Source organism: Streptomyces sp. NPDC096176, from assembly GCF_044763255.1.
Taxonomy (GTDB): domain Bacteria; phylum Actinomycetota; class Actinomycetes; order Streptomycetales; family Streptomycetaceae; genus Streptomyces.
The window spans coordinates 1-92,500 of the sequence record NZ_JBIWFV010000014.1 but is presented as its reverse complement, the minus strand read 5'-3'; the positions used below and the strand labels follow the sequence as shown (position 1 = coordinate 92,500).

At 72.4% G+C, this 92,500-nt stretch carries 66 protein-coding genes and 3 pseudogenes (1 of these 69 cut by a window edge); 48 read left to right on the top strand and 21 right to left on the bottom strand.

What is annotated here, in order from left to right:
* Window positions 1-379 carry the 5' portion of an alpha/beta fold hydrolase gene (locus ACIQ7Q_RS30175; protein WP_403868961.1) on the bottom strand. 335 nt of this gene lie to the left of the window's left edge, so the window shows 379 of its 714 coding nt (coding positions 1-379); its start codon is at window positions 377-379; its stop codon lies off the left edge, out of view.
* 240 nt (window positions 380-619) lie between these two features.
* On the opposite strand from ACIQ7Q_RS30175, the gene ACIQ7Q_RS30170 reads away from it, so the two are divergent.
* From ACIQ7Q_RS30170 to ACIQ7Q_RS30150, 5 genes are read left to right on the top strand one after another with little or no spacing between them, the layout of a single operon-like run.
* The gene (locus tag ACIQ7Q_RS30170; protein ID WP_403868958.1) at window positions 620-2,143 is read left to right on the top strand and encodes an AMP-binding protein; all 1,524 of its coding nucleotides are present in this window, start codon (window positions 620-622) and stop codon (window positions 2,141-2,143) included.
* 1 nt (window position 2,144) lies between these two features.
* Entirely contained in the window at window positions 2,145-2,420 is a 276-nt protein-coding gene (locus ACIQ7Q_RS30165; RefSeq protein ID WP_403868955.1) for an acyl carrier protein, read from the top strand.
* A 2-nt stretch (window positions 2,421-2,422) separates the two neighbouring features.
* Entirely contained in the window at window positions 2,423-3,463 is a 1,041-nt protein-coding gene (locus tag ACIQ7Q_RS30160; RefSeq protein ID WP_403868953.1) for an anthranilate phosphoribosyltransferase, read from the top strand.
* Window positions 3,456-4,295, top strand: a complete 840-nt coding sequence (trpA, locus tag ACIQ7Q_RS30155; protein ID WP_403868950.1) for a tryptophan synthase subunit alpha — start codon at window positions 3,456-3,458, stop codon at window positions 4,293-4,295. Before ACIQ7Q_RS30160 ends, trpA begins: the two co-directional genes overlap by 8 nt.
* A 50-nt stretch (window positions 4,296-4,345) precedes the next feature.
* Window positions 4,346-4,723: an ectoine synthase gene (locus tag ACIQ7Q_RS30150; RefSeq protein WP_403868947.1), complete on the top strand. Its 378-nt coding sequence runs from the start codon at window positions 4,346-4,348 to the stop codon at window positions 4,721-4,723.
* 28 nt (window positions 4,724-4,751) lie between these two features.
* On the opposite strand, the pseudogene ACIQ7Q_RS30145 reads toward ACIQ7Q_RS30150, so the two are convergent.
* Window positions 4,752-5,948, bottom strand: a pseudogene (locus ACIQ7Q_RS30145) (RNA-guided endonuclease InsQ/TnpB family protein).
* Between the two features lie 153 nt (window positions 5,949-6,101).
* On the opposite strand from ACIQ7Q_RS30145, the gene ACIQ7Q_RS30140 reads away from it, so the two are divergent.
* Genes ACIQ7Q_RS30140 through ACIQ7Q_RS30125 form a run of 4 tightly spaced genes read left to right on the top strand, consistent with a single transcriptional unit; the run spans window position 6,102 to window position 9,145 of the window.
* Window positions 6,102-7,241: an acyl-CoA dehydrogenase family protein gene (locus ACIQ7Q_RS30140; protein WP_403868944.1), complete on the top strand. Its 1,140-nt coding sequence runs from the start codon at window positions 6,102-6,104 to the stop codon at window positions 7,239-7,241.
* 25 nt (window positions 7,242-7,266) lie between these two features.
* Window positions 7,267-7,959 carry a transglutaminase family protein gene (locus tag ACIQ7Q_RS30135; RefSeq protein WP_403868941.1) on the top strand — a complete coding sequence of 231 codons (693 nt, stop codon included), beginning with the start codon at window positions 7,267-7,269 and terminating at the stop codon, window positions 7,957-7,959.
* The gene (locus ACIQ7Q_RS30130) at window positions 7,959-8,660 is read left to right on the top strand and encodes an N-(5'-phosphoribosyl)anthranilate isomerase (protein ID WP_403868938.1); all 702 of its coding nucleotides are present in this window, start codon (window positions 7,959-7,961) and stop codon (window positions 8,658-8,660) included. Before ACIQ7Q_RS30135 ends, ACIQ7Q_RS30130 begins: the two co-directional genes overlap by 1 nt.
* Entirely contained in the window at window positions 8,657-9,145 is a 489-nt protein-coding gene (locus ACIQ7Q_RS30125) for an IS5 family transposase (protein ID WP_403868935.1), read from the top strand. Before ACIQ7Q_RS30130 ends, ACIQ7Q_RS30125 begins: the two co-directional genes overlap by 4 nt.
* A gap of 272 nt (window positions 9,146-9,417) precedes the next feature.
* Here ACIQ7Q_RS30125 and ACIQ7Q_RS30120 read toward each other — a convergent pair whose 3' ends face one another.
* Genes ACIQ7Q_RS30120 through ACIQ7Q_RS30105 form a run of 4 tightly spaced genes read right to left on the bottom strand, consistent with a single transcriptional unit; the run spans window position 9,418 to window position 10,575 of the window.
* Complete coding sequence (locus ACIQ7Q_RS30120) at window positions 9,418-9,627, bottom strand: hypothetical protein (RefSeq protein WP_403869117.1); 210 nt, start codon at window positions 9,625-9,627, stop codon at window positions 9,418-9,420.
* Window positions 9,624-10,109 carry a hypothetical protein gene (locus ACIQ7Q_RS30115; protein ID WP_403868932.1) on the bottom strand — a complete coding sequence of 162 codons (486 nt, stop codon included), beginning with the start codon at window positions 10,107-10,109 and terminating at the stop codon, window positions 9,624-9,626. The genes ACIQ7Q_RS30120 and ACIQ7Q_RS30115 overlap by 4 nt, the downstream gene beginning before the upstream one ends.
* Entirely contained in the window at window positions 10,106-10,378 is a 273-nt protein-coding gene (locus ACIQ7Q_RS30110; protein ID WP_403868929.1) for an ATP-binding protein, read from the bottom strand. The genes ACIQ7Q_RS30115 and ACIQ7Q_RS30110 overlap by 4 nt, the downstream gene beginning before the upstream one ends.
* Before the next feature lie 44 nt (window positions 10,379-10,422).
* Window positions 10,423-10,575 (bottom strand): hypothetical protein, encoded by a 153-nt coding sequence (locus ACIQ7Q_RS30105; RefSeq protein ID WP_403868926.1) that lies wholly within the window; start codon window positions 10,573-10,575, stop codon window positions 10,423-10,425.
* A 238-nt stretch (window positions 10,576-10,813) separates the two neighbouring features.
* On the opposite strand from ACIQ7Q_RS30105, the gene ACIQ7Q_RS30100 reads away from it, so the two are divergent.
* Window positions 10,814-12,163 carry a hypothetical protein gene (locus ACIQ7Q_RS30100; protein WP_403868923.1) on the top strand — a complete coding sequence of 450 codons (1,350 nt, stop codon included), beginning with the start codon at window positions 10,814-10,816 and terminating at the stop codon, window positions 12,161-12,163.
* Window positions 12,164-12,556: 393 nt separating this feature from the next.
* Here ACIQ7Q_RS30100 and ACIQ7Q_RS30095 read toward each other — a convergent pair whose 3' ends face one another.
* A complete protein-coding gene (locus ACIQ7Q_RS30095) occupies window positions 12,557-13,135 on the bottom strand; it encodes a DUF2269 family protein (protein ID WP_403868920.1) in 579 nt (192 codons plus the stop codon).
* A 300-nt stretch (window positions 13,136-13,435) separates the two neighbouring features.
* Between ACIQ7Q_RS30095 and ACIQ7Q_RS30090 the strand changes: the two genes are divergently transcribed.
* From ACIQ7Q_RS30090 to ACIQ7Q_RS30080, 3 genes are read left to right on the top strand one after another with little or no spacing between them, the layout of a single operon-like run.
* A complete protein-coding gene (locus ACIQ7Q_RS30090) occupies window positions 13,436-14,296 on the top strand; it encodes an NAD(P)H-binding protein (RefSeq protein WP_403868917.1) in 861 nt (286 codons plus the stop codon).
* Entirely contained in the window at window positions 14,293-15,408 is a 1,116-nt protein-coding gene (locus ACIQ7Q_RS30085) for a zinc-binding dehydrogenase (RefSeq protein ID WP_403868914.1), read from the top strand. The genes ACIQ7Q_RS30090 and ACIQ7Q_RS30085 overlap by 4 nt, the downstream gene beginning before the upstream one ends.
* Window positions 15,409-15,431: 23 nt before the next feature.
* A complete protein-coding gene (locus ACIQ7Q_RS30080; RefSeq protein WP_403868911.1) occupies window positions 15,432-15,890 on the top strand; it encodes an ester cyclase in 459 nt (152 codons plus the stop codon).
* A gap of 238 nt (window positions 15,891-16,128) precedes the next feature.
* On the opposite strand, the gene ACIQ7Q_RS30075 is transcribed toward ACIQ7Q_RS30080, so the two are convergent.
* Both ACIQ7Q_RS30075 and ACIQ7Q_RS30070 read right to left on the bottom strand, forming a co-directional pair.
* The gene (locus ACIQ7Q_RS30075; protein ID WP_403868908.1) at window positions 16,129-16,785 is read right to left on the bottom strand and encodes an MEDS domain-containing protein; all 657 of its coding nucleotides are present in this window, start codon (window positions 16,783-16,785) and stop codon (window positions 16,129-16,131) included.
* A gap of 11 nt (window positions 16,786-16,796) precedes the next feature.
* Window positions 16,797-18,503 (bottom strand): PucR family transcriptional regulator, encoded by a 1,707-nt coding sequence (locus ACIQ7Q_RS30070; protein ID WP_403868905.1) that lies wholly within the window; start codon window positions 18,501-18,503, stop codon window positions 16,797-16,799.
* 229 nt (window positions 18,504-18,732) lie between these two features.
* On the opposite strand from ACIQ7Q_RS30070, the gene ACIQ7Q_RS30065 reads away from it, so the two are divergent.
* From ACIQ7Q_RS30065 to trxA, 7 genes are read left to right on the top strand one after another with little or no spacing between them, the layout of a single operon-like run.
* Window positions 18,733-19,215: a general stress protein gene (locus ACIQ7Q_RS30065; protein WP_403868902.1), complete on the top strand. Its 483-nt coding sequence runs from the start codon at window positions 18,733-18,735 to the stop codon at window positions 19,213-19,215.
* Window positions 19,216-19,272: 57 nt separating this feature from the next.
* Window positions 19,273-21,186 carry a molecular chaperone DnaK gene (gene dnaK, locus ACIQ7Q_RS30060; protein ID WP_403868899.1) on the top strand — a complete coding sequence of 638 codons (1,914 nt, stop codon included), beginning with the start codon at window positions 19,273-19,275 and terminating at the stop codon, window positions 21,184-21,186.
* Window positions 21,187-21,195: 9 nt separating this feature from the next.
* Complete coding sequence (locus ACIQ7Q_RS30055; protein WP_403868896.1) at window positions 21,196-21,771, top strand: nucleotide exchange factor GrpE; 576 nt, start codon at window positions 21,196-21,198, stop codon at window positions 21,769-21,771.
* A gap of 6 nt (window positions 21,772-21,777) precedes the next feature.
* The gene (locus ACIQ7Q_RS30050; protein WP_403868893.1) at window positions 21,778-22,752 is read left to right on the top strand and encodes a DnaJ C-terminal domain-containing protein; all 975 of its coding nucleotides are present in this window, start codon (window positions 21,778-21,780) and stop codon (window positions 22,750-22,752) included.
* Window positions 22,749-23,138, top strand: a complete 390-nt coding sequence (locus tag ACIQ7Q_RS30045) for a chaperone modulator CbpM (protein ID WP_403868890.1) — start codon at window positions 22,749-22,751, stop codon at window positions 23,136-23,138. Before ACIQ7Q_RS30050 ends, ACIQ7Q_RS30045 begins: the two co-directional genes overlap by 4 nt.
* Complete coding sequence (gene clpB / locus ACIQ7Q_RS30040; protein ID WP_403868887.1) at window positions 23,129-25,771, top strand: ATP-dependent chaperone ClpB; 2,643 nt, start codon at window positions 23,129-23,131, stop codon at window positions 25,769-25,771. Before ACIQ7Q_RS30045 ends, clpB begins: the two co-directional genes overlap by 10 nt.
* On the top strand, window positions 25,768-26,232 hold the full coding sequence (trxA, locus tag ACIQ7Q_RS30035; RefSeq protein ID WP_403868884.1) for a thioredoxin: 465 nt from the start codon (window positions 25,768-25,770) through the stop codon (window positions 26,230-26,232). The genes clpB and trxA overlap by 4 nt, the downstream gene beginning before the upstream one ends.
* Before the next feature lie 320 nt (window positions 26,233-26,552).
* On the opposite strand, the pseudogene ACIQ7Q_RS30030 reads toward trxA, so the two are convergent.
* A pseudogene (locus ACIQ7Q_RS30030) lies at window positions 26,553-27,756 on the bottom strand (RNA-guided endonuclease InsQ/TnpB family protein).
* A gap of 185 nt (window positions 27,757-27,941) precedes the next feature.
* Between ACIQ7Q_RS30030 and ACIQ7Q_RS30025 the strand changes: the two are divergent.
* Window positions 27,942-29,792 carry an FAD-dependent oxidoreductase gene (locus tag ACIQ7Q_RS30025; protein ID WP_403868881.1) on the top strand — a complete coding sequence of 617 codons (1,851 nt, stop codon included), beginning with the start codon at window positions 27,942-27,944 and terminating at the stop codon, window positions 29,790-29,792.
* On the opposite strand, the gene ACIQ7Q_RS30020 is transcribed toward ACIQ7Q_RS30025, so the two are convergent.
* The 5 genes and pseudogenes from ACIQ7Q_RS30020 to ACIQ7Q_RS30000 all read right to left on the bottom strand — a co-directional run bounded on the left by ACIQ7Q_RS30020 (window position 29,755) and on the right by ACIQ7Q_RS30000 (window position 34,111).
* Entirely contained in the window at window positions 29,755-30,210 is a 456-nt protein-coding gene (locus ACIQ7Q_RS30020) for a phosphate-starvation-inducible PsiE family protein (RefSeq protein WP_403868878.1), read from the bottom strand. The genes ACIQ7Q_RS30025 and ACIQ7Q_RS30020 overlap by 38 nt on opposite strands.
* Window positions 30,211-30,516: 306 nt before the next feature.
* Window positions 30,517-31,275 (bottom strand): annotated as a pseudogene (locus ACIQ7Q_RS30015) (RNA-guided endonuclease InsQ/TnpB family protein); the annotation flags it as partial.
* A 670-nt stretch (window positions 31,276-31,945) separates the two neighbouring features.
* Entirely contained in the window at window positions 31,946-32,821 is an 876-nt protein-coding gene (locus ACIQ7Q_RS30010) for an NmrA/HSCARG family protein (protein WP_403868876.1), read from the bottom strand.
* Window positions 32,818-33,675 carry an SDR family oxidoreductase gene (locus tag ACIQ7Q_RS30005; protein WP_403868873.1) on the bottom strand — a complete coding sequence of 286 codons (858 nt, stop codon included), beginning with the start codon at window positions 33,673-33,675 and terminating at the stop codon, window positions 32,818-32,820. The genes ACIQ7Q_RS30010 and ACIQ7Q_RS30005 overlap by 4 nt, the downstream gene beginning before the upstream one ends.
* A gap of 1 nt (window position 33,676) precedes the next feature.
* The gene (locus tag ACIQ7Q_RS30000; RefSeq protein WP_005321817.1) at window positions 33,677-34,111 is read right to left on the bottom strand and encodes an ester cyclase; all 435 of its coding nucleotides are present in this window, start codon (window positions 34,109-34,111) and stop codon (window positions 33,677-33,679) included.
* A 194-nt stretch (window positions 34,112-34,305) separates the two neighbouring features.
* Between ACIQ7Q_RS30000 and ACIQ7Q_RS29995 the strand changes: the two genes are divergently transcribed.
* The gene (locus tag ACIQ7Q_RS29995; protein ID WP_403868870.1) at window positions 34,306-35,169 is read left to right on the top strand and encodes a class I SAM-dependent methyltransferase; all 864 of its coding nucleotides are present in this window, start codon (window positions 34,306-34,308) and stop codon (window positions 35,167-35,169) included.
* Window positions 35,170-35,242: 73 nt separating this feature from the next.
* Here the strand turns inward: ACIQ7Q_RS29995 and ACIQ7Q_RS29990 are convergent, their stop codons facing one another.
* The gene (locus ACIQ7Q_RS29990) at window positions 35,243-36,013 is read right to left on the bottom strand and encodes an SDR family NAD(P)-dependent oxidoreductase (RefSeq protein WP_403868867.1); all 771 of its coding nucleotides are present in this window, start codon (window positions 36,011-36,013) and stop codon (window positions 35,243-35,245) included.
* 7 nt (window positions 36,014-36,020) lie between these two features.
* Window positions 36,021-37,097, bottom strand: a complete 1,077-nt coding sequence (locus ACIQ7Q_RS29985; RefSeq protein ID WP_403868864.1) for a serine hydrolase domain-containing protein — start codon at window positions 37,095-37,097, stop codon at window positions 36,021-36,023.
* 301 nt (window positions 37,098-37,398) lie between these two features.
* Between ACIQ7Q_RS29985 and ACIQ7Q_RS29980 the strand changes: the two genes are divergently transcribed.
* The 5 genes from ACIQ7Q_RS29980 (at window position 37,399) to ACIQ7Q_RS29960 (ending at window position 43,019) form a co-directional block, all read left to right on the top strand.
* A complete protein-coding gene (locus ACIQ7Q_RS29980; protein ID WP_403868861.1) occupies window positions 37,399-39,012 on the top strand; it encodes a class I adenylate-forming enzyme family protein in 1,614 nt (537 codons plus the stop codon).
* A gap of 68 nt (window positions 39,013-39,080) precedes the next feature.
* The gene (locus ACIQ7Q_RS29975; protein WP_403868858.1) at window positions 39,081-39,392 is read left to right on the top strand and encodes an antibiotic biosynthesis monooxygenase family protein; all 312 of its coding nucleotides are present in this window, start codon (window positions 39,081-39,083) and stop codon (window positions 39,390-39,392) included.
* The gene (locus ACIQ7Q_RS29970) at window positions 39,382-41,163 is read left to right on the top strand and encodes an FAD-dependent oxidoreductase (RefSeq protein WP_403868855.1); all 1,782 of its coding nucleotides are present in this window, start codon (window positions 39,382-39,384) and stop codon (window positions 41,161-41,163) included. The genes ACIQ7Q_RS29975 and ACIQ7Q_RS29970 overlap by 11 nt, the downstream gene beginning before the upstream one ends.
* Entirely contained in the window at window positions 41,160-41,981 is an 822-nt protein-coding gene (gene fabG, locus ACIQ7Q_RS29965; protein ID WP_403868852.1) for a 3-oxoacyl-ACP reductase FabG, read from the top strand. The genes ACIQ7Q_RS29970 and fabG overlap by 4 nt, the downstream gene beginning before the upstream one ends.
* 81 nt (window positions 41,982-42,062) lie before the next feature.
* Window positions 42,063-43,019 (top strand): aromatase/cyclase, encoded by a 957-nt coding sequence (locus tag ACIQ7Q_RS29960; RefSeq protein ID WP_403868849.1) that lies wholly within the window; start codon window positions 42,063-42,065, stop codon window positions 43,017-43,019.
* Window positions 43,020-43,031: 12 nt separating this feature from the next.
* Here ACIQ7Q_RS29960 and ACIQ7Q_RS29955 read toward each other — a convergent pair whose 3' ends face one another.
* On the bottom strand, window positions 43,032-44,255 hold the full coding sequence (locus ACIQ7Q_RS29955; RefSeq protein ID WP_403868846.1) for an RNA-guided endonuclease InsQ/TnpB family protein: 1,224 nt from the start codon (window positions 44,253-44,255) through the stop codon (window positions 43,032-43,034).
* Window positions 44,256-44,283: 28 nt separating this feature from the next.
* On the opposite strand from ACIQ7Q_RS29955, the gene ACIQ7Q_RS29950 reads away from it, so the two are divergent.
* From ACIQ7Q_RS29950 to ACIQ7Q_RS29940, 3 genes are all read left to right on the top strand, one after another.
* Complete coding sequence (locus ACIQ7Q_RS29950; protein ID WP_403868843.1) at window positions 44,284-44,442, top strand: Arc family DNA-binding protein; 159 nt, start codon at window positions 44,284-44,286, stop codon at window positions 44,440-44,442.
* Between the two features lie 75 nt (window positions 44,443-44,517).
* Window positions 44,518-46,404: an acyl-CoA dehydrogenase gene (locus ACIQ7Q_RS29945; protein WP_403868840.1), complete on the top strand. Its 1,887-nt coding sequence runs from the start codon at window positions 44,518-44,520 to the stop codon at window positions 46,402-46,404.
* Between the two features lie 65 nt (window positions 46,405-46,469).
* Window positions 46,470-47,285 carry a 4'-phosphopantetheinyl transferase family protein gene (locus ACIQ7Q_RS29940; RefSeq protein ID WP_403868837.1) on the top strand — a complete coding sequence of 272 codons (816 nt, stop codon included), beginning with the start codon at window positions 46,470-46,472 and terminating at the stop codon, window positions 47,283-47,285.
* A gap of 23 nt (window positions 47,286-47,308) precedes the next feature.
* Here ACIQ7Q_RS29940 and ACIQ7Q_RS29935 read toward each other — a convergent pair whose 3' ends face one another.
* The 3 genes from ACIQ7Q_RS29935 to ACIQ7Q_RS29925 form a co-directional block, all read right to left on the bottom strand.
* Window positions 47,309-47,461: a hypothetical protein gene (locus ACIQ7Q_RS29935; RefSeq protein WP_403868833.1), complete on the bottom strand. Its 153-nt coding sequence runs from the start codon at window positions 47,459-47,461 to the stop codon at window positions 47,309-47,311.
* A 216-nt stretch (window positions 47,462-47,677) separates the two neighbouring features.
* Window positions 47,678-48,025, bottom strand: coding sequence for a hypothetical protein (locus ACIQ7Q_RS29930; RefSeq protein WP_403868830.1), 348 nt, complete (start codon window positions 48,023-48,025; stop codon window positions 47,678-47,680).
* A gap of 19 nt (window positions 48,026-48,044) precedes the next feature.
* Window positions 48,045-48,377 carry a hypothetical protein gene (locus ACIQ7Q_RS29925; protein ID WP_403868827.1) on the bottom strand — a complete coding sequence of 111 codons (333 nt, stop codon included), beginning with the start codon at window positions 48,375-48,377 and terminating at the stop codon, window positions 48,045-48,047.
* Window positions 48,378-48,743: 366 nt separating this feature from the next.
* On the opposite strand from ACIQ7Q_RS29925, the gene ACIQ7Q_RS29920 reads away from it, so the two are divergent.
* The 18 genes from ACIQ7Q_RS29920 to ACIQ7Q_RS29835 form a co-directional block, all read left to right on the top strand.
* Entirely contained in the window at window positions 48,744-49,040 is a 297-nt protein-coding gene (locus ACIQ7Q_RS29920; protein ID WP_403868824.1) for a fic family toxin-antitoxin system, toxin component, read from the top strand.
* Window positions 49,041-49,177: 137 nt separating this feature from the next.
* Window positions 49,178-49,543 carry a hypothetical protein gene (locus ACIQ7Q_RS29915; protein ID WP_403868821.1) on the top strand — a complete coding sequence of 122 codons (366 nt, stop codon included), beginning with the start codon at window positions 49,178-49,180 and terminating at the stop codon, window positions 49,541-49,543.
* Window positions 49,540-50,211, top strand: a complete 672-nt coding sequence (locus tag ACIQ7Q_RS29910; protein WP_403868818.1) for a nucleotidyl transferase AbiEii/AbiGii toxin family protein — start codon at window positions 49,540-49,542, stop codon at window positions 50,209-50,211. Before ACIQ7Q_RS29915 ends, ACIQ7Q_RS29910 begins: the two co-directional genes overlap by 4 nt.
* Window positions 50,212-50,745: 534 nt before the next feature.
* A complete protein-coding gene (locus tag ACIQ7Q_RS29905) occupies window positions 50,746-51,465 on the top strand; it encodes a response regulator transcription factor (protein WP_403868815.1) in 720 nt (239 codons plus the stop codon).
* A gap of 123 nt (window positions 51,466-51,588) precedes the next feature.
* Window positions 51,589-59,382 (top strand): amino acid adenylation domain-containing protein, encoded by a 7,794-nt coding sequence (locus ACIQ7Q_RS29900; protein WP_403868812.1) that lies wholly within the window; start codon window positions 51,589-51,591, stop codon window positions 59,380-59,382.
* Window positions 59,379-73,922: an amino acid adenylation domain-containing protein gene (locus ACIQ7Q_RS29895; protein WP_403868809.1), complete on the top strand. Its 14,544-nt coding sequence runs from the start codon at window positions 59,379-59,381 to the stop codon at window positions 73,920-73,922. Before ACIQ7Q_RS29900 ends, ACIQ7Q_RS29895 begins: the two co-directional genes overlap by 4 nt.
* Before the next feature lie 17 nt (window positions 73,923-73,939).
* Entirely contained in the window at window positions 73,940-75,358 is a 1,419-nt protein-coding gene (locus tag ACIQ7Q_RS29890) for an enoyl-CoA hydratase/isomerase family protein (protein ID WP_403868806.1), read from the top strand.
* Complete coding sequence (pdhA, locus tag ACIQ7Q_RS29885; RefSeq protein WP_403868802.1) at window positions 75,355-76,407, top strand: pyruvate dehydrogenase (acetyl-transferring) E1 component subunit alpha; 1,053 nt, start codon at window positions 75,355-75,357, stop codon at window positions 76,405-76,407. The genes ACIQ7Q_RS29890 and pdhA overlap by 4 nt, the downstream gene beginning before the upstream one ends.
* A complete protein-coding gene (locus tag ACIQ7Q_RS29880) occupies window positions 76,407-77,417 on the top strand; it encodes an alpha-ketoacid dehydrogenase subunit beta (RefSeq protein ID WP_403868799.1) in 1,011 nt (336 codons plus the stop codon). The genes pdhA and ACIQ7Q_RS29880 overlap by 1 nt, the downstream gene beginning before the upstream one ends.
* Window positions 77,414-78,241 (top strand): thioesterase II family protein, encoded by an 828-nt coding sequence (locus tag ACIQ7Q_RS29875; protein ID WP_403868797.1) that lies wholly within the window; start codon window positions 77,414-77,416, stop codon window positions 78,239-78,241. Before ACIQ7Q_RS29880 ends, ACIQ7Q_RS29875 begins: the two co-directional genes overlap by 4 nt.
* On the top strand, window positions 78,238-78,456 hold the full coding sequence (locus ACIQ7Q_RS29870) for an MbtH family protein (protein ID WP_356636333.1): 219 nt from the start codon (window positions 78,238-78,240) through the stop codon (window positions 78,454-78,456). Before ACIQ7Q_RS29875 ends, ACIQ7Q_RS29870 begins: the two co-directional genes overlap by 4 nt.
* On the top strand, window positions 78,453-79,766 hold the full coding sequence (locus ACIQ7Q_RS29865) for a PLP-dependent aminotransferase family protein (protein ID WP_403868794.1): 1,314 nt from the start codon (window positions 78,453-78,455) through the stop codon (window positions 79,764-79,766). Before ACIQ7Q_RS29870 ends, ACIQ7Q_RS29865 begins: the two co-directional genes overlap by 4 nt.
* Before the next feature lie 205 nt (window positions 79,767-79,971).
* The gene (locus ACIQ7Q_RS29860) at window positions 79,972-87,528 is read left to right on the top strand and encodes an amino acid adenylation domain-containing protein (protein WP_403868792.1); all 7,557 of its coding nucleotides are present in this window, start codon (window positions 79,972-79,974) and stop codon (window positions 87,526-87,528) included.
* A gap of 18 nt (window positions 87,529-87,546) precedes the next feature.
* Window positions 87,547-88,815, top strand: a complete 1,269-nt coding sequence (locus ACIQ7Q_RS29855; RefSeq protein WP_403868789.1) for an LLM class flavin-dependent oxidoreductase — start codon at window positions 87,547-87,549, stop codon at window positions 88,813-88,815.
* A complete protein-coding gene (locus ACIQ7Q_RS29850; RefSeq protein ID WP_403868786.1) occupies window positions 88,812-89,660 on the top strand; it encodes an LLM class flavin-dependent oxidoreductase in 849 nt (282 codons plus the stop codon). Before ACIQ7Q_RS29855 ends, ACIQ7Q_RS29850 begins: the two co-directional genes overlap by 4 nt.
* A gap of 31 nt (window positions 89,661-89,691) precedes the next feature.
* Complete coding sequence (gene metK, locus ACIQ7Q_RS29845) at window positions 89,692-90,900, top strand: methionine adenosyltransferase (protein ID WP_403868783.1); 1,209 nt, start codon at window positions 89,692-89,694, stop codon at window positions 90,898-90,900.
* Window positions 90,901-90,930: 30 nt separating this feature from the next.
* Window positions 90,931-91,917 (top strand): carbohydrate kinase family protein, encoded by a 987-nt coding sequence (locus ACIQ7Q_RS29840; RefSeq protein WP_403868780.1) that lies wholly within the window; start codon window positions 90,931-90,933, stop codon window positions 91,915-91,917.
* Window positions 91,914-92,500, top strand: a 587-nt coding sequence (locus ACIQ7Q_RS29835) for a homocysteine S-methyltransferase family protein (protein ID WP_403868777.1), incomplete at its 3' end; no start/stop codon positions are given. The genes ACIQ7Q_RS29840 and ACIQ7Q_RS29835, both read left to right, overlap by 4 nt.

The following is a 92,500-nucleotide window of genomic DNA, read 5'->3' as shown; positions in this document are numbered from 1 at the left end:
AACGGGTCAGGCGGTCCGCCGGTATGCGGGGGACCAGCTGGGCCGCCCACCGGTACGGCGTCGCCCACCGGCCACGGGTGGAGGCGCTGGCACCGGCGAGGATCAGCCCGCGCACGTGGTGGGGACACCGCCGTGCGAACTCCAGCGAGGCGTATCCGCCGAGCGAGTGCCCGACCACCAGAGCGGGCCCGTGGTCGAGCGCGGCCACCGCGGAAGCGATGACCCGCGTCGCGCTGCTCAGGCTCCAGGGGTCGGCCGTGCGCTCCCCGTGACCGGGCAGGTCGACGGCGGCCACCTCGAACTCGTCGCGAAGCGCGGCGAGTTGCGGACTCCACTGTCCGGCGCTGAAGCGCGTTCCGTGTACGAAAACGATCGGCAAGCAATCCGCTGTCGTCAACTGTCCCACCAGTGACCACGTGGTGTGAACAGCGACTGCACGGACACCGGGCAGTCGCTGCAAGACGCCCTCGACGCACTCCCGAGTCTCCCTCATGCTTCAGGCTTCCCACTCACACCTGACATCTCATGCCCCACGGCTCCGGCGATCCTCCAGCGCGCGAAACCACCATCGAGGCCGACAGGTTTTCGCCAGTGCAAGGAGCGGGAGGGGGCGCGGCCCATGAGTGGCGGCACGCTCGTCGAGAGGGTTCGGGCGCAGGCCCACCGCACGCCGCAGGCGGCGGCGCTCGTGTGGCAGGGCGACGAGATCAGTTACGGCGCCCTGTGGCGACGCGCCGAACGGGAGAGGGCCCGCGTCGCGGACACGCCCGGACGGCGGCCCGTCGGCGTCCCGGCCGTCAAGTCGCCCGACACGATCGCGGTGGTCCTCGCCTGCCTGTTGGAGCGCCGCCCGGTGCTGCTGGCGTCGGCGACGCTCGGCAAGGACGTGACGGAGGAGCTGTACGAGCAGGCCGGCGCCGTCCCCCTGCCCGACAAGCCGGACGACCGGCCGGATGCCACGGCGTACGACAAGCCGTACGCCACGGCCGACGACACGCCGGGCGTCCCGCCCACCGACCGGCGCGACACGCCGACCCTCGACCCCGCCGCGCCCGCGCTGCTGTTGACGACTTCCGGGTCGACCGGGCTGCCCAAGATCGTGCCCATCTCCGCCGGCGCGATCGACCGGTTCAGCGCCTGGGCCGCCGGCGCGTTCGGGATCGGGCCCGGCACGAACGTCCTCAACTACGCGCCGCTCAACTTCGACCTGTGCCTGCTCGACGTGTGGACCACCCTCGCCCACGGCGGACGTGTCGTCCTCGTCGACCCCGACCAGGCCATGAGCGGCCGGCATCTGCTCGCGACGCTGGAGCGCCACGACGTCCACGTCGTCCAGGCCGTGCCCATGTTCCACCGGCTGGTCACCGACGCCGCCCGCGAACACGGCGTCACCGCCCTGCCCGCCGTGCGCCACGCGATGACGACCGGCGACGCCCTGCCCGGGCCGGTCCTGGCCGAACTGCCGGGCCTGTTCCCGAACGCGCGGCTGCACAACATCTACGGCTGCACCGAAACCAACGACAGCTTCGCGCACGAGATCACTGACGCGCAGGCCGAATCCGGCGCGCCGCTGCCGCTGGGCCGTCCGCTGCCCGGCGCCGACGCGCTCGTCGTCACCGACCGGGGCGAGGTCCTGGAAGGCCCGGGCAGCGGCGAGTTGTGGGTCACCACACCGTTCCAGACCGACGGATACCTCGGCGCGGCCGCCGCCCGGACCGTGTTCGTGCCCCACCCGGCCGGGGCCGACGACCGGCGCTGGTACCGCACCGGCGACCTGGTGCGCCGCAGCGCCGACGGCGTCCTGACCCTCGCCGGCCGCACCGACTTCCAGGTCAAGGTCCGCGGTGTGCGCATCAACGTCCAGGAGGTCGAGCACGTCCTGCTCGCCCACCCCGACATCAGTGAGGCCGCCGTCCTGGCCCTGCCCGACCCGGTGGCCGGCCGGCTGCTGCACGCCGTGGCGCGCCGCACCCCGGGCAGCGCCCTCAACAGCCTGACGCTGCGCGGCTATCTGGCACGCGGCCTGCCGAGGGCCGCGATCCCCTCGGCGCTGCGCTTCACCGACGAGCCGCTGCCCAGGACCTCCACCGGCAAGGTCGACCGCGACCGTGTCGTGAAGGACCACTTCACCAAGGAGAACTGACATGCCCCACGCCCAGGCTCAGGCCCAGGCCATCAAGGAGTTCCTCGTCGAGGAGTTCCTGCCCGACACGCCCGCAGGGGAACTGGACGACCACCACGACCTGCTGGAGGGCGGCGTCATCGACAGCCTCGGCCTGCTCAAGGTGATCGCCTGGCTGGAGGACCGCTACGGCATCAACACCGACGACGTGGACCTGGACCCGGAGTCCTTCCACTCCGTCGCGGCCATCGAGGCGTTCGTCGCCGAGGCCACCCGCGCCCGGGCGGAGGCCGCGTAGTCATGCACGACGCCGTCGCCGCCCTGATCGCCCAGGACCGGCCCGTCGAAGCGCCCCAGTGGCACTCGTTCTGGGACCGGCTGGGCGACGGCGCGCTGCGCCGGGGCGAGAGCGTGGCACTGCTCGCGTCCCTGTCCACGCAGATGCCCGGCCGCGCCACACTGACCGCGCTGCTCGACTCGCTCGCCGAACGCCGCCCCGAACAGCGCACGGGGCGCCCCGAGTTCGACGGCGCCGTCAACATCGTCGGCACCGGCGGCGGCCCGAGCACCCTCAACATCTCCACCGCCGCCGCCCTGACCGCCGCCGCGATGGGCACCCGCGTCGTCAAGACCGGCTCCCGCGCCTACACCTCCCGCCTCGGCTCCCTCGACCTCCTTGAACGCCTGGGCATCGAGACGACGTCCACCTACGAGCAGACCCACGACATGCTCGAGCGGTGCGGCATCGCGTTCGCCGGCCCGTTCGTCTACCCGGCCGAACTGGGCCTGCTCGCCCGCAGCGTGCTGCCACTCGACATCCGCCGGCTGGGCCGCTTCGTCAACGCGGTGGGCCCGTTCCTCGCCGACATGCCGGTGGCCGCCCAGCTCACCGGCATCTCCGATCCCCGGCTCGTCGCCGGCCTGCGGCACGCCGCCGAGCACACCGCCCGCCGCACCGGCCGGTCCGTGTGGCTCGCCACCAACGACACCGGCGCCGACGAACTGATCGGCTTCACCACCAACCTGGTGCGCACCTACGAAGGCGGCGGCGAGGACGAGTTCACCCTCGCGGGCGCCGCGCTCGGCCTGCGCCCCGGCACCGTCTCGGATCTGCGGCCGGGCGACGACCCCGTGAAGGACGTCCTGGACCTGCTCGCCGGCCGCGGCCGGCCGGCGGCCGAGGACGCCGTCTGCCTCAACGCGGCGGCTCTCGCCGTCGCCGGCCGTCTCACCGGCGACTGGCACCAGGCCCTGCGCGGCGCCCGCGCGGTGCTGACCGACGGCTCGGCCCTCGCCCTGGTCGACCGGCTGCGACGCGCCACGGAGGTGGCCCATGCCTGACCCCCGCCCCACCCCCGCCCCCGGCGGCACGCGCCCGGACACGGGTGGCTTCTTCACCCGCGTACGGCCCGGCCGCCCCGGTCTGGCCCTGTTCCTCAACGCCGGTGACCCGCCCCTGGAGCGGCTGCCCGACCTGGCCGCCCTGCTCGACGAGAGCGACGTCGACTGCCTGGAGTTGGCCGTCCCGTTCCCCGGCTCCGTCACCGACGGGCCCGTCATCCGCGCCTCCGCCGACCGGGCGCTGGCCGCCGGCACCGACCTGCCCGCCGTCCTCGCCGCCGTCGCCCGCATCCGCCCCGGCCTGAAAAACCTGCGCATCGCGCTCCTCGCCGACTTCAGCCACACCGTCAAGGGCACCGCCCCCGGACACTTCGCCGCCGCCGTCCGCGACGCGGGCTGCGACGGGCTGCTGCTGCACGGCGTGCCACCCCGGCTGCGAGGCGCCCACTACGAGGCCGCACACACCGCCGGGCTGCCGCTGGTCACCACCTGCTACGCCGTCTCCAAACCCGACGCCGTCGCAGAGGCCGCCGCCCACGCCTCCGCCTACCTGTACCTGGTCGCCCACTACGGCCGTAGCGGCACCGCCGCCGCCCTCGACCGCGACCGGCTCGCCCGCTCCATCGCCGACCTGCACGCCGCCGCCTCCGTGCCCGTCGCCGTCGGCTTCGGCGTCAAGACCCGCGCCGACATCGCGCTGTTGGAGCAGCTCGGCGCCGATGCCGCCGTCGTCGGCAGCGCCGGCGTGGCCCGGATCGCCGACGCCCTGGCGAAGGGCCGCGACCCCGTCGAGGAGTTCGGCTCCTTCGTCGGGGAGCTGCGCGGCCGGTGAACGACCCGAGCGAACACCACACCACCGTTCCGTATGAGGGGAGAACCCGCATGATCGTCCGCAAGCTCGACGAAGTCACCTGTGTCGACTGGGGCAACGGCCTCAGCCGCAGATTCCTCACCCAGGCCGACGGCGTCGGCTACACCGTCACCGACACCATCGTCCGGGCAGGCACCAAGTCCCGCCTGGAGTACCGCAACCACCTCGAGAGCTGCTACTGCATCGAGGGCAGCGGAGAGGTGATCGACAGCGACGGCGTCTCCCACCCCATCACCCCCGGCACCCTGTACGCCCTCGACCGGCACGACGCCCACTGGCTGGTGGCGAGCCCGCACGAGGACCTGCGGCTGGTGTGCATGTTCACGCCCGCGCTGCGCGGCGACGAGAGGCACAACCTCGAATCGCCCGAGTTCTCCCACTACTGTTGACTTCTCCCCTTCCTTCAGAAGGGGATTCTCACGGCTTGCGCTGTGAGGGTTTCTGCTTCGCAGCCGACTGCCTGCCCGGAGTTCTCCGTTGAGGTCTTACACCAGCTCCACAGACTGTCACCGCCAGCCCGGCGGCCAGAAGGTTCTTCGCCGCGTTCACGTCCCGGTCGTGGGTCGCCCCGCAGTCGCACGTCCAGGTACGGACGTTCAGTGGCATCTTCTCTGGGAGGGTGCCGCAGGTGGAGCACAGCCGGGAGGAGGGGAACCAGCGGTCCACGACCACGAGGTTCCTGCCGTACCAGGCTGCCTTGTATTCCAGCATGCTCCGCAGTTCTCGCCAGGCGGCATCACTGATGGCGCGGGCAAGGCGGTGGTTCTTGACCATGTTGCGCACGGTCAGATTTTCGATCACGAGCGTTTGGTTTTCGCGCACGAGTCGGGTGGTCAGCTTGTGGAGACCGTCACGGCGGCGGTCGGTGATCCGGGCGTGGATCTTGGCGACTTTACGCCGAGCCTTGGCCCGGTTCGCTCCGTCGCCCTTGGCCTTGCGGGCGAGCTGCCGCTGAGCTGTGGCGAGACGGGTGCGGTCGCGGCGTTCATGCCGGGGGTTGGCGATCTTCTCCCCAGTGGAGAGCGTCACCAGACGGTTCAGGTCGACGTCGATTCCGACCGCCGCATCGGTGGCGGGGAGCGGCTTCACGCCGGGGTCGTCGCACAGCATGGACACGAATCAGCGTCCGGCCGCGTCCTGCGAGACCGTCACCGTCGAAGGGCTCGCGCCTTCGGGCAGAGGCCTCGACCACACGATCGCCAAGGGTTCGGACATCTTGGCGAGCCGCAGCTCACCACCGGTGAATCGGAACGCCGAAGTGGTGTACTCCGCGCTCTTGCGAGACCTCTTCCGGCTCTTGAAACGCGGGTACTTGGCGCGTTTACCGAAGAAGTTGGTGAACGCCACCTGCAAATGCCGCAGGGCTTGCTGCAGGGGCACCGAGGACACCTCGTTGAGGAAAGCCGGCTCCTCGGTCTTCTTCCACGCCGTCAGCATCGCCGAGGTGGCGTTGTAGTTGACCCGCTCCTGACGCGTCCACGCCTCGGTGCGGGCAGCGAGCGCCATGTTGTAGACCTTGCGCACGCATCCGAACGTGCGCGACAGCTCTGCCGCCTGCGCATCGGTCGGATGGAAGCGGTACCGAAACGCCCGCTTCACCTGAATTGAGGCCATGGTTCACACATTAACACCCCAACTAGTGACCCCTGGTGGTGCTGGCGGCGGTGAGCGGCAATTGCCCGGGCGGCGAATTCCCCTCTTTGCCCTGCGCCGTAGGAGTCCGATTCTTCTCCGCCCTGAAGGGCGGAGTACTCATGGAGGTATCAGATGATCGACGTCGCGAAGGACCAGCAGGCCCTGCGCGACGGCCTCGCGCCCCTGCTCGCCGAGCTCGACCACGGGCACATCGAACGGGACGCGGCCGCCGAGTTCCCACGCGACGCGTGGCGGCGGCTGGCCGCAGCCGGCCTGTTCGGGCTGCCCTTCGACGAACAGTACGGCGGCCTCGGCCAGAGCCTGACGACCACCATGTACGTCCTGGAGGGCCTGGGGGAGGGCTGCCGCGACGCCGGACTGAACTTCTCCGCCTGCACCCACCTGGTCTCCGTCGGCGTACCACTGCACCACTTCGGCTCCGCCGCGCTCAAGGAACGCTTCCTGCCCGGCGTCTGCACCGGCGAACTGATCGGCGCACACGCCATCAGCGAACCCGACAGCGGCTCCGACGCGCTGGCGATGCGCACCCGCGCGGTACGCGACGGCGACGCCTACGTCCTGAACGGAAGCAAGGCATTCGTCAGCAACGGGCCCGTCGCCGACGTGTTCACCGTCTACGCCCGCACGAGCGACCGCCCAGGACCGCTGAGCGTCACCGCCTTCCTCGTCGACGGTGACACCCCGGGCCTGACCCGCGGCCGGCCGCTGGCCAAGATGGGGCTGCGCACCTCCCCGCTGTGCGAACTGTTCCTCGACGACTGCCGCGTCCCGGCCGACCGGGTGATCGGCCGGCCCGGCGGCGGGTTCCTCGTCCTGGACCACGTGATGCGCTGGGAGATCCTGTGCTCCTTCGTCATCAACGCGGGCGAGATGAAAAGCCGCCTGGACGCCTGCGTCCAATACGCCACCACCCGCACCCAGTTCGGCCAGGCCATCGGCTCCTACCAGGCCGTCTCCCACAAAATCGTCGACATGGCCACCGACGTGGAGACCTCCCGCCGCTGGCTGTACGAGACCGCCCGGCGGATGACCGCCGGGGAGAACGTCACCCGCGACATCGCCATGGCCAAACTCGTCACCAGCGAGGCCAACGTCGCCTCCGCCCTCGCCGCCGTGCAGATCTTCGGCGGCAACGGCTACATGGCCGAGTACGGCATCGAGAGCCAGCTGCGCAACGCCGTCGCCGGAACGATCTACTCGGGCACCTCGGAGACCCAGCGCAACCGCATCGCCGCACTACTCGGCCTGTGATCCCGCCCGACCATTGGAAGCTGCCTTGACGACGACCTCCCTGAGCACCGGCGCCCTCGCGGCCACCGAATTCCTCGACCACACCAGCGACCAGGTGCGCGCCTTCGTCGCCGACGCGCTGCCGCCCGGGGCCACCACCCCCACCGAACAGGCCGTCGCCCTCTACTACGCGGTCCGCGACACGATCCGCTACGAGGTCTACGGCGCCGACCTGTCCCGCGAAGGCCTGCGCGCCGGCACCGTGGCGGCCACCGGCTCGGGCATGTGCCTGCACAAGTCGGTCCTCTACGCCGCCGGCCTGCGCTCCCTGGGCATCCCCGCCCGGCTCGTACTCACCGACGTACGCAACCACCTCGCCTCCGACAAACTCGTCAGCCTGCTGGGCGGCGACGTGTTCCACCAGCACTGCCTGACCTCGGTACGCCTCGAAGGCCAATGGGTGCGGGCCACACCGGTGTTCAACAAGACCCTGTGCCGGCTCTACGGGATGGCGCCGCTCGACTTCGACGGTACCGCCGACAGCGTGCACCACCCCTTCGACCTGAAGGGCCGCCGCCAGATGGAGTTCCTGCGCTTCCACGGCGAGTTCGACGACCTCCCCTACGAAGCCGTCCTTGCCGACCTGCGGGCCGCGCACCCCGGCCTGTTCCAAGGCGGCGACGACCGCTTCGCAGCCGGCTCCCTGGTACGCGACGCCGACCGGACGGCGGCCGCCTGATGCTCGTCAAGTTCTGCGGCGCCACCACCACCGCGGAGGTCGACGCCATGGCCGCCTCCGGCGCCGACCTCATCGGCCTGTGGCACCACATCCCGGGCGGCCACGCCGACCTGACACTCGACCGGCTCACCGCCCTGTCGGCCCGGGCCCGCACCGCGGGCCCGGCGCCGGTGCTGGTTACCTTCTCCGCCGACACCGACACACTCGCGGCGGCCGTGCACGCCGCCCGGATCCCCTGGATCCAACTGCACGGCTTCCAGCCCCCCGGCGTGCTGCGCGCGCTGCGCGCCAAATGCCCCGACGGCCTGAAGATCGCCAAGGTGCTGCACGTACGCGACGACACCTGCCTGGAGGGCCGGCTCACCGCCGCCTACGAGCGGGCCGGGGCCGACTGCTTCCTGTTCGACGCCGTCACAGGCGACGGCCGCGTCGGCTCCACCGCCCAGCGCCTCGACGACACCACCGTCACGAAGCTCGCCGACGCCACCGGCCTGCCGTTCCTCCTCGCCGGCGGCCTCGGCCCCGACAACCACGGCGACTTCCCCGCCGCCACGGCCCATCCCCGCTTCTACGGCATCGACGTCGACTCCGCCGCCCGCGGCGACGACGGCCTGCTGAACGAGCCCCGCGCAACGGCCGTCACCGCCGCCTGGCGCCCCGGCCGCGGCGCCGACCGGGACACCCGGCCCGCCACCGGTTGAACCTGCGCGGAAAAGGGGGCGCAGACACCGGTCCGTCGCCGGTGGACCGGCGGAAGACGGGCAGCAAACACCACCTGATCTGCGACGGACGCGGCACCCCGCTCAAGGTCATCACGACCGCGGCCAACGTCAACGACGTTACCCAGACCCTCGCCCTGGTCGACGGCATCCCACCCGTCCCAGGCCGCCCCGGCCGACCCCGCCGAAGGCCCGAAGCGCTGCTCGGGGACAAGGGCTACGACTCCAACCCCAACCGAGATGAACTTCGCAGGCGCCGGATCCTGCCCGTCATCTCCCGCAAGGGCTCACCGAACATCAAGGGCCTGGGCAAGCTCCGCTACGTCGTCGAGCAGACCTTCGCCCTGCTCCACCACTTCAAACGCCTCGCCGTCCGCTGGGAACGTCGCACCGAACTCCACGACGCCTTCGTCTCCCTCGCCTGCAGCCTCTTCTGCTGGAGACGCCTCAACAGGGCCCGCACATGATCGTGTTACGAGCTCATAGGGCTCGCCCTCCGTAGGCGATCCCGTGGTACGTCTTTGCTGTACGTATCGAGTACGACGTAGGCCGCCCGCTCATCTCCTTGACCGCCCTTGCTGGGCGACGCTCCGCGTCACGGACGTTGCCCGGCCCCACAGGTTCAAGGCCCGGAATGACGCGGCATCGGTTACAGGTGTCGTTCCGACGGGTGCGCACTGGGGCGGTCCAGGGGTTGGGGATCGTGTTGCTTCTGTATCGGTAGCGGTGACGCCACCGCCTAGATGTATTGACCTGAAGCGTTGTTGACGCGGCTGACGGGTGGCTGGCCGCCGAGTGCGGTGTGGCAGCGGTGGACGTCCTTCCACTTCCAGCGGTGCAGTGCCATCCACCAACTGATCACCCTGTGCCATCTGAAACCGGCCAGGGAGCTCAAGGCGGCTTTGCAGACGCCGGTCCGGCGCCGCTTGGTTTTGTCGATGCTGCTCATGGTGCGTTCGTCGCCGCGATGGCCGGAGCGCCGAGGAGAACGGACAGCGCTTCGTACGGATCGCGAGCGGGCCGGACCCGCTCGAGTGCGTCCGCCAGATGCCGGGGGCCGACGCGGCGGTCGGTGCGGTAGGGGCGCAGCCAGTAGGGGCCCTCCGGCCGCTCGTGGGACGTCGGCGGGAACGGGATGCGCCAGGGAGCCGACAGGCATACGCCGTATGCGTTGCTCCAGCGTTCAAGGGTGCCGGGTGGTACGAGCCAGTACATCCACGGGCGGTTCTCCTCGGCGATCACCGGGCCGCAGCCGCCGGGGTGCGCGTCCATGAGGCGCAGAAGCTCCTTGCCTGCGTTCCCGGCCTCAGTGACTACTACGTCGAAGTACTTGCCCAGGGGCACCACGGTGGGCAGATGCGCGACCTCCTGGAGGCGTCGGACCAGGGCGGCCAGATCGGGCCGGTCGTCGCCGGAGCACACGGTCGTCACGTGCCCTCGCCGTCGACCGGCAGCGTGCACCAGGTGCACGTACCGTCCGGGCTGACGCCCCAAGCACCTTGCCGGGCTCGCACGACGGCGTCCACCAGCTCGAGCCCCCGACCGCTCTCGGCGTCCTCGCCGGGCCGCACACCGGCCCGCGCTGACCGGCGTACGCCGTCGGCCACCTGAATCTGCAGCAGATCACCCTCGATATGGACAACCAGCCTGATGCTGGTGCCTCCGCTGTGCACAAGGGAGTTGGTGAGCAGCTCGCTCACGATCAGCTCCACGTCCTCGACGAGAGCGTGCAGCCCCCAAAAGGTCAGATGTCCCTGGGGACCAGGCGCCGCATGTCCGACACACGACGGGCGTCCCGCTCTCGCGCAGAGAGGTCCGCGCCGGGCTGGATCGCGAAGGACACGACGACCGCGTGCCGCGTTCGGTGCGTGGCGAGGGACGCGCTGGTGAAGGTCACGTCAGCGCTCCCGGTGTCACAGGTGCTGCCAAAGAGCGCTCCGTGGTTCACGGCGGCGGCGATGGATTCCGTACTGCCACCTCTGGTCGTGCATGAGCTGCCCACCCTGTCTCCCCAGGCCGAGATCGTTCGGTGTCTGCCATGAGGTAACCGCTCGATCACGCTCTGCGGGTACCGTTGAGGGCAGGTGCGACCGTGAACACCGTGAACACCGTGCGAGTCGTCGGGAGTTGAGATCATGGCCGCGAGGAAGCGCACACCCAATCCCGCCCTGGCCGGGTTGCTCGAGCAGGCGAAATGGACGCGTACCCAGCTGGCGCAGCAGGTCAACCGACTGGCTCCGCAGGCCGGGTTGGCACTGACGTACGACCGCACGGCCGTGGCGCACTGGATCGCAGGTGTGCAGCCGAGAATCGAGGTCAGGCCGCTGATCGTGGAGGCGCTGTCAGCCCGTCTGGGCAGGCCCGTGACGCATGCCGAAGCCGGCCTGGAACCCGCACACGCTTCGGCCGGCTCCCGCACGCCCGACACTGTCGAGGAGTTGCTGGACCTCGGAAGGGCGGACATGGACCCCTCACGTCGCGGCGTACTGGCCGCCACACTGTTCTCGGCGGCTCTCGCCGCCCCCGCTTTCGCCGCGGACGCGCAGGCGGCGGACGAGCCCGTCACGCCGGGGAAGGCCACGACGCGTATCGGAGCCTCCCAGGTGGCTTCCGTCCGGTCGATGACCGACAGGATCGCCGACATCCTCGACGAGTTCGGCGCCGGGCACGCCCGCCCCATGGCTGCGGCGTTCCTCGTCAACACCGTCGGCCCCTGGCTGCGTGCCCAGGCAACCGAGCGCGTGCACGCCGACATGCTGGCCGCCGCCTCCGACCTGACGTACCTCACCGGCTGGATGGCGATGTACGAGAAGGCTCACGGCCTCGGCCAGACCTACTACGTCAAGGCCCTGCAACTGGCCCGCGAGGCTGAGGACCACGTGACGTACTGCCGCACCCTGCGCGGCATGTCCCTCCAGGCGTCCAACCTCGGCCACGGGCGCAAGAGCCTGGAACTCGCCGATTCGGCTGCCGAGGCCGCCCCGTCCGCAGGCCCGCGGCTCGTGGCGTTCCTCCGCGGCCAGCAGGCGCACGCGACCGCCATGGTGGGCGACCACCGGCAGGCCCATGTCCGGCTGCGGGAAGCGGAGACGGCTTTGTCGAAGGCCGACAGCCGCCGGGACGCCATCGGCGGGTACGACCAAACTGCGTACCTCTTCCATGTGGCGCACGTGCTGTACGAGGAGCGCGACCTGCCCGGCAGCATCCGCACCCTCAAGCAGTCCATCAGGGTCCAGCCGGCCAACGAGCGACAGGGCCGCGTCCATGCCTACGCCGTCCTGGCCCAGCGGCAGTTCGAACACGGCCATCTCGACGCGGCCTGCGATTCGTGGACCCGCTTCCTGGGCGAGTACGAACACGTCTCCTCGGCCCGCGGCGACGATCACTTCGCCACCATGCGCAAGCGACTCGCGCCCCACGCAAAGGCTCGGGTCGTGCGGGAGATGGCACCTCGGGTGCGGGAGATCGCCGCCCTCAAGGCATAGACAGGTCTCGCATGGTGTGCATCCGTCTGGCGGCGGTCACGGCCGGTACCGCGGTGATCCTGGCGTTCTCCTCAGCGGCCTACGCCACGCCTGCCCCACTCAAGTCGCCTGTGCCACAGCGCTGTCAGCCGCCGAGCAGGCGGAGAACGACTACGACGCGGTGAAGAAGGACCTCGAGGACCGCATCGCGCAAGGCGGGCATCCGGACGCTTCCGAGAGGCAAGCGCTCGCGGATGCCGAATCGCAGCGCAACGCAACGGGTTCCCAGGCTTAGCGGATCTGCGGCCCCTGAGCCGGCTTCGTCGGCAGGTCTGACACCCCACACGCGAGCGCCCCGTGCCGGGTCACGTCCGGCTCCGGGGCGCTGCAGCAACGCGTAGGCATCCGCTGCCGTCAGGCCCGCCCGCCGCGCGGCGTGGAGCGGCGGCCCCGCGCGGTGCGGCCCCACGGCTTGTAGACGGAGACCACCGCGGCGACCGTCAGCAGCGCGAACAGCACCGGTACGCTCCACAGCAGGAAGTCCGCGGGCCAGCCCGGCTTCGGCGGGGTGCCGCCCGCCTTCGCGGTGTTCTCGGTGGCCTGCATGACGATCGGGTGGATCACGAACCACGCGAAGATCGTCATGAACAGGGTGATCACCCACTTGACGACGATCCACCAGTGCAGCAGCAGGCCCCACTTGGTGCCGCACGACAGCAGAATGCCGGTCAGCGCGGCGGTGATGCTGAACACCGTGACGCAGGTGTCGTCGAAGACGTACATCGCGTAGTAGACGCCCTTGGCGACCGCGGCGTCCTCGGTGGTGTAGCCCATCACGGCCAGCACCGCCATCGCCAGGGACAGGCCGACCCAGCCCACGGAAGTGACGACGTGGATGGCGAGCGTCAACTTGCGTGCCCTGCGGGAGAGTTCGAACTTCTTCTTGGTCCTGCCCCGCTGGGTGGGGGACTGGCCTACTGCGGTGGCGGACAAGGCGGCGACCTTTCGTGGGGGACGAAGGGGAGAAGGGGGCAGCGAGGGCGGGCAGGCCCGCGCGAACGGCCCCGCAGCCGCCGGGGCAAGCCCGGCGCGCACAGGCGCATGCAGGCGAGGCCCTCCGCCTGGCAGCATCCCCGCCGCCGCTCGAGAACGACTCGAGCAGCCCTCCCTCCCGTCCCGGCTCCGGACGCGTTCCAGCCAGTCTCCGGGGGCCCTCCAGCCGGACTGTTCAGCCTTGCACCACCAAGGTCCGAGGAGTCTCGGGGAAGCCGAGACCGACAGGGTGGAGCAGGCGTGACAGTTCTGGTGACAGGAGCGACAGGATCCGTCGGCCGGCATGTGGTCGACCACCTCGTTGCGGCGGGGCAGCAGGTGCGGGCCCTGACCCGCAACCCGGCGACCGCGGGACTTCCCGACGGCGTCGAGGTGTTCGCGGGCGACCTCGAGCAGCCGCAGACGCTGCGCGCGGCCCTCGACGGCGTGGAGCGCCTCTACCTCTTCCCCGTCCCCGAGACCGCACAGGAGGTCGTCGCCCTCGCCAAGGAGGCCGGTGTGCGGCGCATCGTCGTGCTCTCCTCGTCCTCCGTGCTCGACACCTCCGGCGACAACCACAGCGGTGAGCACCACCGCGCCGTGGAGCGCGCCGTCGAGGAGTCCGGCATCGAGTGGACCTTCGTACGGCCCGACGAGTTCGCCACCAACCTGCTGTGGAAGTGGGGCCACTCCATCCGCACCGAGGGCGTCGTGCGCACCCCCTACGGCGGCGCGCCGCGCGTCCTGATCCACGAGGCCGACGTCGCCGCCGTGGCCGCCGCCGCGCTCGTCGAGGACGGCCACGCCGGCCAGGCGTACGTCCTGACCGGCCCGCAGGCCATCACCCAGGCCGACCAGGTGAAGGCGATCGCCGCCGCCACCGGTGCCCCGATCACCTTCGAGGAGATCACCCCCGATCAGGCACGCGAGCAGATGGGCCACTTCATGCCGCCGCCGGTCGTCGAGATGATCCTCGGCTACCTCGCCGACGCGCTGGACAACCCGCCCGTCCCCGTCGACGCCGTCGAGCGCGTCACCGGCCGACCGGCCCGCACCTTCGCCCAGTGGGCCGCCGACCACGCCGGCGACTTCGCCCCCCAGCGCGAGACGGTGGCGGCGTGAGCACCACCACCGGCCCCGCGACCGCGGCGGACGCGAAGCCCGCCGCCACCGACGCCAAGCCCACCCCCGGCCCTGCCGCCACCGGCCCCGACGCCTCCCACGGCAACGCGCACGTGCAGCTCACCGGCAGCGGCCGGCCCGAGGACCACGTCGTCGCCGGCCACGGCACCCGCCCGGCCGCCGGCCGCGGCAAGGTCGTCGTCCGTGTCGAGGCCGCCGGTGTGTCGTTCGCCGAGGTGCAGATGCTCCAGCACCTGCACCCCTTCCCGCCCAAGTTCCCCTTCGTGCCCGGCTACGACCTGGTCGGCCGCATCGTCGAGACCGGCGAGGGCGTCACCGGCCGGCAGGCCGGCGACCGGGTGGCCGCCATGCCCCGGCACGGCGCCTGGCAGGAGTACGTCGAGGTGCCCGCCAAGGCCCTCGCCGCGGTTCCCGAGCACCTTGACGCGGCGGTCGCCGTCTCCCTGATCACCAACGGGGTCACGGCCTATCAGATGCTGCACCGGCTGACCGCCCTGGCCCCCGGCTCGACCGTGCTGGTGCACGGCGCCAGCGGCGGCGTGGGCACCCTGCTCACCCAGCTCGCCGTCCACGCCGGGCTGCGTGTCATCGGCACCGCCTCGCCCGCCAAGCACGACGCCGTCCGCGCGCTGGGCGCCGAGCCGCTCGACTACCGCACCCCCGATCTGCCCGCCGCGGTACGGGAGTTGGCGCCGGGCGGCGTCGACGCAGTCTTCGACCACATCGGCGGCCGCGGCCTCGACGCCGGCTGGGCGATGCTCGCCGACGGCGGCACTCTGGTCTCCTTCGACTCGTCGGTGGCCGGCTACCGGCCCGGCCAGTGGTTCAGGCCGCACGTGCCCGCGCTGCGCCGCACCGCCGCCCGCTGGATCGCGGCCAGGCTCCGCCTCACCCGCGGCCGCCGCCAGAGCATGTACTACGTCAAGCCCGGCGACGACTTCCGGGCCGACCTCGCAGCCCTGTACCGGCTGGTCGACGAGGGCGTCCTGCGGCCCGATATCGCCGGCCGCCACCCGCTTACGGCGGCCCCGGCCGCCGTACGCGCCCTGCTGGACGGCACCACCGTCGGCAAGCACGTCCTGATCCCCTGACACCCGGTAAGGAACCCGCCACCATGACCGCAACGCTCGCCGAGCAGCCCACCCAGAGCGTCCAGGAGCGCAACAAGCAGATCGCGCTCGACTGCGCCGCCGCCTGGAACCGCTGGGACCTGGACGGCATCTTCACGCACTGGTCGCCGGACATCAGGCACTTCTCCGAGGACCGCCCGGTCGACTCCGAGCTCATGAAGGCCGCGATGCGCGGCGGCCTCGCCGCCTTCCCCGACCTGCACCTGGACGTCAAGAGCGCCGTCTCGCAGGGCGACCGCGTCATCCTGCGCATCACCGTCACCGCCACCCACCTGGGCGACTTCTTCGGCAAGGCCGCGACCGGCAAGAAGGTCACCTGGTTCATGCTCGAGGAACTGCGCTTCGACGACGCCGGAAAGATCATCGAGCACTACGACGTGTTCAACTACCTGCCGATGCTCAAGGAGCTGGGCTTCGTCGACCAGGGCGTCCTCGGCGGCTGAACACCGCCGGGGTGACGACAAGGGGCCGGACCCGCAGCACGGGGGGCAGCCTTCGGTTCGGGTGTGGGCGCCGGCTCGGGCTCGAGCCAGGAGATCCAGGAGATAAGGACTCCGCGGACGGACGCCCCGCCCGTGTGCATTCCACGGCGGGGGCGGGGCGCAGCGGTCAGGAAGTCCCGCAGGTTCCCGGCGGACTCGGGACCGGGCGGGGCTCGTCGTTGCCTCCTTCTCCGCCCGCTCAATTCACGTGGGCGGTGCCGTGGCCGAGTACCCCGGCCACCTCGTCCGGCCCCAGGCAGTACGGGTTCTCGAACACCATGCCGTTGAGCCAGACCCGGGGGTGTGCCTTGATCAGCGGGATGATCAGGTCGCCGCCGAACGTGTCCAGGTCGTACAAGCAGACGCCGACCTGTGGATAGGACCGCAGCCAGCGCGTCGCCCTTGTCTCGTACCGGATCAGCTCGGCCGTGAACGCCGGCCGGACCAGGGGGCGCGCCCAGCTCATGTCGGCGGCCAGGCAGGCGAAGCCGGCGTCGCCCTCGGAGAACGTGCGGTAGGACCAGCTGTACAGCAGGTCCAGCATGCGGTCACCGTCGAAGGTGCCGTTCCGCAGGTAGGTCTCCTCCGGGGGCTTGATCTGGAGATTCCCGCACACCCGGCGGACTTCGGGCACGGTCGTGGCGAGCAGGTCGCGAAACGCCCGTCCCTCTCCTTCGGGCGCCAGGAAGACGCAGGTCTGGCCCTCGCGCAGGCCGTCCGCGAAGAACGGCGTGATGAGCCGGTCGCGCTCCTCCCGTCCCCGGTGCAGGGCGCAGATGTGATCGCCCGGGGCGAGCGGTATGCCCCCCACCGCGGTGACGGCGGGTCCGCGGGAGTCCGCGCTCCGCTCGTACATGTCCCTCCCGTTCATCGGAGTGAGCCGCCCAGGATCTTCCAGGCCCGGGTGGCGATGTGCAGGTTCAGCCGGCTGTCGACGTTCTTGAGGTCGTTGCCGCTGACCTCGCGGATGCGCTGCAGGCGGTAGCGCAGTGTGCTGCGGTGGATGGCGAGTGCGGCGGCCGTGCCGTCGTAGTTGCCGCCGCACTCCAGGTACTGGGACAGGGTCTGGGCCAGATCCGAATGGTGGGCGGCGTCGTAGTCCATGAGCGGGCCGAGCCATTCGCGGACGAATGTCTCCATCTCCTGGTAGTCGCCCCCCGCCCCGAGCATGCGGAAGAGCCCGAGCTCCTCGTAGCTGGTGGCGCCGTGGGGATCCTGGGAGAGCCGCCGAACCTCCAGGGACCGGAGCGCCTCCTCGTACGACCTCGGGATCTCGGTGGGGGCGTCGCAGCGGCCGCCGAGCCCGATGGACCCGGTTCCCGAGCCGAGCTCGCGGGCCACCGCCCGGTGCAGCGCGTGGCAACGCGGCTGGCCCCGCAGGACGAGGACGGCCCTGCCCGACCGTCTCGCCGGCAGCGACCGCATCCGCAGGCTCGCGGCGGCTCGGCCCACGGCCTGGACGAAGGTGTCGTCCGCGGTTCTGCCCTCCCAATGGACGACGGCCATGCAGTGCGGGCCGTGCAGGTCGTGGCCGACGGCAGCGGCGCGGGCGTAGGCGCTCTCGTCGTCGGTGCCGGTGATCAGGTCGTCCACCAGCTCACGGCGGAGCCGCAGCTCGACTTCCGCGAGGTTTCGCAGATGGGCCAGCTCCAGGGCGAGGGCGCTGCATGCGTGGTCGAGGACGAATCCCTCCTCCTCGCCGGTGCGCCCCTCACCGACGGTCAGGGACATGGCCCCGAGGGCTTCGCCGCGGTGCTGGGCCAGCGCGACGAGGCGGTCACCCACCCGCGCAGGACGCAGCCGCCGGGCCATGTCCTGCAACAGCTCCTCGTGCTGCTCCGCGTCCGGCTTCGGATACGGGTCGGGCCGCCCCGGGCCCGTCCAGGCGAGCAGGTTGCCGAATCGGTCCTCGACGGCGACGGAGTGGCCCGTGAGCTCGTGGACGGCCCTGGCGATGCCCGCAACGCCGCCGTCGCTGGCCACGGCCTCGCTGAGCACCTCGTGGACGGTCCGCTGGTGCTCGAGCTCGGCGACGGACGCTGCCAGCCGTGCGTTCACGGCCTCCCGGTCCTCATTGAGCCGCTGCAGCTCCCGGGCGTGCTCCCGGGCCCTGCGGCGGGCCGCTGCGTTGGCCAGGGCCATGGAGGTCTGCTGGGCGAGGACCTGGACCAGGAAGTGTTCGTCCCCGGCGGGTGCTGACGGCGCGCCCACGACGAGGTAGCCGACTCCGTTGCTGGTGTTGAGAGGGAAGGCCCAGCCCCACTCCCGGCCGGGCACCGGGACGGGTCCCTCGGCGCCGTGCAGGTACCGGAGCCGGTCGCCGAGCCCGGACGTGTCCGGTGCGGTCGGCGCCGGCGTGCGGACCAGGCGGTCGCCCGAGGGCAGATAGCTCGCCTCGGGACGGCACGGCCCGAGCGGCGCCACGGAGGTCATCGCCAGACGCAGGATGTCGGCCTCGTCCCGCCCGTCGTTCATGATCGTGGAGAGAACGAACAAGCTGAAAAGGTTCGCCACGTGCTCCCTGCTCCCGGCCTTGGGGCACGCCGGATAGGTCCAGTCAACTGTCGCGGGCATGGTGGGACACAGGCCCCTTCCCGGTGAAGACCCCCGATGCGCGTTGCCTCAGACGGATGTCCATGCAGTCACCCCCTGATTACCCCAATTTGAGTGTTTTGCACTGCCAGGGCGAGAGCCGATCTGGATTTGGACACCGCAGGGGCAGGCTGCTGCCCCTTCCGCGCCGCGACTGTGGAGTCGTCATCGTGAAACGGACGGCGCTCGCGCTGTCCCGGAGAGGGCGACCATGGATGAGCACCGTCGAAGCATTGCCTCGTACCGCACGTACGCCGAAGCGGAACGCGCCGTCGACCACCTGTCCGACCAGGGCTTCCCCGTCGAACGGGTGGCAATCATCGGGCAGGACCTGCAACTCGTCGAGCAAGTGGTCGGCCGCCTCACCTACGGCAAGGCCGCGCTGAGCGGAGCCGCGTCGGGGGCGCTCCCGGGCGCTCTGATCGGTTGGCTCTTCGGACTCCTGAACTGGCTCGACCCGGTGCTGTCGGCCCTGCTCCTGGCCCTCTACGGCCTCCTGTTCGGCGCCGTGGTCGGCGCGGTCATCGGACTGATCGTGTACGCCATGCAGCGCGGGCGCCGCGACTTCAGCTCCGTCCAGTCCGTGCTGCCCACCCGGTACGAGGTCATGGTCGACGCCGACGTGGCCGACCGGGCTGCCGGGCTGCTGGCAGGGCTGGGAAGGCCGGCGACCGGCACCGCTGCCGAGGGGTGACGGCCCCGGGCAAGCGACGCGCACCCCTCTTCACGCTTTCACAAGGAGTGGCACCTCATGGCTAAGGCAGTCGGCATTGACCTCGGGACCACCAACTCGGTGATCGCCGCGTGGGAGGGCGGGGAGGCATCGGTCATACCCAACTCCGAGGGAAGCCGCACGACCCCTTCGGTCGTCGCCTTCACCGACACCGGCGAACGGCTCGTCGGCCAGCTCGCCCGCCGTCAGGCGATCCTCAACCCGAAGGGAACCATCTACTCGGCCAAGCGCTTCATAGGCCGCCGCTACGACGAAATCTCCGACGAGGCGAAGGCCGTCGGATTCGACGTGGTCCCCGACGAGCACGGCAACGCCCGTTTCGAGGTCCGCGACAAGTTGTACTCGCCCGAGGAGATCAGCGCCCAGGTACTGCGCAAGCTCGCCGACGACGCCGGCAAGCAGCTGGGGGAACGGGTGACGGAAGCAGTCATCACCGTGCCCGCCTACTTCAACGACGCCCAGCGACAGGCCACGAAGGACGCCGGGAAGATCGCGGGCCTGGAAGTGCTGCGCATCATCAACGAGCCCACCGCGGCCGCCCTCGCCTACGGACTGGACAAGAAGGGGCACGAGACCGTGCTCGTCTTCGACCTCGGCGGTGGCACCTTCGACGTGAGCATCCTCGACGTCGGTGACGGCGTGGTCGAGGTACGTTCCACCGCGGGCGACAGCCACCTGGGCGGCGACGACTTCGACCGGCGCCTGGTGGACCACCTCGCGGACAAGTTCCAGAACGAGAACGGCATCGATCTGCGCCAGGACCCGCAGGCGTTGCAGCGGCTCTTCGAAGCCGCGGAGAAGGCCAAGGTCGAGCTGAGCTCCGTGACCCAGACGCAGGTGAGCCTGCCGTTCATCACCGCCGACGCCTCCGGGCCGAAGCACCTGACCGAGACCGTCATGCGTTCCACGTTCGAGCAGATCACCGGTGACCTGGTCGAGCGGACCATGGAGCCGGTCAAGCAGGCGATGTCCGACGCGAAGATCACCGACAACGACATCGACGAGGTCATCCTCGTCGGCGGCTCCACCCGCATCCCCGCGGTCCAGAACCTTGTCCGCCGGCTGACCGGCGGCAAGGACCCGAACATGAGCGTGAACCCCGACGAGGTCGTGGCCATGGGCGCCGCGATCCAGGCCGGTGTGCTCAAGGGCGAGGTCAAGGACGTCCTGCTGCTCGACGTCATCCCCTTGTCGCTGGGTGTGGAGACCCGCGGCGGCGTGATGACCAAGATCATCGAACGGAACACCACCATCCCGGTGCGCCGCGCGGAGGTCTTCTCCACGGCGGAGGACAACCAGCCCGCCGTCGACGTCGTCGTGCTGCAGGGTGAGCGCGAAAAGGCCTCGGAGAACCGGGTTCTCGGCCGGTTCCAGCTCACCGACATCCGCCCCGCGCCGCGTGGTGAGCCGCAGATCGAGGTCACCTTCGACGTCGACGCCAACGGCATCCTGAACGTCACGGCACGCGACAAGGACACCGGCGCCGAACAGGGCATCACCATCAGTGAGGCCTCCAACCTCGACCAGAGCGAGGTCGAGCGGATGGTCCAGGAGGCGGAGCGCAACCGTGGCGAGGACAAGGCGCTGCGCGAGGCCGTCGATGCCCGCAACGAGCTGGACGCCGTCGCGTACCAGGCCGAGCGGAAGCTCAACGAGCTGGGCGACGCCGCACCGGCGCACGAGAAGGCTCGGGCCGAGATGCTCGTCAACGACGCACGGCAGGCCATCAAGGAGGAGGCGCCGCTGGACCGGATCAGGTCGCTGACCTCCGAACTCCAGCAGATCCACGCCGCCCTGTCCGCCCACCGGCCGGGCGCGGCCGAGGGAGGACCGGCCCCTGGAACCGAGACGGCAGGCGCCACCGCCGGCGCGACGGCCGGCACCGGCGGAGGGGACGACGACGTCATCGACGCCGAATTCGACAAGGGCTGAGGGGTGGTCATGTCCACCGAACAGGACCCGGTGAGTACCCAGGAAGAGCGGGGTGAGGCTCCGCCCCGGGAGCAGGGGCCTTCCGGCCAGGGGCCCCAGGCTCGGGCGCCGCAGGACCAGGAGGCTCCGGAGCGGAGCGCCGCGGAACAGCACGCCGCGGAGCTCGACGAACTCCGCGACCGCTGGCGCCGCGCCCTCGCGGACCTGGACAACCTCCGCAAGCGTCACGCCAAGGAGATGGACCGTGTGCGCAACGACGAACGCGCCCGCACCTCCGCGTCCTGGCTCCCCGTCCTCGACAACCTGGAGCTGGCCCTCGCGCACGCGGCGTCCGATCCGACCGCCGTGCTGGAGGGCGTCAAAGCCGTACGCGACCAGGCCGTGGAAGTGCTGCGCGGCCTCGGGTACTCCCGCCACGAGGAGACCGGTGTGCCGTTCGACCCGGCCAGGCACGAGGTCGTCGGCCTCGTCGAGGACCCCGCGGCCGAGCCCAATACCGTCGCGCAGGTACTGCGCCCAGGCTACGGGGAGGACGAAAAACAGCTCCGGCCCGCATCCGTCGTGGTGAGCAAGCGTCAGGAGTGACACCCCATGGCACGGGACTTCTACGACGTGCTCGGGCTGCGGCGCGGTGCCAGCCAGGAGGAGATCCAGCAGGCGTTCCGCAAGCTGGCCCGCAAGTACCACCCCGACGTCAACAAGGACCCGCAGGCGGAGGAACGCTTCAAGGAGCTCAACGAGGCGTACAGCGTCCTCAGCGACCCCGACACGCGCCGCCGCTACGACCGGTTCGGTGAGGACTTCCGCAGGGTCCCGGAGGACTGGGAGGAGCAGATGGCCGGTGCCGGCGTCGGCGCCCGCGGTGCCGGCCGGTCGGCCTGGAGCACCGGGGACGGGGGCGGCCGGGTCCGCTTCGTGTCGGAGGGCGAGGGCTTCGAGGGCTTCGAGGGCTCCGGCATCGACTTCGAGGACCTCTTCGGCGGCATGTTCGGCCGCGGCGGTGTCCGGGGCGGGCCACGAGGCCCGATCCCCGGCGCCGACCACGAGGCCGAGCTGCCCCTCACCGTCGAGGAGGCCTACCGGGGCGGCAAACGCAGCGTGACCCTCGCCGGACCCGAGGGCGAACGCGTCTACCAGGTCAACGTCCCTCCCGGCGTGACCGACGGACAGCGCATCCGGCTGGCCGGCGAAGGCGGCCAGGGAGGCGGCGGAGGCACACGCGGCGATCTCTACCTGCGTGTGCGGATCAAGCCGGACTCGCGCTTCCGCCTCGAGGGCCGGGACATCCACGTCGTCCTGCCCGTCACGCCCTGGGAAGCGGCGCTCGGCGCGACCGTGCCGGTCCCCACGCCCGGCGGCACCGCCAAGGTCACCGTCCCGGGCGGCTCCTCCAGCGGCCGCCGGCTGCGGCTGCGGGGCGAGGGCATGCCCAACCCGCGCGGCCCCGACGGCGACCTCTACGCCGAGGTCCGCATCCTGGTGCCGCCGAAACCCACCGAACGTGAAAGCGCGCTGTTCGAGCAGCTGGCCGCCGTCTCCACCTTCGACCCGAGGAAGCCAGGATGACCCAGGATCCGCGGTTCGCCGCCGGCACCGACCGGGTAACGGCGCGGCAGCCCGCCGTCGGCGTCGTCGTCCGCCGCTACGCCATGGTGCCGGTGCGCCGGCTCGGCCTCGACGACGTCTCCCGGCGCAGCGGCCTCCATCCCGAACTGGTGCGGCGCTTCGTCGCGCTCGGGCTCGTCGACGCCGAGCGGGGTGCCGACGGCCGGCTGTGGTTCGACCGGAACGCCCCCACCACCCTCGCCCGCATCCAACGTCTACGGGCCGGGCTCCCCCTCAACTACGCCTCCATCGGTCTGGTGCTCGACCTGCTCGACCGGATCAGCGAACTGGAGGCGGCTCTGAGGCGCAGCAACGCCGGCTCCAGGAGTGATGAATCGTGGATATGAACCGGCTCACCCAGAAGTCGCAGGAAGCGCTTCAGGAAGCGCAGACCGTCGCCGGCCGGCTCAACCAGACCGAGGTCGACGGCGAGCACCTGCTGCTCGCCCTCGTCGACCAGTCGGACGGACTCGTACCCCGGCTCTTCGAGCAGGCCGGTGCGGACACCGACGCCCTCCGCGCGGCGCTGACGGCGGAGTTGCAGCGCAGGCCGAAGGTGACCGGCCCCGGCGCCACACCCGGCCAGGTGTACGTCACCCAGCGGCTCGCCCAACTGCTGGACACGGCCGAACAGGAGGCCAAGCGCCTCAAGGACGAGTATGTCTCCGTCGAGCACCTCGTCCTGGCCCTGGTGGACGAGGGCTCCAGGACCGCGGCGGGACGACTGCTGAAGGAACACGGCGTCACCAAGGACGGGTTCCTCGGAGCGCTCACCCGGATCCGCGGCAGCCAGCGAGTCACCTCCGCCACCCCCGAAGCCGCCTACGAGGCGCTGGAGAAGTACGGCCGTGACCTCGTCCTCGAGGCCCGCAGCGGCCGTATGGACCCGGTCATCGGCCGGGACGCGGAGATCCGGCGGGTCATTCAGATCCTCAGCCGCAAGACCAAGAACAACCCCGTACTGATCGGCGACCCCGGCGTCGGCAAGACGGCCATCGTCGAAGGGCTCGCCCAACGGATCGTCCGCGGCGACGTGCCCGACGGGCTGCGCGACAGGACCATCTTCAGCCTCGACATGAGCCTGCTCGTGGCGGGGGCCAAGTACCGCGGCGAGTTCGAGGAGCGGCTTCAGGCCGTGCTGAGCGAGGTCAAGGCGGCAGGGGGGCGCATCCTGCTCTTCGTCGACGAGATGCACACGGTCGTCGGCGCCGGAGGCGGCGCCGAGGGCGCCATGGATGCCGGCAACATGCTCAAGCCGATGCTGGCCCGCGGCGAACTGCACATGATCGGCGCCACCACGCTCCAGGAGTACCGCAAGCACGTGGAGTCCGACGCCGCGCTCGAACGACGGTTCCAGCAAGTCATGGTGGACGAGCCCAGTGTCGAGGACACCGTCTCCATCCTGCGCGGACTGCGCGAGCGCCTGGAGGTCTTCCACGGCGTGAAGATCCAGGACACCGCGCTGGTGGCCGCCGCCACCCTCAGCCACCGCTACATCTCCGACCGGTTCCTGCCGGACAAGGCGATCGACCTCGTCGACGAGGCCTGCGCCCGGCTGCGCACCGAGATCGACTCCATGCCGGCCGAACTCGACGAGATCAGCCGGCGGGTGACCCGGATGGAAATCGAGGCGGCGGCGCTGGAGAAGGAAACCGACCCCGCCAGCGGCAAGCGCCTGGAGGAACTGCGCCGCGAACTGTCCGACCTGCGCGCCAAGGCCGACGCCATGCACGCCCAGTGGGAGGCCGAACGCCAGGCCATCCGGCGGGTGCAGGAGTTGCGCCAGGAACTGGAACAGGTCCGTCAGGAGGCCGAGGAGGCCGAACGGAACTACGACCTGAACCGTGCCGCCGAACTGCGTTACGGCAAGCTCAGGGAGCTCGAACGCCGGCTGGAGGCCGAGGAGGAGGCACTCGCCGCCAAGCAGGGCGAGAACCGGCTCCTGCGGGAGGTCGTCACCGAGGACGAGATCGCCGAGATCGTCTCCGCCTGGACCGGCGTCCCCGTCAGCCGCCTGCAGGAGGGCGAACGGGAGAAGCTGCTGCGACTGGACGAGATCCTCGCCGAGCGGGTGATCGGCCAGGACGAGGCGGTCAAGCTCGTCAGTGACGCCATCATCCGGGCCCGCTCCGGCATCCGCGACCCGCGCCGGCCCATCGGCTCGTTCATCTTCCTCGGCCCGACCGGCGTCGGTAAGACCGAGCTGGCCAAGACGCTCGCCGCCGCGCTGTTCGACACCGAGGAGAACATCGTCCGGCTCGACATGAGCGAGTACCAGGAACGGCACACCGTCAGCCGACTGGTCGGCGCGCCCCCCGGGTACGTCGGCTACGAGGAGGGCGGCCAGCTCACCGAGGCGGTGCGCCGCAAGCCGTACTCCGTCGTGCTGTTCGACGAGATCGAGAAGGCGCACGCCGACGTGTTCAACACCCTGCTGCAGGTGCTGGACGCCGGCCGCATCACCGACTCTCAGGGACGCACGGTCGACTTCCGCAACACGATCATCATCATGACCTCCAACATCGGCTCCGCCCATCTCCTGGACGGTGTGACGGCGGACGGTGAGATCAAGCCCGACTCCCGGGCGCAGGTGATGAGCGAGCTGCAGAGCCACTTCCGGCCCGAGTTCCTCAACCGCGTCGACGACATCGTGCTGTTCAAGCCGCTCGGCATGACCCAGATCCAGCGCATCGTCGAGCTCCAGTTCGACGACCTGCGCCAGCGGCTTGCCGAGCGGCAGATCACCGTCGCACTGACCGACGCCGCCCGCGAACTCATCGCCCAGCAGGGCTTCGATCCCGTCTACGGCGCACGGCCGCTGCGCCGCTACATCTCCCACGAGGTGGAAACGCTCGTCGGGCGGGCCCTCATCAAGGGCGACGTGCAGGACAGCTCCACGATCCGGGTGGACGCCAAGGACGGCGAACTGGTGGTCACCTGGAACGGCTCGTCCGACAACGACAGCCGGAAGGCCGCGTGAGTGCAGTGGCCACCCAAGGGGCCGCGACCAAGGCCGCGACGGTGGCCTGCACCCAGTGCGGCCGCAAGAACCGGGTGCCGGCAGCGGCGGAGGGAATCCCCCGCTGCGGCAACTGCCGCTCGCCGCTCCCGTGGATCACCGACGCCGGCGACGACGACTTCGCCGGAATCGCCGAGCAGGCGACACCCGTGGTCCTCGTCGACCTCTGGGCGACCTGGTGCGGGCCGTGCCGGATGGTGAGCCCCGCACTGGAGCTGGTCGCCCGCGAGATGGCCGGGACCATCAAGCTGGTCAAGGTCGACGTCGACCAGGCGCCCGCCGTCGCCCAGCGGTTCCAGGTGCAGGCGGTGCCGACGCTGCTCCTGCTCGACAAGGGAGAGGTGATCGACCGGCAGGCCGGCGCAGCGCCCGCCGCCGCCCTGCGCCAGTGGGTGGAACGGGCCATCGCCGGTCGCCACTGAGCTCCGGGGCCGCGCCGCCCTCAACGAATCAGACCGCCAACGGAAGAGGACCCGCCACAATGGCCAACGCCCACCTGGCGCCTGCGCGCCCCGTCACTCCGCGCACTCCCCGGCGCCGCGAGGACTGCCTGCCCCTCGGCTCCCCCTGGGCGCACCTCCGACGACGTCTGACCTGTGGGCACGTTCGCATGCTGCGACTCCTTGCCGCTCAAGCACGCCGGAGCCGACAGCCACCCCGTCCTCCAGTCCTTCGAACCGGGCGGAGACCGGCGCTGGTGCTACGTCCATCCAGGAGGCCATGGTCTGTTGACTTCCTCCCCCTACAGGCGGGGGATTCCAGCGGTCGCCCGCTGGGGTTCCTTGCTTCACCGACGACCGCCCCGTCCGGGAGGACTCCCGTTGAGGTCTTACACCGTCTCCACAGGCAGACGCCGCCAGCCCGGCGGCGAGAATGTTGCGTGCCGCGTTCACGTCGCGGTCGTGCACGGTGCCGCAGTCGCACGTCCACTCGCGGACGTTGAGCGGCATCTTCGCCGCGACCGTGCCGCAGTTCCCGCACAGCTTGCTGGACGGGAACCATCGGTCGATCACGACGAGTTCACGCCCGTACCAGGCGCACTTGTACTCCAGCATCATGCGGAGATCCGTCCAGGCCGCATCCGAGATGGCGCGCGCGAGGTTGCCGTTCTTCAGCAGGTTGCGGACGGTGAGGTCCTCGATCACGACCGTTTGGTTCTCACGGACAAGTCGAGTCGACAGCTTGTGCAGGAAGTCGCGGCGCCGGTCGGCGATCCGCGCGTGGACCTCGGCGACGCGACGCCGGGCCTTGGCCCGGTTCGCCGAGCCCTTCGCCTTCCGGGACAGCTTCCGCTGCGCGCGGGCGAGGCGGTCGCGGTCGCGGCGCTCGTGCCGGGGATTGGCGATCTTCTCCCCTGTGGACAAGGTCACGAGAGAGGTGATTCCGGCGTCCAGACCGACCGCCGCAGACGTGGCGGGCGCGATGGTGTCCTCGCACAGCAGAGACACGAATCAGCGGCCCGCCGGGTCACGGGACACGGTCACCGTCGTCGGCTCCGCCCCCTCGGGGAGCGGACGCGACCAGCGGATGTCCAGCGGCTCGGCCATCTTCGCCAGCGTCAGGCGCCCATCGCGCCACGTGAAGGCGCTGCGGGTGTACTCGGCCGACGCCCGGGACTTCTTCCGCGACTTGTAGCGCGAGTACTTGGCCCGCTTGGCGAAGAAGTTCCCGAACGCCGTCTGAAGGTGACGGAGAGCCTGCTGGAGCGGGACCGAGGACACCTCCGCCAGGAAGGCCAGCTCCTCGGTCTTCTTCCACCCGGTCAGCGCGGCGGACGACTGCACGTAGGAGACACGGCGCTGCTCGCCGTACCAGGCCCGTGTGCGCTCCTCCAGCGCCTTGTTGTACACGAGACGGACACAGCCGAACGTGCGCGACAGCTCAGCTGCCTGCTCGTCCGTGGGGCAAAAGCGGTACTTGAACGCCCGCTTGACCTGCCGCGTCACACCTCACACCCTATCAACTCCCCTGTGAGCGGCGGGTGTCGGCCGGTAGCCGCAGGTGACCGCAGACGCCGAATCGCCCTGAAGGCGATTCGCCTTCCCTGCTCCGCAGGAGCTTCGTTTCTCCCCCGCAAGCGGGAGGTACCCCCACCCCGGCCCGAAGGCCGGGTATCCACGAAGGAATCCAGATGAACGACGCCGCAGACGGCCGGGACGGGCCGCTGACCGAGACACCCGACCGCTCCGGGACCCACCCCCGGCTGACGCCCGAGCAGATCGAGGTTCTGGCACCGCACGGCCGTAAACGGCCCACGAGCGAGGGCACGGTGCTGTTCCGGGAAGGCGAGCCCTTCGGCGAGTTCCTCGTCGTGCTCGCCGGACTGGTCGAGGTCCTCCACGACTACGAGGGTCCCGACGAGCGCACCGTCGCCGTGCACGGACCGGGACGTTTCCTCGGCGAACTCGGCCTGCTGGAGGGGCAGGCCGCGTTCTACACCGCCGTCGTCCGTGAGCCGGGCCAGGTGCTCGCCGTTCCCGTGGACCGGCTGCGCGCCATCGTGGCGGGCGATCCGGTCCTCGGTGACCTGGTCCTCCGTACCTACCTCGGCCGCCGCGCGCAGCTCATCGGCCTCGGCGCCGGCTTCCGGATCCTCGGCTCCTGCTACTCGCCGGACACCCGGCGACTGCGCGAGTTCGCCGCCCGGAACCGGCTGCCGCACCGGTGGATCGACCTGGAGCAGGACAAGGAGGCCGAAGAACTGCTGCGCCGCTTCGGCATCCGCCCGGAGGAAGCCCCGGTCGTCATATGGAAGCGCGAGGTGCTGCGCAACCCCGGCAACGCGGAACTCGCCCGGATCATCGGCCTCCCGGCGCCCTCGCCCGAGGTCACCCAGTGCGACGTGCTGGTGATCGGCGCGGGACCGGCCGGACTGGCCACCTCCGTCTACGGCGCCTCCGACGGCCTGGCGACCGTCGCCATAGACGGCGTCGCCGCAGGCGGCCAGGCCGGGACCTCGTCGCGCATCGAGAACTACCTCGGCTTCCCCTCCGGCATCTCCGGCGCCGAACTCATCGAACGCTCGGTCCTCCAGGCACACAAGTTCGGCGCCCGGCTCACGATCCCGGCCGAGGCCACCGGCCTGGAGGCGCGCGACGGCCACTACGCCGTCACCTTCGCCGACGGCACCACGACCGAGACCAGCACGGTGGTGCTGGCGCTGGGTGCGCGCTTCCGCCGGCTGCGCGTCCCGGGCATCGAACGCTTCGAAGGCTCCAGCGTCTACTACGCGGCCACGCTGCACGAGGCCCACATGTGCCGGACCGACCCGATCGCCGTGGTCGGCGGCGGCAACTCCGCCGGACAGGGCGTGCTGTTCCTCTCCCGGTATTCGCCGCACACCCACCTGATCGTCCGCGGCGGCGACCTCAACCAGGACATGTCGCGCTACCTGGTCAACCAGGTGGAGCGCAATCCGAAGATCACCGTCCTGCTGAACACCGAGGTGATCGAGACCCGTGGCGAGGGCGTTCTGGACACACTGGTGGTGCGGAACAACGTGTCCGGCGAGATCCACGAGATCCAAGCGCGCGTGCTGTTCGTCTTCATCGGGGCGGCACCGCCCACCGACTGGGTCAAGGATGTGATCGCCCTCGACGACAAGGGCTTCGTCCTCACCGGCCCGGACGCCCAGGCCCGGGCCGAGGAGGGCGTGTGGGCGCCGCTCGGCCGGGCGCCGCTGATGCTCGAGACGACACTGCCCGGGGTCTTCGCGGTCGGCGACGTCCGCAGCGGCTCGGTGAAGAGGGTGGCCTCGGCGGCCGGCGAAGGGGCGATCGCGGTCAGGCTGGTGCACGAGCACCGGGCCCAGGAGGGCAACCTGGTCCGCACGGCGTCCGGCGTCGAAGACCGGCACGCCCCCCGGCCGCAACCGGGTGGGGGCCGTCCGGGCGGGGAAATCCGCCCGGCAGCGGCCGGCCGGTCCGGGGCCGGCGCGCCTTCCGTCAGCCGGTCGTCGGGGCGCCCGGCGCCGTCAGCATGAAGTCCACCGGCCGTGTCGAGCGCCGCCACACGTACACGGCCAGCGCCATCACCAGGATCAGCCCGGTCAGGATGACCAGCTCGATGCCCTGGTACTCCCAGCGGAACGTCTTCGCCTCGGCCGTCATGATCAGCACCTTGCGGATGCCGGCGATCAGACCGACGACGAGGAAAGGCTCGGCGTCCAGCGTGCGGTTCCTGATGGTGAGGCGCACCGTGTGCAGCAGCTCGGCCACGATGAACAGGACCAGGCTGTTGTCCAGCGCGGACAGCACGACGGTCTCGCCCTGGAACGGGCCTCTGATCGCGTCGACGACGTCGGCGGTCAGATCGGCCGTCAGCAGCCCGGCGAGCAGCAGCAGGATGACCGCCACGATCAGATGGATGCCGTCCTCGGCGGCCTGCAGGAGATTCTGCACGCGGGATGAGTCGGCTCTTCGGCGAGGTTCTGCCACCCGCCGCATGCTAGGCCCGTCGGGGCCGCCTGGCCCGTACCGGACGCGGCCGTGTGGTTCCATGCCGCCGGATGGACGACCGGCCGCCGGACCGGCCGGGCTGCGGGGCACAGAGCCGGAGCCGGCCGTGTGCGGGCCGGACGGCGCGGTCACCCGCCCGGGACGGCGACGCGGTCCGAGCGGCACTCCGGCTCCGCTGCGCCGCCGACGACGACCGAAATCCGCTGGAGGGCGTCTTGACTTCCGCCCCCTCGTGAACGAGGGGTGTTCCTACGGCTCGCGCCGTGGGGTTTTCTGCTTCGTCGCCGACTGCCTGCCCGGAGTGCTCCGTTGAGGTCTTACACCAGCTCCACAGACTGTCACCGCCAGTCCGGCGGCCAGAAGGTTCTTCGCTGCGTTCACGTCCCGGTCGTGGGTCGTGCCGCAGCGGTGGCACGTCCAGGTGCGGACGTTCAGTGGCATCGTGGCCTGCAGGGTGCCGCAGGCGGAGCACAGTTTGGACGAGGGGAACCACCGGTCCACGGCGATCACCTCGCGCCCGTACCAGGTGGCCTTGTACTCCAGCATGCTCCGGAACTGCGACCACGCGGCATCGCTGATGGCGCGGGCGAGCTTGTGGTTCTTGACCATGGTGCGCACGGTCAGGTCCTCGATCACGATCGTTTGGTTTTCACGAACGAGACGAGTGGTGATCTTGTGCAGGGCGTCACGCCGGCGGTCGGAGATCCGGGCATGGATCTTGGCTACCTGCCGGCGGGCCTTGGCCCGGTTCGCACTGTCCTTCTCCTTCTTCGCCAACCGGCGTTGCGCCTTGGCCAGCGCCAAGCGGTCACGGCGCTCATGCCTCGGGTTGGCGATCTTCTCCCCTGTGGAGAGGGTCAGGAGGTAGTCCAGACCGGCATCAATGCCGACCGCGTTCCCGGCTGCGGGAAGCGGCTTGAGGCTGGGGTCGTCGCACAGCATGGAGACGAACCAGCGCCCGGCCGCATCCTGGGACACGGTGATCGTCGAGGGCTGCGCTCCCTCGGGCTGGCCGAGGGGGTCTTCAGCCAGTCCCTGGGCGGCGGTGCCGTCGAGACCGGCGATTACCTCTACCTCGCCTGGTTCATCAGCTCCATCGCCATCGTCGGCGGAGCGTTCGGCACAGGTCTGGAACAGGACGAGGCGGTCCGCCACGCCGCCTACGGCCGTCGCCACCGGGACCGCCAGCAACGCCTGGCGGACGCCCGCGCCGGCTCGGCCGGGGACCGCCGGCCGGACGCCTGAAATCCGCTCGGATTCGATGAAACCCGGCCGCCGCGGCGTGCGTATCCAGCAGCAGGCCGAGCTCCGCGTCGTGACCGCGGTTGCCGCACCCCACGAGGAACGGTGCCGTCTCCCGGACCGCGTCCCGCTCGTGCACCGCGGCAGGCCGCCGTCCGGGGCCGGTAGCGCCGTATCGGCCACGGCGAGGACCACCCTGTCCTGAGCGCCTTGTTCCGGGGCGCGGGAGCATCCCGGCGCGTGCAGGGACCAGGCGGTGCCGGGGCCACGCCCACGGGAAGGCGGCCTCATCCGCAGGGCCCGCGTTCTCGGCCGGGCGGGGACGGAAACCGCGTGTCACCTCTTCCGGCTGGACGGTCTCGGCTTCAAGGACCAGCCCACACAAGAAGGGCCCGGACCGCTCCCACGGTCCGGGCCACATCCGCCGTGCGGCGGCTCAGAGGTCCAGCGACTTCAGATACGCCGCGAACGACAGCAGCCCCGGATGCTCGGCGCGCAGCGCCGCGATGTCCGCCCGGTAGCCGTGTTCCTGGAACCACTCGAACATCAGTGAGATCTCCGGCGCGTTGGGGATGTACGGGTTGTTCGCCACCGCGTCCAGCGGGATTTCCTCGAACCGGGCCGGCAGGCCCGTACGCGCGGCGAACGCCTCGGCGACCTCCCTCGCGCTCAGCTCGTCGCCCGCCAGTTCCACCGACCGGCCCAGGTACTTCTCGGGCTGCTCGAAGGCCTCGGCGGCGAAGAAGCCGATGTCCTCCACGGCAATGAACTGCACCCGGGTGTCCGGCTTCAGAGCCAGCTGCACCACCAGCGTCCCGTCCAGGTTCTGCGGGCCGTGCGCGGCGAAGTTGTCCATGAAGAACGACGGGCGCAGCACCGTCACCGGCACACCCAGTCCCTGAAGGTACCGCTCGATGTGCCGCTTGGACTCGAAGTGCGGTACCCCGCTGTGCCGTTCCGCGCCGCCCACCGAGCTGTACACGACATGTGCCACGCCGGCCGCCTTCGCCGCCCGTGCCACCGCGCGGCCCTGACGGACCTCGCCGCCCAGTCCCTTGGGGGTCATGAACGTCTGCACGGAGAACACGCCGTGCACGCCCTCCATGGCGGAGCGCAGCGACGCCTCGTCGTCCAGGTCGCCGTGTACCAGCGTCACCCCGAGGTCGGCCAGCGCCCGGGCCGGCTGCGCGTCGGGGTCGCGGACCAGTGCCGCGACGGTGCGCCCGCGGCGCACGAGCTCACGCGCGGTGGCCCCGCCCTGCAGGCCCGTCGCACCGGTCACCAGGATCGTGCCGCCGGCTGTCGCGGTCATACCGGCACCTCCTGGGCTGCGAACAGCGCCGCGTTGGCCACAGCCCACTGCCGGTAGGTGCGCGGCTCGCGGCCCGTCAGCTCCCGCACCGCGGTCGTGGGCTTCGCCCACGGCACCTCGGGGCTGTGCAGCGCGGCCACATTGGTCACCGCGGCCGGGCGGTCGCCGGTGATGCCCGCGAAGACGTCCACGACCTCCTCCTGCGGCGCCACCGAGAAGTCCAGCTCCCGGCCGAGCACCTCGCCCAGGATGCGGGCCTGCTCCTTGGAGGTGAGCACCTCGGAGCCGGTGAGCACGTACGCCTTGCCGCGGTGACGCTCGTCGGTGAGCGCGGCGACCGCGGCGGAGGCGATGTCGTACTCGTCGATCGGCGCGCCGGGGTTGTTGCCGATCCAGCAGCGCACCGCGCCGCTCTCGCGCACGGTTTTGATCCACCACGAGGTGTTGGCGTGGAAGGGGCCCGGACGCAGGAACGTCGTGGCGGCGCCGCTGCCCGTGATGGCCTCCTCGGCGGCCCGGTGCTCGTCCGCGATGCCGTGCGGCACCGGGTGCAGCACGCTCGCCGACGACAGGAACACCAGGTGCTCGACGTCCGACGCGGCGGCGGCCGCGGCGATGTTGCGGGCCTCGCCGGCCACATCGCCGGACAGCACCACCAGCGCGGAGGTGACGCCCTGGAAGGCGGTGGCCAGCGACGCGGCGTCGGCCGGGCTGCCCGCCACGACCTCCACAGCGCCGGGCAGACCGGCCTCCTCGGGAGTGCGGCTCAAAGCGCGCACCCGCCGGCCCGCGCCGGCGAGCTGCGTGGCGGCCTCCCGGCCCACCTTGCCGGTCGCTCCGGTGACAAGGATCATGTCAGTCCCTCCAGCCGTTGGGCTCCGGCCACGGCGATCCGAGCTGGCGGTACGTGCCCTGGTAGTCCGGCCAGTCCCGGTGGTCGCGGATCTTGCCGTCGACCAGGCGGATCAGATGGATCTGCTCGCCCGAGAAGCGGCGGCCGGTCGGCGCCATGCCCACCAGGTTGCCCACGTGACGGCCGTACAGGACAAGATTGGCGCGCACCCAGTCGCCGCGCTCCTCGATGAGGACCTCCTCCAGGTACGCCTCCTCGGAGAACGTCATCTTCAGCCACTTCACGGCCATCGCGAACGAGTCGGGACCGCGCAGGTCCATGTGCTCCATCGTCGCCGGATTCAGATAATCCGGGTGGATGAATTCCGCGACATCATCGGTCTTTCCCGTGTTGTACGCCTCCACCATGCGGCGTACCGCCGCTATATGACTGCTCATCGCATTCCCTTTCACGCGGGGGGCCCAGCAAATTCAGGACACTGGCCGACAGTGTGCGGTGGTGAAAGAGGCCGGGCAAGCGGCGAATTGCGGACGTCGACCGGCTCTCGAACGGTCCTCCACCACGGCCCGTGGAACGCGCCGCAGCATGAGCCGAGCATCCCCATCGCCGCCACCACCCTCGGAGCTGACTCGTGGACACCGCGACCACCTACAAGACGAAAGTCACCGCCGCCTTCAACGGGGCCGCGGCGACCTACGACCGGCTCGGGGTCGAGTTCTTCACCCCCATGGGCCGCCGGCTCGTGCAGCGCGCCGACCCCCGGCCCGGGCAGCACGTGCTCGACGTCGGTTGCGGCCTGGGCGCCACCCTGCTGCCCGCCGCCACCCAGATCGGCCCGAGCGGCCACGCCCTCGGCATCGACATCGCGGAGGCGATGATCGACCAGGCCGGCCGCGAGGCCGAGCGCCAGGGCATCGGCAACGTCGAACTGCGCGTGATGGACGGCGAGCACCCCGACCTGCCCGCCCGCTCCTTCGACCTCGTCCTCGGCAGCTACAGCGTGATCTTCCTGCCCGACGCCCGCGCCGCCCTCGCCCGCTACGCCGACCTGCTGCGCGACGGCGGCCGTATCGCCTTCACCAGCCCCGTCTTCAGCCGCGACACCTTCCCCTTCCTGCCGCCGCTGTTCAGCCGCTGGATCCCCATGTCGCTGCTGCAGCACCTGCCGCCCGCCTGGCACCCCGAGCAACTCCACCGGCAGCTGCACTCCTGGCTGGAGGACCCCGCCGACCTCGAAGCCGCCCTCGACCGGGCCGGTTTCACGGCGGTCGACATCGCCGACGAGAGCGTCGAGATGACCGCCGCGAGCGGCGAGGCCTGGGTCGACTGGTCGCACACCCAGGGCATGCGGCTGCTGTGGCAGCATCTGCCGGCCGACGAGGCCGCCGCCCTGCGTGCCCGCCTGATCGCCGAACTCGACGCGCTGCGCGAGCAGGACGGCCCGATCCGCATCGACGTCCCCGTCCGCTACGTCACCGCCACCCTCGCCCGCTGATCCCCCTCCCGCACATACGGCCGCGGCCCCCGGGAACCTCCCGGGGGCCGCGGCCCGGTGCACGCGCACCCTGTCAGGTGACCGACAGCGCGCCGTCCACCGCCACGACCGTGCCGTTGGCGTACGCGGCCTCCGGCCGGGTCAACTGCACGATCCACCAGGCGATGTCGTCGGGCCGGCCGACCCGGCCCGACGGAATGCGCTCCGCCATCTGCGCCAGGAACGCCTCGTACGCCTCCGCCGGCATCCCGGCCCGCACCCCCACACCGGTGTCCACGACACCGGGCGCGATACCGACCGACCGGATCCCGCGCGGCGCGAGCTCGACCGCCCAGGTGCGGGTCAGGAAGTCGAGCGCCACCTTCGCCATCCCGTACACGGAGTTCTCCGGCCAGGCCCGGCGGCCCAGCGAACCCGCCGAGCTGACGTTCACCACCACACCGCCCGTGGCCTCGAGCGCATCCAGTGCCCGCTGGGTCAAGAACAGCGGGGCGAGCAGGTTCGTGCCCAGCTGGGCACGGACCGATTCCCGCCCGAGGCCGTCGAGGGACGCGAACCCGGTGACGGCCGCATTGTTCACCAGCACATCGAGCCGGCCGAATTTCTCGAGCGCCGTTTCGACAATGACATCCGGGGCGTCATGGTCGTGAATGTCGGCGGCCAGAAGATGAATCCGGTCGTGGCCGTCCGCGGTTTCCTTCAGCGTCGATTCACTGCGCCCCACGACGAGGACATGCGCACCGTCGCCGGCGAAAGCGCGGGCGGTCGCCGCGCCGATTCCCGTGCCGCCGCCGGTGACGACGACGGCCTTGTGAACTGCCCCGGCGGGCGTCGGATTCGTCATCTGCGCCTCACGAGCACAGGGCGGTGTTCACACCGCGGATGACGGCCTGCTCGGCCTCCGGGCCGAAGTCCTTGTCGCCGATCGTGAACGACAGCTGCACCCGGGCGGACCGGTCGCGGGTGGTGGCCGCGAACGTGGCGTAGCCGGGGATGCCCGCGCCGTGGCCCCACAGGTCCAGGTCGTCGTCGTTCTCCAGCTTCATGATGCCCAGCCCGTAGCCGATGCCCATCGGCAGGTTCTCGATCATCTCGGGCGGCAGCGGCGTGGTCATCTCGGTGAACTCCGGCTCGTTCAGCAGCTCCCCGCCGAACAGCGCGCAGAAGAAGCGGTCCAGGTCCGCCGTCGTGGAGATGATCTCACCCGCGCAGCCCGCCTCCGACGGGTTCATCAGCGTCACGTCGACCGGCTCGCCGCCGATCTGCATGTAGCCGCGGGCGTGCGGGCCGGGGATGTTCGGGTCGTCACCCGGCAGCGTCGTCTCCGACAGACCCAGCGGCTCGAGCACCCGCTCGGTGATCTCCTCGCGGTACGAGCGGCCGGTGATCTTCTTGATGAGCAGGCCGACGATGAAGTAGTTCGTGTTGCAGTACGCGAACTTCGTGCCCGGCTCGAACTCCAGCGGCTTGGCGGCCGCGATCGCGATCAGGTCCTCGGGCTCGTAGTGCTTGTAGCGGTCGCGCAGGAAACGGTCGCCCGGCTTCTGGAACGAGTCCATGTAGTTGTACAGGCCGCTGGTGTGCTGCATCAGATTCCGGATGGTGATCTTCTCGCCGTACGGCAGCAGACCCGGCAGGTAGCTCTCGACCGTCCGATCCAGCTCGAGCCGCCCCTCGGCGACCAGCTGCAGCACCACCACGGACACGAACGGCTTGGTGATGCACGAGATGCGGAAACGGCCGTCCTCGGGCACCGGCCGGTCCGAGCCCAGCTCCGCGATACCGGAGGTGACGACGAACGAGTTGTCCCCCCGGGCGACCCGGAACTGCACCCCGGCGGCCCCGGCCGCGACCAGCCGGTCCGCTGCGCCCTGCACGGCCTGCTGCAGGGCCGAGACTCCCGGCCGGTCGATCGTCGTCTGCGTCATTGGTGAAACCCCCATCGGGTGACGATTCGGTCCAACGCAGGGCTCGGGACACGACCCAGGTCCGTGCGCAGGCAGTGAGTAACGCCGCCCAACGTGACCGCCTCCGATGGAGGCGCACCCGCATACCGCTGGAGCCGCGCTCGCACCCGGCGGCCCGCCCCGGCGCCCGGGGCCGGAGCTCCGCACAGCGCCGAGGGCCCGTCGAGCGGACTTCGACGGTTTCTCGAGCACGGCCGCACAGCGTGGCACCCGACACCTCGATCGGCCAGCAGCGCAAAGCCACCCGGAGGAGGCCCCCGCCGTGCCGCGATTCACCCATCCGGAACTGCCCCTGGACGCACTGCTGCGCCGGGCCGCCGTCCGGGACCCCGACGGCACCGCACTGACCTGCGGGCAGCAGACGCTCACCTACGCCGAACTCGACGCCCGCGCCGACCGCGTCGCCCACTACCTGCAGCACGCCACGGGCCGCCCGGGCACCACCATCGGCGTCGCCAACACCCTCGACGCCGGCTTCGCCGCCGCCTACTACGGCACCAGCCGCAGCGGCCACACCATCGCCCTGGTCAACCCGCTGGTGGGGGAGGGGGCGCTGCACCACGCGTTCACCGCCGCCGCGATCGAGATCGCGTTCGTACCCTCGGCCACCGCCGAACTGCTCACCAAGATGCGCGAGCGGCTGCCGGACCTGCACACCATCATCGTCACCGACGCCGGCGACGGCGTCGTCCCCGCCGACGCGCTGCCCCTGCACATCGCCCTCGACGGCGTCCCCGACGGCCCGGCCGGCCTCGGCGCAGGCCCCACCGACCTCGACGCGGTCGTGTGCGTGCAGTTCACCACCGGCACCACCGGCCGCCCCAAGGGCGTGCGGCTCACCCATCGCAACCTGGTCGCCAACGCGGCGCAGATCGCCCTCGCGCACCGCCTCACACCGGCATCCGTCACCCTCAACCACCTGCCGCTGTTCCATGTGATGCACCTCAACTCGGCGGTGTACGCGGGAGCTTCACAAGTGCTGTGCCAGGACGGCGACCCCATCGCCTCCCTCGCCCTGGCCGCCCGCACCGGCGCCACCCACTACTACGGGCTGCCCGCCCGCCTGCACCGGCTCGCCGCCGACCCGCGGCTGACCGCACCCCGCGACGGCATCCCCGCAGCCCCGCGGCTGACGGCCGTCATGTCCGGCGGCACCGCCCTCGCGCCCGCCGCCGCCCGCACACTCCACGAGGCCCTCGGCGTCCCCGTCATCCAGGGCTACGGAATGGCCGAACTCTCCCCGCTCTGCCACAACCAGAGCATCGAGGACCACTCCCGCAAAGGAGCCGTCGGCCGCCCCCTGCCCGGCACCGAGAGCCGCATCGTCGGCCTCGACTCGCGCGAGGTGGTCGACGTGTGGGCCACCGGCGAGGTCCAGGTCCGCGGCCCCCAGGTGATGGCCGGCTACCTCGACGACGACGAACCCTCACGCATCGACGCCGACGGCTGGTTCTCCACCGGCGACATCGGCTACGAGGACGCCGACGGTGTCCTGTACCTCGTCGACCGGCTCGGCGACGTCTTCAAGTACGACAACGAACTCGTCTCGCCGACCGCCGTCGAACGCGTCCTCGCCGACGACCCCAGAGTCGCCGAATGCGTCGTCGTCGGCTGGCCCGACGCCGTGCACGGCGCCGTCACATGGGCCGGCATCGTGCTGCGCGAGACACCCGGCCCCCCGCAGCACGCCGCGCACGCCGTCCTGGACGTCCTCGACTCGATCACCGAGAAGGCCAACTCCCGCCTCGCCCACTTCGAACGCATCCGCCGCGTCGAAGCCCTCGACGCCGTCCCGCGCACCCCCACCGGCAAACCCCGCCGCCAAGAGCTGCGCCGCCGGCTGAGCACCCGCGCCGCCGCGGAAGCCGCCGCCTGACCGCCGGCCCGCGGCACCCGCCCGTCCAGCCCGCTCCTTTCCGTATCCCTGTCGCAGGAGGCAGACCGATGGTGACCTTCGTCAACAAGCTGACCGTGCACGGCGACCACGACGCCTTCCTGGCCGTCCGCGCCCGGCTCACCGCCTACATGTCCGCCCAGCCCGGCTACATCAGCCACCAGAACCTGCGCGCCCTCGGATCCGAGAACGTGCACCTGGAGATCGCCGTGTGGAACAGCGCCGCCGACCACCGCGCCGCCGTCAGCAGCGACGGCTTCGCCGCCATCGTCGCCGACCTCAAGCCGCTGGTGACCGCGGAGCCGGCCATGTACGTCGACGAGAACGCAGACACCCCGCTGGAGGCGGCCGGTGTCCGATGACCTGCGGCCCCACGTCCTGGTCGCCGGCGCCGGCCCCGTCGGCCTGACCGCCGCCCACGAACTGGCCCGCCGGGGCCTGGCCGTACGCCTCGTCGACGCCGCCCCGGGCCCCGCCCGCACCAGCAGGGCCGTCGCCGTCCACCCGCGCACCCTGGAAACCCTCGACCAGATGGGCACCGTCGGCCCCGTCATCGAAAACGGCCGCAAGAACCGGGCGTTCACCATGTACGCCAAGGGCCGCCGGCTGGTGCGCCTGGACGCGGACTACAGCAGCATGCCGACCCGCCACCCCTACACCGTGATCATCGAGCAGACCCGGACCGAGGCCGTCCTGCGCGAGGCCGTCGCCCGGCTCGGCGTCGAGATCGAATGGGGCGTACGGCTGACCGGCCTCGAGCAGGACCACAGCACGGTACGAGCAACCCTGCGGCACACCGACGGCACCGAGGAGATCTGCGAGACACCCTGGCTCGTGGGCTGCGACGGCGGCCACAGCGCCGTACGCAAACAGCTCGGCCTGCCGCTGATCGGCGAGAGCCGCGACACCTGGATCCTCGCCGACGCCCCCGTACGCACCGACCTCGAACCCGACAGCATCTACTGGGTCCACACCGGCAAACAGGCCCTGATGATGGTGCCCTACGCCCGCACCGGCCACTGGCGGCTGCTGGACACCGCCCCCGCCACCGCGGACGCGACCGGCGCCGCCGACCGCATCGCCGCCCGCCTCACCGCCGGCCTCGGCCACCCGGTCCACGTCGGCGACCCCGAGTGGACCTCCGTGTTCACCTTCCAGCAGCGCATGGTGCCCCGCATGCACGACGGCCGCGTCTTCGTCGCCGGCGACGCCGCCCACGTGCACAGCCCCGCCTCAGGCCAGGGCATGAACACCGGCATCCAGGAGGCGTACAACCTCGCCTGGAAAATCGCCATGGTCCACCAAGGCCACGCCCCCGCACAGCTCCTGGACACCTACAGCACCGAACGCGTCCCCATCGGCAAGGCGCTCCTCGGCTCCACCCGCACCGCCACCTTCCTCGTGGCGCTCAAGAACGCCCTCGCCTCCCTCGCCCTGCCCGCCGTCTTCACCGTCGTACGCGCCGTGCCGGCGCTGCGCCGCGCCATCCAGCGCAAGGTCCTCGGCGGCATGTCCGGACTGCGCATCGAGTACGCCGCAAGCCCGCTCACCACCGGCGCCGGACCCGAACCCGTCCCGGTCGCCGCCCCCGTCGCCGCACCCGTCTTCGTGCCCCGGCGCCGCCACGTGCCCGCCCCCGGCGAACGCGTCGCCACCGCCACCGCCCACAGGCCCGACTCGCCCGGACCCCGCGCCCTCGCCGCCGAACTGCGCGACGTGCGCTGGACCCTGCTCGTGGCACCCGGCGCACACGACACCACCGGCACCCCCGTCCGCACCGCCACCGACGCGGCCACCCGCCACGGCGCCTGGCTGTCCGTCCGCACCGTCGGCGACACCCGCACCCCCGGCCCCCGCCCGCTGCCCGACCCCGACGGCGCACTGCGCCGCGCCCTGGGCCTCCCGGCCGGCGCCTGGGCCCTGATCCGCCCCGACGGCTACCTCGCCGCCCACGGCGGCCTGCTCACCCCCCGCGCCCTCGACGAGGCACTGCGCCCCCTCTCCCCGACACCCGGACAGCCGCCCCACAGCGCACCTGAGGCCGTCCTCGAGCGGCCCTCTTCCGACCGTCGAGCGGACCGGGACAACCTCGACACCACCGTCGGCGCACCGCAGAAGGAGGCAACCCGATGAGCGCACAACCGGCACCGTCGGCACAGCCCGCACGGCTGCCGGCCTCCTCGCCGGTCGCCCTGGTCACCGGCGCCACCAGCGGCATCGGCCTCGCCGTGGCCCGCGACCTCGGCCGCCGAGGACACCGCGTCTTCATCTGCGCCCGCACCGCACTGGAGGTCAAACAGACCGTCGAGGACCTGCGCGAGGAAGGCCTGGAGGCCGAGGGCACCGCCGCCGACGTGCGCAGCCGCGAGTCCGTCGCCGCCCTGGTCCGCACCGCCGTGGACACCTACGGGCCCATCACCGTCCTCGTCAACAACGTCGGACGCAGCGGCGGCGGCCCGACCGCCGACATCGCCGACGACCTCTGGTACGACGTCATCGACACCAACCTCAACAGCGTCTTCCTGCTCACCCGCGAAGTCCTCAAGAACGGCGGCCTCGCCGACGCCTCCTGGGGCCGCATCATCAACATCGCCTCCACCGCGGGCAAACAGGGCGTCCTGCTCGGCGCCCCCTACACCGCCTCCAAACACGGCGTCGTCGGCTTCACCAAAGCCCTCGGCAAGGAACTCGCCCCCGCCGGCATCACCGTCAACGCGGTCTGTCCCGGCTACGTCGAGACCCCACTGGCCGAACGGGTCCGCCAGGGCTACGCCGCCGCCTGGGACACCACGGAGGAATACGTACAGGAACAGTTCGAGGCGAAGATCCCCCTCGGCCGCTACACCACCCCCGAAGAAGTCGCCGCCCTCGTCGGCTACCTCACCACCGAACACGCCGCCTCCATCACCGCCCAGGCCCTCAACGTCTGCGGCGGCCTGGGCCACTTCTGACCCCGCCGCCCCGGGAACACCCCGCCCGGGCAACCCGCCCCCCGACCCATGAACAGTGACCTTTTCGAAAGAGGTTGAGACATGTCCGCTGAGCGAGTGCACCGCACGACGCACGAGGTGAACGTGGCCGCGCCCGCCGGCGTGGTCTACGGCCTGATCTCCGACGCCGTCCAGTGGCCGCTGTTCTTCCCGCCCAACGTCCACGTCGAACGGCTCGAGTTCGACGGCACCGGCGAGCGCCTGCGCATGTGGGCCACCGCCAACGGACAAGTCAAGTCCTGGACCTCCCGCCGCGTCCTCGACCCCGAGCAGCGCCGCATCGAGTTCCGCCAGGAACTGCCCGCCACCCCCGTCAAGTCCATGGGCGGCACCTGGATCGTCGACTCCCTGGGCGCCAACCGGTCCAAACTGACCCTGCTGCACGACTTCACCGTCGCCGACGACGCCCCCGACGACGTCGCCTGGGTCGAGCGCGCCACCGACACCAACAGCCGCGCCGAACTCGCCAACCTGCAGCAGCTCGCCGAGCGCTGGTCCCACCTCGACGACCTCGTCCTGTCCTTCGAGGACTCCGTCCGCGTCAACGGCCCCGCCGAACTCGTCTACGACTTCCTCTACCGGGTCGCCGACTGGCCCGAACTCGTCCCGCACGTCTCCCGCCTGGACCTCACCGAGGACCAGCCCGGCGTGCAGATCATGGCCATGGACACCGTCACCTCCGACGGCTCCACCCACACCACCGAGTCCGTGCGCATCTGCTTCCCGCACGCCGGCCGCATCGTCTACAAGCAGACCGCCACCCCGCTGCTCATGTCGGCCCACACCGGCGAATGGTCCGTCGTCCCCGACGAGACGGGCGTCACCGTCACCTCGCAGCACAGCGTCGTGCTGCGCCCCGAGAACATCGAGTCCGTCCTCGGCGCGGACGCCGACGTGCAGACCGCCCGCCGCTACGTCCGCGAGGCCCTGGGCCGCAACAGCGGCGCCACCCTCGCCCTCGCCAAGAAGCACGCGGAGAGCGCGGTCCGCGTCCTTTGACTCCTCCCCTCCCTAAAGGGCGGGGATTCCAGGCTCACGTTGCCTGCGGGCCGGCGACCCGTCAGGTCTTGCACGATCAACACCAGCCGGGTTGAGACCAGCCCGGACCAGCATCACGTGTGCGGAGTTCTTGTCTTTGGGGGATACGGCTCCGCACACGGTGCAGGTGTAGGTACGTTCTGAGAGAGGTAGCGCGTGCTTGGTTCTCGCTCCGCACCGCGCACAGTCCATGGTGGTGTGCGCGGGATTCACAAGGTGCACGATGCGTCCGTGCTTGCGTGCTGCGTTGATCAGTTCGCGCTTCGTCGCGGAGATCGCCGCGTCGGCAGCCTTGCGGGCCATGGTGGATCTGGCCAGAAACTTCGACGTGAAATCCTCCACGGCGAGGGCGTCGTGGTCGCGCACGACCGACTTGGCCCACTTGCGGCCGGTGTCCTGTCGCTGGCGGGCAACCCTCTTGTGCAGCTTCGCCGTCAGCTTCTTTGCCGCCCGGTATCCCCGCGAGCCGGATCTGCCCTTTGGGGGCTTCCTGCGGGCCGTCATCCGCTGGTAGTGCGCCAGCTTCGCAGCGGCCTTGCGCCCGTGCTGGGCATGGGGCAGGTCATGGGCGACGCTGGTGGTGGTCGCGGTCTCCTTCACGCCCCAGTCGATTCCGATCACCGCACCCGTCTCGGGGAGCGGCTGGGTTTCTGCGGGGACTACGAAAGAGGCATACCAGTGACCGATGCTGTCCCGGTAAACCCGCACGCTCGACGGGAGGGCCGGCAGGACACGGGACCACACCACGGCCAGGACGATGCCGCCCGCCAGATGCAGCCTGCCGTCCTTGACGCGGAAGCCGCGCCGCGTGTAGTTGAGCGTCGGGTCGGTCGAGCGCTTCTTCTTGTACTTCGGCATCCCCGCACGCTGCCGCAGTGGCAACCGGGTCTTGATGTCTTTGAGCGCCTTGGCACGGGACTTTCCGAAGTCGCGTATCACCTGTTGCTGCGGGACCGAGGAACCGGACCGCAGCCACGTGTTGCGGCTGCGGGCTTCGGTCAGCATCTTGTCCAGCCGTGCCGGACCGCACTTCTCGTCCTCGGCGTGGGCTTTCTTGGACCGGGCGCAGCACTCGTTCCAAATCCACCGGCAACGCGCCCACTCTTCTTCAAGGCCGGTCAGCGCCGTGGATGACACACGCAGCCGGTAGGTGTACCGGGCGTGCCCGGTCTCCCCGGACTCGCGTGGTGTCTTCATGACACCAAGCTACCACTACGATTGAGGTATGGATCATGAAGTACGCATCACGCTCCGGCTTCCCGCCGACCTCCATCGGTGGCTCACTACTCAGGCCAAGTCCGCCCGCCGGTCCCTCAATTCAGAGATCGTGCACCGCTTGGATGCTGAACGCGACACCTCCCTGGCAGACGGAGAATCACTCTGACGGCAATTCGCCCTTTGCTCTGCGGAGTCGGATTCGTCTCCACCCCACCGAGCGAGGCGCCCTCGGGGACATCCGGTGACTGCACCTGCCTCGACGACAGTCGGCCACGACCCCCGCACCTCCCCGGACGCGCCGGGCACGGAACCGCCTGGGCGCGTCCCGTTGGCAGGCCGGCCCGCGCCCGCCCCGGCAGCGGCCGCCCACCGCCGGAGCGCCCCGGGGCCCACAACCGGCCCCCGGGCGCCCGGCGGCGCCCCGCCCGGCGCCGCCGAACGCGCCGCCTGGCTCGAGAAACTCCTCGGCGACCCCGACGACCTGCGCAACCCGCACGGCTACGGCGCCCTGCTGGCCGCCGACGACCGCCGCGAAGTGCCCGCCGCCACCGAGGCGCTGCTCACCGACGCAGGCCTGACCGCCGAATTCGTCCCCCAGGAACTCGGCGGCCGCCTGATCCGCCCCGACATCCTCGCCCGCGTCCTGCGGCCCGTCTTCCGGCGCGACGTCGCCCTCGGCTTCGGCCACGGCATCACCTCACTGTTCGGCGCCTCCGCGGTATGGGCCGCGGGCGACGAACACCAGCGCCGACAGGCCGCCCGCGTGCTCCTGGCCGGCGGCCGCACCCCGATCCTCCACCACGAACTCGCCCACGCCAACGCCATCCTGCGCGACGAGTTCACCGCACGCTCCGCCCCCGGCGGAGGTTTCGTCCTCGACGGATGCAAAGACGTCGTCATCAACGCCGACCGGGCCGACGCCTACGTCATGTACGCCCGCACCGCCACCTCGACCGGCCCACGAAGCCACTCCGTACTGCTGCTCGACCCCGAGCAGCTGCCGCCCGGCGGCCTGCACCGGCTGCCGCGCGCCCTCACCCCGGGTATGCGCGGCAGCCGGTTCTCCGGCCTGTCGTTCACCGACTGCCCCGCCGGCGCCGACACCCTCGTCGGCTCCCTCGGCGACGGCATCCCCCTCGCCCTGCGCACCTACCAGGTCAACCGCTGCCTCATCCCCGCCACCGTCGTCGCCGGCGTCGACAGCGTGCTGCGCTTCGCCGTCCGCGCCGCCACCACCGGACGGCCCGCCGGCGTCCCGCCCCGCCGCTGGCACACCGTGCTGACCGGCGTCTTCGCCGACCTGCTGGCCTGCGACGCCATGGCCGTCACCGGACTGCGCGCCCTGAGCCTGCTGCCCGACAGCTCCCACCTGCTCGCCGCCGCCGTCAAGATGACCATGCCCGACCTGCTCCGCGAGGACCTCGAGGAACTCTCCACCGTCCTCGGCGCGCACGGCTACGACCGCGGCCCCCGCTACGGCGGCTTCCAAAAACTCGTACGCGACCTGCCCGTCGCCGGCCTCGGACACGCAGGCACCGCCGCCTGCCAGGCCGTGATCGTCCCCCAACTGCGCACCCTGGCCCAGCGCTCGTGGTTCCGCACCGACGAACCGGCCGGCCGGCTGTTCCTGCCCTCGGCGCCCCTGCCGGCGTTCGACTACCGCAGACTCACCCTCTCCGGCAGCGAGGACGTCCTGACCGCGTCCCTGATCGGCAGCGCCGAACGCCTGGGCCCGCTGCGCGCCACGGGAGCCGCCTGCGCCGCGCTCGCCGACCTCGCCGACGCGTTCGTCCAGGAGATGCGGGCCCTGCGCGAACAGTGCGCCGCCCTGCCGGACATCGCCCGTGCCGCCCTCGTCGATCCCCGCGCCTGCGCGCTCGCCGACCGCTACGTCCTGGTCCTGGCGGCCGCCGCGTGCCTGGGCGTATGGCAGGGCCAGGACGGCACCGACACCTTCCTGTCCGACCCGGCCTGGGCCGTCCTCGCCCTGACCCGCATCGGCCGCAGGCTCGGCGTCCCGGTCCCCGACCTTCCCGACGGGACCACACCGCCGGTCCTCGAAGAGGTACTCGCGCGCTACCGGGACCACCGCAGTTTCGACCTGTACGACACACAGCTCGCCGGATAGCACCGCCGTCCGGATCCCGCAGCCGGGAAACGGACGGGAAATGGGGAGAGGGGAAGGGGACAGTCATGGACGAGCCGAGGATCAGCACACCGATCCACGTACCGCGGCCCGCCGGGCCGTGGCAGGGCGTGCACGAGAACCTGACCCGACTGGGCAACGCGGTCGTGCACACCACCTGGGGCGAATGGCTGCCCGCGGCCCTCACCGCCCCGGGCCTGCGCCGGCTGCTGGGCCGCGACTGGACCCGCTACCGCCGCATCCCCGACGCGACCGTCCGCTACCGCTTCCTCGCCGCCCGCCTGCTGATGAAGTACACCGCCGCCGCGGCCCTGCGCGTCGAACCGGAGACCCTCGACCTCGCCTACCGGCTCGGCGGCCGCCCCTACCTGCGCGGCTTCGACCAGATCGACCTGAGCCTGACCCACACCGGTGACCTGATGGCCGTCGGACTCAGCCGCCACGGCCGCATCGGCGTCGACGCCGAACCGGCCGACCGCCGCATGCGCTTCGACCTCCTCCAGGCCCAGATGTGCACCCCCACGGAGGCCGCCGAACTCGCCCCCCTGCCCGAAGGCGAACAGACCGCCCAGACCCTGCGCCTGTGGACCCTCAAAGAGGCCTACACCAAGGCCCTCGGCCAGGGCATGCGGCTGGGCTTCACCGAATTCGGCTTCGGCCTGCGAAGCGGCCGGCTGCTGGCCCCCGACGGCTCACCCGCCTCCCGCGGCGAATGGGCCTTCGCCACCCACCCGGCCCTCGGCCGCCGCTACCTGCTCTCCGTCGCCTGCCACGACGCCGGCCTCGACCCGGCCGACGACACCTCGGCCCGCACCATGCTCGACCCCGGCTTCCTCGCGGCGATGGCCCACCACCAGCCCTGAACCACCGGGCCGGACACGTTCGTTCAGCGCGGCTCGGCGCGGCCCGGTTTACGGGCCAGCAGGCAGGCGTACCGCCGCGTCACCCGCCCCTCCGGCTCCTGCACCACACGCGCGGTGACGAAGAGCCCGGCCCCGCCCAGCAGTTCCGCGATCCGCAACACGGGCACCGAGGCCACTGACAGAGCCTCAACGTGGAGTGAGGCGACTCCGCTTGTTGTTTTCGCTTCCCACCGCACTGGGGAATCCGATGCCACCGGTGAGCAGGGGTCGCCTGCCTGGCGCCCATGCCTCCGTATCCGAGGGACGGGGGTGGCCCCCACGCGCCCGGCGTGGGGGCCACTCTCGCTGATCCGGCCCTGATTCCGAAAGAGAAGCCGGCGGCGTCTTCGGATCTATTCGGAAACCTCCCGCATACGATACGTCAGCGTGTAGGATCCGCCCTCACCGCCGGAGAAGTCCTTGAAATGCTCTCCGTTGGGCTCGAAGCGAGATATGTCCACAAAACCGAGAGAGTCGGAACCGAGTGGGCTTTCGTCGTCCCGCAGGCTGAATCGCATTGACTCCCCAGCACCGAAATCCTGGAGGATGTTCATCGGTACTTCGGTGGCCTGTGTCATCGAGAATATTCCTGACGGCGGCCATATCCTGTTCCCGTTGTGGAACATGAAGAGCTCATCGACCTCGTCGTCGTCGGTTTCGTTGCACCGCAGTTTCGTTACCTTCACGGACTTTTCTCCCATGGTTTCGCCTCCCGGCCTCTCAGGCGAGCATCTTTACTCGGTAGGTGAGGATGTAATGGAAGCCTGGTCCCGTGATATTGAAGGACGCTGGACCGTCTGTGTCTCCCTCGGAAATGATGACGCCGCCCAAGTCGTCATCCGATCCGATGTCTTCCTGGTCGAAGAGGACAACGGTGACTTCGCCGTTGAAGGCGAAATCGACGCCCAGCGGAACCTCCAGTCCTGCCCCGATGGAGAAAAACCCCGTGAAAGGCCAGACCTGCCTGCCGTTGGCCTGGATCATTATTTCATCCACTGAAGAATCCTGGGGGTCTTCGCAGCGCAACCTGTCCATCGTCAGGACGGCGACCATATATCCCGCCTTCTTCCGCTATTGTTGCGGCGCTCTTTATCAAGCAGATCACCGACCGCCAAGCCTCGCAACTGGAACGGTGGGGTGATTCATGGTATGAGACTGATTCAATAATTTCGCCATGAACGAACGGGTCGAGTCTGCGGGAGTCGGTTTCGCGCCCGGAATTCACTACCTTCAGGAGACGGACCCCGTCGGTGTTTCCAGCGGTGATCCGCCGGGCCCTCAATTCGCGAAAGAGTAGGGCGCATTCACGGGTGTGGGTGGCTCGGCGAACGCAACCGTGCTCAGCGTGTCGCCCCAGCCGTGGCCGTACCACAGGTACTTGGTCTGGTGCAGGGGCGGGGGGCGGGGAGTGCGGACTGCATGCCCGGAGGGCGACAGTACGTCGACCTGTCCTGGATCCTGGAAGTCGCCGAGCGCGCCGGCCACCGTGACCCCGCCCCCGACGACCTCGGCGCGCCGATCACCGCCGTCGCCCGGCATCGGGCCGAACTGCTCGAGACTCCCGTCTGCGGAGGTGTCTACGCTTGGGCCGCCGCGCTGGTGCACACCCTGGGCCGGCTGCGCTGGCTCGAGCGCTCCAACCTCAGCGCGGCCTGCGCCGTCACCGTGATGTACCTCGAGGCCGGCGGTGCCTCCGTCGCCCCGACGCGCGAGTAGTCGGTCGTGCTGGCGGGGGAGCTCTACGACCCGCACTGCACCGTCGCGCTGCTGCGGACCTGGCGGCCTTGACGGGCCCCGAGGTCCGGTCACCCGGTCTTCGACGGACTCGATGAAACGGAGGAATAATGGCGGGCATGGATCCGCAGCATTCCCGCTCGCCCGAACCCGCCACCGCCGATGTGCTGCGTGCCCGGTACGCGGGCCGGCTGCCCAGCCGTCTGGACGAACTGACCGGACCGGTGCACGGGCAGGTCGAGCTCCCCCTCCATGTCGCCTGGTCCGGCCTGCGAGCGTACGACCTCGACCGGCCCCGCCAGCGGATGAGTCTCTACCGGACCGTCCTGGCCGAGGGCCAGCACCGTGACCTCGCCACCTTCCTGAACCGGGACTTGCTCGCCTCCCAGTGGCCGGTGCTTCGCACTCTGGTCAGCAGGCACATTCGCGACGTGTGGGAGGACGCCTTCCCCGAGCTCGCCCACGAGGCGTCCGCCGCCGCGTGAACCTCAGCGAACTGCACCGCCGCCTCCTGTCCGACGTCCTGGCAATCGGCACCCCCTACCCGCTGGTCATCACCGGCGGGTACGCCGTCCAGGCGCACGGGCTGGTCGACCGGATCAGTCAGGACCTCGACGTCGCCACAGAGAACCCCGCCCCCATGGCGGACATCGCCGAGCACCTCCGCCAGGAACTGACCCAACGGGGCTGGCACGTGACGATGATCGGCGTGGACCCGCTGTCCGCACGCCTCCTGGCGACCGACCCTGACAGCGGCGAGGACTGCGAGGTGGACGTCCTCAAGGAGAACCTGTGGGCCTCGCCGCTCACCACCGAGTACGGCCCGGTCCTCGCCCTCGACGACGTCATCGGCACCAAAGTCCGCGCCCTCGCCGACCGCGGCGCGGTCCGCGACCTGATCGACGTCCACGCCGCCTCCGCCCACCACGCGGCCACCGAGCTCGAGCGACTGGGCGAACGGCACGGCCGCGACGAGTTCCGCCGCCAGGACCTGCGCGAACGCCTCGCTGGCGCCGATTGGTACGACGACGAGGAATTCGCCTCCTACGGCCTCACCGAGGAGCAGATCACCGAGCTCAGAACATGGGCCCAGCAATGGACGAGTGACCTCGATCGACGGCTCGGCGAGGACGAAGCCCCTCAGAACACCTGAGGGCAGCTGCAGACCGGGCACCGGGGCTGCCACTCAGCACCGCCCGGTACGCACCGCATTCCTCAGTGGACGACGTCCATTCGCGGTACGTGCCCCCATGCTCGTCATCTACGAATTGCAGGGCGGTTGCTACGTGGAGCGGACCACGGCACTCGCGGGAGCGATCACCCACCTTGGACGCCCCGTTCCCGATCGCAATCGATCCGGCTGGACTCTCCCGGCAGTAGACGTCTTCTGACGGCAACGCTGACGGCAACCGGACCCGCCAAAGGCGGACGCCAGCGGATTTCCACGGACCCATAGATCGGCGTTGACCTGTGAAAACGCAGCGCACTGGCCGACGGCGCAGCAGCAGAGCCGGTCGCGCCGGGCGTCGATGCCGCGCGTACAGCACTGGCAGGTTGGCCCCTGCCGCCTGCCCTCCGGAACAGCTCAGCGCACCCTCGAAGCCGGCTGGAGAAGCCCGGGCCGCCCGCCGGCCGGCGGATAGCGTGACCGGGCTTGGTGACCACAAGCGCGGAAAGGGGGCAGGCCATGACAACGGACGCGGGAACCGGCCTCGGCCGGACGGCGCCTGCGCACGGCGGAGCCTCCGTGCTGCGCATGCTGCCCGGCGGGGCCACCGAGACCGGCGGAGTACGGCTGTTCCTCGTCGGCGCCGACGCGCTCGCCCGGGCCGGGATCCGCTCCCTGCTCGACGGGCAGGGCGGCATCAGCGTCATAGGGGAGGACGAGCCGGGCCCCCGGGCCCTGGCCGCGCTGCGGGCGCACACGCCCGACGTGCTCGTCGTCCACGGCATGCGCGAGGAACACGAGGTCGACGCACTGCTCGGCCACATCGACCCCGGCATACGGGTATTGACCGTCGGCGGGGCCGAACCCGGCGCGCGCCCCGCGGCCGTCCTGCACGGCCATCTGCCGGTGACCACCACCTCGCAGCAACTGGCCGCCGCCGTCTCGCTGGCCGCCGCCGGCTACTCGCTCACCCGCGGCCCGCTGCCCGCCGCCGCCGAAGCACCCGCGCGGCCCCGCACCGCGCCCACCGTCTCCGACGTACCGCCGCAGCAGCTCACCGGCCGCGAATGCCAGATCCTCGACCTCGTGGCCCGCGGACTGTCCAACACCGAGATCGCCCAGTCGCTGACGCTGTCCGAACACACCGTCAAGACCCATGTGCAGAACCTGCTGAACAAGCTGCGGCTGCGTAACCGGGTGCATGCGGCCATCTACGCCTTCGAGACCGGCCTGCGCTGACACGCCCCCGCCCGCGGGCCCCGCCGCACATCAGGAGCGGGTCAGCGCCCCGTCAACCCCGGGCGCGAGGCTGAGCGGGATTCTCGCCGCCCAGCCGCGGACGGCCCGGACCTTGGGGGAGAAGTGCCCGTTCCCGACGACGCGCGCCTGCCGCTGACGGCAGCCCAGCTCGGCATCTGGTTCGCGCAGGCCCGGGACCCGCGCAGTCCCGTCTACAACACCGGCGAGTACGTCGAACTCACCGGCGACGTCGACGCCGACCGCCTCGAGGCGGCAGTGCGCGAGACCGTCGCCCGCACCGACGCGCTGCGGCTGCGCTTCCACACCGACGCCGAGGGGAACGTCACCCAGAGCATCGCCGAGCACGTCCCCTTTCCCCTGCACCGGATCGACGTCAGCGGCGCCGACGACCCCGCGGCCGCCGCCGACACCTGGATGCGGGACGTCATCGGCCGCCCCCTCGACGTGACCGGCGGCGCGCCGCTGTTCACCCAGGCGCTGATCACCCTCGCGCCCGGCCGCCACCGCTGGTTCCAGCACGTGCACCACCTGCTGCTCGACGGCTACGCCTTCCGGCTCGTCGCCGAGCGTGTCGCCGCCGCCTACCGCGGCGACACCACCGACACCGACACCGCCACCGGCATCCGGGAACTGGTCGAGGCGGAAGCCGCCTGGCGCGCATCCGACGCCTACGCCGCCGACCGCACCCACTGGCTCGCCGCCCCCCGCACCGCCCCCGTCACCCTCGGCGGCACGACGGCCCCCGCCGCGCCGCACGCGCTGCGCCGGACCGCGTTCGCCGGACGCGAGGTGCTGGACGGCCTCGACGCCGTGGCCCGCGCCGCCGACACCGGCCGGCAGGTCGCGCTGCCGGCCGTCGTCGCCGCGTACGTCCAGTGGCTGACGGGGGAGCGGGGCATCACCCTCGGCCTGCCGGTCACCGCGCGCCGCACCTCCGCCGCCCGCCGCGCGCCGGGCACCGTGGCCAACGTCCCGGCGCTGCACGTCGAACCCCGCCCCGCCGCCTCGCTCGCCGACCTGGTCGCCGCCGTGCGCGACGCGCTGCAGCCGCTGCTGCGCCACCAGCGCTACCCCTACGAGGAGGTGCGCCGCGAGCTCGGCGCCGTCGGCGAACGCGCCTACGGGCCCGTGGTCAACGTCATGCCCTACCCGCGCGGCCTGGACTTCGGCGGGCCCGCGGCGGCCGTGCATCCCGTGTCGACCGGGCCCGTGGAGGACCTGAAGTTCTCCGTGTACGAGGAGCCGGACGGCAGCGGGGCGCGCATCGACCTCGAGGCCAACCCGGCGGTGTACACAGAGGCCGAGACCGACGCGCATCTGGCGCGCTTCAGCCGATTCCTGCGCGCCTTCGCCACGAGCAGCCCCGACACGCCCCTCGCCCGCGTGCACGCCGCCGACACCACCGAGGACATCACCGCCCCGGCCACCGCTGCGGCCGGGACGGCCGGGGCGGCCGCCCCGGCCCTGCACTCCCTCTTCGCCGCCCGCGCCACCGCCACCCCCGGCGCGGTCGCCGTCAGCCACGACGGCGAGCACCTCACCTACGCCGAGCTCGACGCCCGCGCCAACCGCCTCGCCCACCGGCTGATCGAGCAAGGCGCCGGCCCCGAGCGGCTCGTCGCGCTCACCCTGCCCCGCTCCCTCGACCTGGTCGTCGCCCTGCTCGCCGTCCTCAAGTCCGGCGCTGCCTACCTGCCGCTGGACCCCGACTACCCGGCCGACCGCCTGGCCTGGATGATCGAGGACGCCGAGCCCGTCCTCGTCCTGGACGGCGAGGCGATGGCACAGGACCTCGGCGGCTACCCCGACACCGACCCGCAGGTGGCCGTCGACGGCGCCCACCCCGCCTACGTCATCTACACCTCCGGCTCCACCGGACGCCCCAAGGGCGTGGTGATCCCGCACAGCAACGTGGTGCGCCTGTTCGACGCCACCGACCACTGGTTCGGCTTCGGTCCCGACGACGTGTGGACCCTCTTCCACTCCTACGCCTTCGACTTCTCCGTCTGGGAGATCTGGGGCGCGCTGCTGCACGGCGGCCGGCTCGTCGTCGTCCCGTACCACGTCAGCCGTTCGCCCGGCGACTTCCTCGACCTGCTGGCCCGCGAGAAGGTCACCGTCCTCAACCAGACACCGACCGCCTTCCACCAGCTCGACGCAGCCGACCGCGGCCGCCCCCAGCCGCCCGAACTGGCCCTGCGCCACATCGTGTTCGGCGGCGAGGCCCTCGACCCCGCCCGCCTGGCCGACTGGTACGCCCGCCGCGGCACCGCCGCCCGCCTCGTCAACATGTACGGCATCACCGAGACCACCGTGCACGTCACGCACGCCGCCCTCGGCCCCCGGCATGCCGTCCCCGGCGCCCGTTCCCTGCTCGGCGGCACCATCCCCGACCTGAGCCCCCGCGTCCTGGACGCGGCGCTGCGCCCGGTGCCGGCCGGTTTCACCGGCGAGCTGTACGTCGCCGGCGCGGGCCTGGCCCGCGGCTACCTGGGCCGGCCCGCCCTGACCGCCGGACGGTTCGTCGCCGACCCCTACGGCCCGCCCGGCACCCGCATGTACCGCACCGGCGACCTGGTGCGCCACCTCGACGACGGTACGTTCACCTACCTGGGACGCGGCGACGACCAGGTCAAGATCCGCGGCTTCCGCATCGAGCTCGGCGAGATCGAGAGCGTGCTCGCCACCCACCCCGGCGTCGCCCAGGCCGCCGTCGTCGTCCGCGAGGACCGGCCCGGCGACCGCCGGCTCGCCGCCTACGCCGTCCCCGCCGCAGGCGCCGCGCCCGACCCGGACGGCTGGCGGCGCCTGCTGGCCGGACAGCTGCCCGCGCACTGCGTGCCCGCCTCCTTCACCCCGCTCGACGCGCTGCCGCTGACCGCCAACGGCAAACTCGACCGCACCGCCCTGCCCGCCCCGCACACGCCTGCGCCCGCCGACGGGCCGGCCCCCGCCGCGCCCGCCGACGCCCGCGAAGAGGCCCTGCGCCGTATCTTCGCCGACACCCTCGGCACCGGACAGGTGGGCGCGGACAGCGACTTCTTCACCCTCGGCGGCCACTCGCTGCTCGCCGGGCGGCTCATCGCCGCCGTACGCGACACCCTCGGCGCCGAGATCACCATCCAGGACCTCTTCGAGGCCCCCACCCCGGCCGGCCTCGCCGCCCGGGTGCGCACCGCCGCCACCGGCCGCCCGCCGCTGACCCGGCTCGAGCACGGCGACGGCCCCCGCCCCACCTCCTACGCCCAGCACCGCATGTGGGTGCTGCGCGAGGTCGAGGGCGCCGCCCCCACCTACAACATGCCGCTGGCGCTGCGGCTGTCGGGCACGCTGAACCGCACCGCCCTGCGCTCCGCCCTGTACGACGTCGTCACCCGGCACGAGAGCCTGCGCACCGTCTACCCGCGCGGCGAGCACGGCGTGACCCCCCGGCTGCTGCCGCCCGAGCAGGCCCGCCCCTGGGTCATCGAGTCCCGCGTCGACGACGAGCAGCTCCCGGCCGCCCTGACCGCAGCCGCCCGCGAGCCGTTCAACCTCGACTGCCAACTGCCGATACGGGCCCACCTGTTCACCCTGCCCGACGGCGACAACGTCCTGCTGCTGCTGATGCACCATGTCGCCGGCGACGGCTGGTCGCTGCGGCCCCTGCTCGGCGACCTGTCCACCGCCTACACCGCCCGGCTCGCCGCCCGCGCCCCCGACTTCCCGCCGCTGCCCGTCAGCTACGCCGACTTCGCCGTGTGGCAGCGTGAACTCCTCGGCGACGAGCGCGACCCCGACAGCCTCGCCACCCACCAGCTCGCCCACTGGGAGAGCACCCTGGCCGGCCTGCCCGACCAGCTCGAGCTGCCCGCCGACTTCCCCCGCCCGCCCGTCGCCGAACACCGCGGCGGCTCCGTGCCGCTCGCCGTACCGCCCGAGCTGCACGCCCGGTTGGACACGCTCGCCCGCGCCCACGGCGCGACCTGCCACATGGTGCTGCAGGCCGCGCTCGCCGCCCTGCTCACCCGCCTGGGCGCGGGCACCGACATCCCCATCGGCTGCCCCACCGCCTCCCGCCCCGACAGTGCGCTCGACGATCTGGTGGGCTTCTTCGTCAACCCGGTCGTGCTGCGCGCCGACACCTCCGGCGATCCGACGTTCACCGAACTCCTCGCCCGGATACGCGCCACGGCGCTGGCCGCCTACGCCCACCAGGACGTGCCCTTCGACCGGGTCGTCGAGCGGCTCCAGCCAGAACGGTCGGCCGCCCGCCACCCGCTGTTCCAAGTGGTGCTGTCCTACCAGGACTTCGAGGCACGGGCGCACCTGAAGGGCCTGGACGTGCGGCGCGAGGACGTCGACTTCGGCGTCGCCAAGTTCGACCTCACCTTCAACCTCGTCGAACACCGCGGTAGCGGCGAGGAGTTCGCCGGCATCGACGGCGACCTCGAGTACGACACCGCCCTGTACGAGCGGGCCACCGCCGAGGCCCTCACCGGCCGGCTGCTGCGGCTCCTCGACGCCGTCGTCACCGACCCGCAGGCGCCGGTTCACTCCCACGACCTCCTCGAAGAGGCCGAACACGCCCGCCTGGCCGCCTTCAACGACACCGCCCGGCCCGTGCCGCGGGCGGGCCTCGCCGAACTCTTCGCCGCCCAGGCCCGCCGCACCCCCGAAGCGGTCGCCGTCGTCGGCGACGACGGCACCGAACTGACCTACGCCGAACTCGACGCCCGCTCCGGCGCCCTCGCCCGCCGCCTCGCCGCCGCCGGCGTCGGCCGCGAGTCGGCCGTCGCCGTCCTCCAGCAGCGCTCGGTGCACCTGGTCGTGTCGCTGCTCGCCGTCCTCAAGGCGGGCGGCTTCTACGTGCCGCTCAACACCCGCTACCCGGCCTCCCGGATGCGCCTGATCACCGCCGACGTCCAGGCCCGGGTCCTGCTCACCGACCGGGACACCGACACCGCGTACGACTGCCGCTCCTGGGCGGGCGACGCCGACGTCCTCGTCGTCGACGAACTGCCCACCGGCGGCGAGCCGCTGCCCGTGGTGCCGGCGCACCCGCACCAGCTCGCCTACGTGATGTACACCTCCGGCTCCACCGGCAACCCCAAGGGCGTCGCCATCACCCACGGCGACGTCGCCGCGCTGGCCGCCGACACCTGCTGGCGCACCGGCAACCAGCAGCGGGTGCTGCTGCACTCCCCGTACTCCTTCGACACCTCCCAGTACGAACTGTGGGTGCCGCTGCTGTCCGGGGGGACGGTCGTCGTCGCCCCGCCCGGCGACCTGGACACCCGCGCCCTCGAGCGGGCGATCGTCGACGGCAAGGTCACCGGCATGTGGCTCACCTCCGGCCTGTTCAACCTCCTCGCGGAGGAGAGCCCGGAGTGCTTCACCGGCGTGCGGGAGGTGTGGACCGGAGGCGACGTCGTCTCCCCGGCCGCCGTCGCCCGGGTGCTGGCCGCCTCCCCGTCGACCATGGTCGCCGACGGCTACGGCCCCACCGAGACCACCACCTTCGCCACCCACCACTTCATGCGCTCCCCGTGGCAGCAGGAGACCACCGTCCCCATCGGCGCCCCCCTGGACAACACCACCTGCCACGTCCTGGACGACCGGCTGCGGCCCGTGCCGCCCGGCGTCACCGGCGAGCTGTACATCGGCGGCTCCGGACTCGCCCGCGGCTACCTGGGCCGCCCCGACGCCACCGCCGAACGGTTCGTCGCCGACCCCTACGCCCCCGGCGAGCGCATGTACCGCACCGGCGACCTGGTGCGCCTGCGACGCGACGGCGTCCTCACCTTCCTCGGCCGCGCCGACCACCAGGTCAAGGTGCGCGGCTTCCGCATCGAACTCGGCGAGATCGAGTCCGTCCTCGGCGCCCACCCCGGCGTCGCGCAGAGCGCCGTCCTCGTGCGCGAGGACCGGCCCGGCGACAAACGCCTCGTCGCCTACGTCGTCCCCGCGCCCGGCGCCACCGCCGACCCTGCCGTGCTGCGCCGGCACGTGGCCGCCGCGCTGCCCGACTACATGGTGCCCGCCGCGTTCGTCGCCCTCGACGCGCTGCCGCTGACCGGCAACGGCAAACTCGACCGCCGCGCCCTGCCCGTCCCCGACTTCGGCGCCGCCGACAGCGCCGGCCGCGCCCCGCGCACCCCGCGCGAAGAGCTCCTCGCGGTCCTGTTCGCCGAGGTCCTCGGCACCGACGCCGTCTCCATCGACGACAGCTTCTTCGACCGCGGCGGCGACAGCATCATGGTCATCCAGCTCGTCGGCAAAGCCCGCCGCGCCGGGCTCGTGCTGAACGCCGCGCAGATCTTCGAGCACAAGACGGTCGCCCAGCTCGCAGGCGTCGCCGCCTCGCTCACCGAGGACGACAGCCCGCGGGCGTCCCTCGCCGCCGACGCGACTGGCGAGGTGCCGCTCACCCCGATCATGCACTGGCTGCGCGAACGCGGCGGCCCCGTGGAGGCGTTCAGCCAGACGATGACCGTCGCCGTCCCGCCGCGACTGGACGAACAGCGGCTCGTCGCCGCGGTGCAGACGCTGCTCGACCACCACGACGTGCTGCGGGCCCGCTTCTGCGCACCCCAGGGCGACGACACGGGCTCCTGGACGATGCGGATCGAGCCGCCCGGCAGCGTACGGGCCGAAGACTGGGTGCGCCGCGTGGACACGGCCGGCCTCGACGACACCGCCCTCGCCGCCCTGACCCGGCAGCAGGCCGCCGTCTCGCGCGAGCGCCTCGCCCCCTTCGCCGGCCTCAACGGCCAGGCCGTCTGGCTCGACGCGGGAACAGGCCGCCCCGGCCGGCTCCTGCTGACCCTGCACCACCTGGTCGTCGACGGCGTCTCCTGGCGCATCCTGCTCCCGGACCTGAAAACGGCCTGGGAGGCGACCGCGCCGGGCGCCGGCGGCACCCTGCTGCCGGTCACCACCTCCTTCCGCGCCTGGGCCCAGCACCTCGCCCGGGAAGCCGAGCAGCCCGAACGCGCCGCCGAACTCGCCCTGTGGACCGGGATGCTGGCAGGCGGCTGCGCACCGGTCACCGCCCAGCCCCTCGACCCGCACCTCGACACCGCCGCGACCGCCCGCAGCCTCAACCTCACCCTCGACCACGAGACCACAGCCGCGCTGCTGACCACCGTCACCGCCGCGTTCAACGGGCGCGTCGACGACATCCTGCTCACCGCGTTCGCACTCGCCGTCGCCGACTGGCGCCGCCGCCGCGGCCTCGGCGACAGCGACGCCGTCCTGATCGACCTCGAAGGACACGGCCGCGAACCCGGCACGAGCGGCGCCGAACTCTCCCGCACCGTCGGCTGGTTCACCAGCATGTACCCGGTGCGCCTGGCGCCCGGAACACTCGACCGGGACGACGCCCTGGCAGGCGGCCCCGCCGCCGGGACCGCCGTCAAACGGATCAAGGAGCAACTGCGCAAGATCCCCGACGGCGGCATCGGCCACGGCCTGCTGCGCCACCTGGACGCCCGCACCGGCCGCAGCCTCGCCGCGCTCGCCCCGCACGGCACCCCCGCACTCGGCTTCAACTACCTGGGCCGGTTCGCCTCCGAGGGCGCCGACGGCCTGTGGGCCGCCGCCCCCGACGCCGACGCGATCGGCGACGGCACCGACCCCGGGCTGCCGCTCGCGCACGCCGTCGAAGTCAACGCCCTCACCCGCGACGAGCCCGCCGGCCCCCGCCTGCAGGCCACCTGGACCTGGGCCGGCCGCCTCCTCGACGAGCCGGCCGTGCGAGACCTGGGCGAGACCTGGTTCCGCGCCCTGAACGCACTCGTCGCTCATGCCGAACGCCCGGAGGCGGGCGGCATCACCCCCTCCGACCTGTCCCTGGTCCAACTCAGCCAGGACCAGATCGACCAGCTCGAAGCCGCGTGGAAGGTGTCACCATGACCCGGTCCGGACTCGCCGACGTCCTGCCCCTGTCCCCGCTCCAGGAAGGCCTCCTCTTCCAGGTCACCTACGGAGCAGAGACCCAGGGCACCGACGTCTACACCGTCCAGATGGTCTTCGAGCTGCGCGGCCCGCTGGACCCGGCCGACCTGCGGGCCGCCGCCCGCACCCTGCTGCGCCGCCACCCCAACCTGCGCGCCGGGTTCTGGCAGCACAACGTCGAGCGGCCCGTCCAGTTCGTGCCCCACGAGGTGCCGCTGCCCTGGCACACCCGCGACCTGAGCGCCCTCACCGACACCGAACGCGAGCAGGCCGCCCGGCGCTACATCGCCGACGACCGCGCCGAACGATTCGACCCCGGCGCCCCGCCGCTGATCCGCTTCGGCCTGCTCACCCTCGCCCCCGAACACCACAAGCTCGTCCTGACCACGCACCACCTGCTCCTCGACGGCTGGTCCATGCCCCTACTGGTGCGCGAACTGTTCACCCTGTACGAGCAGCGCGGCGACGACGCGGGCCTGCCGCCCGTCACCCCCTACCGCGCCTACCTGGCGTGGCTCGCCGGCCGCGACGACGACGCCGCCCGCGCCGCCTGGCGCACCGCGCTGGACGGCCTGGAGGGCCCGAGCCTGCTCGCGGGCGCCGGAGCGGGCCGCGGCGGCGCCGCCGCGGCCGCCCTGCCCGGCCAGATCTGGCACGAGACCGACGAGGCGACGACCGCGCAGCTCACCGCGCACGCCCGCGCGGCGGGCCTGACCCTCAACACCCTGGTGCAGGGCGCCTGGGCGCTGCTCCTGGGCCGTGAACTGGGCCGTGACGACGTCGTGTTCGGTGCGACCGTCGCCCACCGGCCGCCGGAGATCCCCGGCATCGAATCGACCATCGGCATGTTCATCAACACCCTGCCGGTGCGTGTCCGCATCCGGCCCTTCGAGACCCTCGCCGAACTCCTCGGCCGCGTCCAGCAGGAACAGGCCGCGCTCATCGAGCACCGCCACCTGTCCCTGACCGAGGTCCAGTCCGCCGCCGGCACCGGCGAACTCTTCGACACCGTCGTGGTGTTCGAGAACTATCCGCTCGACCCGGCCGTCCTGACCGCAGAAGCACGCGGCATGCGCCTGGCGGGCTTCGAGGTGGGCGACGCCACCCACTACCCGCTGAGTCTGCTCGCCATCCCCGGACAGAGCATCCGCTTCCGCCTCGACCACCGCGGCGACGTGCTCGACGAGGCCGGCGCCCGCCGCCTGCTGGGCCGGCTCGACGCGCTGCTGGCCGACATCGCCGCACACGGCCCCGGCCTGCCCGTCGGCCGCCTCGACCTGCTCCTGGACACCGAACGCCGCCAGGTCCTGCACGAGTTCAACCAGGCCGGCGACGCCGAGCAGCTCGCCACCGTGCCCGCACTGTTCGAGGCGCAGGCCGCCCGCACCCCCGAGGCCACCGCCCTCGTCGTGGGCGACACCTCACTGGCCTACGCCGAGCTCAACATGCGCGCCAACCGCCTCGCCCGCCGCCTCGTCGAACAGGGCGCGGGCCCCGAGCAGGTCGTCGCCCTGCGCCTGCCGCGCAGCCCGGAGCTGTACGTCGCACTCCTCGCCGTCCTGAAGACCGGCGCCGCCTACCTGCCGGTGGACACCGCCTACCCGGCCGAACGCATCGCGTTCATGATGGCCGACGCCCGCCCCGCCGTGGTCCTCACCGGCCAGGAGACCGGCCAGGACCTGTCCGCCTACGACGGCGCCGACCTGACCGACGCCGACCGCACCACACCGCTGCTGCCCGCCCACCCGGCGTACGTCATCTACACCTCCGGCTCCACCGGCACCCCCAAGGCCGTCGTCATGCCCGGCCAGGCGCTGGTCAACCTGCTCGCCTGGCACCAGCGCGAGATACCCGGCGGCGCGGGCACCCGCGTCGCCCAGTTCACCACCATCGGCTTCGACGTCGCCGCCCAGGAGATCCTCTCCGCCCTGCTGCACGGCAAGACCCTCGTCGTCCCCTCCGAAGAGGTACGCCGCAGCGCCGAACAGCTCACCGGCTGGCTCGAGACGCAGCACATCGACGAGCTGTACGCACCGAACCTCGTCATCGAAGCCGTCGCCGAGGCCGCGGCCGAGCAGAGCCGCACCCTGCCCGACCTGCGCCACATCGCCCAGGCCGGCGAGGCCCTCGCCCTGACCCGCACCGTGCGCGAGTTCACCGCCGCCGTGCCCGGCCGCCGGCTGCACAACCACTACGGGCCCGCAGAGACCCATGTGATGACCGGCACCGCCCTGCCCGCCGACCCCGCCGCCTGGAGCGAGCCCGCCCCCGTCGGCCGCCCCGTCGCCGGCGCCCGCGTGTACGTCCTGGACAGCGCACTGCGTCCGGTGGCGCCCGGCACGGTCGGCGAGCTGTACCTGGCGGGCGCCGGCGTCTCCCGCGGCTACCTGCACCGGCCGAAGCTCACCGCCGAACGCTTCGTCGCCGACCCCTACGCACCCGAACCCGGCGCCCGCATGTACCGCACCGGCGACCTCGGGCGCTGGAACACCGACGGGCAGCTGGAGTTCGCCGGCCGCGCCGACCACCAGGTCAAGATCCGCGGCTTCCGCATCGAACCCGGCGAGATCGAGGCCGCCCTCACCGCCCTGCCCGCCGTCGCCCGCGCCGCCGTCGTCGTCCGCGAGGACCGGCCCGGCGACAAACGCCTCGTCGCCTACACCGTCCCCGCCCAGCAGAGCCTGGACGCGGCAGCGGTACGCGGTGAACTCGCCCGCACCCTGCCCGACTTCATGGTGCCCGCCGCGATCGTGATCCTGGACGCGCTGCCGCTGACCGCCAACGGCAAACTCGACCGGGCCGCCCTGCCCGCACCGCAGGCCGCCGCCGCGGTGCAGCGCACCCCGCGCTCCCCGCGCGAGGAGATCCTCGCCACCCTGTTCGCCGCCGTGCTGAAGCTGCCGCACGTCGGCATCGACGACAACTTCTTCGACCTCGGCGGCCACTCGCTGCTCGCCACCCGCCTCATCTCCCGCATCCGCACCGTCCTGGGCGTCGAGATCTCCCTGCGCGACCTGTTCGAGGCGCCCACCGTCGCCGGCCTCGGCACACGCCTCGACAAGGCCGCCGGAGCCCGCCCCGCGCTCACCCCGGCCCCCCGGCCGGGGCGGCTCCCGCTGTCGCACGCCCAGCGCCGCCTGTGGTTCCTCGGCCGCCTCGACGGACCCAACAGCACCTACAACATCCCCCTCGCGCTGCGCCTCACCGGAACCCTCGACAAGGACGCCTTGCAGGCCGCGCTCGCCGACGTCACCGCCCGCCACGAAACACTGCGCACCCTCTACCCCAGCCACGCGGGCGAGCCCTACCAACACATCCTCGCCCCCGCCGACGCGGCGCCCGACCTCGACACCGTCCCCACCGACGAGCACCGGCTCGCCGGCCTGCTCGAAGAGGCCGCCGCCCAGCCCTACGACCTCACCCGCGAACTGCCGCTGCGCACCACCTTGTTCCGCCTCGCAGACGACGAGCACGTCCTGCTGCTCCTGCTGCACCACATCGCCGGCGACGGCTGGTCACTGGCACCCCTGACCCGCGACCTGGCCACCGCCTACACCGCCCGCACCGCGGGCCGCGCCCCCGACTTCGCGCCGCTGCCCGTCCAGTACGCCGACTACACCCTGTGGCAGCAGGCCCTCCTCGGCGACGCCGACGACCCCACCAGCCTGCACGGCGCCCAACTCGCCCACTGGCGCCAGGCGCTGAGCGGCTCTCCCGCCCACCTGGACCTGCCCTGCGACCGGCCCCGGCCCGCCGCCTCGAGCCACCAGGGCGCCACCGTGCCCTTCCGGATCGACGCCGACCTGCACGAGCGGCTCACCGCGCTGGCCAAGGCGTGCGACAGCAGCCTGTTCATGGTGCTGCAGGCCGCGTTCGCCGCCCTGCTGACCCGGCACGGCGCCGGCACCGACATCCCCGTCGGCAGCCCCATCGCCGGCCGCACCGACGACGCCCTCGACGACCTCGTCGGCTTCTTCGTCAACACCCTCGTCCTGCGCACCGACACCTCCGGCGACCCCACCTTCCGCGAACTCCTGCAACGCGTGCGGCAGTTCGACCTCGCCGCCTACACGCACCAGGACCTGCCCTTCGAGAAGCTCGTCGAAGAGGTCAACCCGGAGCGGACCCTGGCCCGCAACCCGCTCTTCCAGGTCGTGCTGGCCCTGCAGTCCATGCCCGCCGCCGACCTCGCCCTGCCGGGCCTGGCCGTCGCGCCCGAACCGGTCCGCGTCGGCTTCGCCAAGTTCGACCTCGGCCTCGCCGTCGTCGAGGAGCACACCGCCGACGGCACCCGCACCGGCATCCGCGGCGACTGGGAATACAGCACCGAACTCTTCGACCGCGGCACCGTCGAAGCCCTCGGCGCCCGCCTGGTGCGCCTGCTGGACGCCGTCACCGAGGAACCCGAGCGCACCATCGGCTCCATCGACCTGCTCGACGGCGCCGAACGCCACCGCCTGCTGGTCACCCTCAACACCACCGACGCGCCACCGCCCGGCGAGCACACCCTCACCGCCCTGTTCGAGGCGCAGACCGCCCGCACCCCCGACGCCACCGCCCTCGTCATGGGCGACCGGTCGCTGACCTACGCCCAGCTGAACGCCCGCGCCAACCGCCTCGCCCGCCACCTCGTCACCCACGGCGCAGGCCCCGAACAGGTCGTCGCCCTCCAACTGCCGCGCTCCCTCGACCTGATCACCGCACTGCTCGCGGTGTGGAAGTCCGGAGCCGCCTACCTGCCCGTCGACCCCGACTACCCGGCCGACCGCATCGCCCACATGCACACCGACGCGGCGCCCGCGCTCGTCCTCACCGCCCTGCCCGCGGACCTGTCCGGCTACGACGACAGCGACCTCACCGACGCCGACCGCAGCGCGCCGCTGCTGCCCGCGCACGCCGCCTACGTCATCTACACTTCCGGCTCCACCGGCCTGCCCAAGGGCGTCGTCGTCGCACACCGCGCGGCCGCCGCGACCCTGCCCGCCCAGGCCGCCGCCTTCGGCCTCGGCACCCACAGCCGCGTCCTGAACTTCGCGTCCATCAGCTTCGACGCCGCGCTGTGGGAGCTCACCTCCGCGCTGCTGACCGGCGCCGGGCTCGTCCTGGCCGACGCCGACGACCTGCTGCCCGGCCCGTCGCTGGCCCGGCTCGTCCACGACCGGCACATCACCCTGATCGCCCTGCCGCCCAGCGCCCTGCCCGCCCTGCCCGACGGCGCCCTGCCGCCCGGCACCGACCTGATCGTCGCCGGCGACGCCACCGCCCCCGACCAGATCTCCCGCTTCGCGCCCGGCCGCCGCATGGTCAACGCCTACGGGCTCACCGAGACCACCGTGTGCGCCACCATGAGCGCCCCCGCCGCCGACGGCGCGGCCCTGCCCATCGGCCGCCCCGTCGCCCACGCCCGCGTCTACGTCCTCGACGAGCGGCTGCGGCCCGTGCCGCCCGGCGTCACCGGCGAGATGTACGTCTCCGGCGCCGGCATCGCCCGCGGCTACCTGGGCCGCCCCGCGCTGACCGCCGAGCGCTTCGTACCCGACCCGTACGCCCTGCTGTTCGGCGAGACCGGCACCCGCATGTACCGCACCGGCGACCTGGCACGCCTGGACACCGGCGGACAGCTGCACTTCGCCGGCCGCGCCGACCAGCAGGTCAAGATCCGCGGCTTCCGCGTCGAACCCGGCGAGATCGAGACCGCCCTCACCGCCCACCCCGCCGTCGCCACCAGCGCCGTCATCGCCCGCGAGGACACCGCCGGCGACAAACAGCTCGTCGCCTACGTCGTACGCGACACCACCGCCGACAGCGGCCCGGGCGACGGGGGTGAGGGCACCGACCAGGTCGACATGTGGCAGCAGACCTACGAATCGCTGTACGAGGCCGAACCCGGCCGCGCCTTCGGCGAGGACTTCTCCGGCTGGAACAGCAGCTACACCGCCGAGGAGATCGGTCTGGAGGAGATGCGCGAATGGCGCGCCGCCACCGTGGAACGCGTCCTCGCCCTGCGCCCCGCACGCGTCCTGGAGATCGGCTGCGGCACCGGCCTGATCCTGTCCCAGGTCGCACCGCACGTCGACGAGTACTGGGGCACCGACCTCTCCCACAGCGTCGTCGCCCAGCTCAGGAACCACCTCGAGGCCCGGCCCGACCTGGCGGACAAGGTCACCGTCCACGCCCGGGCGGCCCACGAGACCGACGACCTGCCCAAGGGACACTTCGACACCGTCGTCCTCAACTCCGTCGTCCAGTACTTCCCCGACGCCCGCTACCTCGCCGACGTCCTGCACCGGGCCGCCGAACTCCTCGCCCCCGGCGGCACGATCTTCCTCGGCGACATCCGCAACCTGCGCACCCTCACCGCCTTCCGCACCGCCGTCGAACTGCGCCGCGCCGGCGCCTTCGCCGACCCCGCCGCCGTACGCCGCGCCGTCGAGCAGTCCCTCACCACCGAGAAGGAGCTCCTGCTCGACCCGGACTTCTTCCCCGACCTCGCCGCCCGCGACCCGCACCTGACCTGCGCCGACATCACCCTGCGCACCGGCGCCCACCACAACGAGATGAGCCGCCACCGCTACGACGTCACCCTGCGCCGCGGCGGCGAACCCACCGACACGCCGGCCGAGACCCTGCACTGGGGCAGCGACCTCGACACCCTCGACGAACTCGCCCGCGTCGTCGCCGGCCCCCGCCCCGTGCGCATCACCGGCATACCCAACGCCCGCCTCGTGCACGAGACACGCGCACGAGCGGCACTCGAGCGCGGGGCGCTCGCCGACGCCTGCGCCCTGCTCGACGCCCCCGCGCCCGCCGACAGCCTCGACCCGCACAGCGTGTACGCCCTCGGCGCCGTCTGCACCTGGGGCCAGGGCGACGACACGTTCGAGGTGTACGCCGGCGACGGCACCGCCTACCTTCCGCACGGCGGCGACCGGACCCTCGCCAACGACCCCGCCCGCGGCCGCCACGACGGCCGGCTCGTCGGCGAACTGCGCGACCTCGTCGCGGGGCGCCTGCCCGCCCACATGGCGCCCGCCGCCTACGTCCTGCTCGACACCCTGCCGCTGACCGCCAACGGCAAACTCGACCGCGACGCGCTGCCCGCCCCCGACCTCGGCGACGAGGCCGCAGGACAAGCCCCGCGCACCCGCCGCGAGGAAATCCTGTCCACCCTGTTCGCCGAGGTGCTGGGCCTGCCCGCGGTCGGCGTCGACCGCAGCTTCTTCGACCTCGGCGGCCACTCGCTGCTCGCGACCCGGCTGCTCAGCCGCATCCGCACCGTCCTGGGCGCCGAACTCGCCGTCCGCGACCTGTTCCAGGCCCCGACCGTCGCCGCGCTCGCCGAACGCGTCGACGGCGCCCAGGAAGCCCGCCCCGCGCTCACCGCCCGCACCCGCCCCGACGAGATACCGCTGTCCTTCGCGCAGTACCGGCTGTGGTTCCTGCACCGCATGGAAGGCCCCAGCGCCACCTACAACATCCCGATGAGCCTGCGGCTGACCGGCCCCCTCGACGAGGGCGCCCTGCGCGCCGCGGTCGCCGACGTCGCCGCCCGCCACGAAGCACTGCGCACCGTCTACCCCGAACACGACGGCGTCCCGCGCCAGCACATCCTCGACGACGCCGCCCCCCACTTCGAGACCGCCGACACCGACGCCGACACCCTCGACGCGGACCTCACCCGCGCCGCCCGCCGCGGCTTCGACCTCGCCCGCGAACTGCCGCTGCGAGCCACCTTGTTCCGCCTCGCAGACGACGAGCACGTCCTGCTGCTGCTGATGCACCACATCGCCGGCGACGGCTGGTCCTGGCCGCCGCTCGCCCGCGACCTCGGCGAGGCGTACGCCGCCCGCCGCGCGGGCCGCGCCCCCGACTTCGCGCCGCTGCCCGTCCAGTACGCCGACTACGCCCTGTGGCAGCGCGACCTTCTCGGCGACGAGGACGACCCCACCAGCCGGCACGCCCGCCAGCTGGCGCACTGGGCCACCGCGCTCGAGCACCTCCCCGAGGAACTCCAGCTGCCCTGCGACCGGCCCCGGCCCGCCGTCGCCACCCACCGCGGCGACACCGTGCCCTTCACCGTCGACCCGGCCCTGCACCAGCGGCTCGCCGCCCTCGCCACCGACGGCCGGGCCAGCCTGTTCATGGTGCTGCAGGCCGCGTTCGCCGCCCTGCTGACCCGGCACGGCGCCGGCACCGACATCCCCGTCGGCAGCCCCATCGCCGGCCGCACCGACGACGCCCTCGACGACCTCGTCGGCTTCTTCGTCAACACCCTCGTCCTGCGCACCGACACCTCCGGCGACCCCACCTTCCGCGAACTGCTGGAGCGGGTCCGCGAATCGGACCTCGCCGCCTACGCCAACCAGGACGTGCCCTTCGAAAAGCTCGTCGAACGGCTGCGCCCCGAACGGTCCCTGGCCCGCCACCCCCTGTTCCAGGTCATGCTCGCCTTCCAGAACAGCGGCGAGGCACGCCTGGCCCTGCCCGGCCTCGACGCCCGGGCGCTGCCCGTCGGCGTGGGCATCGCCAAGTTCGACCTGCACCTGAGCATGGTCGAACTCCGCACCTCGGACGGCGGCCCCGGCGGCATCCAGGCCGCCCTGGAATACGCCACCGACCTGTTCGACCGCACCACCGTCCAGGCGCTCGTCGACCGGCTGCTGCGGCTCCTGGCCGCCGTCACGGACGACCCCGACACCACCATCGGCCGCGTCGAACTCCTCGACGCCGCGGAACGCCACCGCATCCTCGACGACTGGAACACCACGCACGGAACGGAGCACGCCCACGATGCGCGCGTACCGGAACTTCTCGAACGCCAAGTGGCGCGTACGCCGCACGCTCTGGCGCTGGTGCACGACGATGGCCGGCTGACCTACGCCGAGCTCAACGCCCACGCCAACCGCCTCGCCCGCCACCTGGTCACCCTGGGCGCGGGCCCCGAGCAGGTCGTCGCCCTGCGCCTGCCGCGCAGCCCGGAGCTGTACGTCGCACTCCTGGCCGTCCTCAAGACCGGCGCCGCCTACCTGCCGATCGACATCTCCTACCCGGCGGAACGCATCGCGTTCATGATCGACGACGCGCGGCCGGTGACCGTCCTCACCGCCCTGCCCGCGGACCTGTCCGGCTACGACGACAGCGACCTCACCGACGCCGACCGCACCACACCGCTGCTGCCCGCCCACCCGGCGTACGTCATCCACACCTCCGGCTCCACCGGCACCCCCAAGGCCGTCGTCATGCCCCACGCCGGCCTGCTCAACCTGCTGACCTGGCACGCCCGCCGCTTTCCCGGCGGCACCGGGGTCCGCACCGCCCAGTTCACCGCCATCGGCTTCGACTTCTCGGTGCAGGAGATCCTCTCCCCGTGGGTGACGGGCAAGACCCTCGTCGTGCCCTCGGAGGAGGTCCGCCGCAGCGCCGAACTCCTGGCCGGCTGGCTCGAGGAGCGGCAGATCGGCGAACTGTTCGCCCCCAACCTCGTCATCGAGGCGCTCGCCGAAGCCGCGGCCGAGCAGGGCCGCACCCTGCCCCACCTCACCGACGTCCTCCAGGGCGGCGAGGCCCTCACCCCCACCGAACGCGTGCGCGGCTTCGCCCGCGCCGTACCCGGCCGCCGCCTGCACAACGTGTACGGCCCCGCAGAAACGCACGCCGTCACCACCCACACCCTGGCCGCCGATCCCGCCGCCTGGCCGGCCTCCGCCCCCATCGGACGGCCCGTCGACCACGACCGCGTCTACGTCCTCGACAGCGCGCTGCGCCCGGTGCCGGCCGGTGTCACCGGCGAGCTGTACCTGGCCGGCGCGGGCGTCGCCCGCGGCTACCTCGGCCGCCCGCGCACCACCGCGGAACGGTTCGTCGCCGACCCCTACGGCGCACCCGGCACCCGCATGTACCGCACCGGCGACCTCGGGCGCTGGAACACCGCCGGCGAGCTGGAGTTCGCCGGCCGCATCGACCACCAGGTCAAGATCCGCGGCTTCCGTGTGGAGCCCGGCGAGGTCGAGTCCGCCCTCACCGCCCACCCGCACATCGCCCAGGCCGCGGTGCTCCCGCACGGCGAACGACTCGTCGCCTACGTGGTGCCCCGGCCCGGCGCCGACCTGGCCGAAGTCCGCGAGCACCTGGCCGCCCGCCTGCCCGACTTCATGGTCCCCACCGCCTACGTGCCGCTCGACGTGCTGCCGCTCACCGTGAACGGCAAACTCGACCGGGCCGCCCTGCCCGCCCCCGACGCCCCGAGCGCCGCCGGGCGCGCCCCGCGCACCCCGCGCGAGGAGATCCTGTGCGGCCTGTTCGCCGAGGTCCTGCGCACCGAACGCGTCGGCATCGACGACAACTTCTTCGACCTCGGCGGCCACTCGCTGCTCGCCACCCGCCTCATCTCCCGCATCCGCACCGTCCTCGGCGCCGAAGCCACCCTGCGCGACCTGTTCGAGGCGCCCACCGCCGCGGGCCTGGGGGAGCGGCTGGAGCAGGCGCAGGGCACCCGCCCGGCCCTGCTGCCCGCCACCCGGCCCGACCGGCTCCCGCTGTCCTACGCCCAGCGCCGCCTGTGGTTCCTCGGCCGCCTCACCGGCGGCGACCCCGGCTACAACATGCCCGTCGCACTGCGCCTCACCGGCCGCCTCGACCACACCGCACTGACCGCAGCCCTCGGCGACCTCGTGGAGCGCCACGAAACCCTGCGCACCGTCTTCCCCGAGGACGACGGCAGCCCCCACCAGCTCGTCCTCGACTTGGAAACCGCCCGGCCCGCCCTCGACCTCGCCGACAGCAGCGAGAACACCCTCACCGCCGACCTGGCGGCCGCCGCCCGCCACAGCTTCGACCTCACCCGCGAACTGCCGCTGCGCACCACCTTGTTCCGCCTCGGCGGCGACGAGCACGTCCTGCTGCTCCTGCTGCACCACATCGCCGGCGACGGCTGGTCACTGGCACCCCTCGCCCGCGACCTGGTGACCGCCTACACCGCCCGCACCGCGGGCCGTGCCCCCGACTTCGCGCCGCTGCCCGTCCAGTACGCCGACTACGCCCTGTGGCAGCAGGCCCTCCTCGGCGACGAGGACGACCCCACCAGCCTCATCAGCCGGCAGTCCGCCCACTGGAGACAAGCACTCGCCGGCCTGCCCGAGGAGCTCCAGCTCCCCGCCGACCGGCCCCGGCCCGCCACCCCCGCCCACCGCGGCGAAGCCGTCTTCCGCACCCTCGACGCCGACCTGCACGGCCGGCTCCTCACCCTCGCCCGCGCAGGCGGCGCCAGCCTGTTCATGGTGCTGCAGGCCGCCGTCTCCGCCGTTTTGACCCGGCACGGCGCCGGCACCGACATCCCTGTCGGCAGCCCCATCGCCGGCCGCACCGACGACGCCCTCGACGACCTCGTCGGCTTCTTCGTCAACACCCTCGTCCTGCGCACCGACACCTCCGGCAACCCCACCTTCCGCGAACTCCTCGACCGCGTCCGGGAGTTCGACCTCGCCGCCTACGCCCACCAGGACGTGCCCTTCGACAAACTCGTCGAGGACGCCCACCCCGGCCGCTCCCTGTCCCGCCACCCCCTCTTCCAAGTGCTGCTCGCCCTGCAGAACACCCCCGAAGCCGTCCTGGAACTGCCCGGGCTCACCGCCCGCCCCGAGGTCGCCCACCTGGGCGCCGCCAAGTTCGACCTGACGTTCAACCTGGCGGAACGGCACGGCCCCGCGGGCGAGGCCCACGGCATCGACGCCGTCCTCGAATACAGCACCGACCTGTTCGACCGCAGCACCGCGGAAGCACTCACCGACCGGCTCATCACCTTCCTGCGGGCCGTGGCCGCCGACCCCGACACGCACCTCGCCGACGTGCCGATCCTCGGCGACGGCGAGGCGGACCGGCAGATCACCGGCTGGAACGACACCGTCCACCCCCGCGGCCTGCACACCGCCGCCGCGTCCCTGCCCCGCCGCGTCGCCGAACAGGCCGCCCGCACCCCGCACGCCCTCGCCGTCACGGAAAGCGGAGGCACCTGCCTCACCTACGCCGAACTCGAGACCCGCGCCAACCGTCTCGCCCGCCACCTCATCCGCCACGGCGTCACCACCGAGACCCGCGTCGCGGTCCTGGCCGAACGCTCGGCGCAGCTCGTCGTCACCACCCTCGCCGTCCTCAAGGCCGGCGGCGTGTACGTGCCGCTGCACACCGGCTACCCCACCGACCGGATGCGGCACGTCCTCGCCGACACCGACGCGGCCCTGCTGCTCACCGACGCCCACCACGCCGCCACCGCCGCCCAACTGGCCGTGCCCAACCTGATCGTCGACGCCGGCACGGGCGCCGACGAACAGGACACCACCGCCCCCCACGTCACCGTCCTGCCCGACCAGCTCGCGTACATCATGTTCACCTCCGGCTCGACCGGACTGCCCAAGGGCATCGGCATCACCCACCGCGACGCCATCGCGCTGGCCGTCGACCGCTGCTGGCAGATGCACGCCGGCTCCCGCGTCCTGATGCACTCCCCGTACGCCTTCGACATCTCCACGTTCGAACTGTGGAGCCCCCTGCTGGCCGGCGGCCGGATCGTCGTCGCACCACGCGGTGACATCGACGCCACTGTCCTGCGAGGCACCCTCGCCGCCCAGGGCGTCACCTCGCTGCTGCTGACCGCGGGCCTGTTCGGCGTGATCGCCGACGAGGACCCGGAGGTCTTCACCGGCGTCACGGACGTATGGACCGGCGGCGACGTCGTGTCGCCCACCGCCGTGCGCCGCGTCCTGGCCGCCTGCCCCGGCACCGTCGTCAAAACCCTGTACGGGCCCACCGAGACCACCCTGGGCTGCACCTGGCTGCCGTTCACCGACCCCGGCAGCATCCCGCCCGCCGTCCCCATCGGCAGGCCGCTGGACAACACCCGCGCCTACGTCCTCGACGAACGGCTGCGCCCCGTCCCGCCCGGCGTCACCGGCGAGCTGTACATCGCCGGCGCCGGACTCGCCCGCGGCTACCGGTCCCAGAGCGCCCGCACCGCGGAACGCTTCACCGCCGACCCCTTCGCCCACCTCTTCGGCGACACGGGCGGCCGCATGTACCGCACCGGCGACCTCGCCCGCCGCGACACGGACGGCGTCCTGCACTTCTGCGGCCGCGCCGACCAGCAGGTCAAGATCCGCGGCTTCCGCGTCGAACCCGGCGAGATCGAGACCGCCCTCGCCGCCCACCCGGACGTCACCCGCGCCGCCGTCGTCGCCCGCCCCGGCCGCGCCGGCGACAAGGTCCTCGTCGCCTACCTCGTCACCGCCCCCGGCGCCGCGGGCGCCGGCCCCGACGAACTGCGCGCCGACCTCGAACAGCAGCTGCCCGACTACATGATCCCCGCCGCGTTCGTCGCCCTGCACGCCCTGCCCGTCACCCCCAACGGCAAACTCGACCACGACGCCCTGCCCGAGCCCGACTGGGGCGGCGGCGGCGGACGCCCGCCCCGCGGCCCCCGCGAGGAAATGCTGTGCGACCTGTTCGCCGAGGTCCTCGGCGCCCAGCGGGTCGGCGCCGACGACAACTTCTTCGAACTCGGCGGCCACTCCATGCTCGCCACCCGCCTCGTCGGCCGCCTGCGGACCGTCCTCGGCGCCGACATCGGCGTCCGCACCCTCTTCGAGGCGCCCACCGTCGCCGCCCTCGCCGCCCGCATCGACGGCGGCGACAGCGCCCACGACCCCTTCGGCGTGGTCCTGCCGCTGCGCACCGGCGGCAGCCGCCCGCCCCTGTTCTGCATCCACCCCGCGGGCGGCTTCGGCTGGATCTACTCCGCCCTGCTGCGCCACACCGACCGCGAACAGCCCCTGTACGCCCTGCAGGCCCGTGGCCTGGCCCGCGAGGAGGAACTGCCCGCCTCCATCGACGCCATGGCCCGCGACTACGCCGAACAGATCCGCAAAACGGTGCCGAACGGCCCCTACGAGATCCTCGGCTGGTCCTTCGGCGGCCTCGTCGCCCACGCCGTCGCCACCCGCCTCGAGGGCGAAGGCGCCCGAGTGAGCCTGCTCGCCGTCCTCGACGCCTACCCCGACGCCTACGACGGCACCGAACACGAGGTCGGCGAGGAACAGGTCCTGGCGATCCTCCTCAACGCCGCCGGCATCGACCGCGCCGACACCTTCGGCGACGCCCCGCTGCAGCGCGCCGCCGTCCTCGAGGCCCTGCGTGAGGCGGGCAGCGCCCTGGCCAACCTCGACGACGACTCGGTCGGCCGCATGGTCGGCGTCTTCCTCAACAACACGCGCCTCATCCAGAACTTCCGGCCGCAGCCGTTCGGGGGCGACCTGGTGTTCTTCGCCGCCGGCGCCGGCCGCACCGACCCGGCGCTCACCCCCGGCAGCTGGCGCCCCCACGTCACGGGACGCATCGAGGAGCACCACCTGGACACCGACCACGCCGGCCTGGCCCGGCCCGAGGCCCTGGGCGTCATCGCCAAGACGCTCGCAGACCGGGACGAGAACGCGCCTCGGACCAGCAACTGACCGATCGGAGACACACCGTGCGCACACCGACCCTCGCAGCGGACGACCGGACCCTGCCGGCCCACACGCCCGACGCCCCGCCCACCGCCGCCGTGCTGCGTGCGCTGCCGGCCCACCCGCCCGTCCCCACCGGCGAGTTCGGAGCAGACCGCGCCGCCGTCACCACCTACCTGCAGTCCACCATGCGGATCGTCGCCGCCCTGCCGCCGCGCACCGAACGCACCCGCGACCAGCACAGCGACGCCGCCGCCGTCCACGACGAGGCCCGCACCGTACGGCGCCGGTTCCTCGCCGCGCACGCCGAACGCGTCTACGCCGAGCTGACCGACGGGCTCACCCTCAGCCCCCGCCTGGACGAACTGGTCTCCCTCGCCGCCCACCACTTCCCGGGCCTGGTCCCCACCCGCGCCCAACTCGCCGACGACGCACGACACATGCAGCGCAACAAGGAAGGCTGGGAGATCGCCGTCGGCGTCTTCCTCCAGGCCGTGCTGAACGCCCCCACCGCCGGCAACCACCTGCTGCGCTCCATGCTGCGCCCCACCCCGCGCGCCCTGGCCGCCCTCCTCGACTACCGGCTCACCGGCCACACCGACCTGGGCATCGCCACCGTCACCCGCCGCGACGGCATCGCCCATCTCGAACTGTGCAACGACGAGTTCCTCAACGCCGAGGACGACGCCGCCGTCGAAGCCCTCGAGACCGGCACCGACCTGGTGCTCCTCGACCCCTCCAGCCACGTCGGCGTGCTGCGCGGCGCCGCCCAGACCCACCCCGCCTACGCCGGCCGCCGCGTCTTCAGCTCCGGCATCAACCTCACCCACCTCTACCACGGCGACATCTCCCTCCTCGGTTTCCTGCTGCGCCGCGAGGCCGGCTACATCGCCAAGTTCGTCCGCGGCCTGTGCCTCGACGAGAGCATCGGCGACGGCTGGTGGCCCGACGCCGACAAGCCCTGGGTCGGCGCCGTCGACTCCTTCGCCATCGGCGGCGGGCTGCAGATCCTGCCCGTCATGGACCGGGTCGTCGCCGCCGACGACGCCTGGTTCAGCCTCCCCGCCATGGAAGAGGGCCTGGTGCCCGGCGTGTCCAACCTGCGTCTGCTGCACCCGGCCGGCTCCCGCCTCACCCGCCGCCTGATCTTCTGGGGCCACAAACTGAAGGCCGCCGACCCCGAAGCCTCCCCGATCGTCGACGAGACGGCGCCCGCCGACACCATGGACACCGCCGTCGAACGCGCCGCCCAGCACCTGGACAACCCGGCCGTCGGCGCCAACCGCCGCATGCTGAACCTCGTCGAGGAACCCGCCGACCTCTTCCGCCGCTACCTGGCCCAGTACGCCTACGAACAGGCCTGCCTGCTGCACAGCCCCGCCCTGACCGACACCCTGGAACGCACCTGGATCAACCGCAGCCGCGGCGGCGGTCCCCGATGACCGTGCTCGACACCGCGCCCCGCACCGCCGCACAGCCGGCCGGGCCCTCACTGCCCGACGGCACCGCGCTCGAGCTGTACCGGGCCATGGTCACCGGCCGCGCCTTCGACCGGCAGGCCACCGCGTTCACCCGGCAGGGCCGCCTCGCCGTCTACCCCTCCTCACGCGGCCAGGAAGCCTGCCAGACCGCGTCCGTGCTCGCCCTGCGCGCCACCGACTGGCTCTTCCCCACCTACCGCGAAAGCGTCGCCCTGCTCACCCGCGGCATCGACGCCACCGAGGTCCTCACCCTCTTCCGCGGCGACCGCCACTGCGGCTACGACCCGCGCGCCCACCGCACCGCCCCCCAGTGCACCCCGCTGGCCACCCAGTGCCTGCACGCGGCCGGACTCGCCGACGCCGCCCGCATGCGCGGCCACGACACCGTCGCCCTCGCCTACATCGGCGACGGCGCCACCAGCGAGGGCGACTTCCACGAAGCCGTCAACTACGCGGCCGTGCGCCGCGCCCCCGTCGTCTTCTTCATCCAGAACAACCAGTACGCCATCAGCGTCCCGCTCGCCAAGCAGACCGCCGCCCGCACCCTCGCCGACAAGGCCGCCGGCTACGGAACCGCCGGCGTCCGCGTCGACGGCAACGACGCCGCGGCCGTCCACGCCGCCGTCGCCGAGGCCGCCCACCGCGCCCGCACCGGCGGCGGCCCCACCCTCGTCGAAGCCCTCACCTACCGCATCGAGGCCCACACCAACGCCGACGACGACACCCGCTACCGCCCGGCCGACGAAGTCGCCGCCTGGGCCCGCAAGGACCCCGTCGCCCGCCTGGAACGCCGCCTGCTGGCCGACGGCGTCCTCGACGAGCAGGCCGTCGCGGAAACCGCGCGCGCCGCAGAGGAGCTCACCGCCCGCCTGCGCCGCACGTTCGACACCCCGCCCCGGCGCGACCCGGCCGAAATGTTCCAGCACGTCTACCACCAGCCGCCGCACCACCTCAAAGCCCAGGCGGCCCTCCTCGCCGCAGAGACGGCCGCCGCCGGACAGGACATCTGATGCCCACCGACACACCCGGCACCGTCACCATGGCCAAGGCCCTCAACACCGCCCTGCGCGACGCGCTGCGCGCCGACGAGAACACCCTCGTCTTCGGCGAGGACGTCGGCACCCTCGGCGGCGTCTTCCGCGTCACCGACGGCCTGGCCCACGAATTCGGCGAGGACCGCTGCTTCGACACCCCCCTCGCCGAATCGGCGATCATCGGCACCGCCGTCGGCATGGCCATGTACGGCTACCGGCCCGTCGTCGAGATGCAGTTCGACGCCTTCGCCTACCCCGCCTTCGAACAACTCGTCAGCCACGTCGCCAAGTTCCGCGCCCGCACCCGCGGCACCCTGCCCCTGCCGCTGACCGTCCGCATCCCCTACGGCGGCGGCATCGGGGGAGTCGAGCACCACAGCGACTCCTCCGAGATCTACTACATGGCCACCCCCGGCCTCACCGTCGTCGCCCCCGCCACCGTCGCCGACGCCTACTCGCTGCTGCGCCGCTCCATCGACTGGCCCGACCCCGTGGTCTTCCTCGAACCCAAACGCCTGTACTGGCACAAGGAACAGGCCTGCCTGCCCACCGACACCGGCCCCCTGGGCTGGGCCGCCGTACGCCGCCGGGGCACCGACGCGACCCTCGTCACCTACGGACCCGCCCTGCCCACAGCCCTCGCCGCCGCCGACGCCGCCGCCGAACAGGGACTGAGCCTGGAAGTCGTCGACCTGCGCACCCTCGCACCCTTCGACGAGGAGACCGTCAGCGCCAGCGTCAACCGCACCGGCCGGGCCGTCGTCGTCCACGAGGCCCACGGCTTCGCCGGCCCCGGCGCCGAGATCGCCGCCCGCATCACCGAACGATGCTTCTACCACCTGGAAGCACCCGTCGGCCGCGTCACCGGCTTCGACGTGCCCTACCCCGCACCCCTCCTCGAAACCCACTACCTGCCCGACGTCCAGCGCATCCTGGACGCGGTGGCCGGCCTCGAATGGCCCGCCGGCCGGGCGGCGGCGATATGAACACCCGCACCCCGGGCCCCTGGTACCGGTGCCCGACCCCCCGCCCCGCCGCCCGCCTGCGGCTGCTGTGCTTCCCGCACGGCGGCGGAACCGCCGCCTACCACCACTGGCCCGCCCTGCTGCCCGACGGCGTCGAACTCCACGCCGCCCAGTACCCCGGCCACGCCGACCGCATCACCGAACCCCTCCACAACGACCTGCACACCCTCGCCGACCAGGCCGCCGACGCCGCCCGCCCCCTCACCCACGGGCCGTACGCCCTCTACGGGCACAGCCTCGGCGCACTCGTCGCCCACGAGACCGCGCTGCGCCTCCAGGCCGCCGGACACCCGCCGCTGCGGCTCATCGTCTCCGGCATGCCCGCCCCTCACCTCGTCCGCCCCGGCGCCGTCCACCGCGCCGACGACAGCGCCCTCATCGCCGAACTGCGGCGCCTGGAGGGCTTCCCCGACGAACTCCTCGCCCACCCCGACATGGTCGACATCGTGCTGCGCACCGCCCGCGCCGACTACGCGCTCGCCGAGACCTACCGGCCACGCCCCGGCGCCCTGCTGCACACCCCGATCACCGTGCACCGCGCCACCGAGGACCCGGAACTGACCGCCGCCGAAGCGGCCGGCTGGAGATCCGCCACCACCGGCCCCGTCCGCGAACAGACCTTCCCCGGCGGCCACTTCCACCTCGCCCAGGACCCGGCCCCCGTCCTGCTCGACCTGACCGCCGACCTCGTCAGCGCCGCGTCAGCCCGCTGGCAGCAGCCCCCGACAGCCTGGGCGGGGACCACCACACCCCTGCCACCGCCGAACACCGGGAGACTAATATGAGCAACCCCTTCGAGGACGCCGAGGGCACCTATCTCGTCCTGGTCAACCACGAGGGCCAGTACTCGCTGTGGCCGTCCTTCGCCGAGGTCCCGGCCGGCTGGACCGTCGCCCTGCCGGCCACCGACCGCGACAGCGCCCTCGCCCACATCACCGAGCACTGGACCGACATGCGGCCGCAGAGCCTCATCGACGCGATGAACGGCACGGCCGCGTGAGTGCGGGCCTGCTCGAGGCGCCGGGCCTGGCCGCACCCCCGCTGACCACCGCCGACCTGCACGCCAGCCTCACCGACCCGGCCCTGACCTCGATGACCCTGCTCAACGAGATCACCGGCAACCACCCCCAGGCCGTGTCGTTCGCCGCAGGCCGCCCCTACGAGGGCCACTACGAGACCGAGGCCCTCCACCGCCACCTGCGGCGCTTCACCCGGCACCTCGAGCAGGACCGCGGCTTCGGCGAGGAGCAGATACGCCGCACCCTGTTCCAGTACGGGCCCACCAAAGGCGTCATCAACGACCTCGTCGTCCGCCAGCTGCACACCGACGAGCACATCACCGCCGACCCCGAGGCGGTCCTGGTCACCACCGGCTGCCAGGAAGCCATGGTCCTGCTGCTGCGCGCCCTGCGCCGCGACGACCGCGACACCGTCCTGGCCGCGGCCCCCACCTACGTCGGCTTCACCGGAGCCGCCCGCCTCACCGAGATGACGGTCCGCCAGGTACCCGAAGGGCCCGGCGGACTCGACGCGGACGACCTCGCCCGCGCGGTGCGCGCCGCCCGCGCCGAAGGGCTGCGGCCCCGCGCCTGCTACGTCGTCCCCGACTTCTCCAACCCCGGCGGCGCCCGCATGTCCGAACCCGACCGCCGGCGGCTGCTGCGCGCCGCGGACGAGCTGGACATCCTCCTGATCGAGGACAACCCGTACTCGATGTTCCACGACGGCGGCGGCCGGCTGCCCACCCTCAAGTCCATGGACCGCTCCGGCCGCGTCGTCCACATCGGCTCGTTCGCCAAGACCGCCTTCCCCGGCGCCCGCATCGGCTACGTCGTCGCCGACCAGCCCGTCGCCGAGGGCGGCCTGCTCGCCGACCAGCTCGCCAAGCTCAAAAGCATGCTCACCCTCAACACCTCGGCCCTCGCCCAGGCCGTCATCGGCGGGCTGCTCCTCGAGAACGGCTGCAGCATGGAACGTGCCTGCGCCCGCGAGGCCGCCGTCTACCGCGCCAACCTGCGGGCCCTCCTCGACGGGCTCGCCACCCGCTTCCCGCCCGGCAGCGGCGTCACCTGGAACACGCCCGCCGGCGGCCTGTTCGCCGTCCTCACCGTCCCCTTCACCGCTGACGAGGAGGCACTGGAGGACTCCGCCCGCCGCTTCGGCGTCCTGTGGACCCCGATGTACCACTTCTACGCCGGCACCGGAGGCCTCGACCAACTCCGCCTGTCCTACAGCGTGCTGACCCCCGCCGACATCACCACCGGCCTGGACCGCCTCGCTGCCTTCGTGACGTCCCGCACGGCCCGCTGACCGCAGGGCCAAAGGGGGGCCGGGTGCGCGCGGCCCCGGGACCGTACCCGGCGCACCCGACGACCGGCCGTCGACCAGGACACCCCGTCAGCCCGACGTCAGCGGCACGTCGGCGCACCCCGCCACGCTCGTGCCCGGACGGTGCAGACCGCCGGGCCGAGGTCAGCCCGCGGCAAAGCCCTCGGATCCGATCAGGAGACACCCGATGACCAAGCTCCAGACCCCAGGCGCGCATCACCTCGCGACCGCCGGCCCAGGGGCGGACGAGGCACGCCGCATACCGCTCACCGAAGAGCAGCTGGGGCTGCTGCTGCAGCACCGCGCCGACCCGGCCGCCTCCCCGTACAACGTGCCGCTCGCCCTCGACCTGCGCGGCCCGCTGGACGCCGCCGCCCTCGAGGCCGCTCTCGGCCGGCTCGTCGCCCGCCACCCGCTGCTGTCCGCGCGGGTCGCCGACGACGACCACGGCGACGGGCCGCCCTTCCTCCATGTCGACCCGGCCCGCACTCCCCGCCTGGAGCGGCGCACCGCGGGCGCCGCCGGCGGCGACTGGCCCGCCAGGTCCCTGCTCGCCGACGCCCGGCAGGAACTCGACCTGGAACGCGACGGGGTACTGCGCGCCGTCCTCATCGGCCACGGCCCGGAGCACCACACGCTGCTGCTCGTCGTCCACCACCTCGTCGTCGACGGCGAGTCCACCGGCCTGCTCCTCGCCGACCTCCTCACCGCCTACGAGCACGGCGACATCCCCGGCCCGGCCCCGGCCGCCTTCGGCACCTACGTCGGCGAACGCGCCCGCGAGGCGGACAAGGACACCGCCGCCGCCGAGGCGTACTGGCGCGAGCGCCTCGAGGGCGCCGACCTGACCGTCGACTTCCCCCTCGACACCCCCGGCGGCGGCCAGGGACCGGCCGACGACAGCGCCCCCCAGGAGGCGGTCGTCCCCCTCGAGCTGGACCGTGAACTGTGGACGCAGATCACCGAGTTCTCCCGCGCCCACCGCGCCGGCGCCGCCGCCGTGCTGCTCGCCGCCTACCTCAAGGCCCTGGCCACCTACGGCCGGCAGGCCGCGCCCACCGTCGGCGTGCCGCTGGGCGCCCGCACCGACCCCCGCTTCGACCGCACCGTCGGACACTTCGTGCGCACCCTGCTGGTCCGCGCCCCCGGCCAGGACGGCCTGAGCGCCGCCGCGTTCGTCACCGGCGTGCAAAGGGAACTCGCCCGCGCCGTCGACCACTCACGGCTGCCGTTCCCCAAGATCGCCAAACTCGCCCCCCACGCCGGCTCCGGCGCCCCGTTCAACTGCACGTTCGTCCTGCACAGCTGGGCCGACGCCACCGCCGCCGCCACCGACGGCGTCGACCTGCGCGGCGGGCTGCGCGCCCACTGGCGCCAGGACGTGCCCACACCGGGCCTCGGACTGCTCACCCTGGAGCTGTACGAGGGCGAGGGCCGGCTGCGCGGACGCCTCAAGTACGACGCCTCCCGCATCGAGGCCGCCACCGCGGAGGCGTTCACCGAACACGTCACCACCCTCGCCGGGCAGCTGGTCCGCCAACCGGACGCCCCCGTCGCCGCGCTCGACGGGATCGGGCCGCGCGCCCGCGCCACCCTCGACTACCTCAACGCCACCGACCACCCCATCCCCGACACCGACATCGACAGCCTGCTGCGCGCCCGCGTCGCGGAACGGCCGGACGCCGTCGCCGTCGAGTTCGGCGACTCCCGCTGGACCTACCGCGACCTCGACACCCGCGTCGACGCCTACGCCGCCGGTCTGGCGGCCCGCGGCGTGCGCCCCGGCGACCGGGTCGGCATCATCCTGCCGCGCACCGACGAGGCCGTCGCGGTGATGCTCGCGGCACTGCGCACCGGCGCCGCGTACGTCCCGCTGGACGCCGCGCACCCCGAGGCGCGCCGCCGCCACATCGCCGCCGGCAGCGGCATGCGGCTGGCCGTCGTGGACGCCTCGACCGCCGCGGCCTGCCCGAAGGACCCCGGCCCCGACACCGTCCTGCTCTGCGACCTCGCCGCCGCCAACGCGACGCCCCCGGCCGGCGGGCCGACCGCGGACAGCGCCCTGCACATCCTCTACACCTCCGGCTCCACCGGCATGCCCAAGGGCGTGCAGCTCAGCCACCGCGCCCTGGTCACCGACGTTCTCGCCGCGATACGGCACTTCGGTATCGGACCCGACGACACGATGCTCCTCAAGGCGCCGTTCACCTTCGACGTCAGCGCCCACGAAATGCTCGTCGCGCTCGTCGCCGGCGCCCGCCTCGTCGTCGCACCGCCCGACGCCGAACGCGACCCCGACCTGCTCGCCGACACCCTCCAACGCCACGGCGTCACCCTGCTGCACGCCGTCCCCTCCCAGCTGCGGCTGCTGCTGGAGGCCGACAGCTTCCCCGCCAACCGCACCCTGCGCACCGTCGTGTCGACGGGGGAGTCCCTCCCCAACGAGCTGCGCACCGCCTTCGAGGCCGCCCACCCCGCACGGCTGCACAACGCCTACGGCCCCACCGAGACCTCGTACTCCACCGTGTACTCCTGGGCGCGCGGCGACGACGCCTTCTGGACCCGACGGGCCGAGGTCCCCATCGGAGTGCCGTTCGACAACATCCGCTGCCACGTCCTGGACGAACACCAGCGACCCCTGCCGCCGGGCGCGCCGGGCGAACTGTGGATCGGCGGCGGCACCGTCTCCGACGGCTACGTCGGCGACGCGGAACGCACCGCCGACCGCTACCGCACGCTCGACCTCGGCGGCCGGGCCGACACGCTCTACCGCACCGGCGACCTGGTCCGGCTGCTCCCGGGCGGCGCGCTGACCCACCTGGGCCGACTCGACGACCAGGTGAAGATCAACGGCAACCGCGTCGAACTCGGCGAGGTCCGGGCCGCGTTGATCTCCCTCGACGGCGTCGAGGACGCCACCGTCCAGGCCGCCCGCCACGCCCACGGCAGCCTCCAGATCGTGGCCCATGTGGTGGCCCCGGCGACCGACCCGACGACGATCCGCACCGCACTGAAGCCTCTGCTCCCGTCCCACATGATCCCCGCCCACCTGCACCGCGTCCCGCGCATCCCCCTCCTCCCCAACGGCAAGACCGACCGCCAGGCCCTCGCCCGCCTGACGGCCGACGCGGCCGCCGACGTCTTTGGCCCCGCCCCGGCGGCCGCGTCCGGGCCCGACGGCCCGGCGGCAGCCACCGGCTCGCAGAGCGCCGTACCCGGCGCCGCGGCGCCCGCGACGGCGGGGGAGCCGTCGACGCCCGCCTCACCGAACGGCGTTGCCGCCCATCCCGCAACGACCGCGCCCGCCCCCGGCGGCGTTGCCGCTCGGGCAGCGGACGGCGACCGCCCGGTCCCGCCCGCCTCCCCGGTGGCAGCCGGCCCGGCTGCTGACCACCCAGCCGCAGGCGCGCCCGCACTCACCGGCCAGGCCACTGGCCACCGCGCCGCGGACAGCGGCGCGGGCACGCACACGCCCGCCGCGCCCGCCCCCACCCCCCGCGTGCTGGAGCTCGTGCGGAGCGTGTGGGCCGAGTTGCTCGGGGACACCGGGGACCAGGCGCAGTTCTTCGAGGCCGGCGGCGACTCCATCCTCGCCATGCAGCTCGTCTCCCGGCTGCGCCGTGCCGGGTTCACACTCGCCATGCGCGACATCTACCGCAACCCCGTCCTGGCCGACCTCGCCGCCCACCTCGACGACGGCGCCCCGCCACAACCGGCGCAGCCCGGCGGGGGCAGCGACGGCGAACCGCGGGCCGCCGCGCCCGCGGGGGCGGTGTCGCCGCTCGCACCCGTGCAGTCCTGGTTCTTCCGGCACATCAAGACCGACCCGCACCAGTGGAACCAGTCCGTGCTGCTGGAGCTCAACCACCGCGTCGACGCCACTGTCCTGCGGTTGGCCCTGCAGGCCGTCGTCGCCGCCCACCCCGCCCTGTCCGCCAGGTTCGACGACGACTCCGAGGGCCGGCTCATGGTCCGGGCCGCGCCGTTCGCCGCGTACCCGGCGCGTGATGTCCTGTGGGAGCGGGACATCACCAGCGAGCCGGAGCTCGACCGGGCGATGGAGGACGTCGAGCGCAGCCTCGACCCGCTGCGCGGCGTGCACGTACGCGCCCTGCTCGCCCACGACCGGCGGTCGGCGACCGCCCCCACCCACCTGCTGATCGCCATCCACCATCTCGTCGTCGACGGCGTGTCGTGGCGGATCCTGCTGGAGGACCTCGAGCACGCCCTCGCCTCGCTCGCCGACGGCGCCCTGCCCGTGCTGCCCGACGAGGCGTGCCGCTACGAGGACTGGATCGCCTCGCTGCCCGCCGTCGCCGCCCGGCCCGGCGAGGCCGACTACTGGCGCACCCTCGCCGCCGCCCGCGCCGAGGCGCAGACCCTGCTGCTGACCACGCCCGCGCCGGACGAGGAGCACATCCGCCGGGTCGAGTTCGCCCTCGACGAGGAGGCGACCGCCCGTCTCATCGGCCCCCTGCCGCGCCAACTGGGCATGGAGGTCCACCAGGTGATGACCGGCGCGTTCGCGCAGGCCCTCGCCCGCTGGCGCGGCACACGGGCCGTGACGTTCGATGTGGAGACCCACGGCCGGCACGGCCGCGACGAACTGTTCCGTACCGTCGGCTGGTTCACCTCCATCCACCCCGTCGTCCTGGGCGCCGACCGCTCCGTGCACCCCGAGCAGTACCTGGCGCAGATCGGCGCGGCGCTGACCGCCGTGCCGGACGGCGGCGTCGGCTTCGGGGCGTGCCGCGAGTTCTCCCCGGACGCCGGGCTGCGGACGTTGCTGCGCGACCTGCCGCCCGCCCTGGTGTGCTTCAACTACTACGGCCAGGCCGACCAGTTGAGCCCGAACGGCGGTTTCCGCATGTCGGGCCGCCCCATCCCGCGCGAGCACTCCGCCCGCTGCGAGCGGGTGTACGGCATCGAGGTGTACGGCATCGTGCACGGCGGCCGGCTGCGCATGGGCCTGACCTGGGTGCCGAGCCCGGCCGACGGTGTGGACGAGGCCGGCGTCGACGCGCTCGTGGACCAGATGAGCTGGGTGCTGGCCACGCTCGCGGGCACCGACCCGCGAACGGTGACCGCGGCCGAGATCACCGCTCCCGGTGCCGCCGCACCCGCCCGCGCCCCGCGCGCCCTGACCGCCGCCCCGGCCGTCCTCACCGGCCCGCGCACCGCCGAAGGCGACGACAACGACGACGGCCCCGAGACCGTGCCGGTCACCCCCCAGCAGCACGGCCTGCTCCTCGACGCGCTCGCCCACCGCGGCACCGGCCGCTACGTGGAGCAGCTGTTCTGGCGCTGGCACGGCCCCCTGGACACCAGCCGTTTCACCGCCGCCTGGCAGGCCGTGTTCGACCGCGAGACCGTGCTGCGCGCCGCGTTCGACTGGCAGGACGAGCCCCGCCTGGTCCTGCACGACCACGTCACCCCCGAGGTCACCCGGCACACCGCGGGCTCCGCCGCGTCCGCCGACTTCGACGCTCTGATGGAGAGCGACCGGCTGCGCGGCTTCGACCTGCGCACCCCCGGCCTGCTGCGGGTCACCCTCGTCGACGACCCGGCGCCCGACAGCGGCGGCGAGCCCTCGGCGGTGCGGATCCTGCTCACCTTCCACCATGTGCTGCTGGACGGCTGGAGCGTGTCCATCCTGCTCCAGGAGTTCTACCGGGCCTACCTCGCCGGCGGTGTCCTGCCCGGCGGCGAGCGGCGCCCCGACGTGCGCGACTACTCGCGCTGGCTGGCCGACCAGGACACCGCCCCCGCACGGGAGTTCTGGTCCGACGCCGTCCCTGCCGCGGCCCCCGTCGTCCAGCCCGCGATCCCGGGCCCGGCGACCGGCCAGAGCGGTGCGGGCCGGGCCGAGTGCCGGCTCAGCGCCGCGGAGGCGGACCGGCTGCGCGCCTGGGCCGCGGCCCGCGCCGCGACCGAGTCCAGTGCTCTGCAGGCCGTGTGGGCGCTGCTGCTGTACCGGGCGAGCGGCACCAGCGGCCCCGCGCCGGTGGGCTTCGGCGTGACCGTCTCCGGCCGCGGCATCGCCCTCGACGCGGTCGAACGCCTGCCGGGGCTGCTGATGAACTCGCTGCCCATGACCATCCAGGTCGACCCCGCCCACAGCCTGCCCCGGCTGCTGACCGAACTGCGCGACCAAGCGCTGGACATGGCCGCCTACGAATGGGTGTCGACGGGCCAGATCCACGAGTGGAGCGGCCGCAAGGCGGGCGAGAAACTCGTCGAGAGCCTCATCGTCTTCGAGAACTACCCCCGCTCCTCCGGCGACCTGGAGTCCGCGCTCGCCGCCCAGGGCATCCGCGTCGAACTGCCCGACGCGGCCGGCTCGCAGACCGCGTTCCCGGTCACCCTGCTCGCCTACCGCGACGTCGACGGCTCGCTCGTCCTCGCCGCGGTCCACGACCGCGGCCGGATCGCCGACGCCGACGCCGACAAGCTGGTCACCCAGTGCGCCCGGCTGCTGCGCGAACTGCCCGGCACCGCCGACGAGACCACCACCGTCGCCGACGTCCTGGCCACCGTCACCGACGCCGACCTGCCGCGCATGGCCGAGCGCTCCGAGCAGCCGGCCGACGCCGGCGAGGACGCCCACTGGCCGCAGGGGCCGGAGGCAGACCTGGTCAAGGCAGCCTGGGAGGCCGTCTTCGGCACCACCGACGTCGACCCAGGCGAGCACTTCTTCGAAGCCGGCGGCCACTCCCTGCTGGCCATGCGGCTGCTGCGCGAGATCAGCCTGCGCACCGGCCGCACCCTGCGCCTGGACGAGCTGCTCGCCCACCCCCGCGCCGGCCAGCTCGCCCGGCTCCTCGCCGAGGACCCGGACGGGAGCGAGACGGCCGAGGGCGCCGCCTCGGTGCTCGTGCCGCTGCGCCCCGCCCGGCGGGCCGGCGCGGGCACGATCCACCTCGTCCACCCGCCCGGCGGCCAGGTCGCCTGCTACGCGCAGCTCGCGGCCGGATACCCGGGCCCCGAGGCGCTGGTCGGCATCCGCGACCCGCGCGTGGACGACCCGCACCCCGAGTACCGCTCCACGGAGCAGCTGGCCGAGCACTACCTGATGGCACTGCGGCCCGCGCTGGACGCGGGCGAACGGATCGTGCTCGGCGGCTTCTCGGGCGGCGGCGTCATCGCCTACGAGATCGCCCAGCGCATCACCGCGGAAGGGGGTACGCCGCCGCTCGTGCTGATGGTCGACGCGGGCGCACCGGACGGTGAGCTGACCGACGCGGAGGCGGACGGGTCGTTCGCGCACCAGCTGCGGTCGGTCGCCGAAGGCCGCACCGCGCCGCAGCCCGCCCCCGCCGACGACACCCCCGCGGACACCCCCGCGGACGCCCCCGCCGCCGCCGCTCCCGCTTCCGGCCCGGCCGACGAACCCGACGGCTCCGCCGCCTACTTGGCGGAGATCGCCCAGATCGCCGAGTGGATGCGCGGCGACGGCGGCGGCGACCCGGTCGCGCTCATGCGCGACAGCGTCGAGGCCGTCCAGCGCTACCGGCCCCGCCCCTACCCCGGGCCCGTCGTCGTGCTGCGCGCGGGGGACACCGGATTCGGCAAGGGCACCGACTACGACGAGAGCGACCGGTTCCACGGCCGCCCCGGCCTCGGCTGGGAGGACCACGTCGAAGACCTCGCCATCCGGGTCGTGCCCGGCAACCACGTGACCATGCTGACCGGCGACAACGTGCGCAGCCTCGCCCGGATCCTGGCGTCCGCCGTCAAGAACTGAACCGAGGAGACAACCACCGTGACCACACCCCGCCGGCGCATCACCCTCGCCGGCATCATCGACGGCCCCGGCGGCCATGTGGCCGCCTGGCGCCACCCGGCGACCAAGGCGGACGCCCAGCTCGACTTCGACTTCCACAAGAACAACGCCCGCACCCTCGAACGCGGCCTGTTCGACGCCGTGTTCATCGCGGACATCGTCGCCGTGTGGGGCACCCGCCTCGACTCCCTGTGCCGCACCTCGCGCACCGAGCACTTCGAACCGCTCACACTGCTCGCCGCCTACGCGGCCGTCACCGAGCACATCGGACTGTGCGCCACCGCCACCACCACCTACAACGAACCGACCCACATCGCCCGCCGGTTCGCTTCGCTCGACCACCTCAGCGGCGGCCGCGCCGGCTGGAACGTGGTCACCTCCGCCGCGCCGTGGGAGTCCGCCAACTTCGGCTTCCCCGAGCATCTGGAGCACGGCAAGCGCTACGAGCGGGCCGAGGAGTTCATCGACGTCGTCAAGCAGCTGTGGGACAGCGAAGGCCGCCGCATCGACCACCGCGGCAGCCACTTCGAGGTGCCCGGCCCGCTCGACATCGCCCGCCCCCCGCAGGGCCGCCCCGTCATCATCCAGGCCGGATCCTCGCCCGTGGGACGGGAATTCGCCGCCCGCCACGCCGAGGTGATCTTCACCCGGCACAACCGGCTCTCCGACGCACAGGACTTCTACACCGACCTCAAGCAACGCGTCGCCGCACACGGCCGCGACCCCGGACACGTCCTCGTGTGGCCCACTCTCGCGCCGATCGTCGCCGCCACGGAGGCCGAGGCCGAGCAGCGCCTGCAGGAACTGCAGGACCTCACCCACGACCACGTCGCCCTGCGCACCCTGCAGGACCACCTCGGTGACGTCGACCTGAGCGAGTACCCGATCGACGGGCCCGTGCCCGACATCCCGTACACCAACCAGTCCCAGTCGACGACCGAGCGGCTGATCGGCCTGGCCCGGCGCGAGAACCTCAGCATCCGCGAGCTCGCCCTGCGGCTGATGGGCGACATCGTCGTCGGCACACCCGAGCAGCTCGCCGACCACATGGAGAGCTGGTTCACTGGCCGGGGCGCCGACGGCTTCAACATCGACTTCCCGTATCTGCCGGGCTCCGCCGACGACTTCGTCGACCACGTGGTGCCCGAGCTGCAGCGCCGCGGCCTGTACCGCACCTCCTACGAGGGCACCACCCTGCGGGCCAACCTCGGCATCGACGTACCTCAGAAGGCAGGTGCAGCGGCATGACCGCCCCCATCCTCGTCGGCGAGATCGCCACCCGCGGACCCGCCGCCGACTCGCTCGGCACACTCGTCGGTGCCGTACGCGCCGCCGAGGCCGCCGGCCTCGACGCGGTCGTCCTCGACGACGGCGCCGCCCCGGGCGGCAGCGCGCAGGGCCGGTTCGAGACGACGACGCTGGCCGCCGCGCTGGCCGCCGCCACCGAGACGATCGGCCTGATCGTCTCCCCGCTCCCCGCCGACCAGGCCCCCTATCACGTGGCCCGGATCACCGCGTCGCTCGACCACCTCGGCCACGGCCGCACCGGCTGGCTGGCCGGCCCGGCCGACGCCGACGGCCGCACCGGCGAACTCATCGAGGCCGTCCGCGGCCTGTGGGACAGCTTCGACGACGACGCCTTCGTGCACGACCGCACCGACGGCCTGTACTGGCGGCTGCCGGCCATCCACCGCCTCGACCACCAGGGCCGGCACTTCGACGTCGCGGGCCCCCTCAACGTCGCCCGCCCACCTCAGGGCCACCCCGTCGTCACCGTCACCGACCCCGCCCTCGCCGGCGCGGCGGACCTCGTCCTGCTCGAGGACACCGACGCCGCGCGCGGGACCAAACAGCGCGCACCGCACACCAAGGTCCTGCTGCCGCTGCCCGCGGCGCACGGCGCCGACGAGGCCGCCGCGCTGCTCGCCGACAGCGCCGCGGACGGCTTCACCGTACGGCTGAAGGGCGCCGACGACCCCGTCCTCGCCACCCTCGCCCCCCTCCTGCGCGCAGGCCGCCCCCGGCACACCACCCTGCGCGAACGCCTCGGCCTGCCGCGCCCCGCGAGCCGCCACGCGCTCACCACCGTCTGACGCCCGCCCGCCCGCTGCTTCTTGGAGAGTCATGTCCCGTCGTCTGTTCACCTCGGAGTCCGTGACCGAGGGCCACCCCGACAAGATCGCCGACCAGATCAGCGACACCATCCTCGACGCCCTGCTGCGCGAGGACCCCACCTCGCGTGTCGCGGTGGAGACGCTGATCACCACCGGCCAGGTGCACATCGCCGGCGAGGTCACCACGAAGGCGTACGCACCCATCGCCCAGCTCGTGCGCGACACGATCCTGGGCATCGGCTACGACTCGTCGGCCAAGGGCTTCGACGGCGAGTCGTGCGGCGTGTCGGTGTCGATCGGCGCCCAGTCCCCGGACATCGCGCAGGGCGTCGACACCGCCTACGAGACGCGCGTCGAGGGCGAGGACGACGAGCTCGACAAGCAGGGCGCCGGAGACCAGGGCCTGATGTTCGGCTACGCCACCAACGAGACACCGTCCCTGATGCCGCTGCCCATCGAGCTGGCCCACCGGCTCTCGCACCGGCTGACCGAGGTCCGCAAGGACGGCACCGTCCCCTACCTGCGCCCCGACGGCAAGACCCAGGTCACCATCGAGTACCAGGGCAGCCGCCCGGTCCGTCTCGACACCGTCGTCGTCTCCTCCCAGCACGCCGCCGACATCGACCTCGGCTCGCTGCTGATCCCCGACATCCGCGAGCACGTCGTCGAACATGTCCTGGCCGCACTCGCCGAGGACGGCATCAAGCTCGACACCGAGGGCTACCGCCTGCTGGTGAACCCGACCGGCCGTTTCGAGATCGGCGGCCCGATGGGCGACGCCGGCCTCACCGGCCGCAAGATCATCATCGACACGTACGGCGGCATGGCCCGCCACGGTGGCGGCGCGTTCTCCGGCAAGGACCCGTCCAAGGTCGACCGCTCCGCCGCGTACGCGATGCGCTGGGTCGCCAAGAACGTCGTCGCCGCCGGCCTCGCCGAGCGCTGCGAGGTCCAGGTCGCCTACGCGATCGGCAAGGCCGAGCCGGTCGGCCTGTTCGTCGAGACGTTCGGCACCGGCACCGTCGCCCAGGACCGCATCGAGAAGGCCATCACCGAGGTCTTCGACCTGCGCCCGGCCGCCATCGTCCGCGACCTCGACCTGCTGCGGCCCATCTACGCCGCCACCGCCGCCTACGGCCACTTCGGCCGCGAACTGCCCGACTTCACCTGGGAGCGGACCGACCGCGCCCACCGGCTCAAGGCCGCGGCCGGTCTCTGAGGACCGCCGGACCTGTGAGGAGATCCTGACGTGCGCATCGCTGTCACCGGTTCCATCGCCACCGACCATCTGATGGTCTTCCCCGGCCGGTTCGCGGATCAGCTGATCCCCGACCAGCTCGCTCATGTCTCGCTCTCCTTCCTGGTCGACGCACTCGAGGTGCGCCGGGGCGGAGTGGCGGCCAACGTCGCCTTCGGCCTCGGCAGCCTCGGCCTCACCCCCCTGCTGGTCGGCGCCGTCGGCGGCGACTTCGCCGAATACGAGGTGTGGCTCAAGGAACACGGCGTCGACACCGGCCCGGTCCTGGTCTCCACCGAGCACCAGACCGCCCGGTTCATGTGCATCACCGACCAGGACGCCAACCAGATCGCCTCGTTCTACGCGGGCGCGATGCAAGAAGCCCGCGACATCGACCTGTGGCACCTGACCACCGGCAGCGCGGCCCGCCCCGACCTCGTCCTCGTCTGCCCCAACGACCCCGCCGCGATGCTGCGCCACACCGGCGAGTGCCGCGAACTGGGCCTGCCCTTCGCCGCCGACCCCTCCCAGCAACTCGCCCGCCTGGAGGGCTCCGAGGTACGTGACCTCGTCGACGGCGCCCGCTGGCTGTTCACCAACGAGTACGAGGCAGCCCTGCTGCTGGAACGCACCGGCTGGGAACAGGCCGACGTCCTCGCCAAGGTCGGCGCCTGGATCACCACCCTCGGCGGCGCCGGCGTGCGCATCGACCGCGCCGGCCACGAGGCGCTGACCGTCCCGGCCGTCCCCGACGCCCCCGCCGTCGACCCGACCGGCGTCGGCGACGCCTTCCGGGCCGGCTTCCTGGCCGCCGTCGCCCGCGGACTGGACCTCACCTGCGCCGCACGCCTCGGCTGCGTCGTCGCGGCCCAGGCCCTCGGCGCGGTCGGCTCCCAGTCCTACCGGACCGATCCCCAGCAACTGCTGGCCGCCGCCGAACGCGCCTACGGCCCGGCCGCGGTCGACCGGCTCGCCCCCGGACTGGGGGAGCGGCCTTGACCACCACCCGTATCGACGCACTGCGCCAGGCGCTCGCCACCCGGGTGGTGGTGGCCGACGGGGCGATGGGCACCATGCTGCAGGCCCAGGACCCCACCCTCGAGGACTTCCAGGACCTCGAGGGCTGCAACGAGGTCCTCAACGTCACCCGGCCCGACATCGTCCGCTCCGTCCACGAGGCGTACTACGCGGTCGGCGTCGACTGCGTGGAGACGAACACGTTCGGCGCCAACCACGCCGCGCTGGGGGAGTACGACATCCCCGAGCGGGTGTACGAGTTGTCCGAGGCGGGCGCCCGTATCGCCCGCGAGGTCGCAGACGAGTTCACCGCCTCGACCGGCCGCCAGCGGTGGGTGCTGGGCTCCATGGGGCCCGGCACCAAACTGCCCACCCTGGGCCACGCCCCCTACACCGTGCTGCGCGACGCCTACCAGCAGAACGCCGAGGGCATGATCGCCGGCGGCGCGGACGCACTGCTGGTGGAGACGACGCAGGACCTGCTGCAGACCAAGGCCGCGATCCTCGGCGCCCGCCGCGCCATGGAGGCGACGGGAACAGATCTCCCGCTGCTGTGCTCACTGGC

Coding starts and splice junctions, on each gene's coding strand:
- dnaK (WP_403868899.1), top strand. CDS start 19,273: ATGGCTAAGGCAGTCGGCATTGACCTCGGGACCACCAACTCGGTGATC.
- ACIQ7Q_RS30130 (WP_403868938.1), top strand. CDS start 7,959: ATGCTCGTCAAGTTCTGCGGCGCCACCACCACCGCGGAGGTCGACGCC.
- trpA (WP_403868950.1), top strand. CDS start 3,456: ATGCCTGACCCCCGCCCCACCCCCGCCCCCGGCGGCACGCGCCCGGAC.
- ACIQ7Q_RS30140 (WP_403868944.1), top strand. CDS start 6,102: ATGATCGACGTCGCGAAGGACCAGCAGGCCCTGCGCGACGGCCTCGCG.
- ACIQ7Q_RS29850 (WP_403868786.1), top strand. CDS start 88,812: ATGACCGCCCCCATCCTCGTCGGCGAGATCGCCACCCGCGGACCCGCC.
- ACIQ7Q_RS30070 (WP_403868905.1), bottom strand. CDS start 18,503: ATGCCCGCGACAGTTGACTGGACCTATCCGGCGTGCCCCAAGGCCGGG.
- fabG (WP_403868852.1), top strand. CDS start 41,160: ATGAGCGCACAACCGGCACCGTCGGCACAGCCCGCACGGCTGCCGGCC.
- ACIQ7Q_RS30000 (WP_005321817.1), bottom strand. CDS start 34,111: ATGAGCAGTCATATAGCGGCGGTACGCCGCATGGTGGAGGCGTACAAC.
- ACIQ7Q_RS30080 (WP_403868911.1), top strand. CDS start 15,432: ATGACCGCAACGCTCGCCGAGCAGCCCACCCAGAGCGTCCAGGAGCGC.
- ACIQ7Q_RS29940 (WP_403868837.1), top strand. CDS start 46,470: ATGGACGAGCCGAGGATCAGCACACCGATCCACGTACCGCGGCCCGCC.
- ACIQ7Q_RS29920 (WP_403868824.1), top strand. CDS start 48,744: ATGCCCGGAGGGCGACAGTACGTCGACCTGTCCTGGATCCTGGAAGTC.
- ACIQ7Q_RS29925 (WP_403868827.1), bottom strand. CDS start 48,377: ATGGTCGCCGTCCTGACGATGGACAGGTTGCGCTGCGAAGACCCCCAG.
- ACIQ7Q_RS30165 (WP_403868955.1), top strand. CDS start 2,145: ATGCCCCACGCCCAGGCTCAGGCCCAGGCCATCAAGGAGTTCCTCGTC.
- ACIQ7Q_RS30170 (WP_403868958.1), top strand. CDS start 620: ATGAGTGGCGGCACGCTCGTCGAGAGGGTTCGGGCGCAGGCCCACCGC.
- ACIQ7Q_RS29985 (WP_403868864.1), bottom strand. CDS start 37,097: ATGACGCAGACGACGATCGACCGGCCGGGAGTCTCGGCCCTGCAGCAG.
- ACIQ7Q_RS29955 (WP_403868846.1), bottom strand. CDS start 44,255: ATGAAGACACCACGCGAGTCCGGGGAGACCGGGCACGCCCGGTACACC.
- pdhA (WP_403868802.1), top strand. CDS start 75,355: ATGACCGTGCTCGACACCGCGCCCCGCACCGCCGCACAGCCGGCCGGG.
- ACIQ7Q_RS30065 (WP_403868902.1), top strand. CDS start 18,733: ATGGATGAGCACCGTCGAAGCATTGCCTCGTACCGCACGTACGCCGAA.
- ACIQ7Q_RS30100 (WP_403868923.1), top strand. CDS start 10,814: ATGGCCGCGAGGAAGCGCACACCCAATCCCGCCCTGGCCGGGTTGCTC.
- ACIQ7Q_RS30075 (WP_403868908.1), bottom strand. CDS start 16,785: ATGTACGAGCGGAGCGCGGACTCCCGCGGACCCGCCGTCACCGCGGTG.
- ACIQ7Q_RS30150 (WP_403868947.1), top strand. CDS start 4,346: ATGATCGTCCGCAAGCTCGACGAAGTCACCTGTGTCGACTGGGGCAAC.
- ACIQ7Q_RS29880 (WP_403868799.1), top strand. CDS start 76,407: ATGCCCACCGACACACCCGGCACCGTCACCATGGCCAAGGCCCTCAAC.
- ACIQ7Q_RS30160 (WP_403868953.1), top strand. CDS start 2,423: ATGCACGACGCCGTCGCCGCCCTGATCGCCCAGGACCGGCCCGTCGAA.
- ACIQ7Q_RS29990 (WP_403868867.1), bottom strand. CDS start 36,013: ATGACGAATCCGACGCCCGCCGGGGCAGTTCACAAGGCCGTCGTCGTC.
- ACIQ7Q_RS29930 (WP_403868830.1), bottom strand. CDS start 48,025: ATGGGAGAAAAGTCCGTGAAGGTAACGAAACTGCGGTGCAACGAAACC.
- ACIQ7Q_RS29950 (WP_403868843.1), top strand. CDS start 44,284: ATGGATCATGAAGTACGCATCACGCTCCGGCTTCCCGCCGACCTCCAT.
- ACIQ7Q_RS30025 (WP_403868881.1), top strand. CDS start 27,942: ATGAACGACGCCGCAGACGGCCGGGACGGGCCGCTGACCGAGACACCC.
- ACIQ7Q_RS30120 (WP_403869117.1), bottom strand. CDS start 9,627: ATGAGCAGCATCGACAAAACCAAGCGGCGCCGGACCGGCGTCTGCAAA.
- ACIQ7Q_RS30055 (WP_403868896.1), top strand. CDS start 21,196: ATGTCCACCGAACAGGACCCGGTGAGTACCCAGGAAGAGCGGGGTGAG.
- ACIQ7Q_RS30050 (WP_403868893.1), top strand. CDS start 21,778: ATGGCACGGGACTTCTACGACGTGCTCGGGCTGCGGCGCGGTGCCAGC.
- ACIQ7Q_RS30005 (WP_403868873.1), bottom strand. CDS start 33,675: ATGATCCTTGTCACCGGAGCGACCGGCAAGGTGGGCCGGGAGGCCGCC.
- ACIQ7Q_RS29860 (WP_403868792.1), top strand. CDS start 79,972: ATGACCAAGCTCCAGACCCCAGGCGCGCATCACCTCGCGACCGCCGGC.
- ACIQ7Q_RS30045 (WP_403868890.1), top strand. CDS start 22,749: ATGACCCAGGATCCGCGGTTCGCCGCCGGCACCGACCGGGTAACGGCG.
- metK (WP_403868783.1), top strand. CDS start 89,692: ATGTCCCGTCGTCTGTTCACCTCGGAGTCCGTGACCGAGGGCCACCCC.
- ACIQ7Q_RS29975 (WP_403868858.1), top strand. CDS start 39,081: ATGGTGACCTTCGTCAACAAGCTGACCGTGCACGGCGACCACGACGCC.
- ACIQ7Q_RS29905 (WP_403868815.1), top strand. CDS start 50,746: ATGACAACGGACGCGGGAACCGGCCTCGGCCGGACGGCGCCTGCGCAC.
- ACIQ7Q_RS29960 (WP_403868849.1), top strand. CDS start 42,063: ATGTCCGCTGAGCGAGTGCACCGCACGACGCACGAGGTGAACGTGGCC.
- ACIQ7Q_RS29895 (WP_403868809.1), top strand. CDS start 59,379: ATGACCCGGTCCGGACTCGCCGACGTCCTGCCCCTGTCCCCGCTCCAG.
- ACIQ7Q_RS29870 (WP_356636333.1), top strand. CDS start 78,238: ATGAGCAACCCCTTCGAGGACGCCGAGGGCACCTATCTCGTCCTGGTC.
- ACIQ7Q_RS29915 (WP_403868821.1), top strand. CDS start 49,178: ATGGATCCGCAGCATTCCCGCTCGCCCGAACCCGCCACCGCCGATGTG.
- ACIQ7Q_RS30010 (WP_403868876.1), bottom strand. CDS start 32,821: ATGACCGCGACAGCCGGCGGCACGATCCTGGTGACCGGTGCGACGGGC.
- ACIQ7Q_RS29875 (WP_403868797.1), top strand. CDS start 77,414: ATGAACACCCGCACCCCGGGCCCCTGGTACCGGTGCCCGACCCCCCGC.